We start from the raw sequence: 115,343 nt of genomic DNA, 5'->3' as shown, positions 1-115,343 counted from the left end.
CCAGTGCGCGAATAATCTCAAGCAACTTGCCCTCGCGGTCAGCATGTACGCGGATGAACACGGCGACGCTTTGCCCGGTCCGGCGTGGCAGGGCTTCTATCCGGTCTATGACAATAACTCGACGTTGTTCCTCTCGTATTACCTGCCGACTTACCTTGGGCTGCCTGCGCCCTCGCCGACGGTCGGGCTGGTGAAACAGGCGGTTTGCCCGGCGTCGGCGCGCATCACGCACGAAGCGACGGACGGGCCGTTCACAACCAAATTGCGGCAGCCGTTGAGCTACATCCTTAGCATCACCGTGACCAATCTCGCGAATGATTTTGTCACACGGCCGTTCGGGTATCCGTATGGGAACCTGCCAAATCTGCCGCCCGGCACGACCAATGAACCGACCAAGCGCATAAAAGAAATCCGCGATCCGTCGTCGTCCTGGGCGATGGTGGATGCCGATCAGCAAAACGCCGTCAGCCTCGCGCAATATTATTCCCTGATTCCGCCAACGCCCGCGCACGGCACGGCGCGCAATGAATTATTTTTCGACTGGCACGTGGAAGCGGTGAAGTAGCCGCTTATTAATTTAGCGTCCGATGGGAAAAGGAGTTTCGGAAGCGACCGGTTGCGGTTCCGGCGCGGAGATGTGGCGGTTGACGAGCCATTCGAAAATTGGCGAAGCCATCACCGTGGTGATCACTGCCATGATGACCAGCAGCGCAAACAGCGCCGGTGAGATGATGCCGCGTTGCAAACCAATATTGATGATGATCAATTCCATCAGGCCGCGGGCGTTCATCAGAATGCCTATGCCCATCGCCTCGCGATTTGGCACGCCGGTGGCGCGCGCGGCCAGCCAGCACGCCGCGCCTTTTCCGCCCATCGCCGCGATCAATACCAGTCCGGTCATGCACCAAAGATAAATAGAATTCAACAAGCCTATCTGCGTATTAAGCCCGGAGTTGGTGAAAAATAGCGGCAGCAGCAGCGCGACGGTCAACGGTTGGATTCGTTCGATCAGGGCGTGAGCGATGAAGCCGCGCGGCATCGCCACGCCCATGATGAACGCGCCGAATACCGCGTGCAGGCCGATGGCATCCGTGAACCAGGCGCCAATCACCAGCAGCACGAGACAAATAACAAATTCCCTGTCCGAAAGTTCTCCGCGTCGTTCGATGCCGCGTCCCCATTTCGCCAAAATCGGCCGGACCACCACCAGCGCAAAAATAAAATATAATGTGCCACCGACGATGTTGACGATCGCATGAGTGAAAACGCCGTCGAAACTTGCCAGCACCACCGCGAGCAAACACCACGCCAGCGCGTCGTTCAAAGCCCCTGCGCCGATCGCCACCGTGCCCATCGTTGTGCCGGTCAATTTTTTAAAATGGATGATGCGCGCGAGCATCGGGAAAGCGGTCACGCACATGGCTGCGCCGAGAAAAATGACCGCCTCACTCACCGAAGTGCGCGGCGGGAAAAGTTCGGTATGATGATAAAAAAACCAGCCGAGAATGCCGCCGAGGATGAAAGGCGCGGCCATGCCGGCGACCGAAACCGCAATCGCGCTGGTCGCGCGGCGCTGGATGATGTCCATGCGAAATTCCAGGCCGACAACGAACATGTAGGCCGCGAGTCCGAGTTGGGAAAGTGGAAATAAAATTTTCAGCGATTCGGCGGGAAACAGCCGGTGAAACTGATCGGGCCAAAAAAGCCCGAAGAAGGACGGCCCCAGCAAAACCCCCGCGAGCATTTCCGCGACGACTTGCGGCTGTCCGATATATTTCCCCAAAAACCCGACGAACTGGCAGACAGCCAGAATGACCGCGAGCTGAAAAAAGAAATGAATTGAAAGCTCCAGATTCGTCACCCGGTCATTCAAGCGCGAGTTCGGGCATAGCGCAAGCGCGAGTTAATGAATATCGGCTTGCCCGAATCTAATAATCCATTGCGGAAAGAATTTCGCGGGCGAGTTTATTGTTGCCGTCGGTTTTGAGAACGGCCTGCGCCCATTGCCGCGCGGAATCCAGGTCGTCGGTCAGCGCAAAATAAATGCTGCGTATGAGCGTGAGATCAATCACGAGTTGCTGGTTGCGTTCGAGCGCGGGCATCTGGCCCAGCAACGCCTCCGCGCGCGAGAGCCAGCTATTGGCTTCCGGAAGTCCGTCGCCGTCCGCGTTGCTCCGGCGCAGGATCGCGGCAGCAACGCCGAGGCTCGCGGGAAAGTTATTCGGCGATTGGCGCAGCACTTCCAGCAATTCGCTTTCGGCGTCATCCCATTGTTGCAATTTTTCGTAAGCCTTCGCCAGGAGCATGTGGCTGCGCTCGGAATCTTTTTGCTTCACGCGATCTTCGCAGACGGAAAGCAATTCATCATAGCGGCCGGCGTGCGCCAGCGTGGAAACCAAAACTTCCAGCGCCTGCTCGCGGGAGGCATCGAGCGTGACGGCGCGGCGAAGAGTCGAGATGCAGCTTTGGGTTTCGTGCAGCATCGGTCCCTGCAAAATTCCGAGAACTTCGAGCGCGCCTGAAGCCACGTGCGGGTCGGAATCCTGGCCGAGATTTTCCAATCGCGTGATGGCGTCATGCAACGAACGCTGGGTTTTGTCCGGCAAGGAATTCCAGGAAACTTCCGACCAGTCCACCACGCCGCGATGTTCACAGGCGGTGAAGATTCCAAAGATCGCCGTTCCGCCGATGCGGCTGTAATCGCGCGGGCTTAATTCGCTGGCGCGTTGGAGATCGGCGAGAGTGTCGGGCGAAAACGCGCTGTCGGCCAGGTCCACGTCGGAAATTTCTTCGCCTTGGGCAACGCGGATTTGCCGGGACAACGTGGCGCGCAGGCAGCGGTGCATGCCGCGGCGAAAATAGGCTTCGGGTTCGTTCGTTGCGGAGGTGACGGCCAGTTCGAAATTGTCTCCCGCCTCGCTGAGGCGTTGTTGAGCCAGCGTGACCTCGACCGAAGTGGGCCGTTCGGGAGCCAGCGGCGGGCGATCATAAATTGCGCGGCGCGCCTCGGCATCGAGCAACCGCCCCAGCGCCACGCGGCAGTGCCAATTCTTCGGCGCGAGTTGCACGGCCTTGCGCAACACGCTTTCGGCTTCGCTCATTTTATCGGACAAGCGCAAGGCGGAGCCAAAGGATGTCAGCACGTCGGCATCGTCGGATTGGGATTTGGCCAGGTCACGATAAAGCTCGACGGCGCGGAGGGAAGATTTGCGGGCGTTTTCGTCGTCATGTGTGGCGGCGTAAAGCTCGGCCAGACGCAGAAATTTTCCAGCATCATTGGGGTTATCTTTCAGGCTCTCGCGCACGCTGGTAATCTCGCGCGTAAAATCCTCAATGGCCGAGCCCATCACGAAGCCGGATTCCGGGTCGTAGGTCCAACTCGGCTGGAAAGTGATGGACGGGAGGCGGACGAGTTTGCGCAAAGCATCTTTGCCGAGCGTTGGCGTGGCGGCGGTCAGGGGCAGCGCGATCAAAATCGCGGCCAGCGTGAGGGTCACCCGTTTGCAAAACTCATTCACGAACGCTTTATAACATTGGCCGGGCAAATTGACATCTTTTGCGGCGCGGCCTGGAAGATTTGACGATGAAACGGTTTTACAATTCATCTTCGCGCTCGGCGTAAAAAAGCTGGTGGGCGCGGTCGTAATCGGTTTCCGGCACGAAAACTTTCGCGAGGCGATTCAGGTCGCCGTCATCGGGCAAGGCGGGGTCAACAAATTCCTGGGTCGCGCTGATGCCGTGCTTTTCCAGCATCATGATCAACATCTCCGTGTTTATCACCGGCCCGGTGTAAAACAATTTCATCGTCGCAAGATAATGCCGGGAGTGAAAGATTGCACGAGAACTTGTCTGTGCGTTTAAAATGGGAACGCTGCCTTATCGGGGGAATGAAAACACAGATGCGCGCGCGGCTAACGATCAAAGGGGGTGCGCGGGCGGGACGGCTGGCGGATGGATTGCGGCTGAGGCGTGGGATTGTTTTTGAGACGGCGGCGCACGACTTCAGCCGCGAACAGCATGGTCGAAACCAGTAGCATCAAAACCAGCAAACCATGACCTGAATGCACGGTGGGAACTGGAACGGCAGCCTGAGCCATGACAATCGGGGCGGGTTCTTCGACCAGCGCTGGCGCATTCGTGACGACGGGTTTTGCGGCGGGCGCCGGTGTGGGACGAGCAGGATTGGCCACCGGGCCGCCGCCGAAGAGAGCGCTGTTATTCACCGGCGCAGGCGCATAAGCCGGCGTGGATGAAGCTGAACTGCTCGAGCCGAAAGAAGGAGATGAAGCGGGACGGCGCGGATTACCCGTTGGGTATGGATTTTCCGACGCGATCACTCTCGGTCTGGGCATGGCCATTCCCGGCGGCGGTTTGAGCGTCGGATACATGGCATAAGCGGCGGGACCAAGCAGAGGCGGACCGTTAGGATTCGCCGAGGGCAGCACCAAATCCATCATGCGCGGCGTTTCGGCGCTGGCGAGGCGCAAGCTCATTGAATTCAATTCTTCGACACGCCCGTCGGCGTAAAGAATGTTGCCCTTGAAAACGTGCATCGCGCTCGTCCAATTAATCGTGGTGCCATCCCCCAGACGCAGGATGGTCACATCACCCAGCGAGGCATTGGTGATATTGCGGTCGCCCGCCAGGATCGAATTGGGCTGTCCGAAATCGGCATTCGCGCCCATGAAATAGCTCACGTTAAAATCATTGAATTGCTGAAAATCACTTGCGACAAAACGCTCGCGATCGGTGGGGCAAACCAGCACCGCCGGGTTGGCGAGGTCGTTCGACAGGGCCTGGAACGAGCGATATTGAAAATAAAACCGGTTGGGAATGAGATAGGAGTTGTTGATGTATTCGGAGGTGCCGCCGTTATTCGTCGAGACTTCCATCGGGAACCTGCTGTCGTGGTCGTGCATGAAAATCTGAAACGCCAGCCCGGTCTGATGCAGATTCGACACACACTCAATGCGCCTGGACTTCGCCTTGGCCGACTGCAAAACCGGCAAAAGCAACCCGGCCAGAATGCCGATGATCGCGATAACGAGCAGCAGTTCGATCAGGGTAAAAGCCGCCTTTCGCGTTCGCCGGGGAGGGTCGCCGCGCTCAATTCCGCAACCAAGGTTCGCACGCATAGTTTTAGGGCTCACGACAAACAGTGCTCCCGTAGCATTGAGCAGGTATGATGCCGCGAGGGATGTGAAGCTCAAATTAGCTTCCTTAACGTCAACAATGAGTGATGGTCACGCGCTTTGGGTGGAATTCTCGCGCAAAAACCTACTGCTGTTTGGGCGCAAGTTTCTCGAATCGCGCGGCCAGGTCGTTATACTTTGCCACGATGTCGTTGCGGTCTTTGACGCTAGCGTTGAGCTTTTGGACAAAGTCGTCCCGCTGCGCGGCCAGTTGCTTGATGGCATCGTTTTGTTTTTGGATTCCATCGCTTGCCTCCTTCAAGCGCGATTGGAGCGTGTCCACTGCCGCGCGATATTGCGCGACATCGTTGGTCAGGCTTTGATTCTCGGCCTCGGCCGCGTTGATCTGGCGTTTCTGCGCGAGGATAAATTCGTCATTTGTCCGAATCGTCGCGCGCAATTCGCTGATGTGCAAATCGGTTTGAGCCAACTGAGTTTGAAGTGCGCTGATGCTGTTGGTGTAGCCCTGGATGGCGGCGAGTTGATCGGAGATGATTTGTCCGCGTTGCTGGTAGGCGTTTTGTTGCCGCGCCTGGTTTCGCCATTGGACGGCGCACAGCAGGCACAAGGCGATGGCAAAAGTGATGAGCAGGTTTTGTTGAAAATTTTTCATGGGGCGGAGGATTCCGAGGAAGAGTTGAGGGCGATGGCCACGCGCTGGATGCCCGCGCGTTTGACCAGGTCGAGCACGTAAATGACCGAGCCGTGGGAGGCGTCGCGAGTGCCGCTGAGATAAACCGGCAGATTGGTGTTGGCGTGATGGCGCTCGTCGAGCAGGCGAGTGAGTTCGTCCAGCGTGACCGGTTTTTGGTCCGCCTGCACCTGGCCGAATTTATCCACCGTCAGGTTGAGGATGTCCGGCTTGGCGTTGGAAGTGGCAAGCGTGGCGGTGGGCAGGCTGGCGTTGAGCGCGCGAAGCTTTTGCATCTGCAAGCTCACCATCATGAACGAGGCCAATAGAAAAAACATGATGTCAATCAGCGGCACGATTTCCAGCCGCGCGCGGCGCCGCTTGATGGGCGAACGAATTTTCATGGTTTGGCCTCCGAATCGTTCGCTTCACCGCCGACAGTGAAGGCGATTTTCTGCGCTCCGGCGCTGCGAACTTCTTTAAGCACATCCTGAATGGCGCCTTCGCGTGCATCGCGATCACCGCTGATGAAGACGGGCAGGTTCGTGTCCAATTTGAAACGATTGCTCAAAACCGTGCCGAGGTCCGCCGGCGAAATCTGTTTTTTCTCCAGCCACGCTGAGCCAGATTTATCCACGGCGATCAGCAGCATGCCCGGCTTGAAATTGTGCGGCGCTTGCGGCGCGGACGGCAGATTGACGTGGATATTTTTCGTCTGGTCCATCTGCAAACTGACCATCATGAACGCCGCCAGCAGGAAAAACATGATGTCAATTAGCGGAATGATTTCGATCCGCGAATGACGCCGATGAATGGGCGAGGGGAGCTTCATGCGGAGATTTTTTCAGCGCTGATTTTGCCGGACTGCACCATGACCTCGACATTCGTCGCCGCCGTTTCCAACTCGAATTGCAACCGCGCCAGTTTGCCGTTGAAAAAATTAAACGGGATGAGCGTAAAAATCGCGATGCCCAGTCCGCAGGCGGTCGCGATCAACGCCTCGCCGATGCCGCCCGTCACCGCCGCCACCGAAAGTTCCGCGCTGCCGATTTTCAGGAACGCGCCCATCAAACCCGTGACGGTTCCCAGCAAACCCAGCAGCGGCGCGAGCGTGACGAGGGTATCCATTACCGTGAGGTAACGTCCGGCGCGTTCGAGTTCGATGCCCGCGGCGAGTTGCAACGCGCCCGCCAGCGAACTATGCGAATGTTCCAGGCCTTGATGGATCATGCGCACCACGGCGTCGGTTGAGTTGGCGGATAATTTGGCGGCGGAAGCCACGTCGGAATTTTCCAAAGCGGCGAGCACCTGCTCCAGTTGTTGCGGCGATTTGTTCCGGCTTTCGCGCCACCACCAGAAGGCGCGTTCGCCGACGACCGCGACTGCGACCAGCGCGGCGACGAGAATCGGCCACATGATCGGGCCACCCTGAAGAAAAAATTGAACGGCGATATTTGCAAGCATACGAATTTGGTTTGTTTTAGTTAATGAGGTTGATGGTCATGAAAAAAAATTATTGAGAGAGAATATAGTGAATGGGCGCCTCAAAAATGCGGCCGGGCGCGCCGGCGGGCAACAGCCAATGCCGCTTCACGAATTCAAGCGCACCGCGGTCAAGAATGGATGACCCCGATGTGGTTTTTATCGTGGCGCCGGTGATGCTGCCATTGGCATCCACCGTCAATAATAACACGACGGTTCCCTGCTGCCCAAGGTCAGAGGCAAGTTTCGGATAGGGCGGATCGGGCCGTTCGCCGCCGGTGCCGGTGCTGTGAATGGTGGAGGGTTCATTGCGGGCGGCAACGAGCGGCGCCAATGGATTTTCCGGCGGCGCGACGGCGAGCGACATGGGAACAATGAGATTGCCGATCGTTGGCACGGAAAAATTGATCGAGGGCATTGGCGCGACCACAGCCACGACCCGCGCGGTTTCCGGATGTTCCTTTGGCTGTTGTTCGGTGCGCGCTTCCACGCGCGTGGGCGTCGGCGCGGGCGGCGTGATGATGACAGGAAGCGTTTGTTCCAGCGGCGGAGGTTTTTTGATGATGGAGGTGACGGGATTCAAACCCGTCACCCCAATGAGCAGAAAAAGAAAGCAAATGGAATTCGCCCACGCCAGCTTGCGATTGGGATCACGCCGCGCGGCCGGAAGACACAGGCGCGCGAGTTCGGATTTCAATCGTGGCTGCGAACTGGAGTGGGTTGGTTCCATTTGTATTACTTAGAATGTGTAACTCAATGAACCGAAGATTCCGCGCCGCGCGCCAAATTGCGCGGCGTTGACGCCCACGCCCTGGCCATCGCGCAATTCGTAAACCGCATCGGTGAGATTCACCAGGTCAATGCGCGCTTTCAGCGATTGCTTGTGGTTGAGCTTGAAGACCTGCTCCACGCCGCAATTCACGGTGTAGTAGGAAGGCACGGTGCCGCCGTTGGGGATGTTGGAGCCATCGGCTGCGGTCGAGTCGGTACGCAGGCCGCTGCCATAAAGGGCATCCACATAAAACATCGTGGCGAAACGCTTCGTCTCGTTAAACTTGTAAGAGGCGCCGAATGAACCGGACACGGTTTGATCGTGGTCCAGGTTGATGTAATGGTTCTGCGCGTAAGCGATATCGCCCGGGTCGAACAGGAATTGCGAGGACACGAAGTCCTCACCCTTCGCCACGGAATACGCGATGTTCGCATAGGCCGAAAAACCGCCGTGCGTATAATCAAAGGTGAACTCGGTCCCATAGACTTCGCCCTTTGCGTAGTTGAACGCGGAGAGAATCAACGTCTGCCCGAACAAACCGTCGTCGAGCTGGTTCTTGGCTTTTTTATAATAACCATCCACGCCCGCGCGGAAGCCCGGAAAAAGTTCCTGGCTGACGCCGGCGTCGAAATAATGCGAACGCTCCGCTTTCACCGGACTGTCCTGATCAGTGCCTGCCGCGTTGGATGTGTTATCGAACAGCGCCACCGCGCTCGAAGGGACATTTTCCACCGGCGGCGGTGTGAAGTAACGCGCATAGCCCGCGTGGAGCGTCGTTTTATCCGTGGGTTCGTAGATGATATTGACGCGCGGGCTGAGTTGATTTTCGTTGTCGAAGGATGAATTGAAAATATCAAAACGCGCGCCGTAGTTGATCGTCACTTGCGGCAGGATTTTCCATTCGTCCTGCAAATAGAAACCGGTGAACAAACCGTAAAGATGCTGGCTGTCGGGGATCTGCCGCGGGCCGCTGAGGTCGCCCGACATCGGATCAATGTCGAAGACCGTGTTGAGCGAACCAGCATAAACAGTTTCGCCATCGAAGATCATTCCGCCGCGCAAGGTGTGTTTATCGTTCAAATAATAACTCGCGTCCGCTTGCAGTCCGCCGGATCGGAGACGGCGATAGACATCGCTGGATGCGCCGTCGAAAAACAAATCGCCGCCTTCAGGATCGGGCATGAAGTGGACACTGCTTTCGCGGCCGATGGCGGAGACTTGCAGATTCAGGTCGCCTGCGGTTTTTTGATAAGTGACGACCGCGTAATAATTCTGTTCGTTCTGATTCTCGTTGAGATTGGCGGAATCGAACGTGGCTGGCTGTCCCGGCGCGCCGGGAAAAGCCGCGGTATTGTTGCCGGTGACATCGGGGACCTGGAAGTTGCTGTCCGATGCGCTGAGCATGATATTGACGCGGCTGGTGTCGTCGAGGAGGTACGAGAAATAAGAAAACAGTTTTCCCTGGTCGGTCTTGTCATGGATGGCTTCGCTGGTGGGCTGCGGATTTTCGATGCCGAGGGTATTATGCTCGTAGCTGGCATCCACGAAGTAATTCAGGTTGCCCTCCGAACCGCCGTATTCGATGGACGGACGCAAGGTATCGTGGCTGCCGCCAAACATCTCGAATTGGCCGCCGTTTTCAAACGCGCCGCTCTTGGTCTGGATGTCCACGACGCCCGCCGTGCGAAAGCCGTATTGTGCAGGAAGCGAGCCAGTGATGAATTTCAGGTTTTCGACGAAGCGCGGGTCGAGTTCCAAACCGAAGCCGGTGATGCCCTCGGGCAGCAACACGTCGTTGATGCGATACTGCAAATTCGCATGTTCACCGCGAACGTGAAGATCGCCGTTCGCCGCCGAATCCTGCGCGACACCGGGGAAGCGCAGGATGAGTTCGTTGAAAGGCGCATCCGCGCCGCGCGAGCCGGAATTGATTTGGGCAGCGCTCATCGTTGAAACGGTGGCGCCGAGATCCGGGAGGATGGCGGTGCGGGCCTGATCGAGCTTGCTGAAGACGGTGGTGTCGTGAAGCTGCGTTATGTTGGTGTCAAGGACGGATGCCGGCGTTGTATTTGTAGGGGTGGGAATGGCCGGGGCATTGGTGGTTTGCGCGTGAGCCGTGGCACCGAGGGATGCGAGGGCAATGACCGTCCAATAAGCGCGCCGGTTGGTGGGGGGAATGTTGCGACGGAATGATGGAGATGGAAAAAGAGAGGTTTTCATAGCTGGGACAAATATTAAAAGTTTTCAATGGATTGAGGTTCACGGCGATTGCGGCCACACCAAAAGGCGCGGCGTAAAAGCCATTTCGAACGGATTAATTTTTTAGCGGAGAATCATCGCCCGGATGGAGAGATCACAGGTGAATATCCGCCAAGTGAGTTGAACCCAAAACGCAGTTGAAACTGTTTCTCCACAGCCCGACGAAACCCGTCTGTGAACAGACGGATTTGGCGAGATGGTTTTGGATCCGGCTATGAAACGGGAGGAGCGCGGCTCGGAGAATAACGATAGTCCGCAAGGGGAAGAACCAAGGTTTCGGCCAGCAGGGCGATGCCGACGAAAAGAACGGCGATGCCGACGACCACGGTCGAGACGCTGGCGGCGTCCACCTGGCCGTGGGCGAAAAGTGTAACGGCGCAACTATGGTCCGGCGAGTCGGCGTCCGGGTGGAGCAGTTTGTGAAGTTGCGGGCTGGCGCCGGCGAACGAGAGAAGCAGAACCAACGCCGTCAGCACGAAACCTGAAGCAGGCCGGGCAATTTTTCCGGGTTGGAAAATTTTATTCACGCGCGCGAATGGCTTTCAATAAAGCACGCGGGCAATGGGTCTGTCAAGGGCTTGAAAAAATTTCCCTTACTTTGCCGCGCCGCGATAAAAATCCAGGGTTCGCCGCAAGCCCTCCTGCCACGTCACTTCGACTTCATAGCCAAGCTCGCGCCGGGCGGCGGAAATATCGGCGAGCGAGGAGCGCACGTCGCCGGTGCGCATGGGCTCGAATTGCGGCTGCAAATTCTGGCCGGTAAGGCGATTGAGTTCGGCGACGAGATCCAGCAACGAAATGCTTTGGCCGGCGGCGACATTGAAAACTTTTCCGGCGGCATCCGGCGCTTCGGCGGCGAGCAGGTTTGCGTGCACGACATTTGCGATGAAAGTAAAATCACGCGCCTGCAAGCCATCCCCATAAATCACCGGCGCGTTGCCCGCCAGCATGCCGGTGCAAAATTTCGCGATGACGCCCGAATACGGCGAACCGAATGCCTGGCGCGGCCCGAACACGTTAAAATAACGCAACGCCACCGTGGGCAAGCCGTAGAGCCGGTGAAATAACTGGCAATATTTTTCGGCGGCATATTTTTGCAGCGCGTACGGCGAGAGCGGGCTCGGCGGCAAGGCTTCGTGCTTGGCGGGCACATCCACGTCGCCGTAAATCGAAGAGGACGACGCGAATAAAAATCGTTTCACGCCCGCGTCGCGCGCGAGAACCAGCAGGCGCAAGGTCGCATCAATATTTTGCGCATTGGTTTCGATGGGTTTGGCGACCGAGACCGGAACCGAAGGCATGGCGGCTTCGTGAAAAACCCAATCGCAACCGGCGATAAGTTTTTTCACCAGCGTTTCGTTCGCGACATCGCCTTCGACAAATTCCAGCGTATCGCCGTTTCCGCGCCACGCGAGGTTGGCGACTTTCCCAAGCGAAAGATTGTCCAGCGCGATCACGCTGGCCCCGCGCCGGCACAACGCCTCGGCCAGGTGCGAACCGATGAATCCCGCGCCGCCGGTTACGAGTGCCTTCATATAGGTGCGTCAGCCTTCGGACGGCAATTCGTATAGCCGCCGATAGACGCCGTCGTGCTTCATCAACTCTTCGTGGCGGCCGGTTTCCACGATGCGGCCCTGTTCCAACACGACGATGACATCCGCGTTTTGAATCGTGGACAACCGATGCGCGATGCACAGGGTGGTGCGGCCCACCATTAGTTCTTCAAGAGCGGTTTGCACTCCGCGTTCGGCCTGCGTGTCGAGCGCGCTGGTGGCTTCGTCGAGGATGAGAATCGGCGCGTTTTTGACAATCGCGCGCGCGATGGCGAGACGCTGCTTTTGGCCGCCGGAAAGATTCACGCCTTTTTCGCCGATCATCGTGTCGTAGCCCTGGGGTTTTTCCATGATGAAATCGTGCGCGTGGGCGTGCCTGGCGGCGGCGATGATTTCCGCCTCGGTTGCGCCCGGGCGGCCCATCTCGATATTTCGGCGGATGGTTTCGTCGAACAACAAAGTCTCCTGAGTCACCACCGCGATTTGGCTGCGCAAATCCCGGGTTGTGACATCGCGAATATTCACGCCGCCGACGCGCACCGCGCCGCTGAGAGGATCGTAAAAGCGCAGGAGAAGATTCGCGATGGTGGTTTTTCCCGAGCCGCTCAGGCCAACGAGCGCGACCATCTGCCCGGGTTTCACTATGAGCGAAAAATCGTGCAAAACGGGTTTGGCGTCGTAGTTGAAATTGACTGATTCAAAGCGAATTTCCGCACCGACGGCCTTTAATGACAAGGGATTTGACGGTTCGGGCAATGTGGAAACTGTGTCGAGCAATTCAAACACGCGCTGGCTGGAGGCGTTGGCCTGTTCGATTTGACTGTAAAGACGGCTCAACGATTTGACCGGTTTATACATGGAAAATACGCTGCCGACGAACAGCACGAACGAGCCGACATCAATCGCCTGCCGCGCGATGACGAGGATGTAGTAGAAGAGACAGGCGATGCCGATGGCGCCAAAAAATTCGATGAGCGGCCCGGGCATTTCACCCGCGCGCACCGAGCGCATGTAATGGCCGATGAAACGGCCGGAGGCATCGCGAAATTGCGCCACCACGTTGCTTTCAAGATTGTAAGCCTTGATGATGCGATTACCGGTGAAGGATTCGTGGATGATGCGCGCGAGTTCGGCGTAATGATTTTGGATGGCGCGGCTTGATTGGCGGACCTTGCGCGCGTAAATGACGATCGGCACGAGACAGACGGGAAACACAATCAGGGAAACCAGCGTGAGCATCGGCTGTTGCCAGAGCAGCAGCACGATCAAGCCGATCAAAGTGGCGGGGTCCTTGATGATCACCACGAGCGAATTACTGATGGCGTTTTGCACCGAAACGGTGTCGCCCATGACGCGCGAAATCAATTCGCCGGTGCTTAATTTATTCATGAACGCCAGCGGCAGGTTCATCAGGTGCGCGAACAATTTCGTGCGCAAGTCCGTGATGGCCCGCACCGCGACCCATTGCAGAAAATAGACGTTCAAGTACGAGACCGCGCCGCGCAACAGCATCATCAGGGGAATCACGAGAATCACAAAAGCGATGCTCAAGGTGCGGTTGCTGTGGATGTCCGGCAGCAAACTCGTCAGCCGCGCCAACTCTTCGCGCGCCCACGGATGTTTGTCGAGGAAGGGCAGCTTGACCGTCGCCAGCACACCGGGATAGGCGCTTTCGAGCAGCACACGATTGCGCTTGGCCAGATTATTGACATCGGGTTTTTGCGCCATTAGAACGCGCGCGCTGGGACTGAGAATTTGGCTGGGAAATAGTTGTGGATTGTAAAGCGACGGGTCGAGGAGGGTGACGTTGAGTTCACCGGCGAGCGATTCGGCGAAAAGCGGCGGCGTGTTGGTGGTGTTGAAGGTGGAAAGTTTTTGCCGGGTGGCCGGAGAAAAGTGCGCCACGAGATATTGCGAAACCTGATTCGTGGGTTCGCGCAGTTCACTCACAAAAGCGGGCACGCTCAAGATGCTGCCGGGAGTGAACGTGGGAGTGTTCGCGGAAAGCGTGTTCGCGCCGGGAAAGGCCACGTCTATGGCGAGCTTGATGCTGAGCATGAGCAGCGCTTCCAACGCGCCGCCGATGAGTCCCGTCATTACGCCGAGCACCAGCCGCTGGCGATACGGGCGGCAGAGATGCAACAGCTTTTTGAGGAACAGCACCATGTCAATGAGGATGAATCTGCATCAGAAGCACGTTGGCTGCAAAGGATTTACTGCGGAGGTTTTGCCGCGAGCAATTCATCCGCCGCGTGCGCGAGCCGGGGAACATCCTCGAGATTCGCGGCCACCACGCACTTCACCCACGGATGCGAATGATAGGCGATGGAGTACTCGTGATTAAAAACGGTCAGGGTCGGCGTGCGCAAGCCAACCGCCATGTGATAGGGGCCGGTGTCGCCCGTAATGAAAAGGTCGCACGTTTTGATAAGACCGCTTAATTCGAGCAAGCTGGTTTTGCCGTTGAGATTGATCACGGGCGCATCGGAATCCAGTTTGTGAAGCTCGACGAATTCGCGGTCCACTTCGGCTTCGGCAGGCGAACCGAGACCCACAACCAAATGCAGGTTATAAGTTTTTTCAAGCTGCGCGGTGAGTTTTGAAAGCAGCGGCAGCGAAGGGCGGCGTGTGATGGCTCCGGGGGTTCCACAACCAATGTTCAGGCCGAGCAAACGCGCATTCTCGGGCAAACCGTGGCGGCGGCGAAACTGTTCGCGAAATTCGCGGCCCTCGATGGTTTCTTCGAGTTCGATGGCGGTGTGTCCGCGCTCGATTCCCAGCGCGGACAGCGCGACAAAATCACGATTGGTATATTCAAACCATTCGGGCAAACCGCGCTGGGTCGCGAAGGTTTTGTTCGAGACCGCGACGAGATCGTAAAACGCGCCGCGCAACGGGACTTCATTGATGCCGACCGTCGTCGCACCGAGACTTCGCCCAAGCAAAAAAGCCAGCAACGACGTGCGCGCGCCTTTCGGCTCAAAATCTATGATGAGATCGGGATGAAAAGTTTCGGCGTAAGCTTTTGCGGCCAAAAAAAGTTTGCGCCAGCCCGCGATGCCCTTGGTGCGTTTGTCGAGCGAACAAAAACTGTTCAAGAGATGGTGTCGCGCGATGAATCGTTCTGAACTGTAACCCGGCTCCCGCGTCAGAAACAGCAGATGTAATTCCGCGCCGGGAAAACGATCCTTGAGCGCGCGCCATGCGGCCGAGCCGCGCAATAAATCACCGATGCCCGCGCTCTGGCTTTTCAACATCAATATGCGCAAAGGCATGGCCGATTTCATTTTACGACGTGGCTTTCAACAAATCCTTCACGGCGGCGAAGACGGTTTCGACCGGCAGATGTTCCATGCAGCGCGCGGTGGCGGCGTTATCACAGGCGGCTTTTTTTTCCATGATACAGGAACACGGAACTGAGAGAACGCGCGCGCGCGGCCCACGCGGAGCCCATTCTGCCATCGTGGGATATTCGCGATAAAGCGCAATGGTCGGCGTGTTCATGGCGAGTGCGAGATGCAGCGCGCCGGAATCGCCGCCAATCTGCAATGCGCAGCGCGCGAACAAGGCGGCCAATTCAATCGGCGAAGCTTGCAAAACTTTTAAACGGGGATTGTTGACGCCCGCGATTAATTGTTCATGGCGCTGGGCATCGCGCGCCTGCGGGCTGCCGGTGGCGACGATTTCAAGCGCGGGATTGTCCGCCAGCAAACGGCGGCCGAGTTCAATCCATTTATCCAAAGGCCACTCGCGCAAGTGCGTGCTGGAATTGACGGCGAAATGAATCGCGCCGGCGGGCACATTGGCAGCGGCCCACGCATGCGCTTCGGCGGGCAGGGTGAGGTTGAACTTCGCGGGCTTTAGAGTCATTCCGCACGCTTCGAGCAAGCGGCGCTGCTGTTCGTACATCGGTAGTTGACGATCTTCGGGGGGTGCGAAGTGCCAATTCGGGATGCAGAAACGGCTCCAGAAATGCCAGTTGCCGCGGTTCTGCCCGACGCGATGACGCGCGCTTACGATGGCGGCGTGAATGGTGTTGCGGTCGTTGTCGTTGAAATTGAAAGAGGCGTCAATGCGGAGACGCCGCAACGCGCGAAGCACTTTGAATTGCTCGCTCAGGGTGCGTTGCGCGTGGGATTGCTGAAGCGGCCACAAGCGGTCGCAACAACCGGCGAGGCGCAAAATCTTTTCGCCCACAGGACTGCACGTCGCGTGAATCTCGGCATCGGGATAATTTTCGCGCAAGGTCCAAAGTGCGGGCAGCAAGTGAACGGTATCGCCGAGAACGCCGGGTTCGAGGACGACGATCCGCCGGGCGTTGCGCGTGTCCGCGTAGAAAGTCTCAACGGAGCGCGGGCGGGCAGACCGGTTGACTTGCGGCATGGGATTATTTCGTGCCGTAAAGCTGCGGGTTGAGCGAGGCGTCGTTATACATCTTGAATTGGCGGTACAACTTGAAATGTCGCGAGCCATTACCGAATGCCGCCAGCAAATCGGCCATGGACTTTTCGAGGTCGCGCGTTTGCTCCTCGAGGATGAGCGCTTTGTTGCGGCATTTGGTTCGATGTTCCTCGCTGACCGTCTCGCGCGCCGCTTCGATGCGCATGTGGTAGAGCTTCAGCGAAAGAATGGACAACCGGTCAATGATCATGCCCGGCGTTTCCGAATGTTGCGGGCTGGCAAGGTTGGCGGGCGGCAACTGACTGAGCAGCCAGACGTCTATTTGTTCGACGGCGTCATTGCGGGTTTGGTTGCAACGGTCAATCACGCGCTTGGCTTCGCGGATGCGGTCGGAACCGAGGTCGTCGCGGCGCGCAATGTCTTCCTCGTGCCACAAATCGAAATTCATCCGGTGATTCTGTTCGATCGCGGGCCAGGGCGCGCCGGTGCGCGGCGGGGTGGCGGCGTCATGCCATTGGACCGTCCACGCGGCTTGCTGGCGGACGATTTCGGCGATGTCGAGGGGCGGTTTCAATGGATGAGAGAGTGCCTAGCTCGCGAGGCGCGCCTTGATCGCCTTGATGCTGATGGAACGATGCCGCGCCATGATGCGTTTCAATTCCAGCGGCGGCGTGGTGGTGGTATTCACCCCGAAGTCCGTGGTGCAGGACGTGGCGTAACCGGCTTCGCGCACCAAGTCGAGCACGTGGTCGTTCCAATCGCCATACGGATAGCAAAAATGCTGCACGGGCACGCCGAATTGATCTTCGAGCTTTTTCTTACTGGAGAAAACTTCCTCGCGGGCCTCGCGGGAACTGACGCGGGTCAGAAACGGATGCGTCAGCGTGTGGGCACCGATCTCGTGACCGGCGGCCAGCCAATCGCGCACCTGGGCGGCATCCATCAACGGTTCGCGCACTTCGCCGAGGAGAGTTTCCCATTCATTATATTGGCCAAGGCGGTCGGCCACGAGAAAGAGCATGGCGCGAAAACGATGTTGCGCCAGCGGTTGAAGGGCGCTTTCAAAGGCATTGAGAAAGCCGTCGTCAAAGGTAAGCGAAATGGCTTTGGCGGCGTTTGAACTGGCGGGCATTTCGCCGTAAGCGGGAGTATGGAAACCGGCTTCGGCGAGTTCCTCAAGCTGGCGTTTCAGAAGGTCGGCACTGACGTAGAGGCCCTTGATGCGCACGCCGGCCGGGCGCGGACCGATTTTGTGGTACGTGAGGCAAGGTTTGCCGGTCTCGAACCATTTACGGAACGATTTCAGCGAAGTATAATGTCCGGGCTTAACAGATGACACGCCCTACTAGTAACAGAGCGCCCGCAGACGCACAAATTTAAATAAATCCACGGTGGAGGTTCCCATTCGATTTGCGCAACCGGCAAAACGGGGCTAAATAGGTTGTAACATTTGTCCTGGCCATGAGTCATATAAGTTGTGGTTCCTCGGGATCCAGTGGACAAATAACTTGATGTGACGCACCTCGCGTGCAAAGTTGTGCCCTACTCGTGCGGCGGTGCGTGCTGCCTGCGGAAATAATAGAAAGCTGTTGTATATGATACGTGCTGGCAAACCGGCCCATTTTCTTAAGAAATTTCTCCCCTTTCAACGTCCCCGCGTCCCCAAAGGTTTTTCCTACATCCACGATACCCTCCCACAAGATGTTTTTATCGTGGGCTATCCCAAGTCGGGAAATACGTGGTTTCAAAACCTGGTATCAGGGCTGGTGCATGGTGTCAATCCGCGCGTCGGTCCGCCGTCGCTCGCCAGCGATCTCGTGCCCGACGTGCATGCCAATGAATTTTACCGCCGCTACTCCACGCCCACTTATTTCAAGTCTCACGCACTGCCGCAGCCGCATTATCGTCGCGTGGTTTATTTGTTGCGCGATGGCCGCGACGCGATGGTCTCATTTTTGCATTACGCCGAGGCGTTGGAAAAACGGAAATTGAATTTTCTTGAGTTCGTCAATAATCCCATCCGCCATTCTTCGTCGAAGTGGCATGAGCACGTCGAAGCGTGGACGCAAAATCCTTTCGACGCACAAATGATCGTGATCAAATACGAGGACATGCTCGAACAGCCGGTCACGGAGCTGGAGCGTTTTTGCGAATTTATTGGTTTGCTCCGGGATCGCGCGGCGTTGAGCGCCGTGGCTGAGGGCGCGCAATTCAGCAGTCTTCGTGAAAAGGAAGCGAGCATCGGCTGGGGCGGACAGAGTGCATGGCCCAAGGATAAATTTTTCTTCCGGCGCGGCGTGGCGGGGAGTCACAAAGATGAAATGCCGCCCGAAGTCGTCGCCGCATTTTTGAGTGAAGCCGGGAAAACTTTGCGGTTGCATGGTTACGAGGTGGAAGAGCCGAAGGCGTTTGTTCCCTCAGCGGTCGAGCCGGTCATGACCGAGCCGCAATTTGTTCCGGCGGCGCGGGTGTCGGCATAAGCATTTTTGCGGACCGCTTTCTGTAGGGACCCGCGGTCAATCCACCTTTTGCCTTTACAGCTTCGTGGTAAACATGGTTCATACTTTTTGAGCGCGCACGCCCACAGGGATGCCAGTGCTCCCTGAACCATGCCGCAACCGACCGACCAATCATTGCCTCAACTGGGCGTCGTCATTCCCACAAAAAACTCGCGTCCCTATTTGCCCGCGCATCTGAAAGGGCTGGGCGAATGGCTAGATCTCGCGGCGGAAGTGGTGGTGGTGGACAGTTTCTCGACGGACGGCACGCTCGAATATTTGCGCGAGCATCTTAAACATCCGCGAGTCACTTACGCGACGCATCCGCCGGGATTATATGCGTCATGGAACCACGGCATCGCGCAGGTGCGGTCCGAATTTGTTTTTATCGCAACGACTGGCGACCTAATCACGCGCGAAGGCATCCAAAAACTTTTGCGCGCGGCGGATGATTTGAAATGCGACGTGGTTATCAGCAAACCGGCGTTTCGCGATTTGAACGATCAACCGCTGTCGGATAACTGGTGGCCGATTGACGACATCATCGCCATGCTCAACGTCACCGCACCGCAACGGTTGGCGAAACTCGAAGCGGTGATTTTTGCGGTGATGCAGATGAAGGGCGCGATCCTCGGAAGCTCGGCCAGCAATTTATACCGCACGGAATTGATGAAGCGCCTGCCGTTTCCCACGGAGTTCGGCACCACGGGCGACGGTGCGTGGGGTTTGCAACACGCGGCGGAAGCGGTGTTCGGAGTTGTGCCGGGACATTTTTCATCATTTCTTGTGCATCCGGCGGGCGGTTCGGATGCGGAAAAGAAAACCTATCGCGAAGCGGCGCGCGCTAATGCCGTGTTGAAGGCAGCGATGGAATTGTGGCGTCGCAACGGCGCGATCAACGATGACGAATTCGCGCGGCTGCATTGGCCGGAATTGATGGATGAGTTGACTTCCTATCTGGATGCGAAGAGCGCGTTCGATCACAATCGGCGCGAAGGCTTGCCGTGGATACTCAATCCCAGCGCGTGGAAAAACCGGTTCGCTCGCGAGCGGGCCACGGCGCGTTTGCAAAAGTTGAGACGAGAAATATTGAATTCACGTTGAGCCTTTCACAATGAGGTAAGCAAGTTTTCAAATAGGCAATCCTGAAAATAAAAACGGCGCGATTGCCGAGGCAATCACGCCGGTAAATGGAGTTGCGAAAAATTATTTGATCGTCGCGAACTTCGGCAGATGCGGTTTGCGGACGCGCGGCTGGACGTTCGGGACGGCGGGGCCTTCGGCTTGTTTGAAATGGACTTTCGAGCGGAGGAGCAAGGTGCCGAGGAGCAGATCGGCGAGGGGAAGAACGACGTTGAAATTCTTGTGCATGTAGCGATGGTGCAGCAGATGATGACCATTGAGGCGGAAATAAATCCCGGAGCGTTCAATGTCGCGCTTCTTCGGCAGATGCATGCACCAGTGCATGTATTCGTAAGCGCCGTAATAGCACGCCGTGGCGATGACTGAACCGACGATGATCGCCCACGTTCCAACCAGCCACGAAGCCGCGATGAACGGCAGGCTGCCCAAGGCGATCAACACCGGGCCGTTCCACCAGGCCATCGGAATGGTTTTCTTATCCTTCTCATTGATCAAATGATAGGTATGGTCGGCCTTGAAAGTCTGATGATGCACGAGAGCGTGCGCGCGGAAGGCGTAATCAAATTTCCCGATTGGGCGGTGCATGAAATATTTGTGGAGCGCCCATTCAAAAAATGAAGCGAAAACCACGGCGGCAATGAACCCGATTGTCATCCAAAAGGTAAAACTATGCATAATTATTGTCGTTAGCGCTCGACACCTTATCACTGAGACATTCCCACCCGGGAACATTAATCGTACGGCTCAGTAATAACCTCGATGCTATAAGTTATTGTCGTTTCTTATCCAGGGACAGTCAATATGAAACTGACTCGCGTGTCATCGCGCGTCCTACACTGTCTCAATTTTTGTGCGGCGTCGCATTTTGATGCGGCATTTTTTGCATCTGCGGGCCTGCGGGACATACAAAGCAAATCACAAGCCATTTTTTTGCCCCGGCGGCGCACCGTTCCGCTTGCCCAAAACGCACTCCGTTGGCACACTTGGTTCAATGCGCGAATACTTCCGTGACTGGACGGAAAATCTCGAAACCTTCTTCCTTGAGGTTATTTTTGAGCAACGCCGCGGCTACCGGGCCGCGATCGTGCGCTCGCTGCTGTACTTTTTGTCGAAGATTTTTCAAGTCCTGGTAAAATTTCGCCGGTTTCTTTACAATGTCCGCATCCTGCGCGATTCCACCCTCGGCGTGCAGGTCATCGCCATCGGCAATCTCACCGTCGGCGGCACGGGCAAGACACCCGTGGTCGAAAAATTCGCGCGCGAACTTCAGGACGAGGGCCGCACGGTCGCGATCCTTTCACGCGGGTATCGTTCCAAGCCCGCACCCCTGAGTGTGCGGCTCAAGAATAAAATTTTGTTCCGCGAGGACAGCACGCCGCCGAGGGTGGTTTCGGATGGCAAATCGCTTTTGCTCGATTCCGAAACGGCGGGTGACGAGCCGTTCATGCTGGCGTCCAATCTCAAAAATGTCGTCGTGCTTGTGGACAAGGACCGCGTGAAAGCGGGACGTTACGCGATTGAAAAATTCGGCTGCGATACGCTGTTGCTGGACGATGGGTTTCAATATTGGAAATTGCGCGGGCGGCGGCATGACATCGTTTTGATTGATTGCCAGCAGCCGTTTGGCAACGAGCGTTTGCTGCCGCGCGGGACGTTGCGTGAGCCGCCTTCGCACCTGGCGCGCGCGAATACGATTTTTATCACCAAGAGCGATGGGCAGACGGAGGGGTTGCGCAAACGCATCGCGGAGCATAATCCTACGGCGAGCATCATCGAGTGCATTCATCATCCGCTTTATTTTGAGGATGTCTTCACCGGGCAGCAGCACGGGCTGGATTTAATTAGGGGCCGGCGCGTGGCGTCGTTGAGCGGCATCGCGCAGCCGGAAAGTTTTGAGGAAAGTTTGGCGGCGCTGGCGGGCTCGCTGGTTTATTCGAAGCGGTTCGCCGACCATCATCGGTTTTCCCAGCAGGAAATTCTCAACGCCATCAATCGCGGAAAGAAACGCCAGGCCGAACTGATCATCACCACGCAAAAGGACGCGGTGCGGTTTCCAAAGCTCGACCGCCGCGACCTGCCGATTTATTTCATGCGCGTGGAAATCAAAATTCTTAACGGCGCCGACGGTTTCCAGGATTGCGTCCGCAAAATCTGTTTCCGCTGACGATGGATACGATTCTCTATTACTTGGCGAGCGGAATCATCGGCTTGTTTCAAAAACTGTCGCTCGACGGCGCGAGCCGGGTGGGACGTTTTCTCGGCGGAATCGTTTATACGCTGGACGCGCGGCATCGAAAAGTCGCGATCAACAATTTGACGATGTGTTTCGGCAAGGAAAAATCGCCCGAGGAAATCCGCGCGCTGGCGAAGGAAAATTTCAAGCGCATCGGCGAAAATTTTTTAAGCGCGATCCGGTCGTCGCGTATGACTTACGAACAACTCAGCCATCGCATCGAAGTCATCGGCGCGGAGAAGGTGTCCCATTCCATCGCGGCAAAACCCACGGCCAGCGTGATTGTGGCCATCGGGCATTTTGGAAATTTCGAATTGTTCGCGCAGCTCGCCCGTGAACTGCCGCGATACCAGCGCGCTACGACGTATCGCGCATTGAAAAATCCCGCGATCAATCGCGTGATGCAGCGGCTTCGCGAGGGCACGGGTTGTCTTTATTTTGAGCGCCGCAATGATGGCGCGGCCCTCCGTACGGCGTTGCGCACGCATAACCTTTTGCTCGGCCTGTTGTCCGACCAGCATTCCGGGGATCACGGTTTGCGGCTGCCTTTTCTCGGCCACGATTGCAACACCACGAAGGCGCCGGCGATTTTTGCGCTACGCTATGACATGCCGCTGCACACGGCGATTTGTTTTCGCACGAAGCCGGGCCATTGGCAGGTGGAAGTCGGCGATGCGATTCCGACGCAGGTGAATGGCGAACCGCGTTCGCCCGCCGCGATCATGCTGGACGTGAACCGCGCCTTTGAAATTGCGGTTCGCCGCGATCCTGCGAATTGGTTTTGGGTACATAAACGCTGGAAACCGTCGCGGCTTAAAAGCTCGCTGGCGGACGCGACCGAAGGCAAAGATGATTCCGAATCCGCTGCCGACAAGACGAATCGCTCCGCCCATACTTAATTATGTCGCGCGCGATTCCCGAAAAAATTCTCGTGCGCGGCGTCAACTGGCTCGGCGATGCGGTGATGACGACGCCGGCGCTGCTGCGGTTGCGCGAGGCTTTGCCCCGGTCGCATATCACGCTGCTCACTCATGCCAAGCTGGGCGGTCTTTGGCAGGGGCATCCGGCGCTGGATGCGGTGGAAACTTTTTCGACAGAGGAAAATTCGTGGCGGGTTGGCCGGCGTTTGCGCGACGGAAATTTTGATCTCGCCATTGTGCTGCCCAATTCGCCACGCTCGGCGCTGGATGTTTGGTGGGCCGGGATTCCGCGCCGGATTGGTTACGCACAACCGTGGCGCAATCTGTTGCTGACCGAAACGATTCCGTTGCGGCCGGACATGGTTGAAATGCACAAGCGGACCGAGCCGGAGATTCGCGAACTCATCCAGCGCGGGACCATTGAGCCGCCGCCGCCAGCAAGCGCGCACCAGATGTTTCACTATTTGCATTTGGTCGCCACGCTCGGCGGCAAACCCGAACCGCTGCCGCCGAAGTTAGTGGTGGCCGAAAATGCGGTCGAACAATTCGCGAAAAAATTTGGGTTGGAGGCCGCGCCGGGACAAATATGGCTGGGGATGAATCCGACGGCGGAGTACGGCCCGGCGAAGCGCTGGCCGGAGGAACGCTTCACGGAAGCGGCGATTGAAGTGCGGCGCCGGACGAATTGCCGGTGGCTGATTTTCGGCCTGGGATCGGACGCGGAAATGTGCGGGCGAATCGCAGAAAATATTTCGCGCGCGACGGGCGAGGGCGCGGCCATGAATCTCGCGGGAAAAACGAATTTGGCGGAGTTGTGCGCGGCGGCAAAATTTTGCCGCGTGATGCTGACGAATGATTCCGGCCCGATGCATCTCGCCGCTGCGCTCGGTACGCCGGTCGTGGTTCCGTTCGGCAGCACGTCGCCGGAATTGACCGGCCCGGGATTGCCAGGTGATTCCCATAACCAGATTCTTCGCGTCCCGGTTCCCTGCTCGCCGTGTTTCCTGCGCGAGTGCCCGATTGATTTTCGCTGCATGAAAAATATCACGACCGAAATGGTGGTCTCGTCAGTTTTGAAATTGCTCTAGGAATTTATTTCTCTTTTTTTCTCCGCGCCTCCGCGTATCTCCGCGGTTAAAAATCGCTTTCTCGTCACACCTTGCGTTTCCCATGCCCCTGCGGAATACTGTGCGCGTGCAAGTCACGGTCACTCAATTAACGGAACAACTCATCGCCTCCTACGCCCGGCACGGCGGCATCAATCATCTCGACGGAAAAAATTTGCCGTCCAAGCGCACCATCGGCGGCATCACGATTGATTTGTTGCGGTTGCTTTTCCCAGGATTCTTCGATGAGAAGTTAATTCACTCGTCGGAAATCAAGGTTGAGACTGCGACGCTCATGGCTTGCGTGCAGGAACATCTCGAGGATGAAATTTATAAGAGCATTGAGTATCGCCACCACGCCGATCATGAGAAAAAAGATGCGCGGGGTGAGGCGCATGCGTTGACGCTGGAATTTCTCGGGATGCTCCCGCACATCCGTGAATTGCTCCAGACGGATACCGAGGCGGCTTACAACGGCGATCCGGCGGCGTTGAGCCGGGAGGAAATCATCGTGGCGTATCCGTTCATGGAAGCGATCGCGGTGCAGCGGCTGGCGCATGAGTTGTATCGCAAGGACATTGCGCTGATTCCGCGTATCATGACCGAGTGGGCACACGGGCGCACGGGAATTGATTTGCATCCGGGCGCGCAAATCGGTTCGCACTTTTTTATTGATCATGGAACGGGCGCGGTCGTGGGCGAGACTTCGGTCATCGGCAGTCATGTGAAGCTTTATCAAGGCGTGGGCCTCGTGGCGCGTTCGCTATCGGGCGGACAGGCGTTGCATGGGAAGAAGCGGCATCCGAGCCTCGAGGACAACGTGACGATTTACGCGAACGCGACAATCGTGGGCGGCGAAACGGTCATCGGCGCGGGCAGCACGATCGGGGCGAATGTGTTCCTGATGCAAAGCGTGGCGCCGAACTCGCTCGTCTTGCAGGAGGATGTGAAAGTGAAAGTGATCAGCAAAGCGGACCGGGAGAAGAAGAAGCTGGATTTTGAGATTTGATTGAAAATCGGGGGCAGTAATTGGGAATCGGAATGGGGCGGTAGCTCGCTGGGGCTCGACTCGCTTCGCTCTATATGGAGGGGGAATTTTTTTGAGGGCTGCTTCCCCGCGCTGAAGCGCGGGGTTAATGAGAAGTGCTCGGTGATTTGTGACACCGGAAAACGGCGTGCGATTGAAATGATGCCCGCAATGCCGTCCCCTTAACCTGGGAAACTTCTAAAACTTCGTGAGCTTTGCCAGTTCTTTGAAGCGGGTGTCTATGGCGGCGCGTTTGATTTTGGTGGTGAAATTCAACCCAAAACCTTCGCAGCAGAAGGAGGCGACGACACTGCCGTAGATCATCGCGCGGCGGATGTTGGCGTCAATCGGGCCTTTGGCGGTCGAGAGATAACCCATCATGCCACCGACGAAGGAATCGCCGGCGCCGGTGGGGTCCACGACGCGGTTCAATGGATACGCGGGTGAAATGAAAAGGCCTGCTTTGGACGACAGGATGGCGCCGTGTTCGCCTTTTTTGATGATGACGTATTTGGGGCCGAGCGCGTGAATCTTTTTCAGCGCGGTCATCAAATTATCTTCCTTGGTGAGCTGGCGGGCTTCGCTGTCGTTGAGGACAAAACCATCCACGCGCTTGAGCAGCGCGAGCAAATCCTGAAGGGCGATATTCAGCCAAAGGTCCATCGTGTCGGCGACGACGAATTTGGGGCGGCGCATTTGCGTGAGGACGTGGCTTTGCAGCGACGGCGCGATGTTGGCGAGCAGGACGAATTGCGCGTTCTGGTAGGACGTCGGCAGCAGAGGATTGAAAGTTTCGAACACGCCCAGTTCGGTCGCGAGCGTGCGGCGATTGTTCATGTTCACTTCGTATTCGCCGGACCAATGAAAAGTTTTGCCGGGCAAAATCTGCAAGCCTTCGAGATTAATTTTATGTTTCTTGTAGAGATAAATGTATTTTTTGGGAAAATCCTGGCCGACGACACCGACGAGTTTGACGGGCGCAAAAAAACTGGCGGCGACTGCGGCGTGGCTGGCGGAGCCGCCGAGCAGACGCGGGTTTTCGGCCTTGGGAGTTTTAATGGAATCCAGCGCGGTCGAGCCAACGATCAATACACTCATGAGTTTTAAGATTGGAATTCAGACGTTAAATTGAGCCGAAACGCTATGAGAAAAAAGATGGAATGACAAGTTTGAACCGCGGAGACACGGAGGCGCGGAGGTCCTTGCGGACGGCGAATGGGAGACGGGATTTTTAGCCACGGATGGAACACGAACGGGGCACGGATGAAATAAAAAAAATTCCCAATCTGTGTTTATTCCGTGTTCCATCTGTTGCTTAGAATTTTTGTTTTTCTCCGCGCCTCCGCGTCTCCGCGGTTAAAATTTCTATTTCAATCTGTCTTTGAATTGCTGGCAGACGCCGGAGATGTCGGTTTCATTGAGGATGGCTGAGACGACGCAGATGCGTTTGGCGCCAGCTTTCAGCACTTTGTCGAGGTTTTTTAAATTGATGCCGCCGATGGCGAACCAGGGGATGGGAATGTGGCGCGCGGCCCAGTGGACATAATCGAGGGTGACGGGTGCGGCGGTGGGTTTCGTGCCGGTGGCGTAAACGGGGCCGACGGCGACGTAGCCGGGTTGCGCGGCGAGGGAGCGATGCGCCTGCACGGGGGTGTGCGTGCTGATGCCGAGGCGAAAGGTGGGACTATTTATTTTTAATTGGACGACGTGGCTGTAACCGGCGTCGAAAAAATCTTCCTGGCCGAGGTGACAGCCATCCGCGCCGATGTCGAGGGCGACGTCGAGATGGTCATTGATGATAAGGCCGACATCCGCGCGGCGCGTGATGGGCAAGATCGCGGTCGCGATGAAACGGACTTCCTTGGGCGTGGAATTTTTGGCGCGAAGCTGGATGATGTCCGCGCCGCCTTCGCAAAGTTCCTGCGCGACCCACTCAGGCGAGCGCCCGCGCAGAAAGGCAAGATCCACGAACGTATAGAGACGGCATTCGGATAATGGCTTCATTGAAGGCGCAAGTATAGGGGTCAGCGGGTTTTTTCCAAGAGCAACCGCCAGAGGCGCGGCGAGCGCGGCGCGAGGGCGACGAGCGCGGATTGCAGGCGGGGCATGAACATCAACCGTTGCAAGCATCCAGCCCACGCGAGGCGGCGGGCGAAGGCGCGGTCGCAGGTTTGTGCGATCGTTTGTTGTGCGGCGGTCCAGGAGATTTTGCCGCGGCTGAAAGCAGCGAGCGGTTCGATGGCGATTTCGGCGGACTCGAAGGCCATGGACATGCCGTTGCCGGTGACGGGAGGGATCATGGTGATGGCATCGCCAACGCAACATTCGGTGGCCGCGGAGGCTTGATGCGGCGTGAGCGAAAGACCAGCGACGCTGCAAAAAGAATCTTCGTTGAAGGCGGCATCGCGAAGGCGTTCATGACGATGCGAACCGGGTGCGCCGCGCAAGGTTTCGCGCCAGTCGGTGGCGGCATCGCCGGAAGTGATGTGGCGGCGGAAGAGGCCGCAAATATTTACTTCATCATTTTTGAGGCGATTGATGCCGACGTAGCCGTTGTGGGAAAAATGCATTTCGAGATCAGCGGTGAGTTGAACATTTTGCGCGTGGACTTTCAGGCCGAACCAGCGCCAGCCGTTTTCGACGGGTTGCAATCGGCGTCCAGTGGCGCGCAGAATGCCTTCGGAAAAATGGTCGCCGCGCCAGCGATCGTTTTCGCGGAGTTCGCCGCCGAGTTGGCGAAAATATTTGGCGAGGGCGTCATCGAGCGCGAAGCGGGAAAGCGAAATCGCAGGCTCGGTGAGTTCGCACAAGGCAGAGGCGGCGCGCGGAGAAAAAAACGCGGTGGTGCGCGCGTGAATCGCGCCCGCGCCGGAGAGAAGTTCGCGGAGGCCGAGGCGTTCGAGCGTGCCCTGGCCGCGTCCGCTAATGAACTCGCCGCAGACGCGATGGCGCGGGTAACGGCCCGCTTCCCAGACGGTGACGGGGACATCGCGCTGGCGCAGGCCGATGCCGAGGGTGAGACCCGCGAGGCCGCCGCCGATGATGGTGATGGGCTTTGGCGAGGTCATGGGCGATCCGGCGGCGCGAAGTTTTTACGAGGAGAATCGGGCGCGAGAATTTTATCATGTGGATTTGCGCACGAAATTTTTTTGGCGAGGAACGTGTGCGTGAACAGTTGAGCGGGTTGTTCTCGCAGTTGCCAATCGTTGGAGGCGGGCCAGAGAGTTGAGAGTTCGTTTCCGGCGAAACCGGCGCGAACGCTGAGGACGGCGTCGTGGCGGGTGACGGCGTTGCAGCCGATGAGGCCGACAAGGCGGCTGAAGGTGAGAGGAAGCTGGGCGCGCAAGGGTTCGCAGGCAGCGAAAAGATGGGTGCGGCGCGCGGCGAGGGCAAAGAGTTCAGTGAGTTGCGCGGCGCGAAAGTGATGAAGGAAAAGATTGGCGAACATGGCGTCGGCGGGTTCGCTGGCGGGAGTTTTGAGCCAATCGAAAATGTCGGCGGAGATGGTTTGCAAGGGCCAGCCGAGAGTTTCAAAGGCACGGCGAGTTTCATTGGTCACAGCGGATTGGCGGTCCACAAGGATGACTTCGACGCGCGGCCATTTGCGGGAAAAAAATTGCGCGAGCCGAAGCATGAGCGTGCCATCGCCGGAGCCGAGTTCGACAATTCGCCGGGGTGGATGCGGAGCGGAATCCAATAATTGGCGCAAGGTCGCCGCGTTGCCCATGATGCGATTGAGGCGGCGGAGGTCGCGGCGGGAAGCGATGGCTTGCGGGTCGTCCGGCGGCAATTCGTCGAGCCATTCGGGTTCGATGATTCGTTGCATGCGCGGGGAAATTATCCGACTTTTAGAAGCGCGCCGTGACAACTGAAACCGGCGCCGAACGATGAGAGCCACCAGTGGCCGGCGGGCGCGGCGTCGGCGAGCGCGGCTTGCAGGACGAAATAAACACAGGGGCTGCTGACGTTGCCGAATTCGCGGAGGATATTCGCGCTCCAGCAGACCTGGTCGGCGGTGAGGCTGAGGCGTTCCTGCAAGGCGGTTAGGACATCGCGCCCGCCCGCGTGCCAGATCCAGGCGGCGATGTCGGAGCGGGTGAGGCGGGCATCGGCGAGGGTGGCATCGAGAACGTCGGCGGCGAATTGCGCGGCGAGCGGCGGCACTTTGGCGCTGAGAATATTTCGCAGCATGCCATTTTTTTGCTCGAAGCGAAGCAGGTCGCGGTCCGCGGCGGAAAGCTGCGTGCGTGAGGCGAGCCATTGGATTGGGCGCTGGTGCGGAGCGGGTTCGTTGGAAAGAACGGCGGCACCGGCGCCATCGCCGAAGAGGCACGCGCTGACGAGCACGCCGGGATCGTCATCAATGTAAAAAGCGGCGCTGCAAATTTCGACGCAGACGGACAGGACGCGTTTACATTTGCCGGACACGAGCAAGGCCTCAGCGGTGCGAAGATTTGGCAAAGCCGCGCCACAGCCCTGGCCGACAAGGTCGAGAAGGAGGGCATCGGTGCGGAGGCCAAGGCGTTCGCTGACGTAACTGGTGAGGCCGGGGCAAAGGTAACCGGTGCAGGTGCTGACGAGGAGGGCGTCTATTTCGCTGACGGAAATTTGGGCATCGCGCAAGGCGTGTTCGGCGGCCTGGGTGGCGAGGAGCGGGCCGTGTTTGGCGAAGCGCGCGTGGAGGATGTCGGGGTTCGTCTCGAAGACATCGTGGAGGGAATCGAGCGCGAGGTGGCGGGTCTCGATGCCGTTGTTGCCGGTGAGGATTTTTCGGAGGATGGCGTGGGAGCGCGGAGTGAGCCGGGAAAATGGTTGCGAGGCCTGTAGGGCGGCCCAGGCTTCAGTTTGTTTATAGGACTGCGGTGGCGCAGCCGTGCCTATTCCCGTAATGAACATGACGAATCTTAACGTGACTCATGGCAGAATGCCAGCAGGGGTATGAGGTGGCAGCGCGGGGGAATGTTCCGTCCCAATTTTAACCGCTGAGTCGTGTCCATCCCGGTATTAGACGAATTCGGCGTTCTCGTTTACACTGTGCCGGGTTTATGGATCACCACCACCATGCCAATGGGCACTCCAACGCAGTTATCACCGATCTCCAGGTCGGCGGGATGACGTGTAATAATTGCGCGCGCCAGGTTCGCGAGGCGTTGCAAGGTGTACCAAATGTCGGGAGCGCATCCATCCAACTCAGTGCCGGTCGCGCTTCGGTTCGCTGGCAAGGCTCGCCGGATGTGTCCGCGCTCGTCAAAGCCGTCACCGATGCCGGGTTTGAAGCGCAAGCCGCAGAAGCCAATGAAGCTCCCGCCGAATCCTCCTGGTCGCCGCTCGCGGGTTGGCGATTCAACATGGTCGTCGGACTTGCCGTCACGATTCCGCTGATGCTGGGCGAATGGGTTTTTGGCCTCGCGATGACACCTTGGTTTCAATGGCTGGCGTTCGCGCTGGCGTTGCCGGTGCAGATTTTTTGCGGCGCGCGCTTTTATCACGGCGCATGGCGGCAGCTCAAAGTGGGCGAGTCAAACATGGATACGCTCGTCGCGCTCGGCTCGACCACGGCGTTCGGTTACAGCGCATGGGCATTATTCAGTGGCGCGCCCGGACATCTGTATTTCATGGAATCCGCGGCCATCATTACGCTTATCAGCATCGGCCATTGGGTCGAGGCGCGCGCCAGCGTGAAGGCGGAAAGTTCGTTGCAGGCCTTGATGAAACTTGCGCCGAGTATCGCGCGGCGGCGGAATGCCGACGGCACCGAAATCGAAGTCCCCGTGAGCGAACTTCGCGCGGGCGAGGTCGTGGTGTTGAAGCCCGGCGACCAAACTCCGGTGGATGGTGACGTCCTGGACGGTGAAGCCACGATGGATGAATCCATGCTCACCGGCGAATCCCTGCCGGTGGAAAAATCTCCCGGCCATAAATTATACGCCGGAACCGTGAATGTGAATGGCCGCATGCAAATGCGCGTCACTGCGACCGGCGAAGCCACCGCGCTCGCGCAAATCATCGCCGCCGTTTCGCGCGCACAAAACAGCCGCGCGGAAATCCAGCGCCTTGGCGACCGCGTGAGCAGTATTTTTGTTCCCATCGTTGTGGGCATTGCGATCATCACCGCTTTGTGGTGGGGACTTGCCAATGCGCAGGCGCAACAGACTCACGCGTGGCTCGCGCATTTTCTTTGGCACGCCCATGTGCCGGGCGGCGCGCTGGCGGCCGCGTTGATTCAAGCGGCTGCCGTGCTCATCGTTGCCTGTCCGTGCGCGATGGGCCTCGCGACGCCCGTCGCCATCATGGCGGGCACGAACGCCGCCGCGCGCCGGGGAATTTTGGTGCGCGATGGCATCGCGCTCGAACGCGCCGGGCAAATCACCGCCATCGTCTTTGATAAAACGGGCACCTTGACCGAAGGCAAACCGATCGTCGTCGCGCATGAAATTTTTTCCGCGAACGAATGCACCGATGCTCTCAAACTCGCCGCCGCGCTTGCGCATGGCTCGAATCATCCACTGAGCCAGGCCGTCGCTAAATTGCACGCGGACGAATTTCCTTTCACCGATTGGCAGGAAGTTCGCGGCGCGGGAGTGCAGGCGCGTTTGGCCGCAAAATTTTTGGACGCATCGGGAAACGCAGTTCTTCTCCGCCTCGGTTCGTTACGTTGGATGCGCGAAACCGGCGTGGATTTGCAAAGCGTTTCCGCCTTTGAAGAAAAATGGGCGCAACAAGGCGGAACGATTCTCGGTCTTGCCGCCGATAAAAAACTGCTCGCCGTGCTCGCGCTCAAGGACACACTCAAACTAGGAACGTCCGATGTGATTGCGCAATTACATCGCGACGGATTGAAAATTTATCTCGTCACCGGCGACAATGCTGTGACCGCGCGCGCCATCGCGCAGCAAGCGGGCATTCCCGCGGAAAATGTTTTTGCCGATGTGCGTCCCGAAGCGAAGGCGCGCTTCATCACTGATTTGCAAAAACCTGGCGTGCATGTCGCCTTCGTCGGCGACGGCATCAACGACGCCCCTGCGCTCGAAGCTGCGGATTTGGGAATCGCCGTGAGCCGCGCCAGCGATGTCGCGCGCGCGGCGGCGGACATCATTTTATTGAAATCGGAAATTCACGCGGTGCCCGAGGCACTGGGACTCGCGCGCGCCACCTTGCGCACGATCAAACAAAATCTTTTCTGGGCATTCTTTTACAACTCTGCCGGAATTCCGCTCGCCGCGCTCGGCTTCATGAGCCCGATTTTTTGCGCTTTCGTCATGGGTTTCTCCGACCTCATCGTGATAGGGAATGCGCTGCGATTGTTGCGCTGGTCAAGAACGCCGTGCGCAAACTCTTAAAGCGGGATTATATCGGCTGCGTTCTCTGGAAAAGAGTTTTTTCAATTCCGCAAATCCATCGTCTCCGAGATGGTAACTAAAAATTTCCTTCATATGATCCAGATCTTTTGGATGCCACCAACGCGGCATGTCCAGTCGGGCATTTTTGCAAAGTGGAATGTGCTCATAAAAGCAAACCGCAACGCAGGTGGCCAAGTCGTCTTCTGCCGTCTGCCCCTGGGGTTGACTCATGCACCAATCAGAATACTGATAAATGCGGCTGATTAGCGATTCATCATGAGGAATTTTCTCATACGCGCTGTCAAAAGCGTCGTTTAATTCAAACCAAAGCAAATAGGGTGTGTCCGCATTTTCGAAACGAGGAATTAAATCTTGAAAAACCTCTTTTGCCTTTTCAAGCCAAGCGGACATATCAAGTGAGAAACGCTTACTGACTCGCCGGCATGGCGTTGGTCGCGGGAAAATTCGTTCCGGAGAAATTCGTCAGACTGTTCCCAGACAGATAATTTGTCCCGCGGCGTTTGTCCGGGTTCGGGCGCACGCGGGGGAAATCGTCGAACTTCTTTTTCTGGTCGGGCGTGAGCAGGTCGCGGATTTCGGCGTGGACCATTTGCAATTCCTTGTTCATCTGCGGCGTGATGGGTTTCCAAAGCAGTTTCGTCCGCTCCTGGCTCGCGGCAATGATCGTCTCGATGCGGCCATGCTGCTCCGGCGTCAATTCCAGCTCTCGATCCATGCGCCGCAGCAAGTCGCGATTTTTCACCAGCCACGGATTCGCGCTGGCGGCGGGAGCGTTGGGATCTCTTGCTGGCCGGGAATGAGTTTGCGTCACGCGCACCGCAACGGTCACCAGCAGGCCGCCGGTCACGACGCCCGCGATGAAGATCACCAGCGTGGACAGAATGACTTTCCAGGCGTTCACCGCTTTTTAGTTGGCGGGGTTATCGGGGGTGTTGTCTATGGCGGCGAACAAAGTTTGATCCACCGCCTGCGATAGACTGTCCTGGTTGACCGAAGGAACGAAGAATGAACTGGCCGAAAGTATCAGCATGAAGATCACGCAATAAATCGCTGCTCGGGAAAGCCCGCGGCTCCACAATCCCCACGGGTCGGCGGCGGTCTGGCCGGCCAGTTGCGCCATGATGCGCTTTTCAAAGGCGTACGGCACGCGGTCATCAGGCGGCGTGTTGCGCGCGGCGGCAATTAATTTATCATGCAAGGACGAGTTCATAGGCCTTCGTTTAGTCAGACGCTTCCAAAAGCGTCATGGTTACAGATACTTTTCTTTCGTCAAACGCGCCAGACACTTTTTCATTTCCGCGCGGGCGCGAAACGCGCGGACTTTCACCAGCGGCACCGACCACCCGGTCAGTTGCGCAATTTCCTTGACCGATTTTTCCTCGATTTCCAAAAGCTGGATGATCATCCGCGCCGGCGGCGAAAGCTGCGCCAAAACGCGCTGCACCAGTTGTTGCGCCGCGCTGGCGTCGTCGGCGGCCGTGTCGGGATTGGTCACAAACCGCTCCAGCCAATCGTCTTCCGTTTCGGTCATCTCGGAAAATGCCGTTTCGCGATTGCGCTGGTGCCCGCGCAAAAAATCGTAGCACGTATGCACCGCCAGCCGCATCAGCCAATGCTCGAATGGCGCATCGCCGCGAAAAGTGGCGAGTTTTTGAAACGACTTCAGCCACACTTCCTGAACGATGTCTTCGACTTCACTTTCCTTGCGCGCATAGCGGCGCGCGGTGGCGAAAACGCGGGGGGAATATTTCTGCACGAGCGGCTCAAAGCTGGCGGTATTGCCTTTCAACACCGCGGCTATCAGTTCCGCATCGCTCAGTTCCATTCTCCCTCAGTATGACACGCCGCCGCAAAACTTGAAGGCCAAAGCTGCGGACATAAAAACTGTCCGCCAGCGTGAACCAGGTTGCGCGCCTATTTAAGGACGCGTGATGCCGAAGATTTGTTCGAACTCAGAAGAAAATTTTGCCATCGCCGCGGTGATCTTGGGCGGCTGCTCGGCGAGCGTGACGATCATGCGCTCGGCAGTTTGTGGTTTGTGGCGGATCAGTTCCGTCGCCGCCATGATCAACGAGAGATTATTATTGATGTCATGGCGTAACACCGCCAGCTTGTGGTTTAATTCTTTGATCTCTTCGACACTCAAACTGACTGGTTCGCTAGGCATGCGCATCGGTCAAGCTTGGGCCGCGCAGCATTTTAAATCAAGTCGGTTTCATTACGGATGCTTATACGTAGTTGCCGCAAACGAATTATGCCAGTACCGGCGGGGAATAAGCCAGCCCGTGCGCTTCGGCGACGGCTTTGTGAGTTACTTTGCCGCCCATGACATTGAGGCCGCCGATGAGCGCGGGTTGTTTCACACACGCTTCGGCAAGCCCAAGGTCTGCGAGCAATTCCACGTAACGATACGTCACATTCGTCAGCGCCTGCGTAGCCGTGCGCGCGTAAGCGCCGGGCATGTTCGCCACGCAATAATGCGTCACGCCTTCTTCGACGTACACCGGGTTTTGATGCGTCGTGGCGCGCGAAGTTTCCGCGCAACCGCCCTGGTCAATCGCAATGTCCACGAGCACGCTGCCCGGACGCATCTGGCGCAGCATTTCGCGGCTGATCAATTTCGGCGCCTTCGCACCCGGCACGAGCACCGCGCCGATCAGCAAATCCGTCGTCGCCAATATCCCCATCAAATGCGCCTCACTTGAATAAAGCGTATGCGCCGTGTGCAGAGTAATGTCGAGAAAACGCATGCGTTCCAAATCCACCTCGAGAATGGTGACGTCCGCGCCCAACCCGGTCGCCATGCGCGCCGCATTGATGCCCGATGCCCCGCCGCCCAGCACCACGACGCGCCCCGGCAAAACTCCCGGCACGCCGCCGAGCAGCACGCCGCTTCCGCCGAAATGTTTTGCCAGAAAATATCCGCCAACGAGCACCGACATGCGCCCCGCGATTTCGCTCATCGGCTCCAGCAATGGCAGGCGGCGATTCACTTCGATGGTTTCATACGCCAGTCCAGTGACACCCGACTTCAACATCGCGTCCGTGAGTGAACGGCTGGCCGCCAAATGCAGGTAAGTGAAGAGTATCTGCCCGGGACGGAGTAACTCGTACTCCGGCGGCAGCGGCTCCTTGACCTTCACGATCAGGTCTGCCTTTTCAAAAATCTGGCGATGATCCGACAGCAGCTTCGCCCCGGCCTGTTCGTAATCAGCATCGGGATAACCCGCGCCCGCGCCCGCGCCGCACTCGACCAGCACCTGGTGGCCGCGCTTAACGAGTTGATACGCCGCCGAGGGCAGCAGCGCGACACGGTATTCGTGGTCCTTGATCTCTTTAGGTACGCCGACAATCATATAAGTAGTTAGTAAGTGGGCAGCCGAGTTAGTCCGGCTTGTGGTCAGTTACCGCTTTTACGCGATGATCGGCAAGCAATTTTTCCGTTCGGTTGACCATCATCATGATGTTCACGGAAGACGCCGCTTTCTTTTCCGCTTCCAGGATTTTTTCGAATTCGCCAAAAACCTCGTTGCGCGCGTGGTCCTCTCGCGTTTCCAATTCCTGGCCCTGCCCCGCGCGCAAGGCGAGCAGAATATCGTGGCAGGTGATGGCTTCCAAGGGCCGCGCCGGGGCGAACGCCGGGTCTTCACCCGCAATTTCCACGACCAGCCGCGACGCCATCAGGCTCTCCATGATCTCATGCACCAAACACGCGGGTACGCTAAGGGCATCGGCCATTTGCGCAGTCGTGGCGGGAGGTTCGCCGCGCTGGAATCGCTGGCCGACGCATTCCATCAAACGCAGCGCGATAAATTCCCGTCCGCGCTGGTTGATGTTTTGCGCCTGTTTCTCCTGCAAATATTCCGCGCGATTCTGGAAGGCGTACGCCACCTGCGCGCCGAATAACACGATCAGCCACGAGACATACACGCCCACCAAAAACACCGGCGCGGCGGCGAGGCTGCCGTAAATTTTACTGTTTGTCACCCAGCGCGAGACATAGAGGAAGCTGAAGTAATTGTTCAGTTGCCATAGCACGCCTCCCACCACTCCGCCGACGATGGCCGCATCCCAGCGGACGTGCGTGTTGGGTATTAGCCGATAAACGACGCCGAAAGAAAGGCACAACAAAAATACCGGCAAAAAATGAAACAGCAGCCGGTTTACCATCGGCAGGTGATGAACCAGTTGTTTGGTCGCCTGAAAATACGGCTCGCTCGACAAGCCCAGCGCCGCCGCCAGCAGCAACGGCCCCATGAACAATACCGCGCCATACTTCTCGATGCGCGAGATCCAGCCGCGTCCTTGCGAGACGTGCCAGATATCGTTGAACGTGCTCTCGATGGTCGCGAGCATGGAAACCACCATGAATATCAGCACAATCAGACTGGTCGTGCCCAGCGCGCCGCTTTGAATATTCCTGATGAAACGATTGATCAAACGCACCAGTTCATCGTGGTCGGAAGGATTTTTCGGTTCGTCCATGCCGTCGAGCGTGGCGCTGTTCGCCGCAAGATTCGGATCAAGACTATTGGTAGTGCTGAGAGAATTGGTGGATTCTTCGCCGCCGATTGAGAGAGCGTCTTCGTTGCGATGGCGGTTGTGCGGCGTCACCGCAACCACCGGCGGCGTCAGACTCACGAGCAAATGATCCACGAAACGGTTCACCCGGTTTTCGTCCTTGCGCAGAATCGTGCTCGATACGCTGATGACGACGAACAGCATTGGGATCAACGCCAGCAAACTCGTATAAGCCAGCGCCGAGGCGCGCATCGGGCAGCGCGTCTGGATGAAACCCTTCACCACCACCAGGCAGAAGTGCGCGAATCGTTGCGCCCGCGAAAGTGGCGCCACATGGAAGGTCGCGAACGTCTTTTCGTCCAGGAAGTCCCGGATGATGACGAGGGCGTGCTCAAATTTGATCAGCCACTTCTTTACCATGACTTGCCTCACGCTAACCCAACTTCGCCGTTGCGGCCAAGCAACTTTGAACTTTGAACTTTCAACCTCGAACTGTTAAACTGGCTTCATGGCAAAAAAAGGCGCGCCAGACGAGGCGCCCAATCGCGGTTTGAATGACCTCATCGGTGTCGTCCTGATGGGTCTCGCTGTCCTGTTACTCATCGCAATCTTTTCCTACGATGCCAACGACCGCCCGGAAAATCGCCTCCCGCCGAACAATCCCATCCACAACGCCATCGGGCCTTTCGGCGCGTGGATGGCCTTTCAATGGATTCGCGGCGTGGGTGTGGCGGCGTATCTGCTGCCGTTCGTGCTGATCTTTGTCGGATTGGGATGTTTCTCGCAACGGCTGGCATTCATCCGGCGGCGATGGGCGTGGGCGGCGGTGTTATTTATCTGCTGCATGGGGATGGCGGACTTGTTTCACACCAGTCTCAGCGGCGTTCATGCGCGGCTGAAGGCATCGCCGGGGGGCACGCTGGGCGTCTTATTGAATGAATATGTCTTCAATAATTTCGGCACCGCCGGCGCGGCGATTATTTATCTGATGCTGGTGTTCATCAGCGTGCTTTTTCTCACGAACTTTCAACTCGGCGATTGGATTCGCCATCTGATTGGCAAGCGCGCCGAACTTGAATCCATAAAACCAGTGCCTTCGAGCAGCGGCCCCACCGCCAAGGAAATCGCGCTTGAAAAACGCAAGCGCGAACTGGAACAGCAAATCCGCGAACACGAGGAAAAAGCGAATGCCGGTCTCGGCGCGGATGGCAAGCCGGTGCCTGAACCGACGGTTCGCGATCTGAGTGTTCCTCAAGCTAAAGCTTCCGGCGCGCGTTCGAAAAAAACCGCCGACGTCGCTCCACCTGTGGAACCTGCGCCACCGGAAGAAGGCGTGGTTATTCCGGCGCGCGAAGTTGCCGCCGCGAGTTTGTCCGATGTCCTCGGCAAAAAACCTGCGCCTACGCCCAAGACGGAACCGCCAAAAGTTGAGGAGCCTGTCGTGGCAAAAGTTGAAGGCGTTGAGAAACCTGTTGAACCTTCGGCTACACCCGAACCGGTGATTGAAATCGCACCCGCCGTTGCGCCGCCCGCCCGGCCCAAGCCTGCGCCGCGCAGACCCAAACCCATCGCCGTCGCTTCCACGCCGTTGATCGGCAATTACCGGTTGCCGCCGATGGATTTTCTTCAGCATCCCGATACCACGCTGAAGCCGACCGAGTCCAAAGAGGAATTGATGGCCAATGCGCGGCTGATGCAGCAGACGCTCGCGCAATTCGACATTGATGTTTCACTCGGCGACATCACGAAAGGCCCGACCATCACGCGCTACGAATTGCATCCCGCGCCGGGTGTGAAGCTCGAAAAAATTTCCGGTCTCGGCAACAACATCGCCGCCGCGCTCAAGGCCGAACGCATCAATATTCTCGCGCCCGTGCCCGGCAAGAGTTCTGTTGGCGTGGAAGTGCCCAACGCGGTGAAGACCAAGGTGATCATGCGTGACCTGCTTGAGTCCGACGAATGGATCAACACGAAGGCGCGCATCCCGCTCGCGCTTGGCAAGGACGTTTACGGCCATCCGATCATTGCCGATCTCGCCGAGATGCCGCACTTGCTCATCGCCGGCAGCACCGGTTCCGGCAAATCCGTTTGCATCAATTCTATCATCGCGTCGTTGCTTTATAAATTTTCGCCCGACCAGCTTCGCTTCGTGATGATTGATCCAAAGGTGGTCGAGTTGCAGCAATACAACGCGCTGCCGCACTTGGTCGTGCCCGTCGTGACAGATCCTAAAAAAGTGATTCTCGCGCTGCGCTGGGTCGTCAACGAAATGGAAAAGCGTTACCAGATTTTCGCGAAGGTCGGCGTGCGCAATATTAAATCGTTCAACGACCGCCCGAAAAATAAACCGATTCCTCCGGCAGAACTGGAATTGCCGCTCACAGTGAAAAAGGAAAAAGTTGAGCCGGGCACGGATGGCTTCGCGGTGGAAGTGGACGAACAAATTGTCGTGCCGCGTGAGGACGACATCGTTATTCCCGAGAAGCTTAGTTACATCGTCGTGATCATTGACGAGCTGGCCGACCTGATGCTTGTCGCGCCTGCCGATGTCGAAATGGCCATCGCGCGCATCACGCAAATGGCGCGCGCGGCGGGGATTCATTGCATCGTCGCGACGCAACGCCCGAGCGTGGATGTCATCACCGGTGTCATCAAGGCGAACATCCCCGCGCGTATCGCGTTCCAAGTCGCCGCCAAGGTGGATTCGCGCACGATTCTTGATGCGATGGGCGCGGACAAATTGCTCGGCAAAGGCGACATGCTTTATCTCCCGCCGGGTTCAGCGAAATTAATCCGTGCCCAGGGCGCGCTCATCACCGACCAGGAAATTCAACAAGCGGTGGACTTCATCGCCACCCAGGGCAAACCGAGCTACGAAGTTGAAATTCACAAGCAACTTTCCAAACCCAACGTCTCGTTGAACGAAGAATCCGGCTGCGATGAAGACGAAGACTTGATCCAGCAATGCATTGAAGTCATCCGCAGCGAACAAAAGGCGAGCGTGTCATTGATGCAACGCCGCCTGCGCCTCGGCTATACTCGTGCCGCGCGCATCATGGACGAACTGGAAAACCGCGGCATCGTCGGCCCCAGCAAAGGCGCGGAGCCACGGGACATATTAATTGACCTCGACGGAGATGGCGCGGATGGCGGTGGTGAGGGAAGTCATGGGAAATAGAATCTAAGAAATTTTAAATTCAAATCGTTGTGCTGCGTTCGCCGATCAATCGTGCGGCATAATCAATGCACGCCAAAACATCTTTGCGAGTAATGCTCGGATAGGATTCCAGCAATTCGTCAATAGAATCACCCGCAGCAAGAAATTCGAGAATAGTTTGAACCGCGATGCGCGTACTACGGATCACAGGTTTTCCATTACAGACTTCTGGATTAATCTCAATGCAGTTTGACATGGAAATAAAACAGTCTGGATCATCACATCAACTTCAACTTCGGCAGATCCTGTGAATCAATCAAACCCACCGGCTCTTTCTTTGCGTTGACGACGATGAGGTCGTCTATGTTGCGGTCGTTGAAAATTTTCAGGGCGTCGGCGACGAGGGCTTCGGCGCGGATGCAGATGGGGTTGCGCGTCATGACGCTTTTGAGCGGCTTGCCCAGCAAATCTTCGTGCAAGGCCATGTGACGGCGGAAATCGCCGTCGGTGAAAACGCCCACGAGTTTGCCGCGCGCATTCACGATGCTCAGGCTGCCGGACTTGCAGCGTGTCATCACGAGCAATGCTTCCTTCACCGGAAAAGTTTCCTGCGCCACGGCGTTGCGCGCGCCGCTACGCATGATGTCGCCGACCTTGAGCAGCATCGCGCGGCCAATCGCTCCGGCGGGATGATGACGCGCGTAATCTTTTTGCTTGAAGCCGCGCGCCTGTAAAATCGCCATCGCCAGGGCGTCGCCCATCACGAGCGTGGCGGTGGTGCTCGAAGTCGGCGCGAGGTTGAATGGGCACGCTTCTTTCGGCACGCGGACGTTGAGCACGATGTCGCTGTAGCGCGCGATGGAGGATTTTGGCGATCCGGTGAACGCGATGATTTTCACGGAAAATCGTTTTAGCGCGGGAATCAAATTCAGCAATTCGTCCGACTCGCCGGAGTAACTCAACACAATCACCACGTCACCATCATTGACGATGCCCAGGTCGCCATGCACCGCGTCCACGCTGTCGAGCACGACCGCTGTTGAACCGGTGCTGGTCAAGGTGGCGGCGATTTTTCGCCCGATGTTCCCGGATTTGCCGATGCCAACCATGACGATTTTTCCACGGCGGTTGAGCGTCTCGGCGATGAGTTCGACCGCATGGTCAAACGACTTGTCGAGCAGCGCGCGAACACTTTTCAACGCCGCCAATTCAATATCGAAAACTTCGCGGGCACGGTCCAGATGACTCATAAAAGCAGCGTGCCACCAAGCGTCAATGCTGGCAATGCCGAACGGCGCATTCGCTCACTCAACCGTGAAGGGCGTGCGTTCATGCGTCTCCGGTGGCGGCGGATTGCCAGGTTGATCGGTCACGGACACCGCCCCATCGAGCAGCGGAAAAAGCTCGGGCGGCTGCAATAATTCTTCCGCGCTCAGCATTTTGAGAAGATTCAATTCATTGATGCACCACGAGTATCCCGGATCTAATCCGGTTTGCATGATGCGTATGAAAGTGGCTGTGGTCGGTGGAAAAAGAATTTGATTTCGCACAGCACTCGAATGACCAGTGGCGATGACTTTCCAATTTATCCCGTCGTCCGCTAATTCAATTTTATAACTGCGCGGGTAATTTTGTATCGCCGTGCCCGCGTCCAATTCTACCCCGGCGATCTCCGCCGCTTCCGGCAACTCGATTTGCACCCACATGCCGGGCCGCTGGGGAATGCGCGTGTTGAAGCCGGTGGCGAGGTTGCCATCAATCGCCAGCGGCAAACTCGCGGCGCTGTAATTGGACGTCAGTTTCCATTGATGCCGATTGCGCATGGGCTGGGGCAGCGTGTCGCCCAATTCGTCCAGCGTCCACGCGTTCGTGTGCGCCTGGATCGCGGAGCGCACGCGCGCGACATCCGCCGGCGTGATGAAGGTAGAATGATTCCCAAAATTATTGCGCACATACGAAATGACGGCGGCGATCCAATCGTCATCATTGCTTTCCATCGGCACCATTTGGGCAGAATAATTTTTCCCTTCGACCGGGCCGCTCAAGCCTTTGAGCACGACGCTGATGATCCCATCGCCATATCCCGTCGCCGTCTTTGAACCGCTCAACGGTGGCGCGAGTGTGGCGCCGGCGGCGGCGCCCTGGAAAGGTGTTCCGCGCCCATTCTGCGCGTGGCAGGCAAAACAAAGTTGTTTGTAGATAATTTCACCACGCTCAAGGATGCGTTTTTCTTCGGAAGTAAATCGCGAAGGCGGCGGAGCGGGCGCGACGATCGCCGGCGCGGACGGAGAACGATAAGCGCCGCCGCCTAATTGCGAACCAATGTCTTTCACGCCTTTGGAAGAACTCGCATTGATGGTCGCGGTGAGAAACGTCTGCCAATCAGGCCACTTCACGAAGCTCGCGCTTTCGAGCACTTGCAGAATAACATTCGGGTCCGGGTCTTTGCCGCAGGGTTCCACGATGGCCGGAATGGAATGATCGCCTTTTTGGTAAAGCCGTTCGCTGGCGCGGATAGCGGCCACCCGCACCTCGGCATTCGTGTCCTGAAGTTTCTCGCGTAGAAACGCGGCATCGAACGCGTCCAGCCCGTCCAACGTCCAGATCGCATGGATGCGTGCCAGCGGATTGGGATTCGAGCGCGCCATTTCCTGCAACGCCGGCACGACCGATTTATCGCCGCTGAGCACGATTAATTTTTGCGCGGTATCACGCCACCAGCCGTTCGGATGCGCCAGGTTGCTGACGAGTTTCGCGGGTTTCTCACGCAACATTTCCGGCTGCGGTCCGGGCTTGATGCCTTTGTAAACCACGCGCCAGATGCGACCGCGTCCAATGTTTTTTTCCAGATGAAATTTCTCCACGACGCCGCGAAGATACGATCCCGCGCCCACCCAATCGCGCTCCTGAATGATGCCGCGATACATGTCGGTAATATAAAGCGTGCCGTCCGGCGCGTTGGCCAGATTCACCGGGCGAAAATCAGGATCGGTTGAGCGGATGAATTCCGATTTGTCGTAGGCGTTGCTGAGATAACTGATGCCGTCCCGCACTTCTATTTTTGCGCGCCGGATCAGACGACCGACCGGTTCGGCAAAAAAGAAATCGCCGCGCAAATCCGCCGGCAGACGGTCGCCGCGATAAATTTCCCCGCCGCACGTCGCCGTGAAATGATTCAAACTTTTTTGCTCCGGACGAAAACGCACCGTGCCGCCCTGCACGTCCGCCAAACCGATCAGTGGATAGACCTCAGGAAAATCCGGCGGACTTTCTCCGCTCACGGAATAATAACCATACTGGCTGGGCGTTTGATAATAAAGCGGGCCGCTTTCGGCGCCGGCGTTGACAAACCATTGTTTGCCGTAGTTGTCCTGGGTTGTGCCCCATTGGCCGCCATTGATCGAAATATTTTCGCGCACCACATTTTTCCCCTGCACCCGGAGGCGGTATGGATTCATCGCCATGTACAGGTAGTTATCAATATCCCAAATCAATCCGCTGGCTTGATGCTCGAGATTGCCGCCGCGCTGGCCGCCGGAAAAAAACATCGTTTTCTTATCGGCGATACCGTCGCCCTTGGTATCGGTGTAGAGATAAAAATCGTCCGAATCGGTTTCGTTGATGACGGCGCCATTGGCGAGTGGCAGCACCATGCGCGGCAAAACCAAATTGTCCGCGAAGATGGCGTGCTTGTCATAGACTCCATTGTGCTTGCTCGACCAATGCACGGAGACACGGCTGTTTTTCGCGCGCTGATTGGAGCCGTTCACATCCTGCATGTAACTGCGCATCTCCGCGACAAACATGCGGCCATTGCCATCGAACACCGTCAGCACGGGCTCCTTGATGATGGGATCGCTCACCACGAGTTGTAATTCGTAACCCGGCTGGAGAAAAAAAGTCTTCGCCTCGTCCTCCGGCGAAAGATAATCAATGACCGGAGATACTACAGACGCGGGACTTTCTTTTGCAGGCGCAACGGCCTTGCCAGCGGCGAAAACGCGGGCACTTCCTCCAAGGGCCATCAAGGCCAAAAATGTTCCGAGAAGATGACGTTTCTTCATGACTCGCCCATGCGGCGGTTTTTACATAGTGTTCCCCAGCCTTTGCCATGAGTCCAGCCCTTTCAAATCCGCCGGTTTCGCGAGAAAACTGCTTCCCAAAATCTTCCGGGTTGCCATGCTCAATGAGTTACTTGGTATGAAGAACTTTTCTTTGTCGTTGTGGTTGCTCGTGGCGTTCACGATTTCGCTCGCCGCGGAGACCTTGCCGGAGCGCTATGCGGCCTATGGCGATTTATTGGTCGTGAAGCTCGGCTCCGCGCCCTTTCCGCATCCCGACCGCGCGCAAGGCCATAAATATCACAACGAGATTTTCACTGCTGAGACAAATTATTCGGACAGCAGCGTCGCGATGTTTGTCCCGAAAGGTTTTCGGCAAACGGACCGCACGGATTTCGTCATTCATTTTCACGGCTGGCGCAATCACATCGAGACCGTGCTTTCGCAATATCAGCTCATCGAGCAATTTTCCCGCAGCGGCCGCAACGCCATTCTCATCGTGCCGCAAGGCCCGCGCGACGCTCCGGATTCTTTCGGCGGCAAGCTCGAAGACACAAATGGCTTCAAGCGTTTCATGACGGACGTGGTAACCACGCTCCATGACCGAGGCATGATCCATTCCACGAATATCGGCGACATCATCCTCTCCGGCCACAGCGGCGGCTATCAGGTCATGTCGTCCATCGTCGCGCGCGGCGGGCTTTCCAGTGACGTGAAAGAGGTCTGGCTTTTCGACGCGCTCTACGCCCGCACGGAGCAATTCACAAATTGGTTCAACGCATTTCCCGATCGCCGACTGATTGATATTTATACCGAGCACGGCGGCACGAAGGAAGAAACCGAGAAACTCATCGCCGCTTTGAAAGCGCAAAACACTCCGCTGTTTGCCAAAAACGAGAGCGATGCCACGCCCGAAGATCTAAAAGCCAATCGCCTGATTTTCCTCTACAGCGCTCTCGAACATAACGACGTGTTGTCGAAGCATGACGAGTTTTACGAGTACCTGACGACCAGCCGACTAAAGCCGATCAAAACCGGAGCGACTCCGTAACTCACGTTTCCAATTTAAACTTTCACGTCTTTGCGCAACAGTGAAAAGCAGCGCAAGTCCACGAATTGGCCTTTCCAAAAACCCCAGTCGCGCAGCACGCCTTCCTCAGTGAAGCCCAGCTTTTGCAGCACGCGCCGGGACGCAATGTTATCCACCGTCGTCGTGGCTGAAATGCGATTGCTTTCCGTCGTTGCGAAACAATGTGAAACGGTTGCGCGAATCGCCTCGGTCGTAAATCCGCGATTCCAAAATTCGCGAGCGACATCATAACTCAACAGCGCGGAAAAATTCTGCCGCAGCCAACCGAACCCGCAGGTGCCGACCACCCGCGAGGAGGATTTTTCAACCATTGCCCATCGGATACCCGCATCTCGCTCAAATTCGTGTTGGAAAAATCCGATCACGGTTTGCGCCTGCTCGACGGTCGCTAGCGTTACCATTTCGGAAAACCGGGTGACCTCGTCATCGCCGTAAACCGCCAGAACTCCCGCTGCATCTTCCACTGCGAGCGCGCGCAACAGCAATCGCTCGGTCTCAAGCACGGGAAAAGGTTTCAAGCGCGGTGGTGAGTTAGAGTGATACTAAACCGAGAGAAAATCGCGCGCGGCGTTTCGATACCGCTTCGTCAACGCCCGCTGGAAACCTGCCGCCGAATCACGGCGCGCTCGTCACCTTCGACCATTCGAGATTCTGTGACGCAGCGTAGATCGCAAAGGCTTTTTCGTTTTGGATCAGCACAGCGCGCACGATGCTCGAATCATCCGCGCGGCCAAGATTGAGCACGGTGTCGGGAATGATGCCGACCTTTTTGTGCGCATACACCAGCGCGAAGACCGCCTCGGCGAGCGCGAAATACGGCAAGTCTTTATAAACACCCTCGCCAGTATCTTCCACGGCGTCGGCCAGAAATTCCAACTGGTCCACCAAGTGCGGAAACAGCGGCGCATATATTTGGGTGAATTCCAGTTTCCACTGCGGCAGTTGGCGCAGGACTTTTTCCACGACGGCGGGCGTGATAGACGACGCACCGCGATTAACGAAATCGACGATTTCGGACATGGCGCTAGCCTAGCGCAAGTCCCCGCGAGTGGAAAAGATAAAAGTAACGGCCAACTTCTGCGCGGCAACGACCGCAAAAATCGCCGCTCCAGGCTTGGCCCAAAGCGGCGTTCGGATTTAATTTCTGTGATTCGTCCTATTTCACTTCTTCATCTGCACCGCGATCCCCGCGACATGCTTTCCCTGAAACCGCGCCATCGCCAATTCCTTTGCGCTCGGTTTGCGCGAGCCATCCGCGCCCGCGATCGTGGCCGCGCCCCACGGCGAACCGCCCCGCACTTCGGTGATGTCCGAAAGTTCCGGACACGCATAAGGCAGTCCCACATAAATCATCCCGTGATGGATCAGCGTCGTTACGAAACTGATGATCGTGCTTTCATTTCCGCCGCCGGTTCCGGTGCTCGTGAACACGCTGCTGACTTTTCCAACCAGCGCACCTTTCACCCACAACTGTCCCGTCTGATCCAAAAAGTTTCGCATCTGCGCCGCCATGTTTCCGAAACGCGTCGGCGTGCCGAAAATAATCGCGTCATAATCTGCCAGTTCGCCCGGCGATGCCACTGGCGCCGCCTGGTCCAATTTCGCGCCGTATTGTTTCGCCGTCTCGGGCGACATGGTTTCCGGCACGCGTTTAATAGTAACTTCCACGCCGGGCACGCCGCGCGCGCCTTCTGCAATCGCATTCGCGAGCGTTTCGACATGGCCGTAAGTGGAGTAATACAGGACTAATAATTTAGGCATAATAAAAGTGAACTCATCTCAGTTTGAGATGGGTTCGAGCTGAGGGTTTTAGTTGAGATCAAATAACAGGACTTGCGCCGGTTTCGTTGAAGCAATATCGAGCGTGCCTTCGCCGCTCACCGCCGCCGCGTCACCACCGCTGAGTTTGGTGCCGTTCAAGGTCACTTCGCCTTCGGCCACATGCACCCACGCATGACGACCCGCCGCGAGTTTTTGGCTCACGCTTTTGCCGCCATCCAATTTCGCGAGCCAAAGATCCGCGTCCTGGTGGATCGCGATCGAACCATCGCGACCCGCTTTGCTCGTCACCAGATGCAGCGTGCCGGTCGCGGCGTCCTTAAATGATTTTTCCGCATACCGTGGCGTCACGTCTTTGCGATCCGGCTGCACCCAGATTTGCAGCAAGTGAACCGCCTCATCCTTGGAAGGATTGAATTCACTGTGTTGCACGCCCGTGCCCGCCGCCATGTATTGCACGTCGCCGGTTTTGATCACGCGGCCATTGCCCATGGAATCCTTATGCTCCAGCGAGCCGCTCAAGATGTACGTGATGATTTCCATGTCGCGATGCGGATGTTTGCCGAACCCCATGCCCGGCATCACGAGGTCGTCATTGATGACGCGCAGGCTCCGGTAGCTCATCCAATTCGGATCATAATAATTCGCGAAACTGAACGTGTGATAACTGTCCAGCCACCCGTGGTTCGCGTGGCCCCTTTCATTGGCTCTGCGTATATTCATATTCATGCACCCACAATGCCACATCATTCGCGCGCACGTGAAAGACCATGTTTCTTGCCTGAGCATAACTAAATGTTATACTCACCGCGCATGGAACTCCGCCATCTCCGTTATTACGTCGCCGTCGCCGAAAACGAAAACGTCTCCCGCGCCGCGTTGAAGCTTCACGTCTCGCAACCCGCTCTCAGCCGCCAGATTCGCGACCTCGAAGGCGAACTCGGTTTCCTCCTGCTCGAACGCAGCGCAAAATCCGTCCGCCTCACCGCCGCCGGACGCGTCTTTCTCGCCGAAGCCCGGGCCGTGTTGCAACGCGCCGACGAAGCCATCCTCGCCGCCCGCGCCGTCGCCACCGGCAAGCGCGGCGAAATCCACGCCGGCTACGCGCCTTCGCTCACCGTGCAAATTCTCCCGCCAATCCTGCGCGCCTTCCAGGCCGAGATGCCCGGGGTGCGCGTCGCCTTGCACGACCTTTCGACCGAGGAAATGCTCGGCCAGCTCCGCGAAGGCCGGTTGCAAGTCGCCCTGCTCGTCCGTCCGCCGCCCGCGATGCTGCGCGGCTTCAATTTCGCCGAACTGGCGCGTTATCAATTCCGCATCGCCGTCGCCCCAAAACATCTCTTCGCGCGCCTGCGCGCCGTGAGCCTCGCCCAAGCCGCGCGCGAACCAATCGTCGCCTACAGCCGCAAGGATTATCCCGAGTACCACGAATTTCTCGCGGCCACTTTCGCCGGCACCAAAACCAAATGGCGCATCGCCGAGGAACACGACAACGTCACCAGCCTCATCACCGCCGTCGAAATCGGCACGGGCATCGCGCTCGCGCCCGAATCACTCGCGTGTTTCGCCGGCCCGCGCTTGAAACTCATCCCCGTCACCCCCGCCCCTGATCCCCTCGTCGTCGGCGCCGTCTGGCCCAAGAGCGAAATCTCTGATCTCACCGCGCACTTCTTAAAATGTGCTCAAGCCGTGCGTATTCCCTCCTGACGGACCGCGAGTCTATGACTCGCAGCCATTCAAGAACGGACTGCCGCGCGCCTATTTCGAGAGCGCAAAAATAAATCCATTACATTTTCAAAGTCCTTTTTTTATCGCCTCGCGCCTCGCGATATGATTGACTCTTTCGTGATCTGGCGCAGCCCAAGGCTGCAATCGCGTTAAACAAACTCTACGCCACCAAACGAATGCCTCTTACGCCCGGCAATGTAGTTCCACCGCTGCTCGTATCTTTCATCGCCTGGCGCGCCTATCGCCGTTTCAACCGCAACATCGGCCGCCAGCCACTGCGCACCAAACGCATCATCATGCGCATCGTCATCTACAGTGTGATCACGCTGGTGGTGGCGGTTGACTCCATCCTGCATTTGCCCGTGCTCCGGGGATTGGGCATCGGCCTGTTGCTTGGCGTGCCGCTGGCGTTCCTCGGACTCCATTTGACCCAATTTGAAAACACGCCCGCCGGCCGCTTCTACACGCCGAACACCTACATTGGAATTATTCTTTCCGTCCTGCTGATGGGACGCCTCGTCTATCGCTTCGGTATTTTTTACGCCAACATGCCGACGCTTGGAAATCCTAATTCCCCCGCCTTCGTTCAAAGTCCGCTGACCGTTTTCTTCTTTGGACTCCTCGCCAGCTATAGAATCGCCTACTACGCCGGCATCCTCCTGCGCAGCCGCGATTGAATTATCCTGCCCTAAAGAAAGCACGGACTTCCCCGTCACTCGAAAGTGAAATCAAAATAGATTTGGGCAGCTTACGCGTCCCGCGTGCAGCGCGGTGTTTATTCCGTGTCCCTCCATGACTAAACTTCCCTTCTCCCAGTGGCCGTCCGCAAGGACCTCTGCGCCTCTGCGTCAATTTTTCCTCCCGAACACCCAACGCCCTAGTGAATCAACACCTTCAACACAATAGACTTCCCCGGCGCGATGGGTTAATTTTACTCATGGAATCGGCCCGCACAACGGAGTTAAAAGCCAGCCTCAATCAAGTCCGCCAATACACCGGCGAAGTGGTTTACGTCTATGCTTTTGACGTCGCTTATGAAATGTCGCGGCGGCCCTTGCGCGAATTGCTCGGCCAGCCCGTCGCTCAATTCGCCGTGGACGCCAGCAAACGCAGCCCGCGCCATCTCTTCTTTTACAAACCGCAAATGATCCGCCTCCCGCCGCTCGAACGCATCGGCCCGCACGGCCCCGTGCGCATGGAACGCGCCGTAAAAATTCTTCCCGTCGGCGCCATCAGCATCACGGTGCGTGTGCCCTTCGCCGTGCGCAACGTGGAAGACCTCGTCTGCTATCACGATTTGCAATTCAGCAACGGCGTCTTGCAGGAAGAAGTGCGCCAACTCGCCGATGAAGTGCGGCGCGAACTCTCGCCCTATCTCATCCGGCCCGTCACGCAGCTCTTTCAAGAAGAGGCCTACACCGTTTTCTGCATCAAGTCGCCGTTGACCACCGCCGATGGCGCGCCGCTCCGAACCGAACACTGGCTTCAGGAAAATCGCCGTGAAATCGCCGCGTTGCTCACCCAGGAACCGGACGCCGACCATCTTTCCAACCAGGAAGCCGACGAATCCACCGGACGCTATCTCAGTTATTACGAGCATGACCTGGTCGTGATTGACTGGGACGCCGCGCTCGTGATTGATCGCTCGGAAAATTTTGACGAAACCCTCTACGTGATGGAATTGGCGAACCTCCAACTCGCCGAACTCGAAGCCTATGACCGCATCCTCGACGATGCCCTCGAACGCTCCTACCGCGACCTCAGCGAACGCAGTGTCCGCAGCCGCAGCGATGTCATGCGCGAACTCCGCGACATCCGCATTGACCTCGCGCGCTTTAACGATGAACTATCCAACATCACCAAATTTTTCGGCGATTGGCATCTCGCGCGCATCTACGAAAATGTCTCCGCGCGTTTTCATCTCAGCGATTGGCACCGCTCCATCGGTGGCAAATTAAAAACGCTCGATGACCTCTACCAGCTTCTCAAGCACGACCAGAACAACCGCTGGATGTTTATTTTGGAAGTCACGATCGTAGTCCTCTTCGTGATAGACCTGATCATGATTTTCCTCGGCCTAAAACATTAACGCATATCCATAGATGCTGCAGCGTCCCAACACGTTTCCCTCGGGACGATCCCGCCGGGCGTATTTTGACACTGCCCCGAGGCAAAGCAAAACAGTGATACTTCGCCCGGTGCAAAATGATCAATGTTCTGTATGGCTTCAACTTGGCGTTCGACCGTTCACCAATGCAACGAGCGTGCATTGTCCGATTGCGAGAAATTTTCCAGAACTTCTCATTAACCCCGCGCTTCAGCGCGGGGATTCTTGCGGCTCACGACGTGGTAAACCGTTTTAACGGTTTATGAATCTTCAAAAAGCCCTGCTGGCAGCGTTCTACTTCTTTTCCTTGTCCAAATCGAAATTGAGCGAGGTGCGGGAATCGGTTTTGTCATTGATCATTTTCAAGTCTTTGACTTCATAATGACCATTGATCTTAACCACGCTGCCCAGTTCAAATTCCTTCAACAATTTTTTATCCGCCCCGTACGCCTCCGCTTGCAAAGGCTGGCCGGATTCTTTTTCGATCCATGTGCGCACGAGCGAGTAGCCGCCCGGCTCAGGATGCGGATTGCGGCTTTCCAGGACGTTGCAAGGCTGCCCGCGTCGCATCTGGCCCGGCAAACGTACCTGATCCGGCCACTGATAAAATTCAAAACCCAAATCCGACAGCCAAAAATCCGACCCGCCCAGCGGAATGTCCGCTTCCGCGCCCGTCAAATTTTTTGCTTCAGGCAGTGAATCGCCCGGTTTGCTCGCGCGCGCATATTTATATTGGGTGGGGCCGTCCGGCGAAAAAATTACGACTAATTTCTCCGCGCCCGCCGTCGGCGTAGCCGCCGTCCAATAAGTCACCGACCAATTTGTTTTATTGGTTTTGGTTTCGCATTGAACCAGCACCGGCGGAATGGGATGTCCCCGTCCGGCAATTTTCAAAACACCGCTCCATTTAAAATCCTCGGCGGGTCGCATCGAGCGCAAGCTCTCGGCCAATTCGCGTCCGGCCTCAGGCCCGGTTGGAGAAACATCCTGCGCGCGCAACCCGAATACCGCCGCGCAAAAAAAGAATGCCATTAACGCGCTTAAAATTAATCGGTATGTCCTCATCGCCTATTCAGACCAGTGAACCGCGCGCTTGTTCAAATCCCAAATCACTTGCGGCGCGCAACTTTTTTCGCGGGAACTTTTTTGTTTTCCTTTTTGGGCGCAACCGCCGGGCGCAGGGCGAGCGGAATCAATTCCGCGATATGTTTGACGAAATGCACTTTCATTTTTTCGCGCACTTCCGCCGGGACTTCCTGCCAGTCGGACTGGTTTTGGTCCGGCAAAATCAATTCCTTGATGCCCGCACGCGCCGCCGCCAGCACCTTTTCTTTGATGCCGCCCACGCGCATCACCCGCCCGCGCAAACTGATTTCACCCGTCATCGCCAAATTGGATTTCACGCAGCGCTTGAGCAGCAGCGACGCCAGCGCCACCGTCATCGTCACGCCCGCGCTCGGGCCGTCCTTGGGCGTCGCGCCCGCAGGCACGTGAATGTGCAAATCGAATTTATTATAATCGCTCAGGTCAATGCCCATGGCCTTGGATTGGCTGCGCAAATAACTCAACGCCGTCTGCGCGCTTTCCTTCATCACTTCGCCCAGCGAACCGGTCAGAATGACTTGTCCCCTGCCCGGCATGCGCGTGGCTTCAATAAATAAAATTTCCCCGCCCACCGGCGTCCACGCGAGGCCCGTGGCGATGCCAATTTCCTTGATGGCTTCCGCGCTCTCGGAAAAATTGCGCACCGGGCCGAGATATTCGGCCAAATCTTTCGGACTCAACACCAGGGATTTGGCGGCGCCATTTTTCTGCACGATCTTCAACGCGGCCTTGCGCATCAGCGCGGCGATCTCGCGTTCAAGCTGCCGCACGCCCGCTTCGCGCGTGTAATCCTGGATCACTTTGCGCAACACGGGGTCGGGAATTTTAAATGCGCCCGCCGGCAAACCGTTTTCGGATTGTTGCCGCGGCACCAGATAACGGCGCGCGATTTGCAATTTCTCCGATTCAGTATAACCCGGTAGTTCGATCACTTCCAAACGGTCGCGCAACGCCGGGTTGATCGGGTCGAGCCAATTCGCCGTCGTGATGAAAAGCACACGCGACAAATCGTACGGCAGATCAAGATAATGATCGGTGAAGGTCGAATTCTGCGCGGGGTCGAGCACTTCCAGCAAGGCCGACGCCGGGTCGCCGCGAAAATCCGCGCCGACTTTATCAATCTCATCGAGCAGAATAACGGGGTTATTGCTTTCAGCACGGCGCAGCGCGTGAATGATGCGACCCGGCAGCGCACCAACATAAGTGCGGCGATGGCCGCGAATTTCCGCTTCATCGCGCATGCCGCCAAGGGAGATGCGCGCAAATTTCCGGCCCAGGGCGTCCGCCACGCTTTTGCCGAGCGACGTTTTGCCCACGCCCGGCGGGCCCGCGAGACAAAGGATCGGCCCCTTGATTTGTTTTTTTAATTTGATGACGGCGAGAAATTCCAGCAGGCGATCCTTCACCTTTTGCAAACCGAAATGTTCCTCGTCCAAAATCTTGCGCGCTTCCTCAACGTCAATTTTGTCTTCCGTGTATTTTCCCCACGGCATGTTCAAAATCCAGTCGAGGTAGTGGCGCGTCACGCCGTACTCCGCCATCGCCGGCGACATCTGCGACAACCGCTCCAACTCTTGCAGCGCGACTTTCTTGGCATCGTCCGGCAGCGGAGTTTTGTCGAACTGCTCGCGAAGATTGCGCGTGTCGGTCGAATTGACATCGCCCTCGCCCAACTCGCGCTGGATGGCCCGCATCTGTTCGCGCAAAAAGAAATCTCGCTGGCTCTTGGACATGGAACTCGCGACGTCCGTCTGGATTTTCGAACTGAGCGTGAGGACTTCGTGCTCGCGATTGAGCATCGGCAAAATCCGCGTGAGCCGTTCCTTCACGGAATTCGTCTCCAACATTTGCTGGCGCTCAGGCAAGCTCAAATTCAAATTCACCGCGATCAAATCGGTGAGATGCCCCGGGTCTTCGGTATTGAGCGCGGCGATCTTCACCTGATCGGCCATGCCCGGCGACAATTTGACGATCTCCTGAAATTGCGTTTGCGCGTTGCGCGTGAGCGCCTTTAACTCGATGGAATCTTCCTTGGCATCTTTCCAGATCTCAATCTTCGCGCGCAGGTAAGGCATCTGCGATTCGTATTCCTGGATGCGGATACGCCACAAACCTTCGACCAGCACGCGCACGGTGTTGTCGGGAAATTTCAACATCTTCAACACGCGCGCCGCGCAACCGATCTCATACATGTCCGCCGGAACCGGATTTTCCGCCTCGGGTTTGCGCTGCAAAACCACGCCGAGCAAACGGTCGCCGCCCACCACGTCGTCAATGAGATGAATGCTTTGCGCGGTCTCGACCAGAAGCGGCGCGACCATGCCGGGAAAAATCACGATGTCCGACAAGCCCAGAATGGGCATGACTTCGGGAATGGAACGCGAAGAGATGCGTTCGGCTGGCGATTCCCCTCCCCCGCCGCTGGAGGTGGCGCCAAGGATGCTGATAAATTCCGTGTCGGGCGAATTCATGGTCGCGCCATAGATATTAGCAGCCCCCCAGGAATTCCAAAATTATTTTCCCGTAACCGCGACCTTGGTGCGTTTCAAGGTGGGTTTTTCGGCGTGGGGTACGTCAATTCTCAGGAACCCGTTCAGATAAGAAGCCTTGGCCTGCGTCAAATCATAGCCCGCGGGCAATTCCAAAACATTTTCAAAAGGACCGTAATTGATCTCCATCGCGAGAAAACTGACCTTCGCCGCGCGGCAGCCGTCCGGGCGCTGGCCGCTGATGCACAGTTGATTTCCCTCGACGGTGATCTGCAAGTTTTCGCTGCGCATGCCCGCGAGTTCCATCTTGATCACCAGTCCCTCATCGGTGGCGTAAATATCGGTATTGGGAACCCAATGGGCTGGACGTTCTCCAACGACGGATTGTCGCGACGAAAAATGCACGGTTGTACTGACTTTGCACATGGCCATGTTTAGGAGTTTGAAAGTAGCTCAGGGTTGGGAGATATGCAAGCGCGCGATTATTTTTTTATGAATATCTGCGGGCGTTCGCCCCGGCGGGCGCGGAATACCATCGTGCTCTGTGGCGATGACTTGCTCGGCGAAGCGCAGCCGCAATGAGTGTCTTTTTGAAAACTAAACTTGCGCGGCCGAAATCTGCTCCAAAGCAAAATTCCGGCTGTAACTCCGACGATTGCCAATGAAACGATCTTTTGCCAATCCACAAAAACAACATACTACCTTTCAATCCCGGCGCAACTTCTGATTTGCCTGGTTACAACGGACGAGCCTCGACAAAATTTCCATCCTCCTTATTAATCACCGCATGGTCACGGCCACTTTTAAATATCGCCATCGCGTGAGTTACTCGGAATGCACCGCCGGCAATCACATCTATTACTCGCGTTACCTGGATATTTTGGAATTGGCGCGCGGAGAATTTTTCCGGCATCTCGGCACACCAATGCTGCAATGGCAGGAGCAGGAAATTATTTTCCCAGTGATCGAATGCCACCTTCGCTACCACGCCCCCGCGCGTTACGACGACCTGCTCACGGTCGAACTTTGGCTCGGCGAACTCCGCCCCGTGTGCATGAAATTTAACGCCGTCATTCACAACGCGGCGGGCGTAAAAATTATCACAGCCGAAACCATTCACGCCTGCACTGGAACCAATGAAAAACCCCGGCGCATTCCCGATGAATTGGCCGGGCTGCTCGAACCATATGTGCATTCGGAGAAAACAAAAACCTAGCGCACTCTCATTTAAAAACAAAATGCTGTGTGAAGGATGCCCCTCACACAGCATCTGCTTTTAATTACCTTATCTTAGTGCGAGGTCGAACGCGTATCGGGATAAGCCGGGCCGCCATGTTCGTGCAAGTCCAGGCCTTCGATTTCGCCTTCCTTGGTCACGCGCAGTGTGCCAGTCGCTTTCACCGCATACATCAGTATGACCGCGGCAATCGTTACGCCGATGCCGATCGAGAAGTTGCCGATGATCTGCGCGACCAACTGATCCGGGCCGCCGCCGTAGAACAAGCCTTTGACCACTGCTCCGGCGGAGTTATCCGCGCCAGTCGTGGTGGGTGCGCCGAATTGGCCAGTCGCAAACAACCCAAGGCTCAAAGTTCCCCAGATGCCGCAAGCGCCATGCACCGGCCAAGCGCCGCAGGGATCATCAATGCGCAGATACTCGAGCAAGTCCGTCGCGAGAATCACGATCACGCCCGCGATCGCGCCCAGGATGATTGCGCCCGTGGGTGAAACCCAATAACACGGACAGGTAATCGCCACCAGACCCGCGAGCAAACCGTTCAGCGTCGCGCCGCAATCCCATTTCTTGGAGCGCGGATATACGAAGAACAACGCCGCCAAACCACCGGAGCACGCGGCAAGCGTCGTGTTGACCGCCACGCGGCCGATGCCCACGATGTCCATCGCGGAGAGCGTGCTGCCCGGATTGAAGCCGTACCAGCCGAACCACAGGATCACCGCGCCGACCGACGCAATGGTCATGTTGTGATAAGGCATGGGCCCGCCGCCGTCGCGCTTGAATCTGCGACCAATACGAGGTCCGAGAACAATGGCGCCCACGAGTGCGATCTGGCCGCCGATGGTATGCACCACCGTGGAACCGGCGAAATCATGGAACGGTGTCTTCCAGAAAGGAATCGTGTTCAACCAACCGTCCGGGCCCCAGGCCCAATGACCGAAGATCGGATAGCAAAAACCGCTGACCCCGATGCTGTACCAAAGATCGCCCCAGAAACCCGTGCGGCCCAGCATGGCGCCGGAAGTGATCGTCGAGCACGTATCCGCGAACGCGAATTGGAACAGGAAATAAGCCAGCGTGGCCACACCAGTGGATTCATAAGTGTCCGGCAGATTTTGCAGGAAGTACCAGCCATGACCGGCGGCATCGCCGTGACCGATGTAACCGTTGCCATGACCGAACATCCACGCGAAACCGAAAGCGTAGAACAGAATACCGCAAAGGCACGTATCCACGATACCTTCGAGCAGCACATTCACCGTTTCGCGTTCACGCGCAAAGCCCGCTTCCAGAAACATGAAGCCAGCTTGCATGAAGAACACGAGGAACGCCGTCACCAGTACCCACATCGTATTGATGGGGCTGCAATAGGGCGGGTCGGGTGGCGCGGGCGGCGGTGTGGCGGGCGCGCCGGCCGGAGCATTCGTTCCCGCGGCAGCCACCGCGTTCGTATCAGTCACCGCATTCGTCGCAGCCGCCACGACATTCGTCGCCGTGTTGGTATCCTGCGCATGGACCTTGGTGGCCGAAGCGCCGAGATACATGGTGATGAGGCCGATCGTGATGAAGAGGGCGACGAGGCCGAGCAGCTTGCCGCCGAAGATCGCGAAGAAATACTTTCGCTGATCAGGGTCTTGCATCTTCCTAAAAAAGTTTTGCAGGGAATATTTTTTCATTCGTTTTTTTCCTTAACTGTTATTTTTGTATGGGTTCGTATTCGTGCTCAGGTGGTGGGCTTGGTTAAAGGGCTTTCGGGCCTTTCTCTCCGGTGCGGATGCGCACAACTTCGTCCAGGGTCATGACAAAAATTTTTCCATCGCCGATCTTCCCGCTGCGCGCGGTCTTGGCGATCGTCTCCAGTACCGAATCGCTGATGTCGTTGTCCACCACGACCTCGAGTTTGATCTTGGGCAGGAAATCCACCACGTATTCGCTGCCGCGGTAGGTTTCGGTGTGGCCTTTTTGCCGGCCAAAGCCTTTTACTTCGGTTACGGTCATGCCGGCGATGCCCATGTCCGACAAGGCTGCTTTCACTTCATCCAGCTTGAATGGCTTTATAATGGCTTCGATTTTTTTCATAGGGGTCGGGATATTTCGCTTTCGTTTAGGGTTGGATTGGTGATGCGTCGGAAAAATTTGCGGCGGCTGGCCGCAGGGGACATTTAGAAATAATCAAAACTTTTGAACGCATGCAGCGGTCTGAGCACGACCAGTGCCACCCGGATTAAAAATATCCCGCACCGCTATAACACTTTATTTTCCAATGGATTTAGCGGGGCTTCGGTGAAAATTGCCTCCTCGGGATTTCTGGCAAGCTTGTGTTAATTTGAACAAGCTGTTGTTTTTTAATCAGCTAAAAATGACTCCTATTTTATATTTATTGAGTAATTTTTTATGCCGCTTTAATGCGAGGCGGATGATGGGAAAATAGAAGAAAAGAGGACGGAAAAGCGCCAAAACCTCAATGTCAGCCGCTCGGACGGCTGACAATCTAAGTGCTGGTAGAGCGGAGCTGCTGCTCCGCCGTCCGAAGTCCCGTAAGCAACGAAAAGAAATATTCCGATAGCAACCGCCATCGAATACCCGTCTCACGTACAAGACTTGGTGATTGCGCTCGTGATCTTTATCACGCGGGCGCCAACGCCGGTGACAAACCGCAATTTTTCTTTTCCATCGCCGCCACAAGCGCGCTTTCCAGTTCGGTAATGGAAAATGGTTTTCTAATGACTCCACAGAAACCTTTGTGCAAAGCCGCTTCGCCGCTCAACGATTCATTCGCGGTCACGAACAATACTTTCAATTTGGGCGACATCGCCCGCAGCAGCGCGCACAATTGCAACCCCGTCATCTCCGGCATGTCGAGGTCGGTGAGCACGAGCGAAAACGCATTGGGCTGCGCCTCGAACGCCGCAAGCGCGTCCTGCGCGGCGCGGAAACATTCAATCTCGGCATCGGTCACGCGGGTGGCGAGTTTTTGCAGAAGTGTCAGCACGCCCCAATCGTCATCCACGATCATCCAGCGCGCGCGTTTGCCGGTCGTCACTGGGCGATACAGCATTCGTCATCCGTCGAAGTTACGCGGGCCAACCTTAATGGAAGATTAAGACGAACACCGTTTATCCTTTGACATCCGCGCGAAAAAAATCAAAGCGCGAGAATTTGATCCATTTTTTCGCGGACATGTCGGACGAATGCCGCGTCATCCAGGCCCGGCGGATGGAACGCGGGCTCGGCGATGGCCCAGCCGCGATAATTGATTTCATCCAGCGCGCGCATGATGGCGGGCCAATCGTTGTCGCCTTCGAGATAATCCACTTGAAAACCTTTCCACAAGCCTTCCTCATCGCGTTTCTTGCGGCTGAATTCCTTGAAGTGTAATTTTTGGATGCGCGAACCGAGGATGCGAATCCACTGCTCGGGCCAGCCGGTGTTAATGACGTTGCCGATGTCGAAATGCCAGCCAACCGCGCTGGCCCCCAATTCATCCACGTAACGGGCAGCTTCAAGTGGACTCAGTAAAAATTGGTTCCAGACATTTTCGATGGCGATCTTCACGCCCAATTTTTCGGCCAGCGGAATGGCCTTGCGAATCTCGGCTTGCGAACGCGTATAGGCATCGGCGTAACTGACTTGTTTGTTCACGACGGCTGGAACCAAAAGCACCGAACTGCCGCCATAAGTTTTGCTGTCCTGCAAGGCGGTCTCCAGCCCTTCAAGCCCGGTTGCACGCGCGGTGGGGTTCGGGTCGGACAAGGTCTTCATCCAATGCACGGAGTCGCACACGCTGGGAATCTCAAGCCCGGCGGCATCGCGTGCGTGCAGAACTTCGTCACGATCCATGCCGCTCATCGCCTCCACGCCGTCAAACCCGGCATCGCGAATCATCTTGAATTTGTCCGCGACGGACATTTTCCCGGGAACCGTCGCAAACATAATCGCGCGCTTGAGCCGAGGCTTTTTTGCCGCGAATGTGAGCGCAGTATTTGTCTCTTCGCCGAGCAACGTCGCTTGCCCTAGTGCGGCAGCCGCGGAAATTCCTGCGCCGAGCTTCAAAAAATTTCGGCGATTAAGCGCGCGTGTCATGAAATGAGTTAGACGAATTTTGTTTGCCCGGGCAGCGACATCGGCACGGCCGTCAGCGGCATGTCCCACGCGAGATTTACGGGCATGAACGATTCCGTGGAATTCAGCGCCATGTCCCATGTGATCTCCTGCCCCGTGTAAGCTGCCATGCGGCCCATGATGGCCGTGAGCGTGCTGTGCGCGAGACGCACGCCGTCGTTGATCGGTTTGCCCGCGCGAATGGAGGCAAACATTTCGTTGTGCTCGATCTGATACATATCTGGCCGCGGCCCCTGATATTTCCAATCGTTTTTACCCTTGATGAATGGCACCGCGCGAAAACCCAATTCGCGGCCCGTGCCTTGCGTGCCGAAAATCGTGGCGCTGTTGTCATTCGCGCAACCGGCTTGCTGGCGCGAACCGATAAATCCCCGCGCGCCCTCGGCATATTCGTAATTGATTTCGAAATGATCGTAAATATTTCCGCCTTCCGCCGGAATCTGCCGGCCACCGACGCCGATGGCCTTGAGGGGCGGCACATCTTTCATCGCCCAGCACATCCAATCCACCGCATGCACGGCTTGTTCGACCAGGCTATCTCCCGAGAGCCAATAAAAATTCATCCAGTTGCGCAACTGCCATTCGACATCCGTCATGCCTGCCTTGCGCTCGCTCGCCGGCGGCATCGGCTTGACCGGACCGCCGTAGTAAGTGCCATAGACGACCCGCACGTCGCCAATATCTCCCACGTGAATCCGCTCAAACAATCCGCGCTCCGCCAGATTATAACGCCAGCAAAAACCCGCGACCAGCGCGAGGTTCTTGCGCTTCGCTTCCTCCACCGTTTCCAAAACCGAACGCACCCCCGGCGCATCCGTCGCCACCGGTTTTTCGCAAAAGACATGCTTGCCCGCGGCAATGGCATATTTCAAATGCAGCGGACGAAAGCCCGGCGGCGTCGCGAGAATCACCACGTCCACGCCGCTATCAATCACCTTTTGATACGCATCCAAACCCACGAACCGATGCGCTTCATCCACCTGCACCCGGTCCGGCTCCGCGTGCTTCAACGCCGCGAGATGCTCCGTGATTTTGTCCTCGAACACGTCTCCCATCGCCGTCAACACCACCTGCTTGTCCGCCTTCAACGCCTGGCCGGCCGCGCCCGTGCCGCGTCCGCCGCAACCGATGAGGCCAATTTTCAACACATTATCCGTCGCGCCAAAAACACTTCGCGGCAAAATCGCGGGCGCCATCAAAGCGCCGCCGATGACCGCCGAAGATTTTAAAAATTCACGCCGCGACGCCACGTTAAGCCGAGAATCCGAGTTAGTCATGATATGAGTAAGTCAGTAATTGAGTTGGTCCACAACATCCACCTGCGACAAGTCATAAGACCAGCGCGCGGCGGCGTCAAGAACCCAGAAACGCGCTCTTAAAATTGCGGACGACAGTCATTCCTTTTCCCCGGGAGCGCGCGCGTCTCGCGTGCAGTGGCTGGCGTCCCGCCAACCACATCTTTGTGTCCCCCCACATCAATAATCCCCAAGCGACAAGACCGCCGACTTTTGAATTGCCAGCGATGACCGCCTCGGTTAATCATTGTCTGCGCCAAATGCGGGTGTGGTTCAATGGTAGAATGTGGCCTTCCCAAGGCTGAGACGAGGGTTCGATTCCCTTCACCCGCTCCATTGATAGTCAATGACTTGAGAAAAGTGCAATAATTGGAACGGCAAATAATGAAGATTAGACCCCTCCGATTTACATTTACAGCCTCGATTGTATTGGCGTTAGCATTAGCGGCCTTTCAATCACTTCGCGCACAACCAACGGGATACCCACTGTACCCGAACCAGGCATTTTCTTGGCTCGCTGTTGGTACGGGAACCGAAACTTGGACAAGCCAAACGCAGGGGTCGGAGCAAATCAGCGCGTTTTCCCCAATTAGTCAATCGGTACCTGATGAAGTCAGCTTTGGTGCACCAGAAAGTGGAACAGCAACTGTAAGCTATACGCTATCCGTTGGTACGTACACGACCGACGGAACAATTTCGACTGTTTATGGGCGGGCTGAAATTCTGGACTCTTCTAAGTCAATAATAAAAGAAGCCACCTACAACGTAAATGGTCCGTTTAATCAAAGCGGGAGTTTTACATTTGGAGTGACTGCTGCCCAGACATATTACCTGCAGGTCAGCGCCGCCTCCGCCACCGCGTCGTATCCAGCATTAGTGTCGGTTGTGAATACGGCTGTTCGAACAGCCAGCGATAATCAACCAGCAACCGTCAATGCATCTCAAGGGCAGGTAGATTTGGGTGGATTTTACGCAGAACCACAAGCGGCTGATGGCGGCGCCATTTCCGGAGTTTCCTACAGATTGAGTGATAACAACGCAAATGTTGTGGTGGTCTTTTCCGACACTGGCACTACGAGTACCGCCAACCCAAATGCACACGTCTATGCTTCCACGATAGCGCCGCCCTCGATCACTACCCCTCCACAAAGTGTGTCAATAATGGGCGGCAGTTCGGCCAATTTTACTGTCGCCGCTTCGGGTGCAGGCACGCTTAACTACCAGTGGTATTATGGTTCTTTAGCGATACAAGGAGCGACCTCATCAAGTTACACTATTCCTAGCGCCTCCGTCTCCAATAATGGCGCATACTCAGTGGTTGTAAGTAATGCGGTTGGTGCCGTGTTAAGCTCGGCAGCCACACTCACTGTTAATGTTATCCCATTTGCGTTCACAACAAACAATGGGGGAATTGTTATAACTGGGTACACGGGGACAAACACATTGGCAACCATTCCTTCAACTATTAATGGTTTACCTGTATCCAGCATTGAGTCAAATGCATTTGTTGGAGGGCAATTTTCCCAGATGCTTTTGCCAACTAGTATTGTCAGTATCGGTGAACATGCGTTTCAGAACTGCTCTTATTTGACATCAATTATTCTTCCACATGATCTTACCAACCTGGGATCTGGCACATTCCAATCGTGCTATATGTTAACAAATGTTGTGTTGCCAAACGGGCTGCAAACTATCGCGGACAGCGCGTTTTCAGAGACTGGACTTGCGAGTATAATATTGCCAGACAGCATAACCAACATAGGAATGTACGCATTCTTTCAAACCGACTTGAGCAGCATACAATTCGGCACAAATGTGACGAGCATAGGAATTGAAGCTTTCTATAATTGTTATTTCCTTACGAATATTTTTATTTCTAAGAGTGTGATGTCTATTGGGCAATATGCGCTCTCGTGTCCAACGCTGCTTAATATAACTGTAGATGCCGCCAACCTCTCTTATAGCAGCCTAAATGGAGTGCTGCTCGACAGGAGCCAGTCCACTCTATTGCAATATCCTGCTGGTCTATCGGGAAGTTATACTATCCCGCCGACGGTGGTAATAATAGGTCCGGCAGCTTTTTTATACTGTAAGAATCTGACAGATGTATCGCTTCCGTACGGCGTGACAAATATCGGAGATCAGGCATTTGATGGCTGCTCTGGCTTGACAAATATAAATATAGTTAATTCCGTATTACAAATTGGCGAAAGCGCCTTTTATGCTTGTAGCAATTTACGACAACTAACCATCGCCGATTCGGTCACCTCTATTGGTTCTGAAGCTTTTTTGGGTTGCTCGAGCTTGTCATACATACATTTGGGACAAGAACTGCTTGATATTAATAGCAATGCATTCGAAAGTTGCCCAGCGCTTACCAATGTTGTTATTCCCCGAAGTGTGACCAACATAGGTCCTTTTGCCTTCTGGGAGGACTCAGGATTGTCTAATGTGACTTTTGGCACCACAAATTGCAGCATTGGAGCAAGCGCATTCCAAGGCTGCAACTTAAACGCCATAAACCTTCAAAATGGAATCACCAGCATTGGATCTCTGGCATTTGCAGGAAATGATCCATTTTCAGGATCAAGCCTTTCCAACGTAGTCATCGGAAGTTCAGTTACGAATATAGGAACGAGCGCTTTTGCATATTGCTATAATCTGGACGCAATTAACGTCAACGTAAACAATCCGATTTATATAAGCATTAATGGGGTGCTTTTTGCCCGTGCTCCTCTCAGTTTGACCGAATATCCTCCCGGAAACAGCGCGAACTCCTATACAATTCCGTACGGTTGCATTTCGATCGGGCCTGGCGCGTTCGAGGGCTGCACCAATATCACCACCGTCAATTTACCGAATACAGTCAGATCTATTGGTATAAGTGCATTTCAGGACTGTACGAAAATTACAAGTATCACACTTCCAAACAGCTTGAATTTTATAAATAGTTCTGCATTTGCAGACTGCCCTGCTTTACAATCCGTATATTTTGGCGGGAATGCCCCAAGTATTGGCACTTTGATATTTGGTTCAGGTTTTTCACGTGATTCAGCCACCATTTATTATTTGCCCGGCACCGCTGGATGGGCGCCCTCATTTGCCGGTTTATCAACATCTTTGTGGACGCTCCCATACCCAATAATATTGAGCAAAAGTGTGTCTTGGAATAGCCAAAATAAAACAATAGGTTTTCGCATTTCATGGGCAACGAATCTTTCCGTCATTGTTGAAAGTTCGTCGAATTTGAACGCCTCGACGTGGCAACCAATAAACACCAACATGCTTGCCGGGGGTTTTATTGATGTTTCGCAGCCCGTGAATACCGATGATGGCCTTTTGTTTTTCCGCGCGCGTGCGGAGTAAATCAAACCGCATTGCAAGGTAAAGTGAAAGAGTCAGTCCTGTATGACCGCGCGGTTTTGTCCCATTTTATGTCTCGTTTCCATTGAATTTTCACGAGGGTTCGATTTCTTCACCCCTCCACTTTCCTCCCGGCAATAAAATCCGCCTTCCCGCGAGGTGCAACTCAACAAATTCAAAAAGGCGTCTGCAATTTGACAACTCAAAAAACTGCCGTAATCTCCCATTGTAGCTTCTTCACGAACAAATCCACCTTACAAACAACAACCATAACTCCATTCCTATTATGAAAAAATTCATGATTCCATGCTTCATCGTCGCTGCCCTCGTGTCTCTCTCCGCCTGCTCGAGTGACGCGCCCAAGACCACGAGCACGACCACCACCACCGATCAAACCACCACCTATCATAGTCCCACCACGACTACCACTACTACGGATACCCAACAAACCAAGTAGTTAATAGCGGAGACACAAGCTGGAACTACTATAGCCCAGCGCGTGTCGCGCCAGCCAGAGCATTGATTTCAATGGCCATATCAACGGCCATTGAAATCGATTCATTGTTTACGGCAGCATATGAAGAAAGCCGCGCATTTTGACACTGCTCTTAAACAACCGAGCGCGGGTCAAGTTAGATGAAGGAACGATCCCTCACCATCCCACTTCTCCCCCAAACCCACCGCGATAAGTTTTCCAAGATAAGCTTTTCGTTTTGCGCGCCGCGATCCCCCGAGCTTGTAATACCGTCGCACATTCGTTGATATTCACCCTTCACCCACTTCACTCTCCGGCTCACCCTTAATGGGCTAAACCCCTAATTTTGTTGACTTATCAGCAAAAAAACGGAGAGCGTTCGTGCGCAGCTTTGGCATTTCTTGATTCGGGCCACGAACCACTAAAGCCCACGGCACTGTGGGACGGTTTTCAGGTGGGGAACCAATAACCTTGGCCAGATTGTCGTTCCTCCCGCCTTGAATAATAACGTGATGGCCATTTGCTGCGGGAGAGTATCATGGTTTCGCCTTAAAGAGTAACGGAACCGTCGTCGGATGGGGACAAAACGGCTCTGGCCAAGTCACCATTCCCGCCGGGTTGAGCAATGTGGTGGCCGTTGCCGGGGGAGGAAATCAGAGTCTGGCGTTGAAAAGTGACGGGACGATTGTTCAATGGGGAGGGAGTCTTTTTGTTCCCAACAACTTGACCACGCCGCTGCACGCAACCGCCAATGGCGTCAACGCCAATGTGACCGGCAATTATCAAGTCATTTACAGCATCACCAATTCTCTCGGTGACGTGGGCAGCCTCTCCCGCTCCGTTGTCGTCGAGGACACGCTTCCGCCTGTCATCACTTTGCTGGGATCCAACATCATGATTATCACCAATCTTTCCTCGACGCTGGTGGACCCCGGCGCAACGGTGTTCGATGCTTGCAGTCAGGGAAGTTATCCCATCACCACCAACAGCACAGTAAATCTGAATCGTTCTGGCCTTTATACCATAACCTATAGCGCCACGGATTCGAGTGGCAATACCGGTATGGCGCAGCGCTCTGTGGCCGTAATCCTGCCGACTTCAGGCATTCCCGGCGACACGGACAATGACGGCGTCGTAAGCCGGGCCGAACTCGACGCCGTGTATGCGAACTACGTGACGAATAGCCCGTGGCTCATGATTACGAATATGGCCGGCCTCGGCGGCACCAACGTGGAATTCTCACTCTCAAACTCAATTCTCGGCGCTTACACGGCGGAATACAGCACGAACCTCACCACGTGGCAACCGCTGGGCCCCGCCACCCCGCGCTATCTTTTCACCGACACGAACGCGCTGAGCCAGCCGCAACGCTACTATCGCCTGCGGTATCCATAAATTTTTCAGCCACGGCTACATTGTACATTGTTATGCCGTCATTGAGACCAGGCGATTCCAGGCAGCAGCTCAGCCTATTATATTCGGACAGTGTGCGGATGCGCGCTTCAACCTGATAAGATCATTCGTACTTAACTTGCGAGTGAAATCAGCCAGCCCGTTCTGCCTCCTGCTTCAAATCGCTGGCGTACCGTTCAAAAATCGGGCCAAAGTCAGGCATCGCATTTTTAGCGAGCGCAAAAATCAAACCGGAGAACCGCTCCTCCATCACGAAAGTGGTCGAACTATCTTCGCCCGGCTTCAGCACAAAGGTGCGCACGCCCTTGAAAAGTGGCGCGAATCCGCCACTCCAGGTCATCCGTTCATTGGGCACAACCGCTGAAACCGTTGGCGTGAATGTACGGTCAGTACCGGGAACATGAATTCGCAGCTTTCCGCCTTCGCGAATGATTCCTTCAATCCGCGTGACCGTCGAATTCCAACGTGGAAAACCCTCCGCATCGGTGAGGAGCTTCCAAATCGTCTCGGCTTTTGCGCGGATGCCGATCTCCACCCGGCACACCATTGAAAAGGTGTTTCGAGTGCGCGAGAATTTCGGCTCCATAATTTATGATCTGCGCCGGAACTTTTCAGGCTTGGTATTGTTCATCACTGACTTTCTCCATCCAATCCACCGCCTTACCGTCGAGTTGTTCCTGAATGGCGATGTGTGTCATGGCCGTGGTTGGCGATGCGCCGTGCCAATGTTTTTCGCCCGGCGAAAAGGAAACCACGTCGCCGGGATAAATCTTCTCGATCGGCCCGCCCTCGCGCTGCACGCGTCCGCAACCCGCCGTCACAATCAGCGTCTGCCCCAGCGGATGCGTATGCCACGCCGTTCGCGCGCCGGGCTCGAACGTCACATTCGCCCCCACCACGCGCCCCGGTGCGCCCGCCTGAAACAGCGGATCAATCCGCACCGTGCCGGTAAACCAATCACCCGGCCCTTTGCCGGATGCCTGAGAGCCAACTCTTTTGATTTCCATAATAATGAATCTTTTCACCTTTTGCCGGGCGGCGCAACCGCCCACTGCTCCGATAGCAGACAAACCAAGTCTCACAGGACGAAAGAACCTCTATATGAGCCTGGAGATAAGTCCAAAATAAAGGTCAATAAAATGGCAAAATGACCCATCCGATTGTCCTAAAACTTATCTCAATGTCAGAAAACAGCATTAATACCGCTGGGCCTGCCGGAAAGCCAGCGTGAGTTTCCACTCATATTCACCGATAATTCGTGCGTTTTATGAAACAACCCGGCCAATGAGTTGATGCGTTGGTTCCTTGTGCTTTCTTTTTTGTATGAATATCTGACCTCTCTTTGCCTTGCTTGTCCCAAAAACCAAGATTTAAGTTGAATTTTTGATTAGAGCGACCTAGGCTACCTCTTGTTCCACAGTTGTTTGTTACAAGAAAGTGAAGAAATTGTTACGAGGAAGTAAAAAAGTTTTGGTGCACCGTTTGTCAGCGCCCATCGGTCAAAGGATAGAACCGTACGATGGCAATGCAAATCGAACTGCATCCATATCCATTTCTTTTTTGCCATTGAGGCAGAATCCTGCGGACTAATTTTCTAATTCAATCTTGAGCTTGATACTTCCATTTTTTTGCCGGCGATTTCAATCGAATCGTCCCCGCTTCACCTTAATCACTTCCGCCCAACCGCACCCGCGGAGTTTACCCCGGCCATGAGAAAAGAAAACGATGACATTCTTAGTCTCATGGGATCGCGCCGCGTCCAGCGGTGGCATTTGCGGCGGCTGGCCATTAATTGGCCGATCTTTTCGTGGCTGGGCCTGACGCTCATTTGCATAGTGCTTTATGTGCGGACGATTCAATACGGCATCATCACCGCCACCGCCCAGGTCATCCAGCACCAGGTCGCGCCGCTCGAAGCCGCGCGCGTAAAACAGATCTTCGTCCAGATCGGCAGCCGCGTTACCAAAGGCCAGCCGCTCGCGCAACTCGATACCACGCTCATTGACGTTCAACTCGCCGAAGCGGAGGCAACCATGGCCACCGCGCAAAACACGATGGCCGGTTATCAGGGCCAGATGCTCTCCATGGTCACCGCCGTTGACGATGAAATCCTCAAGTCCCAGCACGGAATTGAATTGGAAACGAACCAGATGGAAAGCTCCATCGCCCGGCTGGAGCAGTTGCATTCCATCCAGGCCGAACGCGACAAACTTTTCAAATCGAACCTTATCCCTGAACAATTAGCCGACGCCTTGCGCCCCGAAATCGCCGACATCGAAAAAGCGGTGGCCGCTTATCCCGCGCAGATCGCCCGCGACCAAAAAGCGCTCGACGATCAACGCAAGCATCGCGCCGATCTTCAGAAAACTTTGCGCCTCAGCCCGGACGATGACGTCACGAAAGCCATCGCGGATAAAGCCGTGGCCGAAGCCAAAATTTTGGAAGCCGTCGTCCAAATGCGCCGCCTCGAAAAAGACACTTACACTCTCCGTGCGGAAACCGATGGCGTCGTCTCGGACATCGCGCTCTTCCCCGGCGTTGTCGCCAAGGCGGGCGATAGCGTGATGACCGTTATTTCCAAGAGCGACCTCGTCATCGGTTACCTGCCGGAAATCCGCCTGGGCCGCGTAAAGATTGACGATCAAGGTTACGCGTTTCGCGCCGGGCGTCCGGCCGTGAAAGTGCGCGTGGCAAATGTCGTGCCCGAGATCAATCCCATGCCCGTCCAGATCAGTCCCATCTCGGCCCCGCTGGGAGCCAGCATGCGCTCGCAGAAAATCGTTTTCCAAACCGAAGGCCCCTCGGACATCATGCCCGGCGAAAAAGTCGAAATCCGGATGGATAACGATTGGTGGGGCAAAACCAAACGCGGCCTGACTTTTTTTCGGTTATGACTCAGGAGCAGGCCAATCCTCAACACAATTTTTCCCGCGCCACGAGACCAGCGTGGCCGTTGAATAAACTGGGCGTGGCTGGCGCCCTGTTGCTCGCGGGTTGCGCCACCCAACCGGCAACGCCCCCGTCGTCTCAATCACCCTCGCCCGCACCACAGCCCATTACCTTTTCGGCGGCGCAAACAAATGCTCAACTCGCGGCAACGCCGGATGCGCCGCTCGCTCCCCTATCGGTCGAAGCCGCGATTGACCGCGCGACCGCTTGCAGTCCGCAAATCAAAGCGCTTCGCGCCGCCGTTACTGTGGCGAAACAACGCAAAGCTTCTGCCACAGATCTTCAAGACCCGGAAGCCATCGTTACCTGGGGCAATATTGATGACGAGTTTGACGGCGCAGGAAACCAGTCCAATCTCGACGGCGAAAAACGCTTTGGCGGACGCCTGCCCATTCCCAATCCTTTCCTGATCGTGCCGCGCGTCAGCGCGAGGACCGCCGATTTTCAAGCCGCGCTCGCCGATCTTCACGCCGCCCAATGGCTGGTCGAAAACGACGTGCGCCGTCTGTTTGCCGAGATTCAATATTTGTCCCAGGACGTAGACTTCACAGTGGAACTCGCGCATCAAAACGGCTTGATCCTCGACGATGCCCGCGCGCGCGAAGGCCAGGGCGCGGCCACCGCTTCGGAAATCGTCACCGCCGTGCAGCATCAGCTTCAGGCACAACACGACATGGATCAGGCGCGTTATCATTGGCAATTCGCGCGGCGGGAACTGGCCGCTTTGCTTGACCTGAACTCGACGTCTTTGCAACTCACGACGAATGTCCCTTCACCCGCACCGCTTCCCGAATCCGGCCTTATGCCCGGCCCGATGCAACAGACCGCCATGCAATATCGCAACGATGTCGCCGCGCTGCATTGGCGGGCGCTGGCTGCGAAGTCTGATTATGACGAAGCGCGCAATGTCCGCGTCCCGTGGATTAAGAACGTCAGCGCCGTGCATCGCGAGCCCGCCAGCGAATGGTGGGTGGCGATCGAGGTCAACGTGCCGTTGTTCACTTGGACGGTCAATAAGGCCGACACCGTACAACTTGCCCAGTCTCACTTGGCGGCGGTGAATGAATCCAACATCGTGCAAGTGGTTCGCCACGAAATTCGCGACGCCTTGGAGGAAGTCGAGGCGCAGCGTGTTCGCCAGAAGCGCAATCAAAGTGAAGTCGCACCGCTCCTCGCCGAAATGCGGCAAACTCTCGAACTGCTCAAGCGCACCCCAAACGTGATGCCTGCCCAGGTGGCCGGCACGGAGGCGCAGATCGTTGAGTCGTTGCGCCTCGATTTGGAAGCGCGCTGGCTCTATCAACTTGCGCAATTAAACCTGGAACGTGTCGTCGGAGCCCCTCTAGCTGTGGCGTTAAATGCCGATAATAGAAAGATGTGATCGAAAAACCTTACAAATCTCGGGAAGAAGACTTGCTGGCGCCATTATCAGTTCCTGCGGAAGGCGTGATCGTACCCGTGCAATTTTCGCGTCCGCCGCTTCCCATCCCTCCGCCTGCCACCCAGGAAGAGAGCGAGTCGGCGGAGGAATACGCCGGCCGCTATGAGCTTAAATACGTCATTCCGCCCGCGCTCGTTCCCAGCATTCGGGAATACATCCGGCCCCACTGCGAGATGGATCCCCATTGCGCCAATGAGAATTCGGAATACACCATCACGACCTTGCAGTTGGACTCGCCCAACCTCGCCCTTCATTACGCCAAGCTCTGGGATTTTATTGATCGCTTCAAACTCCGGGTGCGCACTTACGAACCCATCGGCAGCGCTCCCGTTTTCATGGAAGTGAAAGCCAAGTTTCGGACCACCGTCGTCAAGTATCGTTCAGAAATTCCCTTTGAATGCTGGGGCGAGCATCTGTTCAGCGGCGAAACCATCAAGGGCGTCCATTTCAAGACCAGCAAGGAGTCCGAGAATTTTTTCCAATTTTTACGGCTGACCAAACAGATCGGGGCGCGTCCCATCATGCTCATCCGTTACGCGCGCGAAAGTTACTTCGGCAAAAACGATCACTACTCGCGCGTCACCTTCGACCGCAAGCTTCAGTACCAGCAAACCTACGCGTGGGATTGCTGGGGCCGCAACGGCACCTGGCGCAGCCTGGATAAAACCCTCGACCAAACCCGCCGCCACGATCAGGAATATAATTTCTCCGGTGTGATCCTGGAATTGAAGACGCTGTCGGACGTGCCCAGGTGGATGCGTAATATGGTCCAGGACCTCAATCTTACCCGGCAGGGCCATTGCAAATTCAGCAACGCGATCTGGGCCGAGTCCATTTTCCGGTCCACCCCGTGGACGCCGGAATACGAAGTGGACTACCTACGCTATTTGTAAACCAACCGATTTTTTTCGATGGATGACTTTCTTTCAATCTACGGCAGCACGCGCTGGCTGGACGCGGAACAGATCTTTCTTGCGCTGCTGGTGCCGTTTCTTTTGGCCAGCGTGCTTGCCACGGTTTACCGCTGGACCTTCCAAAGCATTTCCTACTCGCGCTCCTTTATTCATACGATGGTGCTCAGCAGCATGATCGTGAGCATGGTCATCATGGCCGTGGGCGATAGCTTTGCTCGCGGACTCGGCATCCTTGGTTCGCTGGCCATCGTGCGTTTCCGAACCCCCGTCCGCGACCCGCGCGACATGGTTTTTCTATATGCCTGCATGGGTGTCGGCATCGCCTGTGGCGCCGCCGCTTTCGGAGTGGCGATCATCAGCACCTTTACCATCAGCCTCGCCGTGTTGCTGCTTCACTGGTCGCCTTTTGCCTCGCGCCGCGCCCATGAAGCGCTCCTCCGTTACGTCGTGCCCGCGAAGTTCAGCGCCGACGACAAGGTAAAAAATGTTCTGCGCGCGACCTGCGCGACCTTCTCACTGATCGCCGTGCGTGAAGTCGGCCAGGGCGACTTGGTCGAATGCTGCTATCAAGTCCGCTTGCTCGATCCGTCCTACCAACTCGACGTCGTCCAGGGCCTCCGCAAAATTCCCGACCTGACCGAACCGAACCTTCTGCTCCAGCGCACCACAGTGGAATTGTGATGTACTGTAGCGGCGGTCTACGACCGCCGAATTCCAATGGGAGGGCGAACGTACTCGCGAGCCGTGACTAAACTCCGCTCACCGGTTGAACAATTCCGATTCGCCCCCGATGGTGGTCAAGATTCATACGGCTCTCGCCATCCGCAAAAATCATAGTATCCTCACCTCGTGGCCAAGCCCAAAAATGTCGAACTCAATGAAGGTGAAATCATCATCCCGATTTTATACGAAGACCGCGCCATCCTCGCGCTCGACAAACCCGCCGGCTGGATGCTCGCGCCGGACTCGTGGGACCGCACCGGCCGCAATCTCCAACTCGCGCTGCACTCCTCCATCAACGCCGGCGATTTTTGGGCGCACTCGCGCAACCTGAGATTTCTCCGCTTCATCCATCGCCTCGACGCCGAGACCACTGGCATTACCCTCTTCGCGAAAAGTCCCGGCGCACTTCGCGCCTATAGTGAGCTTTTTGAAGAGCGCAAGGTCGAGAAAAAATATCTCGCCGTCGTGCATGGCCTTCCGCAAGCGCCCGAATGGGTCTGCCGCTTCCCGCTCATCGCCGATCCCGCGACCAAAGGCCGCATGCGCGCAATCAAGAAGCCCAGCGCCACGCCTTCGGAAGACGAGAAGGACGCCGAAACCCATTTCAAAGTTTTGCAAACCTTGAAAGACACCGCGCTCGTCGAAGCGCGTCCCACCACCGGACGCACCCACCAGATCCGCGTGCATCTCGCCGCCGCGACCCATCCCATCGTCGGCGATCCGCTCTACGGCACGGACGCCGCCGCCGAATCAAAGGGCCGCCAACGCCTCGCCTTGCGCGCCGTGAAACTTTCCTACCCCGATCCATTTCAAAAACGCCCGATTTACATCCAGGCGCCGGTCGAAAATTTCCTCCGCGAATACGGCTTCGATCCAACTAAGTATTCACCCCGATAAACTGGCAATCCCCGCAAAGCCTGTTAAATTTTCCTGAATGAAACTCTCCGCCAAGAGCGATTACGCCGCGCGCGCTGTCATCGGCCTCGCGCGCCACTACGCCTCCGGCGAATCCGTGCGCGTCGAAGACCTCGCGGTGCAGGAAGGCATCCCGCAAAATTATCTGGTGCAGATTCTGATCGAATTGAAGTCGCAGCAGATCGTGAAAAGTTTACGCGGAAAAGAAGGCGGTTACCTGCTGGCTCGCGCGCCCGCGGAAATCACTATGGCCGATGTGCTGCGCTGCGTGCATGGCGAGGTGTTTGATTCACCCGCGCTTGCTGATCCGCATTGCCCGCCCGAACTCCGCGCCGCGTGGAAAAAACTTCAGGCCGCGCTCGATGCCTCCGCCGGTGCCATCACCTTTCAAAACCTGCTCGACGAAAGCGCCGACAAGGAAAAGATGTATTATATCTGAGGCTCGGCAGGAAAAGATTGCGATTTACAAAACGCGGTTCGACTGGTTCAGAAAATACAGAAGCGTCCCGATGATCGCCGCCACGGCTATCCCGATGATTATCCCCAGCCAATTTAGTTTCGCGCGGCTTGTCATACCCTGATGAATCCCATGACGCTCAAGCGCGCCATCATCAGGATAATCCCCATAGCGTCAAACTATTTCAGTCACTCATAGTCTGCAAGCATCCCAATCACCTGCCCTAGAGGCGCGCTGATTAATTCTTCTTCAACATTTCTTTCACTCGCGCCACATCGCTGGTCGGCGGCTGACACGCCGTGCCAATGCACAAATAGAACACCGCGCCATTGGCCGCTGGCAAGGTCTTCGCAAACGCCTCCACTGCCCCACTCGTTCCCAGCACGACCTTGCCCGGTTGATAAACCGAATGCGCCGCGCGCAATAAAGTTTTCGCATCCGCGTGGCCAGCATCTCCCGCGATCACGACGCGCTTCGGTTCTTCGAGCGAAAAATCCAGCGCCATCAACATATACGGCACAGCTTGGGGAAATTTTTGCAACCGTTCCGCGTCCAATTTCAAACCGCTCTCCGCCGCATGCCGGTAATCCGCGCGGTCGGTGATCGCCGCGAGCTTGAATAGCGCGAGCGTGGCGACGGAATTGCCCGAGGGCTCCGCGCCATCGTAATCGTCCTTCACGCGCAAGATCAAATCCGGCGCGTCATTCGGACTCTGCCAGAAACCGCCGTCCTGCTGGTCATAAAAGCGCGCCATCATCCCATCCGCCAAAGCGATCGCAAAATCAAGCTGCTTTGGGTCCAGCGTTGCCTCATACAAATCCAGCACGCCCGCCAGCAAAAATGCGTATGCCGGTTGCAACTGCACCGAGTCCCGTTCGCCGTCGCGCCAGCGATGATAAAGCGTTCCCGTTTTTGCATCCCATAATTTTGCCTGGATGAACGCGAGATTTTTTTCCGCCGCCGCGCGATATATTTCATCGCCAAGCACCGCGTACGCCTGCGCCAGTGCGCTTAACATCAGCCCGTTCCACGACGCCAGCACCTTGTCGTCGAGATGCGGTCGCACCCGTTTGCTGCGAGCCGCAAACATTTTTTCCTTAGCGGCCTGTAACAACGGTTCATCCGCCTTCGGCAAATTCGGCTCAACAATACTCAACACATTTTGATTCGGCAGCGGTTGAGGGTCGCTGTGATCCACAAAATTTCCCTGCTCGGTCACGCCGAAGTAGCGCACCGCCACGTTGAATTCTTCCGGCGTCAGCAGGTGCGACAGCTCGGTTCGCGTCCAGCAATAAAATTTTCCTTCCTTGCCTTCGCTGTCCGCGTCTTCCGCTGAATAAAATCCACCACCGGGATGCGTCATGTCGCGCAATACGTAACGAATAATGTCGCGCGCCGTGTCGGCGTAGCGCGTTTCGCCGCTCACGAGATACGCATCGAGATACAGATTCACCAACTGGGCATTGTCATAAAGCATCTTCTCGAAATGCGGCACAAGCCATTCGGCATCCACCGAGTAACGCGAAAACCCGCCGCCCAACTGATCGTAAATGCCGCCCGCCGCCATGCGATCGCAAGTCTGAAGCACCATGCGCACGGCGTCGTCATCGCCCGTGCGCGTGCCTTCGCGCAATAAGAATGACGGCTGGCTCGGTTGTGGAAATTTCGGCGCACCGCCAAAACCGCCATTGCGCGGATCGAAAGTCTGCTTGAATTGCGCCGCCGCATTCGTCAACACGGACGCATCGAGCGCGATGCCTTCGACCGCCGTTTTTTCAGTCATCGCTTCGAGCCGCGCGTGCAAATCGTTCGCCGAATCGGCGACCGCGCCATGCTTCGTTTCCCAAAGCTTCACGATTTGCGCGAGCATCTGCATGAAGCTGGGTCGGCCATATTTATTCTCCGGCGGAAAATAAGTGCCGCCGAAAAACGGTTTCAGATCGGGTGTAAGAAAACAATTCAACGGCCAGCCGCCGCTGCCAGTCGTGGATTGCACGAACGTCATGTAAATCTTGTCCACGTCCGGCCGCTCCTCGCGATCCACTTTGATGCTGACAAAATGCTCGTTGAGATAGCGCGCCACGTCGTCCTTCTCGAACGATTCGCGCTCCATCACATGACACCAATGGCAGGTCGAATAACCGATGCTCAGGAAAATCGGTTTGTTTTCCGCGCGCGCCTTTGCGAACGCCTCCTCGCCCCACGGATACCAATCCACCGGATTATATTGATGCTGCAGCAAGTAAGGCGATTTCTCGCGCGCGAGCCGGTTTGTATGCGAATGCGTCGTCGCGGTTTCGGATGAAATAGGATTCGTCACAATAAAATCAGTCTGAGATTTGTTCGGTGTTAATTTCCACGCGGCCAACGCCAGCGCGAGCGCGCCTAATCCAAAAATCATCCCGCGCTTGATGGTCACGCGCACACGGTAACCCACCTCCGCCAACCACGCAAAGCAAACTCCATCCCAACGGATCGCGAGTCTATGACTCGCAGCAACTCAAGAAAAGATTGCCGCCGGCGAATTCTCTTTTGCGCCGACCACATCATTTAATTATGCTTTCAACGAAGCCAAAATCTCCTCCGCCGCCTTGTGCGGATTTTCCGCCGCATAAATCGGACGCCCGATCACCAGCCAATTCGCGCCCGCCGCCAACGCCTCTTTCGGACTCAGCGTGCGCTTTTGATCATCCGCCTTCGCATTCGCGCTGCGAATCCCCGGCGTCACCAACTGCATCGTGGCCGGAATGATTTTTCGCAACGTGGAAATTTCCAGCGGCGAACACACGAGTCCGCGAATGCCGAATTTCGCGGCGAGACTTGCAAGCCGTCCGACCTGCTCCACCATTTTCGCGCCCACGCCAACCTCGCCAAGATTCGCATCGTCCATGCTCGTCAAGACGGTGACACCCAGAACGAGCGGCGGAGTCCGTCCCATTTCGCGCGCGGTCTTTTGCGCGGATTCCTCGGCCACGCGCATCATTTCCGAACCGCCACAAGTGTGAATCGTCAGCATCTGCACATCCAATCGCGTGGTGGAGGCAACGGCTTTGGCTACGGTATTTGGAATGTCGTGAAACTTGAGATCGAGAAAAACCGAGGCGCCCGTTTTGCGAATACAGCGAACGATGTCCGGCCCCGCGCTCGTGAAAAGTTCGCTGCCAATTTTAAACGCTCCCACCGCCGGCGCCACTTCAGTCGCGAGTGCCAGCGCGGTTTTTGCATCAGGCACGTCCAGCGCAACAATGATCGGATTTTGCATCGCCGCTATTAAAACCGAATTTCGACACCCGGCAAGTCTTGGCCAACTAATTCCACTCCTACCCAATCCGGTGGCGGCGCGGTAAATTCCGTGCGCTTTTGATGCAGCGGATGGACAAATGAAATTCGCCACGCATGCAAACACAACGGCGGATCGTTCACACCCAGCGTTTGCGTCGTGCCGATTTTTTTGTCGCGCAAGTAAACCGGATCGCCGCACACCGGCATGCCCATCTGCCAGAGATGCACGCGGATTTGGTTTGTGCGACCGGTAAGCGGCCGGGCTTCAAGCAACGTCGTGCCGTCTGCATGGCGATGCAAAACCCGAAATTCCGTCCGCGCGGGCAAACCCGTTTCAACATCCACCGTGCGCGTGCCGACCGCGCCGGGTTCGTCACTGATGGGCGCATCACAAAAAAATGCGTCGCTCTCCGGCGAACCTTGCGCGCGCACGAGATAAACTTTTTCAACTTCACCGCGCGCGAATTGCGGTTGCAACCCGGCGGCAAAATGGCGCGTCCGCGTGACGAGCAGCACGCCGCTGGTATTGGCATCAAGGCGATGCGCCGCGCGCGGTTTTTGCGGATGATACGCGCGATGCAAAATATATTCGAGCGAGTTGCGATTGAAGCGTCCGCCCGCGTGCATCGGCAGTGGCGCGGGTTTGTTCACCACAATCAAAGCCTCGTCCTCGTGGAGGATTTGGATATTCGCATTGACGCCGGGTTCGACATTGTCCGGCTCCTTGCGCGCATAGCGTTCGCCCGCGTGGACACGATGCGAAGCTGCGACCGGTTGCAACGCATGATCCACCACCAATTCCTGCGCGCAAAGTGCGTCCCAATTTTCTCGCGGCACATGCGAGAGAATCGCGCACAAGAATTCGATGACGGTAAAACCATCGCAATACGGCGGCACGGTGAGCGGGCGATAGTTATCGTACGCCACGCTTCCGGGCAGCGGCGTCACCGCCCGGCGAATCAATTCGTGGCGATGTGCGAGTTTGAGAGCGTCCTCCTCGGCAGTCGTTTTCGCGCAATAGGGACAGGATTTTCCCGCGATGTAACGCGAATCTTTTTGATCCGCGGCATTGAGCGGCGTGAGACATTGAAAACATTGCGTGGAATCGGTTTCATGCAACATCGGGTCCACGCCCACGCGCTGATCAAAGACAAAACATTCACCGTCGTAATGCGTGCCGCCACATTCCTCAAAATATTTCAGGATGCCACCGTCGAGCTGGAAAATATTTTTAAAACCTTCGCGCTCCATGAACGGCCCCGCCTTTTCGCAACGAATTCCGCCCGTGCAAAACATGACGATGGGCTGCTCCTTCATCGCGAACGGCAACTTGGCAACCGCCGCCGGAAAATCGCGAAAATGATCAATGCCGATGGGCAGCGCATTTTTAAAAGTGCCCAGCTTCACCTCGTAGTCGTTGCGGGTGTCGAGCAGCGTGACGGGCCGGCCTTCATCGAGCCATTGCTTGAGTGTGCTCGCGGAAAGTTTTGGCGAGGTGCGCCGCGACGGGTCAATGCCCTCGACGCCGAATGCGATGATTTCCTTTTTGAGCCGCACGAGCATGCGATTGAACGGCTGATGATCGCTCGCGCTTATCTTTGGCTGCAAGGTTTCCAGACCGGGAATATTTCGCAGTTCGACGAGCAGCAACTCGATTTTATCCGGCTCGCCCGCGGCAAAAAGATTGATGCCTTCCGGGCTCAACAAAATCGTTCCCCGCAAATTCCACTCGCGGCAAAGCGCCAGGAGTCGCGCGCGCAACGGACGCAGTTCCATCAGCGGCGCAAATTTATAAGCGGCAATGTTGCTGTATGTCGGCATTAAATTCTTCGTCGGCGATTTCAGCCGACTGTCGCCTATAATGGTTCACAAAGGCGCGTTTCGTCCAACGGGAATTTCACGCATTTAAAGAGCAGATCGTCGGACGCCGCAGCATGAGTCACTTTGACTTTTGCCTCGCATTGCCATAGTTTCGGCAGACATGAATATTATCCGCCATACGGATGCCGACTTCGCCGAGCGCATGAAAGCGCTCACCGCGCCGTCGGGTTTGTTCGATCCCGTCGTCGAAGAACGCACCCGCGCAATCATCGAAGCGGTGAAGGCTCGCGGCGATGCGGCGCTGCTCGAAATGGCGGAGAAGTTCGACAAGGCGAAACTCACTGCGGACGGTCTTGCGGTCACGCTGCCGGAAATGCTGGCGGCTTCCCTTGCGGCGGACGATTCGTTGCGCACCGCGGTCGCGGCGGCGATCCGCAATATCGAAAATTTCAGCCGCAAAGCCTTGCGCAAAAATTGGTCGGCGAAGAATTCGCAGGGCGGCAAGGTCGGCGAAAAGTTCGATGCTTTCACGCGTGTGGGCATATATATACCAGCGGGCGCGGCGCCTTTGGCGTCCACGTGCCTGATGACGATCACGCTCGCGCGGGTTGCCGGTTGCAAAGAAATCGTCGTGTGCTCGCCCTGCGATGCGAGCGGACAAATCAATCCGGCGCTTCTGTTCGCGGCGCGCGCGGCTGGAGCAACGGAAATTTATCGCGTCGGCGGCGCACAAGCCATTGCCGCGATGGCGCTCGGTACCAATACAATTCGCCGCGTGCGGAAAATTTTTGGGCCGGGCGGCGATTACGTCGTGATGGCCAAGCGGCTGCTCTTCGGCCACGTGGCGATTGATTTGTTGCCGGGGCCGAGCGAAGTGCTCGTGCTGGCCGATGAAACCGCGAATCCAAAATTCGCCGCCGCCGATCTGCTCGCGCAGGCCGAGCACGGTTCTGGCCACGAACGTGTGTGGCTCATCACCACGTCGGGCAAGATGCTCAAGGCCGTCGAACGCGAAATCGCGAAGCAACTGCCGAAACTTTCCCGCCGCAATTACATTCAGCGGGCGCTCGATCACAACGGCTGGCTCATCCAGGTCAAGACGCTCGACGACGCCGTAAATCTCACGAACCAGCTTGCGCCGGAACACTGCGAAATTATGACCCGCGGCGCGGCGAAGGTGGCGGAAAAAATCCTCACGGCGGGCGCGATCTTTTTGGGCGATTATTCACCAACCGTCGTGGGTGATTATATGGCCGGGCCGAGCCACACGCTGCCGACCGGCGGTGCGGGCGCGTCGTTCGCGGGATTGACGGTGGACCAATTTCAACGCCGCACGAGCGTCGTGGAATTCAATCGCGGCGCGCTGAAAAAATCGCTGCCAATCGTGAAAAAATTTGCCGAAGTGGAAGGGTTGACCGCACATGGCCGCAGCGCGGAGATACGTTCCTGATTTGCGAAGCCGCTTCGGCCCGCGCATTTGATTTCATGAATCCAAAAACTCTCATCCGCCCGCTCGTCCACGAGTTTCACGCGTATGTGCCCGGCGAACAGCCGAAGATCAAAGGGTTGATCAAGCTCAATACGAATGAGAATCCCTATCCACCATCGCCGAAAGTTTTGACTGCCGTGCGCAACGCCGTGGATGGGCAGCTGCGGCTTTATCCCAATCCGACCGCACAGGTCTTGCGTGAGAAACTCGCGAAGCTTCACCGGTGCGCGTCGGAAAATATTTTGATCGGCAATGGTTCGGACGAATTGCTGGCGCTCGCCACGCGCGCATTTGTGGAACCAGCGCGGAAAAATGACACAGCGGGACCGCAGCGGTCCGCGTCAACGGTTCAATATTTTTCGCCAAGTTATTCATTGTATCCCGTGCTTGCGGCGATACACGGCGCACGAACGAATGTCGTGGCGTTGAACGAACAATTCGGTATTCCGCCGGTCGCGGTTTTGAAAAAATCCAAGGCCTGGGATTTTCACGCCGCGTTGTCACTCGTGACCACACCGAATGCGCCGAGCGGACGCGGTTATGCCACGAGCAAGCTCGATGCGCTCTGCCGCGAGCACCAGGGAGTGATTGTATTGGACGAGGCGTATGTGGATTTCGCGCGGGAGCATGCGATGGCGCTCGCCTTGAAATATCCGCACGTCATCGTGTCGCGGACATTTTCAAAAGCGTATTCACTTTGCTTTCAACGCGTGGGTTATTTTGTCGCGCATCCGGCGCTCATCGCGGCGTTGGACAAAATTCGTGACAGTTATAATGTGAATGGGCTCGGCCAAATCGCCGCGGTCGCCACGCTGGATGACTTGGAATATTATCGCGTTAATTTTGCGAAAATTATTTCCACGCGAAAGCGGCTGGGTGATGAATTGACGAAGCTCGGATTTTCCGTATTGCCAAGCGACACGAATTTTATTCTGGCGCGTCCGCCGCGATTTGCAGCAGAAGCGTGGCTGGAAAAATTGCGTGCGCAAAAAATCCTGGTGCGCTGGTTCAAATATCCGTCGGTGCGAAATTATTTGCGCATCACCATCGGCACGGACGCGGAAGCGAATGCGCTCCTTGCGGCGGCGCGCAGGATTTTGAAATGATGGCTGGTTATGAGCAAAGCCTTCACGCGCGAATCGGACGATGCGCCTGATCCACTGCCCGCGGTGCGGCCATTCTCGGTGCCGGGCGGAAAAAATTATCTAACGCCAGCAGGGGCGAAGAATTTGGAAAACGAACTTGGCGTTCTTCTACAAAAGTCACAGGATCTCGCGGCTTCGAGTTCAGACGACAACAAACGCGCACGCCAATCTTTGCTGCCGCGAATTTCTTATCTGCAACAGAGCCTCGCTGCCGCAGTCATATCGCCGCCGCCGGAACCGCCCTGGGAACAAATCTTTTTTGGCGCGACGGTTAAACTGCGGGGCGGAGATGGTGAGGAGGCCAGCTATCGGATCGTGGGCGTTGACGAGATGGATCTGGATCGGAATTGGGTCAGTTGGACTTCGCCGATTGCGCGGGCGCTGTTGAAAAAGCAGCTTGGACAGCAGGTGAAATTCAAAATGCCCGCTGGCGAACAGGATTGGACGATAGTTGAGATTTCTTACGAGTGATAGGTTATAGTTGGAACTGCGGATGGATGTGATATGAAATTTGTTTGCCTGGCAGCCATACTAATTGGCATCGGCGGGTTCTGGTATGCGAATGCGATTTCGCAGCCGCCCGCGCCCGAATCGCCGGCCGTCGTTCCGGCAATTCCGCCCGGGGCACAGGTGATCACCTTGGGCATGGGATGTTTTTGGCATACCGAAGCGGTCTTTAAGCAAGTGCCGGGCGTCGTGTCGGTGACGGCGGGTTATATGGGCGGGACAACGGCCAATCCAACGCATGAGCAGGTCAGCCGCGGCAAGTCGGGACATACCGAGGTTGCGCGTGTGGTTTATGATCCGACGCGAACCAGCCTCGAAAAAATTTTGCAAGTCTTCTGGACGTCGCACAAGCTGACGCAATCCAATTCTATCGCAGGGCGATCGGTGATTTTTTATTACTCGCCGGAACAGCAACAGGCCGCCGAAAAATCCATGTCAGCAGAGGCTAAATTATTTTCAAAACCGATCACGACTCAGATTTCACCCGCGCAAGAATTCTATGTGGCCGAGGCGTATAATCAGGATTACTACGCGAAAGCGGCGAAGCAATGCAGCGTGCCGTGATTACAAAGTTTCTGCATCCCGAAATTTCGCCGGAGCCTAAATGGCGCGTACCCCATTTTTAATTTTGCATTTTACATTTTTTATTTGGTCCCACTGTTCACGGCAAATTTCGCCAGCATCTCCAGAATGACATCCATGTCCGCCGTCTTCGAGCGTTCGTAACCCGGCGGCGATTGGAATCGGTTCAACATCATCGAGAAAACCAGGTGTTCACCAACCGCGTTGGTCATGTAACCGGAAACTGAATTCGCCCAGCGCAGCGTCCCCGTTTTTGCGCGCACATTTCCCGCCGCAGGTGTGCCTTTCATGCACCGCCGCAATGTCCCGTCCACGCCAGCAATCGGCAAAGCGTCGTAATAGACCGGAAAATCTTTTTGCCGCGACATATAAGTCAGCAGCGCGACCGTCGCGTTCGGCGTCGTTAAATTATTGCGCGAAAGTCCCGAGCCTTCGTCAAAAATCGTATCGCCCCGGCGCACGCCTGCCTTCGCCAAAAAAGATCCCAGTTCACGCAAACCGGCTTCGGTGGATGCGCCGGTCGCATTTGTGCCCAGCGCGTTTGCGCCGACGTATTCCAACATCATATCGGTGTAAAGATTTTGCGAAGGCTTCTCGACCGACTTGATGATTTCGCGAAACGGCCGCGACTCCACCACGCCGATCTCCGACCATTGCGAAAAATCCAGCGGCGCATTTTCCCGATCCAGCCAATGCGCGGACCGCGTGACTCCCGACACCGCGATGCCATGCTGTTTTAACGCTTCCTTGAACAGCGACGCAAACAACGCCGCCGGGTCGTGCATCGTCACGTCTTCGCTCGAACCCGCATAGTCCAGCGGCACGTGGCCGGTGACATAAACCAGATTTTCACCCAGCGGACGATACAACCGCAACGTGCTTCGCGTGCCTTTCGCCGTTGTCTCGGTGCGATTGCTTATCGCGATGTAAGTCGTGGGCGGCGAAAACGCCAATCGCGCCACCGTGCCGATGCTTTCGCCCGGCTTCACGATCAGCTGGACCGTGTTGCTATTGATCGTGAGCGCGGAAATTTCCGCTCCATAATCCGCCTCCAAATCGCCCCAATCCCAGCCCGCTCCAAACGGCGCGCTGTGAAAAAAACTATCGTCGCCGATCAAGTCACCGGCGATCTCTTTCACGCCCGCATTCGTGAGCGCTGCCACCAACGGCTCAAACGCGCGCATCACGTCACCGTGATTATATTCACCGCTGATGGTCGGGTCGCCGCGGCCATAGATAATAAGGTCGCTGTTCAACGTGCCGGTTTCGTTGGGACGCCCCTTGGCGTAAAGCGAGGTCTTGATGCGATGCTCCGGCCCGAGCCGCGTCAACGCCAGCGCCATCGTATAGAGTTTCGAGTTCGAAGCCGGGCTGAAAAGTTTTTGCGCGTTGTGCTCGAACAAAATTTTTTCCGAATCCAGCGATGCGATCTTGATACCCCACATCGCCGCGTCGTAGCGCGGATTCTCAATCAGTTCGCGAATGTTTTTTTGCAACGCCTCCACCGACTCCGGCTCTTTCGCCACTTCAATGGCTTTGCTCGTTTCTTGCGCCAAAGCAAAACTGCCCGCGCCGCTAATTAAAATTGCCGCCAGCGAAAATTTGAGGATCCATTTTTTCATATCATTTATTTTTCTCTCCGCGTCTCCACCGTTAAAATTTGGTGATTTGCGGCAACTCCCATTCCACCCGCCACCGCCGATACGCAGCCTCCGGCAACTGCACCAGCACGGGCGCATCCGCCGGGTCCAGCCACGGCACGACCGTGTCAATATTCTCCGAAGCCATCGCCGTGCAGCCGCTCGTGCCCGTTTGCGGCCCGGCCCAAGTGTGAATAAAGATGCACGAACCGCCGCCGGGTTCGCGCGGATCGGTGTTATGCTCTACCACCACGCCCAGGCGATACTGCGCGACAGTGTTCATCTTTTCCGAACTATTCCAATCCACCGGTTGCGTTTGCGCGCGATCCACGATGGAATTGTAATGCGCCGATTTCACGTCATCCACGCATTCAATTCCATTGGTCAAATATTCATACGGCAATTTCAACGGCGCAACCTTATCCACCGATAACAAACCAAACGCCGAACTCAGCCGAAAAATTCCCGCCGGACTTTTGCCATCGCCTTCATGCTTGGCGGGCATCGCGGGGTTCGGCACTGCATTCAATCCACGCCCCCAACCGAGACCGTTGCGTCCCACAACCACCGGAATACTTTCACCCACCTGAATCCAGGACGATTCCGCATTGGTTCGCACGAAACGTCGCATCGTTCCCGTCACAACGGGCCAGTCGGCAGTCGTTACCAGCAAAACTTGTTTGCAGCCGGTGAGCGGAGACAAGGCGATTGAGCTTGATGGCAGCGCCGCGTTCGTTTGCGAAAATCCAACACAAGCGAGTAACTCAAATAATATAACCAGCGAGATTATTTTTTTGCGCATAACTCAAGTAACTCAATGGCGCTGCGACGCTAAGTGATTGTACGAGTTACTCGAAACTTTTCAATGCCGTTCACTGTGGCTGAAATTTTTTTATCAGCCACGGATGGAACACGGACGAAACACAGATTAGAAACCCATTTATCCGTGTTCCATCCGTGGCTAACTCCCCTCGCACAACTTAACTAACGCCGCCTCATCAATGATCTTCACACCCAGCTTCTGCGCCTTCTCAAGTTTCGAGCCCGCGTCCTCGCCCGCGACGACGTAATCTGTTTTTTTGCTCACGCTGCCGCTAACCTTGCCGCCCAGCGCCTCGATCCGCGCCGCGGCTTCCTCGCGCTTCAAAGTTGGCAGCGTGCCCGTGAGCACAAAAGTTTTTCCGGCGAACGGTCCCAGCGCGGCGGACGGATTGTAGAGCGCGGAGTGGAAATTCAGTTCCGCCTTGCGCAAGCGCGCGATTAATTTTTTGTTGTTCGTGTCGCCCCACCAATGCACCAGGCTTTTCGCGATGACTTCGCCTACATCTTCCACTTGAGTCAATCGCTCCAAGCTCGTTGCGAAAACATCTTCGAGCGTGGGAAATGCCTTTCCCAAAGCTTTCGCCACGCCCGCGCCAACGTGCAAAATTCCCAGTCCGAAAATCAATCGCCATAAGTCGCGCTGCTTGCTCGCCACGATGCCATCCAAAAAATTCTGCGCGGATTTTTCGCCCATGCGTTCGAGTCCGGCAAGTTCGGCCAGCGTGAGTGAATACAAATCGGCTACGTCACGTACCAAACCTTGTTTCACCAGTTGCGCCACCAGCACTTCGCCGCCGCCTTCAATATCCATCGCACCGCGCGCGCAAAAATGTTCAAGCCGCCCCCGCACTTGTGCCGGGCAATCCGGGTTTACGCAACGCCACGCCGCGCCCGTTTCGCCGGCGGCAGCTTCCGCGCGCGCGACTTTTGAGCCGCACTCGGGGCAAGTTTTGGGAAATTCAAAAATCGTTTCGCGCCCGGTGCGCTTGGTCAATACCACACCCACGACTGCGGGAATCACTTCGCCCGCTTTCTCAATCGTCACGGTATCGCCGATGCGAATGTCTTTGCGGCGCAGTTCATCTTCATTATGCAACGTCGCGCGGCTGATGGTGCTGCCCGCGAGAAAAACCGGCTCCAAATCCGCGACAGGCGTGAGCGCGCCGGTGCGGCCTACCTGAATGAGAATTTGTTTGAGCTTCGTCTCCGCCTGTTCCGCCGCATATTTATAAGCGATGGCCCAGCGCGGCGCCTTGGACGTGAAACCCGCGCGCGCGCGCAAGGCAAAATCATTCACCTTGATCACCGCGCCGTCCGTTTCATACGCGAAGTTGTGGCGGCGCTGGTCAAGTTCTTCGAGCGCCGCGATCAATTCATCTGCCGAATGACATTTCCAGGTTTTCTCCGGCGTTTTGAAACCAGCGGCCTTCAACCACGAGAGCATCGTCTCGTGCTTCTCCAAACTTTCGCCGGTGAATTCGCCCAGTCCATAAACAGCGATGTCCAGCGGACGCTTCGCCACGAGCCGCGAGTCGAGTTGCTTGAGCGAACCCGCCGCGGCATTGCGCGGATTGGCAAAAGGTTCTTCATCGGCGGCGACACGTTCGGCATTCAGCCGCGCAAAACCCGCCTTGGTCAAATACACTTCGCCGCGCACTTCCATTATTTTCGGCGCGGGCGGTTTGGTCGCGCGAAGATGCGTCGGAATACTGCGAATGGTTTTCAGATTCGCGGTGACGTCGTCGCCGGTGGTGCCATCGCCGCGCGTGGAACCGGTAGTGAAGATGCCATTTTCAAAACGCAAATTGATCGCCACGCCGTCCACCTTGGGCTCGAGAATCCATTCGAGTTTTTCGCCCGGCAAAAGTTTTTGCAATCGCGTCACGAAGTTGCGCACTTCCTCCTGCGAGTAAGTATTGTCGAGGCTCAGCATCGGAACCAGATGCGGCACTGCCGTGAATTCTGCGAGTGGTTCGCCGCTGACGCGTTGGCTGGGCGATTCCGGCGTGATGAGTTCGGGAAATTCTTTTTCGAGGTTGAGCAACTCGTGATAAAGCCGGTCATACGCCTGGTCGCTGATGGTCGGTTTGGCCTCGGCGTAATAGGCGTGATCGTGAGCGCGAAGTTCGGCGGCGAGTTGCGCGTGGCGCGCTTTGGCTTTTGCGGCAGTCATCGAAGAATATATTTCCAATCAAAATGCCCCAGCCGCAAATCGAATTCCAGCTTGAAGAACGCGTTGCGTCTATCGCGGTTCGCCTTCAGCGCCAGACTCAGGAACCTTCGGCCGCCAGTTTCTTCCGACGAAGCAGTTCCCCCTTTGATGGCTTTTTCGATTGAGTCGGCGCTTTCGGAAGAGGACCAGCCGGCCGGTAAGTGTTGAGAAGGACGCCCTCGGAACTGCTTCGCGATTCAACCAAAGTTAGGCGGCGCGGCGGCACACCATTTTCGAACAACCGCTTTCCTTTGCCGAGCACTACTGGATAAACCCACACGCGGTATTCGTCCACGAGGTCGGCGGCAATCAGCGACTGCAGCAAATCGCCACTGCCCCAGATGTGCAATTCCGGCCCAGCCGTGGCCTTTAACCGGCGGACTCCACTCACGGCATCGCCGTTTATTTTATGGGAGTTGTTCCAGTCGAGTTGATCGAGGCTCCGTGTGGCGACATATTTCGCCGCCTGGTTGAACGCCTTGCCGATAGGATTGTCGCCATGATTCGGCCAATAGGCGGCGAAGATCTCGTAGGTTCGGCGTCCCAAAAGCAGGCCGAATTCACCGGTGACAATCTCGTCAACGACCCGGCCCGTCTCTTCGTCCCCGTATGGCCCGCTCCAGCCTCCGTGAGTGAACCCGTTCGTCGAATCCTCTTCGGGGCCCCCCGGCGCTTGCATCACGCCGTCCAGCGTGACATGGGTGATGGCAATGATCTTTCTCGTAGTTTTTTTCGATTTCTTTGTCTTCATATATACCTAAGACGAACGACCGGCGACTCTCAGGACAATCAAACGAATTTTTTCTTCTCTTCGTTTGATGCTGTGCGAATTGAAGTATAGTCCGACCTATACAATCGGGCAAGACGTTGGAACGCTCAACAATCCTTCTTGTACACGATGTCGCCATCCCATTCTCAGACCCATCCTTGAACTGTCGCGCAATTTTTCCTACCCTTTCGCCATGACTGATCCAACCGCCGTCAAATTGATGAAGTGGCCCTTTTTCGTGGGCGACGCGATCCTGCTCGCGTTCGCGTGGTTTGTTTATCACGGACACGAAGGCGCATTTAGCTCGGTGGAGGCGGTGCTTTTTGTCTGTTGCGGAATCGTCGGTGCGGTGCTCGCCGTGATGCCTTACGTTTTGGAATATCTTGCCGCCGTGAAAATGGTCGAGACCGGCGCGGTGGTTTCCACCATCTCGCAAATTCAAAATCTCGAAGCGCTCGCGGCCCAAATCGGTGGCGCCACTTCGCAATGGCAGACCGTCCAGGAACACGCGCAACGCACCAACATCGCCTCAAAAGAAATCTCCGAACGCATGAGCGCCGAGACCGCCGCCTTCACCGACTTTCTCAAAAAAGCCAACGACAGCGAACGCGCCACCTTGCGACTCGAAGTCGAAAAACTTCATCGCGCCGAAAACGATTGGTTGCAAGTCGTCGTGCGATTGCTCGATCACACCTATGGTTTGAACCAGGCCGCCGTGCGTTCCGGCCAGCCAAGTTTGATTGACCAACTCGGCCAATTTCAAAACGCCTGCCGCGATGTCGCCCGTCGCATCGGCCTCGTCCCCTTCGTCGCCACGCCCGACGCTCCCTTCGATCCCAAGGTCCACGAGTCGCCCGACTCCCAGGCCGTCTCCATGGCCAACCCCCGCGTCCGCGACACCATCGCCACCGGCTACACCTACCAAGGCAAACTCATTCGTCCCGCCCTCGTCGCCCTCCAAAATCCCCCGCCACAAACCGCCGACGCTCCCACATCCGCACCCATTGTCACCACAATCGCGCCCATCGCCGCTCCTCCCCCCGATCCCGGCGAACCCACCTTGCTCTGACTGCAATTTTTCGCAACCACCTGTCCCGCAATCTCTCAACTTGTAGGACAACTCCGGCCCCGCGATCCTTGACTTTCGCCGCCATTTTGCCATAATGCCCTCTAATTAAACTGATTTGACACCTTAACGAGGACTCGTCATGAAAACATTTCGTTCGTTCTCCCGCGCCCTGAAGAATCCCGGCGCCATCGCCCTATTCATCTTCCTGTTCGCCTGCGCCGCCCCATCGCAGACGCCGACTCTCTGGCTCAGCCCCGTCGTCGCTCCCTACGTCGTCCCGCAAGTCCGAATTCTCAGCCCCGCAAACCGCGCCACCTTTTACTCACCCGTGGACATCCCCATCTTTGTTTATGCCGGCGATTACGGGCCAAACATCGGTCAATTCACCAACGTCGAAATTTTCGCCGGCACCAACGACCTCGGCGCCGCCAATCGAGTCAGCAATTCCTTCCCGCGCGGTTTACAACTGCCCCAATTCCCGTACGGCATATCGTACCTACCCGAATTCACCTACGTCTGGACCAATCCCCCGCCCGCCACCTATTCCTTGAGGGCCGTCGCCCGGCGAACTAGATTTTTAGTCCCAGACCCATCGCCCATCCCGATTGATCCCGCCTACGTCGCCCTCAGCGTCACCTCCGCACCCGTCACCATCACCGTCCTCCCGCCCATCTCCACCGGAACCAATCGCCTCGACATCGTCCGCGTCGTCGCCACCGACCCCATCGCCGTCGCGGGAACCAACTGCTGGGTCACACTCGGCTCCACCAACGCCACACCCTCCTGGACCAACTGGCCTCCCATCCAATTTACCCGCATCACTAACTGCGGGCCCAAAAGCGCCACCTTCACCTTCACCCGTTACGGCGATGTCTCCGCCGACCTCGCCATCAATTATAATATAACCGGCACCGCCACCAACGGCCTCGACTACGCCGTGATCAGCAACACCGTCGTCATCCCCGCCGGCCAAGCCTACGCCCAAACCACCATCGTGCCCATGGACGCCGCCCAGTCGAACCTCCTCAGCCGCACCGTCATTCTATCCATCACCCCCTCCACCAACCAACCGCCCGCCTACGCCGTCGGATATCCCGCGCGCGCCGAAGCCGTCATCTTTGAAAACCTCCCGCGCACCGTCGCCGTGCTGCCCGACCAAAGCTTCCACGTCAACGCCATCGGCCCCGACGGCGCCTGGTTCCGCGTCGAATACACCACCGACCTGTTGAACTGGACCCCCGTCTGCACCAACCAGGTTGTCCAAGGCTCCATAGATTTCGTGGACCCTGACGCCACCAACAACGCCAGCCGCTTCTACCGCGCCATCCCGCAATAATAAAAACCCCAAGCTTCCCTTCCGTTCGCGAATGAAACCAAAGTAGTTCTTGGGGATCGCATGCGTCCCGCGTGTCGTGTTCGGCGTCCCGCCAATACACTTCCCATCTACATGCCTATCGCCCGCATCTCAGTCTTGCAACCCGGAGGGTTGCCCGACATCAGCCGGGGATAACATCCCCGGACAAACCTCAAACAAAAAATCCGTCCCGGCAGGGACGGCGGACCTCACCACAGATGCGACTTAAATGCGTTGAGAACATAACTTTTCCCCACCCTCGCATAGCCCTGCCAACCCCGCCAAATTCCCGCAGGGACAACTGATATCCCAGCGCATGGTAGGGCTGCGCTGCCGCGCAGCCGTCCGAAGTCCCAGGGACGAAAGATCTTAGCCCAGCCATTTATGGCTTGTCATTGTACACATCTTTTATTCTGACGAATCAATGTTTCTACTAACGCTTAAAAGCCCAATAAAAGAGCAAAAAATGTATTCCGCAAAGGATGTTTCGTCAACCAGAACATTACTATTTAACGTGGATAATCTGAAAAATAAAATCGTCGCAATCGCCTAACAAACAATAATTTGCAACTCAACTTATTTATCTCCGAAAAAGATATGTAATGACAAGTCGTAAAAGCGGGGTTGGAAGCGTTTATTCAATTAGCCAACCATAGCACCAACATTGCCTTTGCCGCTCTCATATTTAACCATCGCCTGAACGATGATAAAATCGGACTCATCATCGCCATCCGAGTTTTTGCTAGTTGCTCCCGAGGCGCAGGGATGACCATAAGGTTGGAAGCCCTGCTTAATTTTCTCATTCACCGCATCACCCATTTCCCAATGATTGTGTACTGAGGCTACGACTACTGCATATTCAATGATCTTGTTCATGATATATTTTGTTTTGGATATGGTTTATTTGTTAGGAAACAACTCTTTTTCGGGTATTCCGGTTCCGTCTTCAGTTTGGTAATATTTCTGCCCTTCGCGTTCTCCCATAACACCAACGATTTTAACCGTTTTATCAAAGTCGGCATTTTTCCAAAGTGCCGCAAACGGGAATGTTTCGGATGGAGCTTTTTCCATTGGTTGGATGAGCTTTTTCTTCCACAATTTAAGTGTTTCCAAGAGAAGATTGAAATCGTCCTCCGCCATTGGATAGGGGACAATGGCTGTTAAGCCCTCTGCTAATGGGATTGGCAATTGGGATATCAAAGGATTTGTATTCATATTTGGCTTTGAAGGCGCTACTCCGGTGAGAGGCAATTTTACGCCCTCCAAGGCCGGTTTTCCATCGTTTTTATGCTCAAGCGGAGGCGTAACAGCAGTGTCCTTTTTAGGATCATGGCTAGCATTGTAATCCCCCGATTTCAGTTTTGCAAACTCTGAATTTTCTTTGTAAACACGGGCAACTTTTTTTGCTATATCTGGAGCAAAACCGCCTTGGATTAAATGGCTCGCTAGCACTTCTTCCGAACACTCATGGAAGCCACCAGTGAACAAATCAGAAAAAACTTTGGGTTTGAGTGCTGCCTCCTTTCGAGCCTCTAGTGTTTGCTGTTCGTTGATGGGGTGAATTAGTTTAACTGCCAGAGAGCTAACAGTCACCAATCCACCGGCTTGGTCGATCAGGCCATAATGTGTCAGTCCAGCTAAAGCTGACATCGCGGCACCGTTTAGGCTGCTATACCCAAGCGGTCCAACTGCAACTTCGCGCTTTAATCCGGCACGATTCGCTTTTGCGTAAAGTTTGCCAACCAATTCTATGGCGTCGGCCAAAGAAGTTTTTGGGGATCGTGGGCTTTTTTCTTTTTGGATTTGTTCATCATTCATATATAACGAGTAACACGGCTACGCCTATCAGTCAAGTCGCTTCTTTTATACTACGCGTAGCCATGAGTAGTGAGATAAAAATAAATACTTGACCTGCTGGTATTGCGTGGGGTATCGTCTAAACATGCTTAGGAGAGTTCCAAGCGCAACATGATCGGGCCGAACATGTGTAGCGCGATGACATAAAAGACATCGGCCAGCAGGCGATAATCTCTTGACGGAGTGCCTGCTGGCCGATAGGCAAATTTTATGGGGCTGGCTCTGGCGACGGCGCGGGGCTCTACATCCTAGCCGCCAAGGGTTCGATTCCCTTTAGCTCCATTCAATTTACGTAATACGAATACCATGGGAGGCAACATGAATCAAGGCTTTTCTGGCCCATTCCGTCTTTCTCTTTACAGTTGAAAGACTTATAGCGTCAGAAATTAGCTTAGATTCTTCTGCGGTCAAACGTATTGATATGCCTGGGGCGCGAGTCTTATCAATCGGGGTGCGGGGACGACCAGCTTTCTTAGCCATAAAATAATTTATGTATTACAAAAATAGTTGTTGACCTAAGATAATATTTGTAATACAAATATGTCAACTTAAATAACGATATGGCAAACATCCTGGCGGTTTCTCTCCTCTGCGAAGGTTTCAAGCATCCGCGCCATTGAGCGCATTTCCGACGTCCATCGCGATACCATCATGCGCTTAGGTGTTCGCGTCGGTGAACTGATTGAACGGTGTGGAGAATAAGCAGGATTATTTAACTCGTTTGCAAGTCAATTACACAACTGCGGGGCGGCTGATCGCGCCACCGTGCCAGTCCATGAAAAGTTTCAAGGCAAGACGGTCTGGCAAGGGACGTGGAGGTGTTCGATCTCCAAGTGACCCTTCTGAGATCGGATAGAATTTCAAATTAGGACACTACCGAATTTAATATTTTCTTTCTTGTGAATAATCTTCATGTTTATTGCCAGCAAGTCTCGGATGTCCGTGGCGGGGTTGCAATCGTAACCCTACCATAAACACGGTGTAAACGTGTCGGCTCCGAGCAAAATTTAGTAGCAGGTCAGTTTGAAAACGAATTGAAAACTTATCCCTCAAATGCGCGTTGAATCTTTTGCTGTAGAAATTCCTTGGATGGATTCTCAAACGCCTTTTTGTGATGCAGAAAAAGCATATAAACCTTAGAAGTTTTTCCGCTTACCGCATAATAAACTCGCCATCCCTCGCTTGACGACATATTACAACAAGAATCCTTCAGACGCGTTTTAAAAACCGGCGGGATGAAAGGATTAAAACCAGCCACATGTCCGCGCCCCACGCCGCAACACAAACGCCGGGTGAAACGTCTGGCGCATAAAAAGGGTTCGTCGCCAGGCACGCCGCGATGGCAACTCCGCTGACGCCCCAAAGTAGCGGCGTTCGGTTGCACGATTGCAGGTCAGATTTCACAAGGGGTAAATAGCCTCACTAACATCGCTGATTCGCAGCCAAAATCGAGCGTTTTACTTTGGATCTTGGCGAGCGCCCGCGTCCCGCGTGCCGTGTTCGGCGTCCCGCCGAACCCACTTCCCATCCACCTGCAATATCGGCCGCATCTCAGTCTTGCAACCCGAAGGGTTGCGAGAAATACCTGCGCCAGAAACGGTTTTCAACCGTTTCTCAAATTTACCCCAATGACCACTGCCGTTTCGTTTTTTTATGGCCAAGCCACCGGCAGCATCTAAAATTAAAAGATGCAAACGCGATTTCTTCTGGGCCCGGCCGGCGCCGGCAAGACGTTTCGCTGCCTGGCGGAAATTCGCGCCGCGCTGGCCGCTGCGCCGGAAGGCCCGCCGCTGTTGTTGATCGCGCCGAAACAGACGACTTACCAGCTTGAGCGCGAGTTGCTCGCCGACGGCTCGCTGAAGGGTTACACACGCCTGCATATTCTTTCCTTCGAGCGGCTCGCGAAATTTATTTTCGAGCGGTTGCGGAAATCGCCGCCGCGCATGCTCGACGAACAGGGTCGGCTCATGGTCTTGCGCAGTTTGCTCGCGAAGAAGCGCGATGAACTCAGGCTTTTTCGCGCGAGCGCGCGGCTCACGGGTTTTGCGCAACATCTCAGCCTCGTGTTGCGCGAGTTGCAACGGCATCAGTTGACTCCCGACGCGCTCGAACGGCTCGCCGAAGACGTGAACGCGGTCGAGAGTCTCAGTTCCAAATTGCACGATCTCGCGATGTTGCTGCGCGATTATCTTGGGTGGCTCCACGCGCACCAATTACAGGATGCCGACTGCGTGCTCGATATCGCAACGCAGACGCTTCGCGAGGGCGGGCGGATTGAAATCGGCGGGCTTTGGCTGGATGGATTTCATGCGCTTTCGCCGCAGGAGTTGGGGATGCTTGCGGAAATTTTGCCACACTCGGCTGCGGCGACGATTACGTTTTGCCTGGATCGCGTGCCGAAGGAAAGAGTCTCGTGGCTTTCGTCGTGGTCCAGTGTGCGCAACACGTACGAACAATGCCGCCAGCGGATTGCCGGGTTGCCGCAGTGCGTGATCACGGATGAATTGTTGCCGCGCGCGCGAAAACAAAATCGTTTTGAAAATAATGCGGCGCTGCGGCATCTCGAAGCGCATTGGGTTTCGCCGAAACCGTTCGAGGAAACGGCGTCCGCGCCAGCCAGTGAGTTGGTAAAAAAATCCATTCGCGTGGCGACGTGCGCGGATGCGGAGGCGGAGGCGGTGTTGGCGGCGCATGAGATATTACGGTTCGTTCGCGCGGGTGGAAGGTATCGCGAAGCGGCGGTGCTGGCGCGAGATCTGCAAAGTTATCACGAGCCGCTGGTGAATGTTTTCAACCGTTATCAGATTCCGTTTTTTCTCGACCGGCGCGAGTCGGTTTCGCATCACCCCTTGGCGGAGCTTTCGCGCAATGCGCTGCGGACGGTGACTTATTGGTGGGAACGCGCCGATTGGTTTGCGGCGCTCAAAACGGGGCTGATTCCGGTTTCGGATGCGGCGATTGACCGTCTCGAAAATGCGGCGCTCGAACGCGGTTGGCGCGGGAACGTCTGGCACGAAAAACTTTTCATCAAGGACGATCCCGGCCTCACGCGCGATCTCGAAGCCACGCGCGAAAAAATCATCAAGCCGTTTCAAAAACTTGCCGCGCGGCTTGGGCAAAAGGAACCGGGTTCGCGCGGGCAGAAAAGTTCCGCTAAGCCGACGGGCGCGGAACTTGCGGCCGCGATGCGTGAATTTTGGGAGAGTTTTAAGGTTGCGGATACTTTGCAGCAATGGAGTGAAACCGAGGCTGCGCCGAATCCGATTCATTTGACCGTGTGGGAGCAAATGAACGCATGGCTCGACAATGTGGAACTGGCGTTTCCGACGGAGCCGCTGCCGTTGCGCGAGTGGCTGCCGATTCTGGAAGCGGGGCTGGCGGGCTTAAGCGTGGGTGTGATTCCGCCCGCGCTGGACCAGGTTTCCATCGGCGCGATTGACCGGTCCCGCAACGCGGACATCCGGCTCGCGTTGGTGCTGGGCATAAACGAAGGCATTTTTCCCGCGCCGCCGCGCGGTTCGGTTTTGCTGACGGATGCCGATCGCGTCGCGCTGGAAAAAGAAGGCATCACCCTCACCACGGCGCGGCAGCAACTCAGCCAGGAACGCTTCTTCGGTTATCTCGCTTTCACCCGCGCGCGCGAGCGGTTGGTATTAACTGCGTCGGCGGGTGATGTGGCGGGCAAGCCGCTGAATCCCTCGCCGTTTCTTGCGCAGTTCAAGCAACTGTTTCCCACGCTTGAATTTGAAAACGTCCCGCGCGCGCGGGATTGGCGTCAGAGTGAGCACGCGTCCGAACTCATCGTGCCGCTGCTGCTCAACCAGGCGTCGCCGAATCGCGTGGCGGAACTTTCGCGGCTGGATGATTTGCCGGCGCTGGCGGATTTGCGGGCGAGTTTGCAACATCTCACGCTGGTGTCGCCGGGAGAAACGCTTTTGCCGAAATTTGCGGAAGGGCTTTACGGCCAGATTTTGCGGACGTCGGTCAGCCGCATGGAACAATTCGCGGCGTGCCCGTTTAAATTTTTTGTGCACTCAGGTTTGCGGGCCGAGGAGCGAAAAGTTTTTGAACTGGACATTCGCGACCAGGGAAATTTCCAGCATGAGGCGCTGGCGTCGTTTCACGAGGAATTGCGCGGGGAAAATCGCCGGTGGCGCGACGTCACGCCGGAAGACGCGCGCGAACGCATCGGGAAAATCGCGGACGGGATGCTGGGGAGTTTTCGCGACGGGTTGCTCGAGGCGAGCGAGGAGGGGAAATTCACGGCGCGGATTTTAGTGGAGTCGCTGAAGGATTTTGTCGAGACGCTGGTGGGCTGGATGCGCGGCCAATACGCGTTCGATCCGGCGGCGGTGGAACTGCCGTTTGGCGAGGGAATGTTTCCGCCGTGGGATTTGGATTTGGGCGGGGGGCATCGGCTCCATCTGCACGGGCGGATTGATCGCATTGATATTTTGAAGGATGAGAATGGCGAGACGGCGTTGTGCGCGGTGGTGGATTATAAATCGAGCCAGAAGAAACTCGACGCGCTGCTGATGGAACATGGCTTGCAACTGCAACTGCCGGGCTATCTCAATGTGCTGCGCCACTGGCCGGACCCGCGCTCGCACTTTGGCGTTGCACGGCTGATTCCGGCGGGGGTTTTTTACGTCAACTTGCGCGGCAAATATGATCGCGGCGAAAATCGCGATGAAATTCTCGCGGGCGTGGAGGCGGCGCGCAAGCTGGCGTATCGCCATGCCGGACGATTCGACGCGGAGCAACTTGCGCATTTTGATCAGCGCAAAAATGTGAGCGAGGGCGACCAGTTTAATTATCGTTTGAAACAGGACGGGAGCATTCACGGCGGTTCTCACGAAGTCATGACGCCGGAAAAATTTCTCGCGATGCTCGATGGGGTGGAGACGGCGTTGAAAAAAATGGGCGCGGCGATTTATGCGGGCGACACGCGGGTGGACCCGTTTCGCCGGGGCAACGTGACGGCTTGCGACCAGTGCGACTATCGTTCGATCTGCCGGATTGATCCGTGGACGCATCAATATCGGGTGTTGCGCAAGGCGAGCGAGGACGGAGACGAATGAGTTTCACGCCTGCTCAACAAAAAGCCATCGCAGCGCGCGGGAATGTGCTCGTCGTCGCCGGGGCGGGCACGGGCAAAACAAGCACGCTCGTCGAGCGTTGCCTGGATTGTCTCATCAGCGAAAAGCCGCCGGCATCGCTGGACCAGATTTTGATGGTGACGTTCACCGACGCGGCGGCGGCGGAGATGCGGCATCGCATTCGCGCGCGGTTGGAAGAAGAACTGGCGAAGCCCGGCCAGCATGGGCGTTGGGAGGAACAGTTGGCGCTGTTCGAGACGGCGCACATCGGCACGCTGCACAGTTTTTGCCTGCAACTCGTGAAGCAACATTTTTACGAGTTGGAATTGGACCCGCAACTGAACGTGCTCGCGGAAGAAGAAGCGAAATTGCTGGCGGACGAAACGCTCGAAGATATTTTTCAGGCGCATTACGCGGGCGAAACGCCGAATGCCGCCGCCGTGCAGGAGTTGATCCAAAAGCAGGCGCGCGGGTGGGACCTGCCGATTCGCACGCTCGTACTCAAGCTGCATCATTACATGCAAACTTTGCGGAATCCCCAAGGCTGGTTTGATGAGCAACTGGCTATGTTGAATTCAGCCAAGCCCGCGCAATGGCAAACGTGGCTAATCGAAGGCGTGGTGGAGTGGCGCAACCGATGGCTGCCGGCATTGCAAAATGAAAAAGAAAATTTGAAGGCGATCGAGTGCGGGGAAATTTTAAACGATTTTCCCGAACAGCCTTCGCGGGAGGATTGCGCGGATATGCTTGGGCGGGTGAGCGCATTGGATGGCGATTGGCCGAAGGGGAAAAAAGAGAAGTGGCGCAAGCCGTTTGTCGCATTTTTTTCCGAGGCGGTGTTTCTGCGTTCGCTGGCGCGCACCGACGGGAAGAACGATCCGCTGGCGCAGGATTGGGATTGGATGCGCGGAAAAATGGCAACGCTGCTGGGATTGGCGCAGGAGTTCACGAAACAGTTCAGCGACGCCAAGCGCGAACTGGGCGCGGTGGATTTTCACGATCTGGAACAGCACGCGCTCGAGTTGCTCGTGGAGCGCGCGACCGGCGCGCCGAAGGCGACCGCGCGCGAGTGGCGCGAGAAATTGCGTTTTGTTTTCGTGGACGAATACCAGGACATCAACGACGCGCAGGACGCGATCCTCAAGGCGCTGAGCCGCGACGGCGAGGGCGCGAACCGTTTTCTGGTGGGCGATGTGAAGCAGAGCATTTATCGGTTTCGCCTGGCCGACCCGCACATTTTCCAGAATTACGTGGATACGTGGAGCGGCGACGAGGGAAACGCGATTCCGCTGGTGGATAATTTTCGCAGCCGCGAGGCGATCCTGGATTTTGTGAACTCGGTTTTTGGCGCGTTGATGCGGCGTGAAATCGGGAGTGTGCCTTACGACGAGAAGGCGCGGTTGAAATTTGGCGATCCGGAAAATCGCGCGGCGTTGAGTGTGGCGGCGAATCCGGGGCCGTGCGTGGAATTGCGTTTGCGATTGCAGGGCGGTGAGGCCGAGGCGACGGATACCGAAGGCGGCCGCGCGTGGAACGAGATGGTGAATCTCGAAGAGTCGGCAAAGGAAGCGCGGCTGACGGCGTTGCGTTTGCGCGAATTAAAAAATGCCGGGCATCTGGTTTGGGATAACGAGACAAAAAAAATGCGCCCGGTGGAGTGGGGCGACATGGCGGTGCTGTTGCGCTCGCCGTCGGGCAAAGTGGAAAGTTACGCGCGGGAATTCACGCGGCTGGGCGTGCCGCTGCAAGTGGCGCGCGGCGGATTTTACGAGAGTTTGGAAATCACGGATTTGCTGAGCCTGCTGCAAGTGCTCGACAATCCGTTGCAGGACATTCCGACGCTGGCGGTGCTGCGTTCGCCGCTGGTGGGGATGTCGCTGGACGAACTGGCGGCGATCCGTTTGACCGCGCCGAAAAGCCGATGCTGGACGGCGCTGCAACGCTTTCACGAAACGAGCCGCTCGCTTACAGGTTGGGAAAAGGTGGAACGGTTTTTGAAAAATTATGCGCGCTGGAGAAATTTGGCGCGGCAGGTATCGCTCTCGCGTTGTCTCGCGGCGGTGCTGGACGAAACCCATTACGCGGCGTGGCTGCTGACGCAAGCGCGCGGCGAGCAGCGCCATGCAAATGTCCAACGGCTGCTCACGCTCGCGCAACAGTTCGACCAATTTCAGCGGCAGGGTTTGTTCCGGTTTTTGCATTTCATCGAGGCGCAGCAGGCAGCAGAGACGGAGCCGCAAGTGGCCGCGGTGTCGGGGGAAAATTCGGTTTCGCTGATGAGCATTCACCAGAGCAAGGGGCTGGAATTTCCGGTGGTGGTGGCGGGCGATTTGGGCAAGCCGTTCAACCTGCTTGATCTGCACGCGGAAATTATTTTGGATGAGCGTTACGGATTGTGCCCGCAGATCAAGCCGCCGCACACGGGGCAGCATTATCCGAGTCTGCCGTACTGGCTCGCGCGGCAGCGGCAGAAACAGGAAATGCTGGGGGAAGAAATGCGGCTGCTCTATGTGGCGGCGACGCGCGCGCGCGATCTGTTGATCCTGACGGGCAATCTGCCGGCGAAAAAATATTTCACGCGGTGGAGCGAACGCGCGACGGTGACGACGGCTTCGCTGCTGGCGGCGAGAAATTATCTCGACTGGCTCGCCGCGTGGGCGGCGCAAAATGGGAGCAGCCCGGGATTTGAAAAGGCGGACGTGAGAGCCGGTGAAAATAAATTCTGGCGCTGGCAAATTTTTGAAGATCTGGATGCGCGGTTGCTGGAAGGTGGAGTTCCCGGGGCGGTGGCGGAGGAAAAGGCGGAAGCGGTGGCCGGGACGGCGTGGACGGATTTGCGGGCGCGGCTGACCTGGAAATATCCGCATGAAGCGGCGACGATGCGGGCGGCGAAGACGTCGGTGTCCGCATTGCGGCGGCAGCAGGAAGAGGAGGATGCGGATGAGGCGGAACCGCTGTTTCCATTCAAGATTCGCGGGCGAAAATCGGGGGCGAAAAAAAGCAAGTTGTCGGCATCGGAAATCGGCACGGCGCATCACACGTTTTTAGAATTCGCGTCGCTCGCGGAAGTGGGTTCATTGATTGGCTTGCGGGCGGAGGCGCGGCGAATGGGGCTGGAGGAAGTTTTGTCGGCGGAAGAAATTGCGGCGCTGGATTTCGATGCGTTGTCGGCGTTTTGGCAATCGGAGATGGGGAAAGATATTCGGGCGGTGGAAAACAAAATGCTGTCGCAGAGTGCGGACGGCGGCGCGGCAGCACCGCCCTGCTATGGGAGGGTTTGGCGGGAGTTGGCGTTTACGGCGCGGTTTTCGCCGGGGGAATTGCGGAGTGCGATGGATGGAGAATTGCCCGAAGGTGAATTTGTGGTGGTGCAGGGCGTCGCGGATTTGGCGGTGATTTTGCCGGAAGAAATCTGGCTGGTGGATTTCAAGACGGATGAATTGACGGCGGCGGAACTGCCGGCGCGGGTGAAGACATACGAATTGCAACTGAAGTTGTACACGCAGGCTTTAGGGCGAATTTATAAACGGCCAGTGACGCGAGTGTGTTTGCATTTCCTGGCGTTGCGACGTTCGGAGATGCTGAAGTTTTAAAGACGAATTTTTTTAGAAAAATCCATTATCTATTGTCCCGGCGAGACTCGGCACTACGGCCCGCAACCCTGTACTTGAATGCGCGTGCGCTTCCTGAAACGGAGATCGTATGCGTATATCCATGCGGCAGATTTTTTCACCGGGTTTGCTCACATGAATATGCCCCACGAAGCACTTGCGTCCCGCGTTTTCTCAATTACACTGTGACATGCTGAGATTTCCAAAACTCGGCATTGACGCTCCCGGCTCGAAAGGTAACATCGCGGGCTCGGTGTCTATAATAACTGAAATCGAAAGTGAATTGAAAAAAATATGGCAGTAAAAGTTGCAATCAATGGGTTCGGGCGCATTGGCCGTCTCGTCTTTCGCGCCATCGCTGAACAAGGTCTCTTGGGCAAAGAAGTCGTGGTCGTCGCCGTCGGTGATATCGTTCCCGCGGACAACCTCGCCTACCTGCTCAAATACGATTCCACCCAGGGCCGCTTCCACGGCACGGTTTCTTCCAAGAAATCCGCCCCCGACAAGGCCGAGGATGATGTCCTGGTCGTCAATGGCGCCGACATCGCCGTCGTCAGCGCAAAAGACCCGTCCGGATTGCCCTGGAAAGCGCACGGCGTGGACATCGTGATCGAATCCACCGGTCTTTTCACCGAAGCGGAAAAGGCCAAGGGCCATATCGCCGCCGGTGCGAAAAAAGTCATCATCAGCGCGCCCGCTAAAAACGAGGACGTGACCGTGGTGATGGGCGTGAATCATGAAAAGTATGATCCGGCCAGGCATAATATTATTTCCAACGCCTCCTGCACGACCAACTGCCTCGCGCCGCTGGTTCATGTGCTGCTCAAGGAAGGTTTCGGCATCGAAGAAGGTCTGATGACCACCATTCATGCCTACACCGCCACGCAAAAAACCGTGGACGGCCCGAGCAAAAAAGATTGGAAAGGCGGCCGCACCGCAGCCGTCAACGTCATCCCCAGCACGACCGGCGCCGCGCGCGCCGTGGCTTTGGTTTGTCCCGAAGTCAAAGGCAAGCTGACCGGCATGTCGTTTCGCGTTCCCGTTCCCACCGTGTCCGTCGTTGACCTCACCGTCAAGACCACCCGCGACACCAGCTACGCGGAAATTTCCGCCGCGATGAAGAAGGCCAGCGAGACCTATCTCAAGGGCATTCTCGAAACCACGAAGGACGAAGTCGTCAGCAGTGATTTCGTTCATTCACCCGCCTCATCCATCTATGACGAAGGTTCGGGCATCGAATTGAACAAGCGCTTCTTCAAGCTCGTGAGTTGGTATGACAACGAATGGGGCTACAGCAATCGCGTCGCTGATTTGTTGAAATACATCATCAGCAAAGGCCTGTAATCCATCGAACTTTTTCGCACGGCGGTCCGGCAACGGATCGCCGTTTTTTATTTCATTTAGTGGAGGCAGATGAGAATCGTACGAATCATCCCAACGCACGCGATCACTCTTCCGTGCGGACCGCGGGTCTATGACCCGCAGCAAGATCCACAAGGTCAAGCCGCCCTCGGCTCAGCCTTGAACGGCAATCTTCTTCACACACAGCTGCCGGTCGCAGACCTGCGCTCCATCAGGATGGAATGCGCCTGCAAATCTCTTACTGAAACAACTTTGATTTGCCCTTTTGGATTTCCGTGAGGATCGCCTTGAGGTCGGTTCCGATCATGTCGCTGTTCGTCTCGCTTACACCGCTGTTCTTGAGAATGGTTTGCGCGGCAGTCACGTAACTTTGCGCGCGCGTCGGCGTCAAGGGCGCGGAATTTACGACGATGTTGATCGCCTTGGAAAGCTGGCCCATGTCGCGCTCGGCCACGGCTTTTTCCGCAAGTGCGGAAGAAAGATCGGTGGATAATTTCGCAAGCTCGGCCTTCGTCGGCTGGGTCGCGCCCTTGGCGAGCGAGGCCATGTCCAACTGCAAACCCGTCCGTTCGTGATCGGTCACCGTGGAACCCGCCTTGATGGCGCTCAAGTCCGTTTCAAGCCGATCCACCAATGCCTGTTGCGCCGAACTCATCCCCGGCGAAGCGGAAGGCGTGCCGGGCGAAGAAGCCGAGGGCGCATTCGGCGGCTGCGTGACGACTCCCTGCTGCTGATTATTGACGTCGCGGATATGCTGCGCCTTTTGCTTGACCAATTCGGCGCTGCCAAACGCACCGTTGACGGCCATCAACCATGCCGCCGCGAAAACAAGAAAATGTTTCATAGTCACCTCACGAGCTTTACCCACTAAAGGTGCTACGAGCGGCAGCGACTTTCAAGTTGCAAATAGGGGCGGGAGAGATTGCGGTGTACACCTTGTTATCGTTCTCAAAATTGCGTCCACGCGCCCAAGGGGTATGATAGTCAGTCTTGTCCGGGGAGCGCACGCGCCCTCGCGTGCTGCCATCGGCGCCCTCGCCGATGGTGGTTGGGTGAGCGAGCTATTAAGCGGGCGGAGTTGCCGCTCCGCCGTCCGAAGTCCCGCAGGGACGACCGAACTTAACCCAGCCATTTATGGCTGGGTTTTAGTTTGCTTCTGATTCAAGTCCCGCTAGCAACGAAAGAATTTGATGAAGACGAACGCGGCGTAAGTCTGGATGATTCAGAAATACTTCTTTCGTTGCTGTCGGGACTGACTTGATGGAACGGAACGAAGACCCTCACCACTAAAGTTGTGAACTAAGTTCGGTCGTTACTGCGGCACTCTGGCGGCGCGGCTGCGGCCAGATGGAAGTGCGCATCTTCTTTACCGGACTGTCGGGCGGGAACGCCGTCATAACCCGCGAAAGAGAATCAAGCCTTTGCACCCGTCATGCGACGAGCAGCCATCAACCCGATTCCCGCAAAGGCGAGCAGACCGAGGGAACTTGCCGCATCCGGAGCCACATCATCGTCCAGCACCGGCATCCATGAACCAGTCATTGAGGCGTTAACGTCATTCACGACCGGAGTAAAAGTAGTCGAGATGGAGCCGGTCTGGAGAGTTACCGTGCTCGGAAAATTTCCCCCGGTCGTCAAAATATCGCCGCCAGCGGAAAAAGTCAGCACCGGAGCCGCCGCGCTTCCAGAAACCGTGAGCGTCGAGCCCGCAATCCATGTCACGGAAAACCTGGGCGCTCCAACATTCGGCGTATAAACGCCGGGAGTCCATACTCCATTGGGAGTGGTGATTTGAAAATCGGTGATCGCGCTAGTTGGATCAGTGGCAATACCCAAAGCCGCTGTGATATACAGATATGTCGGCGAAAACATACCGCTGCTATCCTGCCATTGAAATTCAAAATCCAGCGGAGTCACCGGTACTCCAGATCCCATAAGCGATGACGCCGTTCCAATGATGATAAGAGCCGCAATCTTTAATTGGAGTGACAGTTTCATAATCAGTTTATGTATGCCTGCAATTTCCTTCCAAACGACTCGAAAATTTGCCAAATCACCCAACAATTCAACCACGTTATCGTTAATAAACCCAACAAATCCCGAAAAACAAGGCCTAAATCTTCTGTTCCCGCTCCGCTTTCAAATGGTACGCCTAAACACCGCTTCTATCTGGAATGACCCTTATTTGCAGCATTTTTTACACCATTTTTATCGCAATTTGCCACGAGCAATGCAAGTCATTTATGTTAAAATATTTACAAATTAAAATCAGCTTATACTTTAAATTAGATATTTCCCAAACCGTAAATGAATCCGACGTTTTTATAAGCTGAAATGTTTTTCATATTCCTCTCCGATTCATTTTTTATTCAAAAAGGCCAATAGACACGGGCCAAACACCCTCTCGTTTCGCACTCTTTCTCATTCGTAAAAAATCCCGACGTCGCCCTCCCAAATAATCCCCTTCTCCCAAATACTTCCAGTAACCTTTCCCGCCGCAACCGGTCACTAAAAATAAAAGCTGTCGCACGTTCGGGATTCCCGCAATATAAGGTATGTCCGAGTCGGTTTTTGATATGCCAGCCTGCCTTGCGCGGGTCCGGCAGCGGGATGAAGAAGCCGCGCGCCTGTTGTTTCATCATTTGTATCCGCTGGTGATCAAAGTGGTCCGTTCACACTTGCCGCGCCGAATGAGTGAGGACGACCTGACCCAAACCGTTTTTATGAAAGTGTTCGCCAATCTCGATCAATACTCCGGCAAAGCTCCGCTTGAGCATTGGGTCTCGCGCATTGCCGTGAACACCTGCATCAAAGCCCTCCGCTCCGAAAAAGTCCGCCCCGAACTTCGCTGGGCCGACCTGAGCGAGGAACAAGTCGAAGTGATGGATTGGCTGGCCGCTACTGATGAAGACATCCGGCCCGACCGCAATTTAGCCTCGCGCGAACTTGTCGAAAAAATGCTCAGCCAGCTAAAGCCCAAAGACCGGCTCGTCATCAGTCTCATGAATCTCGAAGGCCGCACCATCGAAGAAGTGCGCCAGATCACCGGCTGGAGCCAGGCGGTGATCAAGGTGCGGGCCTTTCGCGCGCGCGGTAAATTGCGGAAGTTATATCAGTCATTGATCAAAGAGGAGAAATTATGAAACAACCCGACGAACCATTAAATCGCCTGTTCAAAGCCGCCGCCGCCGCATCCACTCCCGCCCCCGGCGCGGCGAGATTTGCCGTCGAGGCCCGCGTGCTCGGCGCCTGGCGCGGCCTGGCGCAAAATGACGGCGCGCAATATCTCGTGGCGTGGTTTCGCCGCGCGGCGTTGTGCGGCTTCGCCATCGCCCTGCTTACCGTGGCCTGGAATTTGCAGCACCCCAATCGCTCCGGAGCCGAATTAGCCGTTGCCGAGTCCGCCATGGGCATGGGGGTCGAGCCATGAACGGCCTCACGCGCTGGCGGATCATCGCCTATCTTGCCATCCTGTTCATCGCTGGCGTCATCACCGGCGCCGCGGTGATGACCCGCACCAATGCCGCCACGCAAACCTTGAAGATCGGTCGCACCGAGGAGATCCAAAAACTCATGACCCGCCGGTTGCAGGCGCTCAATCTCACCCCGGAACAGCGCGCAAAATTTGAACCACTCATAAAAAAAGCCAGCGAGGAACTCGAAGCCACCCATCTTCAATGTTTGGAGCGCTGCACTGTGGCCGTGGATAATCTTCACGCCCAAATCCGCTCCCAGTTGACGCCGGAACAAAACGAGAAATTGCAGGAACTCGAAGCCGAGCGTCACACGATCATGCGCAACAAATATAATTACCCGCCCGACACCGCCTCGGCCGGGAAATGAAACGATGCCCGCTCTCGCAACCTCCCGCCCTTTTGCCGCGCCAACCAAAGAATTGCCCGCGCGCGAAAAATTCCGCAGTCTGATTCCCATGGCGTCGAACGCTTCTGATTCGTCCGCGGAAATTTTGTCCACGCACACCGCCGCATTGTTTCGCGCGGCGGTCGCGCGCGCGGCGGAATTATTGCGCGCCGGCGAAGTCGTTGCCCTCCCCACCGAAACCGTCTATGGCCTCGCCGCCAATGCCCTCGACGCCCGCGCCGTTGCCCGCATTTACGAAATCAAGGGCCGTCCCGCGCACAATCCCATCATCGTCCACGTCGCCAGCCACGATTGGGCGCGACGCTGCGCCGCCGAATGGCCCGCCGCCGCCGATTCACTCGCGCGCGCCTTCTGGCCGGGACCGCTCACGCTCGTGTTGCCGCGCTCGCCCGAAATTCCCGACATCGTCACCGCCGCCGGCGAGACCGTCGGCATCCGCTGGCCCAGCCATCCCTTTATTCAAGCCGTCATTCGCGAATGCGGATTTCCCCTCGCCGCCCCCAGCGCCAATCCGTCCAATCAAATTTCCCCCACGAACGCCGCGCATGTCAGCAAGGGCCTCGGCAAAAAGATTCGCCTCATCGTTGACGGCGGCCAGTCGCAAGTCGGCATCGAGTCCACCGTCGTGGACCTCACCGCGAATCCCGCCCGCGTCTTGCGACCCGGCATCATCCACGGCGAATCCCTCCGCGCCGCACTGCATGGCTCCGGCTGGGCGATCACCGGCGCTGCCCCCTCCGTCTCGCAAACTTTGCGCAGCCCCGGCCAGTTGCCCAAGCATTATTCCCCGCGCGCGAAACTCGAAATCATATCGTGGCACGATATAAATGATCTCGACGCCCAGATCTTCCGCCGCGCCGTCCCCCGCGCAAGTGTCCACCTCATTGCCCATACGGTCATTCCATCTGGCGAAGGCTTGGGCCGCGTGAGTGTGATCCCGCACGATGCCGAGGCGTTTGCCCGCGCCATCTACGGCGAGTTGCACGAATGCGATGCCCACGGTGCCGAATTGATTTTGGTGGAAGCCTTGCCCGAAACCCATGAATGGGAAGCCATCGCGGATCGTCTTAAACGGGCGGCCAGTGTTTAAACGGATTTTTTAACGGTTGGAAATGAGGAATCAAAAATTGAAAGCAAAGATGCAAGTCACGCGATTGTTTGACGAATTAAACGAAATCAAGCACTCTTGCGGCTCGATGAAGCCAAAGAGACTGTTTTACATCCTGGCGGCGTGCGGTATTGCCCTGAGCGCGCATGCCCAAACAAAATGGCCAACGGAAACCGGCACCAACATTTGGACCAATGCCAGTCGGCCGGCCAACACCAACACGCCCGCGCTGGTCGTGCCCACCACCCCGGTCGGCTCCGCTGCGCCCGCCACCACGCCGCCGCCCGATACCAATCAACCCGCCGCCACGGCCACGCCGCTTTCCACCGCGCCGATTCAAACCCGTGCCACCCGCGCGTTGACCCTCGACGACTGCATCCGCCTCGCGCTGGAACATAATCTCGACATCCAAATCCAAAAATATAATCCCGAGATTGACCGTTTCAATGTGGATGTCGCGTACGGCGTGTATGAACCCGTTTTCAGCTTTTCCGCGTCGAAGAATTATAGTGACCGTCCCGGTGCGGTTGGCTTGCTGGATCCGACAACGCATTTGCCTGTTCCGACTTCATCTACCATTCAGGAAGATAATGCTTATACTCCCGATCTAAAGGGCGTTTTACCCACTGGTCTCACTTATGATCTTAGCGGCACTTTGATACGCAGTGTCACTCAGGAAGGTCCACCCGCCCATTATGGGCCGCCGGTTTGGGATGCGTCCGACCCGGGGCCGGGCATTACGCTGCGTCAACCGCTTCTTAAAAATCTATGGATAGATCAAAGCCGGCTCACTATCCAACTCAATAAACAGTTGCTAAAAATGTCCGAGCAAGCGCTTCGCCTGCAAGTGATGACTTCCGTCACCAGCGTGAAGGATGCCTATTTCAACCTGCTTTACGCCCGCGGCAACGTCGAAGCCAATGCCACCGCCTATAAATTGGCCGAACAACTTGTCTCGGAAAACCTCAAGCGCGTCCAAGTCGGCGCGCTCGCCCCGCTCGACGAAAAACAATCCGAATCCCAAGCCGCCGCCAGTCTGGCCGCCATGCAAGTCGCCCAGCAGGCGCTCGTCGTCCAGGAAAACACGCTCAAGAGTTTGCTTACCGATCATTATGCCGAATGGGCCGATACCAGTTTGCTGCCTTCCGAAGAATTGGTCGCCATCCCGCAGGACTTGAACCTTCAGGAAAGCTGGCGCCGCGCCGTCACTCAACGCCCGGAACTCATCGAGGCGAAGATCAACGTCGAAAAACAAAACATCACGCTCAAATACGATCTCAACCAGGTTTTTCCCGAACTGGATTTGACCGGCACCTATGGCCGCAACGCCATCTCCGAATCGCTCGGAAATACTTTTGACGACCTTCGCCAGGGCGATCACTCCTACTATTCCTACGGCGCATTTATCAGCATCCCGCTCGGTGGGAATATTTCCGCCCGCAACCAGCGCAAGGCTGACAAGTCCACGCTCAAACAATTATTGCTCTCCCTCAAGCAAACCGAGCAAAACATCGTCATCGCTGTGGATAACGACGTCGGCTCCGTGCGCTCGACCTTGCAGCAAGTCCACGCCACCCACGACGCCCGCGTCTATGCTGAAGACGCCCTCGCTGCCGAACGCAAAAAACTCGAGAACGGCAAGAGCACCAGCTTTATCGTCCTGCAACTCATCTCGAATCTCACCACCGCCAAGGTTGCCGAAGTCCAGGCGCTCGCCAATTACAACATCGCCGTCGCCCAACTTTCCCTCGACGAAGGCAACACCATCGAAGACAGCCACATTGATCTGAAGTGGAAATAACCCATGCTTTCATTTACTTGCCGCGAATCCGCAAGACTTTGAATCGCCGTCAAAATGTGTTATGGTGGTGCGCACATAAGGCAAACAGACCGTATTGAAAGCATTAATCTCGACCTCAACCAAGCGCACCGAACGCGTCTTCCTCGTCGGTGTGGAGCTTAAATCCCGCAGCGCTCTCGACACGCGCGATTCCCTCGACGAACTCTCTGAGCTGGCCGCCACCGCCGGTGGCGAGGTCGTCGGCGATGGCACGCAACGCATGGAAGCCCCCGTCGCCGCCACCTTCATCGGCAGCGGCAAGGCCGACGAATTCGCCAAACATTGCCGCCAAAATAATGTGGATACCGTCATCTTTGACGATGAGCTTTCCCCCGCGCAAAGCCGCAACCTCGAAGTCGTCTTCGATTGCAAGGTGCTCGACCGCACGTCGCTCATCCTCGATATTTTCGCCCAGCGCGCCCGCACTCGCGAAGGCAAGTTGCAGATCGAACTCGCGCAACTGCATCATCTCCTCCCGCGGCTCACGCGTTTTTGGGGTCACTTGTCGCGCCAAAAAGGCGGCATCGGCATGCGCGGTGACGGTGAAACCCAGTTGGAAACCGACCGCCGCCGCGTGCAGGATCGCATCGCGAAAATCGCCCGCGAACTCGAAACCGTCCGCCGCCAGCGTTCGACCCAGCGGCAGGGACGCCAGCGCAATTTGTGGCCGCTCGCCTCCATCGTCGGCTACACCAACGCCGGCAAATCCACCTTGCTCAACGCCCTCACCGGCGCGCAGGTTTTGGCCGAGGACAAATTATTCGCGACCCTTGACCCCACGACTCGCCGTCTGCACCTGCCGACGAATCAAAATATTTTACTGACCGACACCGTCGGTTTCATTCGCAAACTCCCGCACGGTTTGGTCGAAGCCTTTAAGGCGACCCTTGAAGAAGTCGTGCGCGCGGATCTGTTATTGCACGTCGTGGACGCCAGCCATCCGCAAGCCGCCGAGCAAATCGAAGCCGTGAACACCGTGCTCGAAGAAATCGGCGCGTCCGGCAAACCCACGCTCATGGTGCTCAACAAAATTGATCGCGTCACCGGCAGCCTGAGCGGATTGAAACAGCGTTATCACAACGTCGTCACCGTCTCCGCGAAAACCGGCGAAGGCTTGCCCGAATTGCTCTCCGAGCTAAGCAGTCAGATGCGTCCCATCCGTGAATTTGTGGAATTGCAAGTGCCGCACGAAGCGTCCGCCGTCATCGCGCGCTTGCACGCCGTCGGCCAGGTCATCGAACGCAATTACGACGGCGACAAAGCCTGGTTCAAAGTTCGCATCCCCCCGCATCTCCACGAAGAATTCGCCCCCTTCATGGTGCAAGAACTCCAAGGCGCATAAAACCCGGAGCAACCCTGGGGAGGGCGAGCGTACTCGCGAGCCCCATCTAATCCCCTTCCTCCAGCTGCATCCGCGCACTCCCCAAAATGGCAAGATGTCGCCGCTCCGCCGTCCGCAGTCCCGGAGAGATGACACATTTAATCAAATCATGCACACTCGCCCAACGCTTCTCATTAACCCCCGGCTTCAGCCGGGGGAATCACGCTCCCCTCAAAAAAATCTATCCCGAGCGTAGCGAGGTAGGCCCATTCCATGGAACCAAGTTCAACGAATCTTAACACCGCTCTCGATCACCAAGTCTCCTTCCCTTCATCCTCCTTCCGGCATGCCACCCACGCCGTCAACCCAATTCCCATCGCAATCGCAATCAAACTCACGTACAGTGTCCCAATCGGCGATTCAAAATGCAGAACAATCTTATGATGCCCGGGCTTCAACTGAATCCCGCGCATGATGTAATCGCAGCGTAATAACTCCGCCGGCTGGCCATCCACTTCCACTTTCCATTTTGGATTATAACGCTCGCTCAATAAAAGAATCGCCGGCGTTTGCACCTCCGCCGTGAGTTCGATACGTTTGGAACGATAATTCGGATCAATCGTTACCGTGCCCGGCTCGCGAAACGTATCCGTCGGAACCGGCGGCGGCACTTCCGCATCCGACACAATCACCACGCGATGCGGATCAAAATTCGCACTGGCAATCGTTTTGAGAACCTCATCGTCGTTCGTGTTGATCTGCCAGTTGGAAAAAAGTTTTGCACGCGGCAAGGCTCCGGTAAATTCGATCACCCCCAGTTCGCTGTTGGGAACATTCGTCGCGGTGTAATCGCTATACGCCGAACCGTCGTGGCCGGGCTTGAGCGCGAGATTAAAATTTGCCGGCTCGCCGTTGGTTAATTTGGCCAGGTGAAACCGGTGTTGCAACGGGTCGAATTTTTGATTGAGCGCAGTGACAAAATCCGGCCCGCCGTCACCGACGAGATACCGCGTGTTGGTCAGTTCCCACGTCCGCACGATATTGGCCGGGTCCGTCCACGGCAGCGCCTGGAGAAATTTATATTTATCCACCGAGACCCGTGGCTCCATGACCACTTGCAGCGATTGGATATTATAATACGGAAAAAGTTGCTGTGACCATTCCAGCGCGTAAACCTGGCGAAAAATTTTCATCTGTTCGCTGAAGGAACCGAATGGAAGAATATCCACGCGATGCTCGTACGGCCGGTCGCGAAAGAGATCAATGATGGGATTGGTCGCGTACTTATCGGCGATATTCCAATATAAAACCCACGGCGCATCCGCCCGCCCCAGATCAAAAACAAGCAACGCTCCCAATGCCCAACCGAGCCATCGCGCGCGAGTGCCGGTAAATCTTCCGCTGACAATCGCCGCGAACAACGCGGTTCCTAAAATGAGCAGCAAAATAAACCATCCCACTGCCTGCAAACTGAACTCGGCATCGCGCACCGCAATCGTCGGATCAATGCCCACGCGCACCATATATTTAATCAAATCCGCCTGAACATTTTTCTGAGCATACAAAAACCATCCGCATCCACTGGCAATAATCGCGATGCCGCATCCCGCCAGAAAACGCCGGTCAAAAACCGCCGCCTTGGCCAAACCCTTTTTAAAAGATTCACGCGCTTCAGAACCGCGCTCAGCGTAGGCGCGGCTGACTTCAATCAATCCATGCGCGCCATACGCAAATAGAATGATCAGCACCCAACTGAAAACATGGAGGAACTTGGTCGGATTGCGAATCGTGGAAGCATACGGCAGCGCGTAAAAAAATTGATAGAACGGCGCGTAACGTCCAAACGCCAGCGGAATGCAAATCACGGCCACTCCAAACCAAAACCAAACCATTCGCCTCTGCAACCGCGTAAACACTGACCGTTCCCCGCGAAAAGATTGCAACGCCGCCCAAATTGCGATTAGCACTACGAGCACACCCGCATAATAGCCTGTTCCCGAAATACGCCAGTTTGCGCTTTGCGTCAGGGTTTCCTTCGCCTGCCCCCGCACTTGTGGATTGGGATCGTTGAGTTGTTTTTCGGCTTCCTCCAACTGCGGACTTGATCCAATCGTCCCCCAATAGTTGTCGCCCTGCGGCGAGTCCATGCGATAACCAAAAATTCCCGGCACGATGATTTGCAAAGCCTCAGCCTTGGGCAAACTCCATTGCGTCGCGAACTGCCAGCGTCGTTCCGGCGTCTGCATGTCACGCTCCGCCGCCACGACGCCCTTCAACTGCGTGCCCACCAGCGTGGTCAATGCGTGCGCCGAAATAAATGCCGCGAACAATGCCACGATCGCAACTCGCCCAAATCCTCCAATAGCATTGCGCGATGAAATTTTTTCGCGCAGAAAAATTTCGCGATAAACAATGAATGCCGCCACGAACAAACTGAATATCGCCCCAATGTCATACGCCTCCATGATCCCGATACCCACCGCGAAACCCGCCAGCACCGTCCGTTGCCATCGTCCACGAGTGCCCTCTTCCGCCAGCAAACCGAGCGCTACATAGTTCGCCCCAAAGCCCACGATTTGCGACGCGACGCCCCAAGTGCACGTCGAGAAAAAATCGGAATTCAACGCCGCTGCCAATCCACCCAGCACACACGCCAACGGAGCCAATTTGAATTTGCGAAAACAAAAACACGCCGCGATGCCCACGATGAACAAAGCCGCCGGCGGCAAAATGCGACCATAAACATACGGCCCCAAAAAGCGCATGAACGTCGTCACCGTCGGCGATGGGCTCAACCCTTCGCTGCCAAGCCAGTTAAGGTCCATCCAAAGCCCCTTGAGAATCGCCGGCATCGAGTTTTGCTCCGCCACCATCGCGCCGAGCGGCCCGTCGTTCGAAAAATGGATGTAGGCCGAATCGAAACTTTTCCAAAACAAGACCGACAAGCAAACAATGATCAGCAGTGCCGCCCACAAGAACACGTGTTTAGGCCCGGGATCGGGAGCAGCGGCGGGCCGGTGGGAGACGCGGGGCTTGGTCTCAGCTTTCATCTGGGTTGCTTTTTATGACCCGATCGTTACAATACAATGGATGCTAAAATATCCATTGGCCGGGCGTTTTCAAACGCATTATTTTGGGGTTGTAGGAACGCGCATCCGCCCCTAGCCTCGCCTCCCATGTTCCAACCGGCTTCAAATATCCGCGCGGCCTTTGCGCGCGAAGTTGACCCGCAACGGCATTTTGAAAATGCCGGTTCGCCCGATTAATTTCATGCAAGCCGGCCAAAATCAAATCCGAACCGCGGCGCGTCCCCACTGCCTGCTCTGCGGTTCCCTCGGCAAAGAACTTTATCATGACCTCGGCGATCCCTACTTCGGCACCCCGGGACTTTGGAGCCACAAAAAATGTCCGCAAACGAATTGCGGATTGGTCTGGCTTGACCCCGCGCCCATCGAGGCCGATTTGCATCTCGCCTACCAAACCTATTTCACGCACGGCGCTGAAGATGGCCAGCCCACGTTTGCCGCAAAACTTCGCAGCGCCCTTTATTCGCTCTATCAAGGCTTGCAAAGCATCCCGGCCGCGTTGACCGGATTGGGCGCTGCGAAAAAGCGCATGACCCTCATGTTCCTCGACGATCTGAAACCGGGGAAAGTTTTGGACGTTGGCTGTGGCGATGGAAAATTTCTCCATCGCATGCGGCAACTCGGCTGGTCCGTCGCCGGTGTGGATTTCGATGCCAAAGCCGTGGCCAATGCGAAAAGCATTTACGGCTTGGATTTGCATCGCGGCGACCTCGCCAGCGCAAAATTTCCCGACAACTCCTTCGACGCCGTCACCATGAGCCATGTGATCGAGCACGTGCCCGATCCGCTGGCCTTATTCACCGAAGCGCGCCGCATCCTGAAACCCGGCGGACGTTTGGTCGTGACCACGCCGAACAACGGAAGTTTCGGCCACGAGAAATTCAAAGGCTACTGGTTTGGAATAGACCCACCACGCCACCTCAACATCTATTCGCTCCTGACCCTGGCCGAATGCGCGCGCCGGACAAATCTCAAGGTCGTCAACACCCTGAGCACCGCCGCCAATGCCGATATTTTCATCGGCGGCAGCTTTTCCATTCGCGATTCCGCCGATCATCGCACCGACGCCCACCCGCGCCCCAATCCCGCGCGCATTCTCAAAACCATCGCGCTCCAATACCGCGAAAACTCCCGACTGCGCACCCAACCCGACTGCGGCGAAGAAGCGGTGCTGATTTGCGCGAAAGAAGGCAACTGATGGAACTCGCCGCGCCTAAACCAAATCGGGTTTGCGCAATCATTGTCAGTTACCATCCTCAATTATCCCTGGCTGAAAACGTGGAACGCTTGCGTCCGCAGGTCGCGGAAATTGTCATTGTTGACAATGGCTCCGCGCCAAAATGCGAAATCCTCCTCACACAACTCGAAAAAATTCCCGGCGTAAAAGTGATACGCAATGGTAAAAATCTCGGCATCGCGACCGCTTTGAATATAGGCATCCGCTACGCCGAGGCTGCCGGTTACGAATGGGTCGCCACGTTCGATCAGGACAGCACCGCCACGCCCGATTTAATTCAAAGCATGTTTGTCGCCTACGAATCGTGTCCATTTAAAGCTGACGTGGCTC

The 115,343-nt window shown here is 56.2% G+C and carries 100 protein-coding genes and 1 tRNA gene (2 of these 101 running past the window's edge); 41 read left to right on the top strand and 60 right to left on the bottom strand.

Going from position 1 to position 115,343, the window contains the following annotated elements; genetic code table 11:
• Positions 1-565, top strand: partial view of a DUF1559 domain-containing protein gene (locus VH413_11290; protein HEX3799276.1) — the 3' portion only. It extends 152 nt beyond the left edge of the window; the window shows 565 of its 717 coding nt (coding positions 153-717); the start codon falls outside the window, past its left edge; the stop codon is at positions 563-565.
• A 12-nt stretch (positions 566-577) separates the two neighbouring features.
• Here VH413_11290 and VH413_11285 read toward each other — a convergent pair whose 3' ends face one another.
• From VH413_11285 to VH413_11205, 17 genes are all read right to left on the bottom strand, one after another.
• Positions 578-1,873 carry a cation:proton antiporter gene (locus VH413_11285; GenBank protein ID HEX3799275.1) on the bottom strand — a complete coding sequence of 432 codons (1,296 nt, stop codon included), beginning with the start codon at positions 1,871-1,873 and terminating at the stop codon, positions 578-580.
• A 55-nt stretch (positions 1,874-1,928) separates the two neighbouring features.
• Positions 1,929-3,518 (bottom strand): hypothetical protein, encoded by a 1,590-nt coding sequence (locus VH413_11280; GenBank protein ID HEX3799274.1) that lies wholly within the window; start codon positions 3,516-3,518, stop codon positions 1,929-1,931.
• A 76-nt stretch (positions 3,519-3,594) separates the two neighbouring features.
• Entirely contained in the window at positions 3,595-3,804 is a 210-nt protein-coding gene (locus tag VH413_11275) for a hypothetical protein (protein HEX3799273.1), read from the bottom strand.
• 107 nt (positions 3,805-3,911) lie between these two features.
• Entirely contained in the window at positions 3,912-5,135 is a 1,224-nt protein-coding gene (locus tag VH413_11270) for a type II secretion system protein (GenBank protein ID HEX3799272.1), read from the bottom strand.
• 142 nt (positions 5,136-5,277) lie between these two features.
• On the bottom strand, positions 5,278-5,805 hold the full coding sequence (locus VH413_11265) for a hypothetical protein (GenBank protein ID HEX3799271.1): 528 nt from the start codon (positions 5,803-5,805) through the stop codon (positions 5,278-5,280).
• A complete protein-coding gene (locus VH413_11260; GenBank protein ID HEX3799270.1) occupies positions 5,802-6,227 on the bottom strand; it encodes a biopolymer transporter ExbD in 426 nt (141 codons plus the stop codon). The genes VH413_11265 and VH413_11260 overlap by 4 nt, the downstream gene beginning before the upstream one ends.
• Entirely contained in the window at positions 6,224-6,655 is a 432-nt protein-coding gene (locus tag VH413_11255) for a biopolymer transporter ExbD (GenBank protein ID HEX3799269.1), read from the bottom strand. The genes VH413_11260 and VH413_11255 overlap by 4 nt, the downstream gene beginning before the upstream one ends.
• Positions 6,652-7,287, bottom strand: a complete 636-nt coding sequence (locus tag VH413_11250; GenBank protein HEX3799268.1) for a MotA/TolQ/ExbB proton channel family protein — start codon at positions 7,285-7,287, stop codon at positions 6,652-6,654. The genes VH413_11255 and VH413_11250 overlap by 4 nt, the downstream gene beginning before the upstream one ends.
• 49 nt (positions 7,288-7,336) lie before the next feature.
• Positions 7,337-8,035: a TonB family protein gene (locus VH413_11245; protein HEX3799267.1), complete on the bottom strand. Its 699-nt coding sequence runs from the start codon at positions 8,033-8,035 to the stop codon at positions 7,337-7,339.
• 9 nt (positions 8,036-8,044) lie between these two features.
• The gene (locus tag VH413_11240; protein HEX3799266.1) at positions 8,045-10,297 is read right to left on the bottom strand and encodes a TonB-dependent receptor; all 2,253 of its coding nucleotides are present in this window, start codon (positions 10,295-10,297) and stop codon (positions 8,045-8,047) included.
• A 251-nt stretch (positions 10,298-10,548) separates the two neighbouring features.
• A complete protein-coding gene (locus tag VH413_11235) occupies positions 10,549-10,863 on the bottom strand; it encodes a hypothetical protein (GenBank protein HEX3799265.1) in 315 nt (104 codons plus the stop codon).
• A gap of 66 nt (positions 10,864-10,929) precedes the next feature.
• Entirely contained in the window at positions 10,930-11,871 is a 942-nt protein-coding gene (locus VH413_11230) for an SDR family oxidoreductase (GenBank protein HEX3799264.1), read from the bottom strand.
• 9 nt (positions 11,872-11,880) lie between these two features.
• The gene (locus VH413_11225; GenBank protein HEX3799263.1) at positions 11,881-14,055 is read right to left on the bottom strand and encodes an ABC transporter ATP-binding protein; all 2,175 of its coding nucleotides are present in this window, start codon (positions 14,053-14,055) and stop codon (positions 11,881-11,883) included.
• Between the two features lie 47 nt (positions 14,056-14,102).
• On the bottom strand, positions 14,103-15,164 hold the full coding sequence (locus tag VH413_11220; GenBank protein ID HEX3799262.1) for a glycosyltransferase family 9 protein: 1,062 nt from the start codon (positions 15,162-15,164) through the stop codon (positions 14,103-14,105).
• Positions 15,165-15,177: 13 nt separating this feature from the next.
• The gene (locus VH413_11215; GenBank protein ID HEX3799261.1) at positions 15,178-16,272 is read right to left on the bottom strand and encodes a glycosyltransferase family 9 protein; all 1,095 of its coding nucleotides are present in this window, start codon (positions 16,270-16,272) and stop codon (positions 15,178-15,180) included.
• Between the two features lie 4 nt (positions 16,273-16,276).
• Positions 16,277-16,864 (bottom strand): DUF4254 domain-containing protein, encoded by a 588-nt coding sequence (locus VH413_11210; protein ID HEX3799260.1) that lies wholly within the window; start codon positions 16,862-16,864, stop codon positions 16,277-16,279.
• A 15-nt stretch (positions 16,865-16,879) separates the two neighbouring features.
• Positions 16,880-17,629, bottom strand: coding sequence for a polysaccharide deacetylase family protein (locus tag VH413_11205; GenBank protein HEX3799259.1), 750 nt, complete (start codon positions 17,627-17,629; stop codon positions 16,880-16,882).
• 256 nt (positions 17,630-17,885) lie between these two features.
• On the opposite strand from VH413_11205, the gene VH413_11200 reads away from it, so the two are divergent.
• Together VH413_11200 and VH413_11195 are read left to right on the top strand one after the other, a co-directional pair.
• Positions 17,886-18,770 (top strand): sulfotransferase domain-containing protein, encoded by an 885-nt coding sequence (locus tag VH413_11200; GenBank protein ID HEX3799258.1) that lies wholly within the window; start codon positions 17,886-17,888, stop codon positions 18,768-18,770.
• 129 nt (positions 18,771-18,899) lie between these two features.
• Positions 18,900-19,892 (top strand): glycosyltransferase family 2 protein, encoded by a 993-nt coding sequence (locus VH413_11195; GenBank protein HEX3799257.1) that lies wholly within the window; start codon positions 18,900-18,902, stop codon positions 19,890-19,892.
• A gap of 102 nt (positions 19,893-19,994) precedes the next feature.
• Here VH413_11195 and VH413_11190 read toward each other — a convergent pair whose 3' ends face one another.
• A complete protein-coding gene (locus VH413_11190; GenBank protein ID HEX3799256.1) occupies positions 19,995-20,606 on the bottom strand; it encodes a sterol desaturase family protein in 612 nt (203 codons plus the stop codon).
• A gap of 316 nt (positions 20,607-20,922) precedes the next feature.
• Between VH413_11190 and lpxK the strand changes: the two genes are divergently transcribed.
• The 4 genes from lpxK to VH413_11170 all read left to right on the top strand — a co-directional run bounded on the left by lpxK (position 20,923) and on the right by VH413_11170 (position 25,199).
• Positions 20,923-22,095, top strand: coding sequence for a tetraacyldisaccharide 4'-kinase (gene lpxK / locus VH413_11185; protein ID HEX3799255.1), 1,173 nt, complete (start codon positions 20,923-20,925; stop codon positions 22,093-22,095).
• A gap of 2 nt (positions 22,096-22,097) precedes the next feature.
• Complete coding sequence (locus VH413_11180) at positions 22,098-23,063, top strand: hypothetical protein (protein ID HEX3799254.1); 966 nt, start codon at positions 22,098-22,100, stop codon at positions 23,061-23,063.
• A 2-nt stretch (positions 23,064-23,065) separates the two neighbouring features.
• Positions 23,066-24,172 (top strand): lipopolysaccharide heptosyltransferase II, encoded by a 1,107-nt coding sequence (waaF, locus tag VH413_11175; protein HEX3799253.1) that lies wholly within the window; start codon positions 23,066-23,068, stop codon positions 24,170-24,172.
• Between the two features lie 82 nt (positions 24,173-24,254).
• Positions 24,255-25,199 (top strand): serine O-acetyltransferase, encoded by a 945-nt coding sequence (locus tag VH413_11170; protein HEX3799252.1) that lies wholly within the window; start codon positions 24,255-24,257, stop codon positions 25,197-25,199.
• A 216-nt stretch (positions 25,200-25,415) separates the two neighbouring features.
• Here VH413_11170 and VH413_11165 read toward each other — a convergent pair whose 3' ends face one another.
• The 5 genes from VH413_11165 to VH413_11145 form a co-directional block, all read right to left on the bottom strand.
• Positions 25,416-26,315, bottom strand: coding sequence for a PfkB family carbohydrate kinase (locus VH413_11165; GenBank protein HEX3799251.1), 900 nt, complete (start codon positions 26,313-26,315; stop codon positions 25,416-25,418).
• A gap of 267 nt (positions 26,316-26,582) precedes the next feature.
• Positions 26,583-27,221, bottom strand: a complete 639-nt coding sequence (thiE, locus tag VH413_11160; protein HEX3799250.1) for a thiamine phosphate synthase — start codon at positions 27,219-27,221, stop codon at positions 26,583-26,585.
• 20 nt (positions 27,222-27,241) lie between these two features.
• A complete protein-coding gene (locus tag VH413_11155; protein HEX3799249.1) occupies positions 27,242-28,285 on the bottom strand; it encodes a hypothetical protein in 1,044 nt (347 codons plus the stop codon).
• Positions 28,282-29,043: a methyltransferase domain-containing protein gene (locus tag VH413_11150; protein HEX3799248.1), complete on the bottom strand. Its 762-nt coding sequence runs from the start codon at positions 29,041-29,043 to the stop codon at positions 28,282-28,284. The genes VH413_11155 and VH413_11150 overlap by 4 nt, the downstream gene beginning before the upstream one ends.
• 11 nt (positions 29,044-29,054) lie before the next feature.
• Complete coding sequence (locus VH413_11145) at positions 29,055-30,113, bottom strand: 3-oxoacyl-[acyl-carrier-protein] synthase III C-terminal domain-containing protein (GenBank protein HEX3799247.1); 1,059 nt, start codon at positions 30,111-30,113, stop codon at positions 29,055-29,057.
• Positions 30,114-30,262: 149 nt separating this feature from the next.
• Here VH413_11145 and VH413_11140 point away from each other — a divergent pair, with 149 nt between their 5' ends.
• On the top strand, positions 30,263-32,557 hold the full coding sequence (locus tag VH413_11140) for a cation-translocating P-type ATPase (GenBank protein ID HEX3799246.1): 2,295 nt from the start codon (positions 30,263-30,265) through the stop codon (positions 32,555-32,557).
• Here VH413_11140 and VH413_11135 read toward each other — a convergent pair.
• The 7 genes from VH413_11135 to VH413_11105 form a co-directional block, all read right to left on the bottom strand.
• Complete coding sequence (locus VH413_11135) at positions 32,531-32,968, bottom strand: hypothetical protein (protein ID HEX3799245.1); 438 nt, start codon at positions 32,966-32,968, stop codon at positions 32,531-32,533. The genes VH413_11140 and VH413_11135 overlap by 27 nt on opposite strands.
• A 16-nt stretch (positions 32,969-32,984) precedes the next feature.
• Positions 32,985-33,479: a hypothetical protein gene (locus tag VH413_11130; GenBank protein ID HEX3799244.1), complete on the bottom strand. Its 495-nt coding sequence runs from the start codon at positions 33,477-33,479 to the stop codon at positions 32,985-32,987.
• Between the two features lie 6 nt (positions 33,480-33,485).
• Positions 33,486-33,788 (bottom strand): hypothetical protein, encoded by a 303-nt coding sequence (locus tag VH413_11125; GenBank protein HEX3799243.1) that lies wholly within the window; start codon positions 33,786-33,788, stop codon positions 33,486-33,488.
• Positions 33,789-33,827: 39 nt separating this feature from the next.
• Positions 33,828-34,403 carry a sigma-70 family RNA polymerase sigma factor gene (locus VH413_11120; protein HEX3799242.1) on the bottom strand — a complete coding sequence of 192 codons (576 nt, stop codon included), beginning with the start codon at positions 34,401-34,403 and terminating at the stop codon, positions 33,828-33,830.
• A 93-nt stretch (positions 34,404-34,496) separates the two neighbouring features.
• Complete coding sequence (locus tag VH413_11115) at positions 34,497-34,745, bottom strand: hypothetical protein (GenBank protein HEX3799241.1); 249 nt, start codon at positions 34,743-34,745, stop codon at positions 34,497-34,499.
• A gap of 85 nt (positions 34,746-34,830) precedes the next feature.
• On the bottom strand, positions 34,831-35,934 hold the full coding sequence (gene ald, locus VH413_11110; GenBank protein ID HEX3799240.1) for an alanine dehydrogenase: 1,104 nt from the start codon (positions 35,932-35,934) through the stop codon (positions 34,831-34,833).
• 28 nt (positions 35,935-35,962) lie between these two features.
• On the bottom strand, positions 35,963-37,519 hold the full coding sequence (locus tag VH413_11105) for a YihY/virulence factor BrkB family protein (protein HEX3799239.1): 1,557 nt from the start codon (positions 37,517-37,519) through the stop codon (positions 35,963-35,965).
• A gap of 88 nt (positions 37,520-37,607) precedes the next feature.
• Here VH413_11105 and VH413_11100 point away from each other — a divergent pair, with 88 nt between their 5' ends.
• A complete protein-coding gene (locus tag VH413_11100) occupies positions 37,608-40,277 on the top strand; it encodes a DNA translocase FtsK (GenBank protein ID HEX3799238.1) in 2,670 nt (889 codons plus the stop codon).
• Between the two features lie 19 nt (positions 40,278-40,296).
• Here the strand turns inward: VH413_11100 and VH413_11095 are convergent, their stop codons facing one another.
• Genes VH413_11095 through VH413_11085 form a run of 3 tightly spaced genes read right to left on the bottom strand, consistent with a single transcriptional unit; the run spans position 40,297 to position 44,320 of the window.
• Positions 40,297-40,512 carry a DUF433 domain-containing protein gene (locus VH413_11095; protein ID HEX3799237.1) on the bottom strand — a complete coding sequence of 72 codons (216 nt, stop codon included), beginning with the start codon at positions 40,510-40,512 and terminating at the stop codon, positions 40,297-40,299.
• 22 nt (positions 40,513-40,534) lie between these two features.
• On the bottom strand, positions 40,535-41,506 hold the full coding sequence (locus tag VH413_11090; protein HEX3799236.1) for a KpsF/GutQ family sugar-phosphate isomerase: 972 nt from the start codon (positions 41,504-41,506) through the stop codon (positions 40,535-40,537).
• Between the two features lie 54 nt (positions 41,507-41,560).
• A complete protein-coding gene (locus VH413_11085) occupies positions 41,561-44,320 on the bottom strand; it encodes a discoidin domain-containing protein (GenBank protein HEX3799235.1) in 2,760 nt (919 codons plus the stop codon).
• Positions 44,321-44,456: 136 nt separating this feature from the next.
• Here VH413_11085 and VH413_11080 point away from each other — a divergent pair, with 136 nt between their 5' ends.
• Positions 44,457-45,368, top strand: a complete 912-nt coding sequence (locus VH413_11080; GenBank protein ID HEX3799234.1) for a hypothetical protein — start codon at positions 44,457-44,459, stop codon at positions 45,366-45,368.
• Positions 45,369-45,382: 14 nt separating this feature from the next.
• Here the strand turns inward: VH413_11080 and VH413_11075 are convergent, their stop codons facing one another.
• The 4 genes from VH413_11075 to VH413_11060 all read right to left on the bottom strand — a co-directional run bounded on the left by VH413_11075 (position 45,383) and on the right by VH413_11060 (position 47,909).
• Positions 45,383-45,925: a GNAT family protein gene (locus VH413_11075; GenBank protein ID HEX3799233.1), complete on the bottom strand. Its 543-nt coding sequence runs from the start codon at positions 45,923-45,925 to the stop codon at positions 45,383-45,385.
• Between the two features lie 97 nt (positions 45,926-46,022).
• A complete protein-coding gene (locus VH413_11070) occupies positions 46,023-46,427 on the bottom strand; it encodes a hypothetical protein (GenBank protein HEX3799232.1) in 405 nt (134 codons plus the stop codon).
• A gap of 141 nt (positions 46,428-46,568) precedes the next feature.
• Complete coding sequence (wrbA, locus tag VH413_11065) at positions 46,569-47,168, bottom strand: NAD(P)H:quinone oxidoreductase (protein ID HEX3799231.1); 600 nt, start codon at positions 47,166-47,168, stop codon at positions 46,569-46,571.
• Positions 47,169-47,216: 48 nt separating this feature from the next.
• Positions 47,217-47,909 (bottom strand): pirin family protein, encoded by a 693-nt coding sequence (locus VH413_11060; protein HEX3799230.1) that lies wholly within the window; start codon positions 47,907-47,909, stop codon positions 47,217-47,219.
• A gap of 90 nt (positions 47,910-47,999) precedes the next feature.
• On the opposite strand from VH413_11060, the gene VH413_11055 reads away from it, so the two are divergent.
• The 3 genes from VH413_11055 to VH413_11045 all read left to right on the top strand — a co-directional run bounded on the left by VH413_11055 (position 48,000) and on the right by VH413_11045 (position 51,003).
• Entirely contained in the window at positions 48,000-48,893 is an 894-nt protein-coding gene (locus VH413_11055) for a LysR substrate-binding domain-containing protein (GenBank protein ID HEX3799229.1), read from the top strand.
• A 197-nt stretch (positions 48,894-49,090) separates the two neighbouring features.
• Positions 49,091-49,591 carry a DUF1453 domain-containing protein gene (locus VH413_11050; GenBank protein ID HEX3799228.1) on the top strand — a complete coding sequence of 167 codons (501 nt, stop codon included), beginning with the start codon at positions 49,091-49,093 and terminating at the stop codon, positions 49,589-49,591.
• A gap of 260 nt (positions 49,592-49,851) precedes the next feature.
• Positions 49,852-51,003 (top strand): hypothetical protein, encoded by a 1,152-nt coding sequence (locus VH413_11045; protein HEX3799227.1) that lies wholly within the window; start codon positions 49,852-49,854, stop codon positions 51,001-51,003.
• Between the two features lie 312 nt (positions 51,004-51,315).
• Here VH413_11045 and VH413_11040 read toward each other — a convergent pair whose 3' ends face one another.
• The 3 genes from VH413_11040 to VH413_11030 form a co-directional block, all read right to left on the bottom strand.
• A complete protein-coding gene (locus tag VH413_11040) occupies positions 51,316-52,053 on the bottom strand; it encodes an outer membrane lipoprotein-sorting protein (protein HEX3799226.1) in 738 nt (245 codons plus the stop codon).
• A 77-nt stretch (positions 52,054-52,130) separates the two neighbouring features.
• Entirely contained in the window at positions 52,131-54,596 is a 2,466-nt protein-coding gene (lon, locus tag VH413_11035; GenBank protein HEX3799225.1) for an endopeptidase La, read from the bottom strand.
• Between the two features lie 42 nt (positions 54,597-54,638).
• A complete protein-coding gene (locus VH413_11030; protein HEX3799224.1) occupies positions 54,639-55,046 on the bottom strand; it encodes an Hsp20/alpha crystallin family protein in 408 nt (135 codons plus the stop codon).
• Between the two features lie 355 nt (positions 55,047-55,401).
• Between VH413_11030 and VH413_11025 the strand changes: the two genes are divergently transcribed.
• Positions 55,402-55,830 (top strand): thioesterase family protein, encoded by a 429-nt coding sequence (locus VH413_11025; protein HEX3799223.1) that lies wholly within the window; start codon positions 55,402-55,404, stop codon positions 55,828-55,830.
• A 74-nt stretch (positions 55,831-55,904) separates the two neighbouring features.
• On the opposite strand, the gene VH413_11020 is transcribed toward VH413_11025, so the two are convergent.
• The 5 genes from VH413_11020 to VH413_11000 form a co-directional block, all read right to left on the bottom strand.
• Positions 55,905-57,491, bottom strand: coding sequence for an ammonium transporter (locus tag VH413_11020; protein ID HEX3799222.1), 1,587 nt, complete (start codon positions 57,489-57,491; stop codon positions 55,905-55,907).
• A gap of 100 nt (positions 57,492-57,591) precedes the next feature.
• Positions 57,592-57,930: a P-II family nitrogen regulator gene (locus VH413_11015; GenBank protein ID HEX3799221.1), complete on the bottom strand. Its 339-nt coding sequence runs from the start codon at positions 57,928-57,930 to the stop codon at positions 57,592-57,594.
• A gap of 547 nt (positions 57,931-58,477) precedes the next feature.
• Positions 58,478-58,909, bottom strand: a complete 432-nt coding sequence (locus tag VH413_11010) for a response regulator (protein HEX3799220.1) — start codon at positions 58,907-58,909, stop codon at positions 58,478-58,480.
• A gap of 86 nt (positions 58,910-58,995) precedes the next feature.
• The gene (locus tag VH413_11005; GenBank protein HEX3799219.1) at positions 58,996-59,934 is read right to left on the bottom strand and encodes a TIM barrel protein; all 939 of its coding nucleotides are present in this window, start codon (positions 59,932-59,934) and stop codon (positions 58,996-58,998) included.
• 8 nt (positions 59,935-59,942) lie between these two features.
• Positions 59,943-61,250, bottom strand: coding sequence for a Gfo/Idh/MocA family oxidoreductase (locus tag VH413_11000; GenBank protein HEX3799218.1), 1,308 nt, complete (start codon positions 61,248-61,250; stop codon positions 59,943-59,945).
• A gap of 280 nt (positions 61,251-61,530) precedes the next feature.
• Between VH413_11000 and VH413_10995 the strand changes: the two genes are divergently transcribed.
• From VH413_10995 to VH413_10980, 4 genes are all read left to right on the top strand, one after another.
• A tRNA-Gly gene (locus VH413_10995) sits at positions 61,531-61,604 on the top strand.
• 48 nt (positions 61,605-61,652) lie between these two features.
• Positions 61,653-64,634, top strand: coding sequence for a leucine-rich repeat protein (locus VH413_10990; GenBank protein ID HEX3799217.1), 2,982 nt, complete (start codon positions 61,653-61,655; stop codon positions 64,632-64,634).
• A gap of 283 nt (positions 64,635-64,917) precedes the next feature.
• Entirely contained in the window at positions 64,918-65,088 is a 171-nt protein-coding gene (locus VH413_10985) for a hypothetical protein (GenBank protein HEX3799216.1), read from the top strand.
• A 645-nt stretch (positions 65,089-65,733) separates the two neighbouring features.
• Positions 65,734-66,501 carry an immunoglobulin-like domain-containing protein gene (locus VH413_10980; protein ID HEX3799215.1) on the top strand — a complete coding sequence of 256 codons (768 nt, stop codon included), beginning with the start codon at positions 65,734-65,736 and terminating at the stop codon, positions 66,499-66,501.
• Positions 66,502-66,649: 148 nt separating this feature from the next.
• Here VH413_10980 and VH413_10975 read toward each other — a convergent pair whose 3' ends face one another.
• Both VH413_10975 and VH413_10970 read right to left on the bottom strand, forming a co-directional pair.
• On the bottom strand, positions 66,650-67,105 hold the full coding sequence (locus tag VH413_10975; GenBank protein HEX3799214.1) for an SRPBCC domain-containing protein: 456 nt from the start codon (positions 67,103-67,105) through the stop codon (positions 66,650-66,652).
• Between the two features lie 25 nt (positions 67,106-67,130).
• Positions 67,131-67,526: a cupin domain-containing protein gene (locus tag VH413_10970; protein HEX3799213.1), complete on the bottom strand. Its 396-nt coding sequence runs from the start codon at positions 67,524-67,526 to the stop codon at positions 67,131-67,133.
• A gap of 702 nt (positions 67,527-68,228) precedes the next feature.
• Between VH413_10970 and VH413_10965 the strand changes: the two genes are divergently transcribed.
• The 6 genes from VH413_10965 to VH413_10940 all read left to right on the top strand — a co-directional run bounded on the left by VH413_10965 (position 68,229) and on the right by VH413_10940 (position 73,900).
• A complete protein-coding gene (locus VH413_10965; GenBank protein ID HEX3799212.1) occupies positions 68,229-69,413 on the top strand; it encodes a biotin/lipoyl-binding protein in 1,185 nt (394 codons plus the stop codon).
• Positions 69,410-70,849, top strand: a complete 1,440-nt coding sequence (locus VH413_10960) for a TolC family protein (GenBank protein HEX3799211.1) — start codon at positions 69,410-69,412, stop codon at positions 70,847-70,849. Before VH413_10965 ends, VH413_10960 begins: the two co-directional genes overlap by 4 nt.
• On the top strand, positions 70,846-71,802 hold the full coding sequence (locus VH413_10955) for a polyphosphate polymerase domain-containing protein (GenBank protein ID HEX3799210.1): 957 nt from the start codon (positions 70,846-70,848) through the stop codon (positions 71,800-71,802). The genes VH413_10960 and VH413_10955 overlap by 4 nt, the downstream gene beginning before the upstream one ends.
• An 18-nt stretch (positions 71,803-71,820) precedes the next feature.
• Entirely contained in the window at positions 71,821-72,504 is a 684-nt protein-coding gene (locus VH413_10950; protein ID HEX3799209.1) for a DUF4956 domain-containing protein, read from the top strand.
• 168 nt (positions 72,505-72,672) lie between these two features.
• Positions 72,673-73,443 carry an RluA family pseudouridine synthase gene (locus VH413_10945; GenBank protein HEX3799208.1) on the top strand — a complete coding sequence of 257 codons (771 nt, stop codon included), beginning with the start codon at positions 72,673-72,675 and terminating at the stop codon, positions 73,441-73,443.
• Between the two features lie 37 nt (positions 73,444-73,480).
• Positions 73,481-73,900 (top strand): Rrf2 family transcriptional regulator, encoded by a 420-nt coding sequence (locus VH413_10940; GenBank protein HEX3799207.1) that lies wholly within the window; start codon positions 73,481-73,483, stop codon positions 73,898-73,900.
• Between the two features lie 256 nt (positions 73,901-74,156).
• Here the strand turns inward: VH413_10940 and VH413_10935 are convergent, their stop codons facing one another.
• From VH413_10935 to VH413_10925, 3 genes are all read right to left on the bottom strand, one after another.
• Positions 74,157-76,319 carry a thioredoxin domain-containing protein gene (locus VH413_10935; protein ID HEX3799206.1) on the bottom strand — a complete coding sequence of 721 codons (2,163 nt, stop codon included), beginning with the start codon at positions 76,317-76,319 and terminating at the stop codon, positions 74,157-74,159.
• A 153-nt stretch (positions 76,320-76,472) separates the two neighbouring features.
• Positions 76,473-77,180 carry an orotidine-5'-phosphate decarboxylase gene (pyrF, locus tag VH413_10930; protein ID HEX3799205.1) on the bottom strand — a complete coding sequence of 236 codons (708 nt, stop codon included), beginning with the start codon at positions 77,178-77,180 and terminating at the stop codon, positions 76,473-76,475.
• 8 nt (positions 77,181-77,188) lie between these two features.
• A complete protein-coding gene (locus VH413_10925; GenBank protein HEX3799204.1) occupies positions 77,189-79,021 on the bottom strand; it encodes a pseudouridine synthase in 1,833 nt (610 codons plus the stop codon).
• A gap of 160 nt (positions 79,022-79,181) precedes the next feature.
• Between VH413_10925 and hisD the strand changes: the two genes are divergently transcribed.
• The 4 genes from hisD to msrA are packed head-to-tail and all read left to right on the top strand — an operon-like array spanning position 79,182 to position 82,726.
• Positions 79,182-80,471, top strand: a complete 1,290-nt coding sequence (gene hisD, locus VH413_10920; protein HEX3799203.1) for a histidinol dehydrogenase — start codon at positions 79,182-79,184, stop codon at positions 80,469-80,471.
• A gap of 35 nt (positions 80,472-80,506) precedes the next feature.
• Positions 80,507-81,616, top strand: coding sequence for a histidinol-phosphate transaminase (gene hisC, locus VH413_10915; protein HEX3799202.1), 1,110 nt, complete (start codon positions 80,507-80,509; stop codon positions 81,614-81,616).
• A gap of 9 nt (positions 81,617-81,625) precedes the next feature.
• A complete protein-coding gene (locus tag VH413_10910) occupies positions 81,626-82,126 on the top strand; it encodes a GreA/GreB family elongation factor (GenBank protein ID HEX3799201.1) in 501 nt (166 codons plus the stop codon).
• A 33-nt stretch (positions 82,127-82,159) separates the two neighbouring features.
• Entirely contained in the window at positions 82,160-82,726 is a 567-nt protein-coding gene (gene msrA, locus VH413_10905; GenBank protein ID HEX3799200.1) for a peptide-methionine (S)-S-oxide reductase MsrA, read from the top strand.
• Between the two features lie 80 nt (positions 82,727-82,806).
• On the opposite strand, the gene dacB is transcribed toward msrA, so the two are convergent.
• The 4 genes from dacB to VH413_10885 form a co-directional block, all read right to left on the bottom strand.
• Complete coding sequence (gene dacB / locus VH413_10900; GenBank protein HEX3799199.1) at positions 82,807-84,366, bottom strand: D-alanyl-D-alanine carboxypeptidase/D-alanyl-D-alanine-endopeptidase; 1,560 nt, start codon at positions 84,364-84,366, stop codon at positions 82,807-82,809.
• A gap of 31 nt (positions 84,367-84,397) precedes the next feature.
• A complete protein-coding gene (locus VH413_10895; GenBank protein ID HEX3799198.1) occupies positions 84,398-85,186 on the bottom strand; it encodes a L,D-transpeptidase family protein in 789 nt (262 codons plus the stop codon).
• A 159-nt stretch (positions 85,187-85,345) separates the two neighbouring features.
• Entirely contained in the window at positions 85,346-87,379 is a 2,034-nt protein-coding gene (ligA, locus tag VH413_10890) for an NAD-dependent DNA ligase LigA (protein HEX3799197.1), read from the bottom strand.
• A 97-nt stretch (positions 87,380-87,476) separates the two neighbouring features.
• Positions 87,477-88,169, bottom strand: a complete 693-nt coding sequence (locus VH413_10885) for a dihydrofolate reductase family protein (GenBank protein HEX3799196.1) — start codon at positions 88,167-88,169, stop codon at positions 87,477-87,479.
• A 211-nt stretch (positions 88,170-88,380) separates the two neighbouring features.
• Here VH413_10885 and grpE point away from each other — a divergent pair, with 211 nt between their 5' ends.
• Entirely contained in the window at positions 88,381-89,256 is an 876-nt protein-coding gene (gene grpE / locus VH413_10880) for a nucleotide exchange factor GrpE (protein HEX3799195.1), read from the top strand.
• 139 nt (positions 89,257-89,395) lie between these two features.
• Entirely contained in the window at positions 89,396-90,592 is a 1,197-nt protein-coding gene (locus VH413_10875) for a hypothetical protein (protein HEX3799194.1), read from the top strand.
• Positions 90,593-91,252: 660 nt separating this feature from the next.
• On the opposite strand, the gene VH413_10870 is transcribed toward VH413_10875, so the two are convergent.
• The 3 genes from VH413_10870 to VH413_10860 form a co-directional block, all read right to left on the bottom strand.
• Positions 91,253-91,486, bottom strand: a complete 234-nt coding sequence (locus VH413_10870) for a hypothetical protein (protein ID HEX3799193.1) — start codon at positions 91,484-91,486, stop codon at positions 91,253-91,255.
• 24 nt (positions 91,487-91,510) lie between these two features.
• Entirely contained in the window at positions 91,511-92,428 is a 918-nt protein-coding gene (locus VH413_10865; protein HEX3799192.1) for a hypothetical protein, read from the bottom strand.
• A gap of 1,248 nt (positions 92,429-93,676) precedes the next feature.
• Positions 93,677-93,871 (bottom strand): hypothetical protein, encoded by a 195-nt coding sequence (locus VH413_10860; protein HEX3799191.1) that lies wholly within the window; start codon positions 93,869-93,871, stop codon positions 93,677-93,679.
• A gap of 284 nt (positions 93,872-94,155) precedes the next feature.
• On the opposite strand from VH413_10860, the gene VH413_10855 reads away from it, so the two are divergent.
• From VH413_10855 to gap, 3 genes are all read left to right on the top strand, one after another.
• Positions 94,156-97,548: a PD-(D/E)XK nuclease family protein gene (locus VH413_10855; GenBank protein ID HEX3799190.1), complete on the top strand. Its 3,393-nt coding sequence runs from the start codon at positions 94,156-94,158 to the stop codon at positions 97,546-97,548.
• Complete coding sequence (locus tag VH413_10850) at positions 97,545-101,159, top strand: UvrD-helicase domain-containing protein (protein HEX3799189.1); 3,615 nt, start codon at positions 97,545-97,547, stop codon at positions 101,157-101,159. The genes VH413_10855 and VH413_10850 overlap by 4 nt, the downstream gene beginning before the upstream one ends.
• A 312-nt stretch (positions 101,160-101,471) precedes the next feature.
• Positions 101,472-102,521, top strand: a complete 1,050-nt coding sequence (gap, locus tag VH413_10845) for a type I glyceraldehyde-3-phosphate dehydrogenase (GenBank protein HEX3799188.1) — start codon at positions 101,472-101,474, stop codon at positions 102,519-102,521.
• A gap of 256 nt (positions 102,522-102,777) precedes the next feature.
• Here gap and VH413_10840 read toward each other — a convergent pair whose 3' ends face one another.
• Positions 102,778-103,383 carry a hypothetical protein gene (locus VH413_10840; GenBank protein HEX3799187.1) on the bottom strand — a complete coding sequence of 202 codons (606 nt, stop codon included), beginning with the start codon at positions 103,381-103,383 and terminating at the stop codon, positions 102,778-102,780.
• Positions 103,384-103,952: 569 nt separating this feature from the next.
• Positions 103,953-104,612: a hypothetical protein gene (locus tag VH413_10835; GenBank protein HEX3799186.1), complete on the bottom strand. Its 660-nt coding sequence runs from the start codon at positions 104,610-104,612 to the stop codon at positions 103,953-103,955.
• A 503-nt stretch (positions 104,613-105,115) separates the two neighbouring features.
• Here VH413_10835 and VH413_10830 point away from each other — a divergent pair.
• The 6 genes from VH413_10830 (at position 105,116) to hflX (ending at position 110,711) form a co-directional block, all read left to right on the top strand.
• The gene (locus VH413_10830) at positions 105,116-105,682 is read left to right on the top strand and encodes a sigma-70 family RNA polymerase sigma factor (protein ID HEX3799185.1); all 567 of its coding nucleotides are present in this window, start codon (positions 105,116-105,118) and stop codon (positions 105,680-105,682) included.
• Positions 105,679-105,969 carry a hypothetical protein gene (locus tag VH413_10825; protein ID HEX3799184.1) on the top strand — a complete coding sequence of 97 codons (291 nt, stop codon included), beginning with the start codon at positions 105,679-105,681 and terminating at the stop codon, positions 105,967-105,969. The genes VH413_10830 and VH413_10825 overlap by 4 nt, the downstream gene beginning before the upstream one ends.
• Entirely contained in the window at positions 105,966-106,382 is a 417-nt protein-coding gene (locus tag VH413_10820; GenBank protein ID HEX3799183.1) for a hypothetical protein, read from the top strand. The genes VH413_10825 and VH413_10820 overlap by 4 nt, the downstream gene beginning before the upstream one ends.
• 4 nt (positions 106,383-106,386) lie before the next feature.
• On the top strand, positions 106,387-107,511 hold the full coding sequence (locus tag VH413_10815; GenBank protein ID HEX3799182.1) for an L-threonylcarbamoyladenylate synthase: 1,125 nt from the start codon (positions 106,387-106,389) through the stop codon (positions 107,509-107,511).
• A 49-nt stretch (positions 107,512-107,560) separates the two neighbouring features.
• Positions 107,561-109,330, top strand: a complete 1,770-nt coding sequence (locus tag VH413_10810; protein ID HEX3799181.1) for a TolC family protein — start codon at positions 107,561-107,563, stop codon at positions 109,328-109,330.
• Positions 109,331-109,424: 94 nt separating this feature from the next.
• Positions 109,425-110,711, top strand: a complete 1,287-nt coding sequence (gene hflX / locus VH413_10805) for a GTPase HflX (protein HEX3799180.1) — start codon at positions 109,425-109,427, stop codon at positions 110,709-110,711.
• A 290-nt stretch (positions 110,712-111,001) separates the two neighbouring features.
• Here the strand turns inward: hflX and VH413_10800 are convergent, their stop codons facing one another.
• Complete coding sequence (locus VH413_10800) at positions 111,002-113,740, bottom strand: hypothetical protein (protein HEX3799179.1); 2,739 nt, start codon at positions 113,738-113,740, stop codon at positions 111,002-111,004.
• Between the two features lie 220 nt (positions 113,741-113,960).
• Between VH413_10800 and VH413_10795 the strand changes: the two genes are divergently transcribed.
• Together VH413_10795 and VH413_10790 are read left to right on the top strand one after the other, a co-directional pair.
• Entirely contained in the window at positions 113,961-114,974 is a 1,014-nt protein-coding gene (locus VH413_10795) for a class I SAM-dependent methyltransferase (protein HEX3799178.1), read from the top strand.
• Positions 114,974-115,343 carry the beginning of a glycosyltransferase family 2 protein gene (locus VH413_10790; GenBank protein HEX3799177.1) on the top strand. 536 nt of this gene lie beyond the right edge of the window, so 370 of the gene's 906 nt are visible here — the first part of the coding sequence; its start codon is at positions 114,974-114,976; its stop codon lies beyond the right edge, outside the window. The genes VH413_10795 and VH413_10790 overlap by 1 nt, the downstream gene beginning before the upstream one ends.

This window comes from Verrucomicrobiia bacterium (assembly GCA_036268055.1).
GTDB lineage: Bacteria > Verrucomicrobiota > Verrucomicrobiia > Limisphaerales > Pedosphaeraceae > DATAUW01.
This window is presented reverse-complemented; position numbering and strand designations above follow the sequence as displayed.

Coding starts and splice junctions, on each gene's coding strand:
- VH413_10875 (HEX3799194.1), top strand. CDS start 89,396: ATGAAAACATTTCGTTCGTTCTCCCGCGCCCTGAAGAATCCCGGCGCC.
- VH413_11195 (HEX3799257.1), top strand. CDS start 18,900: ATGCCGCAACCGACCGACCAATCATTGCCTCAACTGGGCGTCGTCATT.
- VH413_11220 (HEX3799262.1), bottom strand. CDS start 15,164: ATGCCTTTGCGCATATTGATGTTGAAAAGCCAGAGCGCGGGCATCGGT.
- VH413_11120 (HEX3799242.1), bottom strand. CDS start 34,403: ATGGAACTGAGCGATGCGGAACTGATAGCCGCGGTGTTGAAAGGCAAT.
- VH413_10975 (HEX3799214.1), bottom strand. CDS start 67,105: ATGGAGCCGAAATTCTCGCGCACTCGAAACACCTTTTCAATGGTGTGC.
- VH413_10960 (HEX3799211.1), top strand. CDS start 69,410: ATGACTCAGGAGCAGGCCAATCCTCAACACAATTTTTCCCGCGCCACG.
- VH413_10885 (HEX3799196.1), bottom strand. CDS start 88,169: ATGAAGACAAAGAAATCGAAAAAAACTACGAGAAAGATCATTGCCATC.
- VH413_10855 (HEX3799190.1), top strand. CDS start 94,156: ATGCAAACGCGATTTCTTCTGGGCCCGGCCGGCGCCGGCAAGACGTTT.
- VH413_10810 (HEX3799181.1), top strand. CDS start 107,561: ATGCAAGTCACGCGATTGTTTGACGAATTAAACGAAATCAAGCACTCT.
- VH413_11060 (HEX3799230.1), bottom strand. CDS start 47,909: ATGAATATACGCAGAGCCAATGAAAGGGGCCACGCGAACCACGGGTGG.
- VH413_10910 (HEX3799201.1), top strand. CDS start 81,626: ATGAGCAAAGCCTTCACGCGCGAATCGGACGATGCGCCTGATCCACTG.
- VH413_10825 (HEX3799184.1), top strand. CDS start 105,679: ATGAAACAACCCGACGAACCATTAAATCGCCTGTTCAAAGCCGCCGCC.
- VH413_10800 (HEX3799179.1), bottom strand. CDS start 113,740: ATGAAAGCTGAGACCAAGCCCCGCGTCTCCCACCGGCCCGCCGCTGCT.
- VH413_11105 (HEX3799239.1), bottom strand. CDS start 37,519: ATGGTAAAGAAGTGGCTGATCAAATTTGAGCACGCCCTCGTCATCATC.
- gap (HEX3799188.1), top strand. CDS start 101,472: ATGGCAGTAAAAGTTGCAATCAATGGGTTCGGGCGCATTGGCCGTCTC.
- VH413_11265 (HEX3799271.1), bottom strand. CDS start 5,805: ATGAAAAATTTTCAACAAAACCTGCTCATCACTTTTGCCATCGCCTTG.
- VH413_11230 (HEX3799264.1), bottom strand. CDS start 11,871: ATGAAGGCACTCGTAACCGGCGGCGCGGGATTCATCGGTTCGCACCTG.
- VH413_11000 (HEX3799218.1), bottom strand. CDS start 61,250: ATGACTAACTCGGATTCTCGGCTTAACGTGGCGTCGCGGCGTGAATTT.
- hisC (HEX3799202.1), top strand. CDS start 80,507: ATGAATCCAAAAACTCTCATCCGCCCGCTCGTCCACGAGTTTCACGCG.
- pyrF (HEX3799205.1), bottom strand. CDS start 77,180: ATGCAAAATCCGATCATTGTTGCGCTGGACGTGCCTGATGCAAAAACC.
- VH413_11245 (HEX3799267.1), bottom strand. CDS start 8,035: ATGGAACCAACCCACTCCAGTTCGCAGCCACGATTGAAATCCGAACTC.
- ligA (HEX3799197.1), bottom strand. CDS start 87,379: ATGACTGCCGCAAAAGCCAAAGCGCGCCACGCGCAACTCGCCGCCGAA.
- VH413_11005 (HEX3799219.1), bottom strand. CDS start 59,934: ATGACACGCGCGCTTAATCGCCGAAATTTTTTGAAGCTCGGCGCAGGA.
- VH413_11255 (HEX3799269.1), bottom strand. CDS start 6,655: ATGAAGCTCCCCTCGCCCATTCATCGGCGTCATTCGCGGATCGAAATC.
- dacB (HEX3799199.1), bottom strand. CDS start 84,366: ATGAAAAAATGGATCCTCAAATTTTCGCTGGCGGCAATTTTAATTAGC.
- VH413_11225 (HEX3799263.1), bottom strand. CDS start 14,055: ATGGTGCTGTTCCTCAAAAAGCTGTTGCATCTCTGCCGCCCGTATCGC.
- VH413_10865 (HEX3799192.1), bottom strand. CDS start 92,428: ATGAATGATGAACAAATCCAAAAAGAAAAAAGCCCACGATCCCCAAAA.
- VH413_10870 (HEX3799193.1), bottom strand. CDS start 91,486: ATGAACAAGATCATTGAATATGCAGTAGTCGTAGCCTCAGTACACAAT.
- VH413_10925 (HEX3799204.1), bottom strand. CDS start 79,021: ATGCCGACATACAGCAACATTGCCGCTTATAAATTTGCGCCGCTGATG.
- VH413_11090 (HEX3799236.1), bottom strand. CDS start 41,506: ATGAGTCATCTGGACCGTGCCCGCGAAGTTTTCGATATTGAATTGGCG.
- VH413_10965 (HEX3799212.1), top strand. CDS start 68,229: ATGAGAAAAGAAAACGATGACATTCTTAGTCTCATGGGATCGCGCCGC.
- VH413_11095 (HEX3799237.1), bottom strand. CDS start 40,512: ATGTCAAACTGCATTGAGATTAATCCAGAAGTCTGTAATGGAAAACCT.
- VH413_11045 (HEX3799227.1), top strand. CDS start 49,852: ATGGAATCGGCCCGCACAACGGAGTTAAAAGCCAGCCTCAATCAAGTC.
- VH413_11165 (HEX3799251.1), bottom strand. CDS start 26,315: ATGAGTGTATTGATCGTTGGCTCGACCGCGCTGGATTCCATTAAAACT.
- VH413_11025 (HEX3799223.1), top strand. CDS start 55,402: ATGGTCACGGCCACTTTTAAATATCGCCATCGCGTGAGTTACTCGGAA.
- VH413_10985 (HEX3799216.1), top strand. CDS start 64,918: ATGAAAAAATTCATGATTCCATGCTTCATCGTCGCTGCCCTCGTGTCT.
- VH413_11015 (HEX3799221.1), bottom strand. CDS start 57,930: ATGAAAAAAATCGAAGCCATTATAAAGCCATTCAAGCTGGATGAAGTG.
- VH413_11010 (HEX3799220.1), bottom strand. CDS start 58,909: ATGCTGTATCGCCCAGTGACGACCGGCAAACGCGCGCGCTGGATGATC.
- VH413_10895 (HEX3799198.1), bottom strand. CDS start 85,186: ATGCGCAAAAAAATAATCTCGCTGGTTATATTATTTGAGTTACTCGCT.
- wrbA (HEX3799231.1), bottom strand. CDS start 47,168: ATGCCTAAATTATTAGTCCTGTATTACTCCACTTACGGCCATGTCGAA.
- VH413_11240 (HEX3799266.1), bottom strand. CDS start 10,297: ATGAAAACCTCTCTTTTTCCATCTCCATCATTCCGTCGCAACATTCCC.
- VH413_11125 (HEX3799243.1), bottom strand. CDS start 33,788: ATGAACTCGTCCTTGCATGATAAATTAATTGCCGCCGCGCGCAACACG.
- msrA (HEX3799200.1), top strand. CDS start 82,160: ATGAAATTTGTTTGCCTGGCAGCCATACTAATTGGCATCGGCGGGTTC.
- VH413_11260 (HEX3799270.1), bottom strand. CDS start 6,227: ATGAAAATTCGTTCGCCCATCAAGCGGCGCCGCGCGCGGCTGGAAATC.
- VH413_10820 (HEX3799183.1), top strand. CDS start 105,966: ATGAACGGCCTCACGCGCTGGCGGATCATCGCCTATCTTGCCATCCTG.
- grpE (HEX3799195.1), top strand. CDS start 88,381: ATGACTGATCCAACCGCCGTCAAATTGATGAAGTGGCCCTTTTTCGTG.
- VH413_11275 (HEX3799273.1), bottom strand. CDS start 3,804: ATGAAATTGTTTTACACCGGGCCGGTGATAAACACGGAGATGTTGATC.
- VH413_11250 (HEX3799268.1), bottom strand. CDS start 7,287: ATGCTTGCAAATATCGCCGTTCAATTTTTTCTTCAGGGTGGCCCGATC.
- VH413_11270 (HEX3799272.1), bottom strand. CDS start 5,135: ATGCGTGCGAACCTTGGTTGCGGAATTGAGCGCGGCGACCCTCCCCGG.
- VH413_10970 (HEX3799213.1), bottom strand. CDS start 67,526: ATGGAAATCAAAAGAGTTGGCTCTCAGGCATCCGGCAAAGGGCCGGGT.
- VH413_11030 (HEX3799224.1), bottom strand. CDS start 55,046: ATGGCCATGTGCAAAGTCAGTACAACCGTGCATTTTTCGTCGCGACAA.
- VH413_10935 (HEX3799206.1), bottom strand. CDS start 76,319: ATGATTTTTGGATTAGGCGCGCTCGCGCTGGCGTTGGCCGCGTGGAAA.
- VH413_11080 (HEX3799234.1), top strand. CDS start 44,457: ATGAAGAACTTTTCTTTGTCGTTGTGGTTGCTCGTGGCGTTCACGATT.
- VH413_11040 (HEX3799226.1), bottom strand. CDS start 52,053: ATGGCATTCTTTTTTTGCGCGGCGGTATTCGGGTTGCGCGCGCAGGAT.
- VH413_11190 (HEX3799256.1), bottom strand. CDS start 20,606: ATGCATAGTTTTACCTTTTGGATGACAATCGGGTTCATTGCCGCCGTG.
- VH413_11050 (HEX3799228.1), top strand. CDS start 49,091: ATGCCTCTTACGCCCGGCAATGTAGTTCCACCGCTGCTCGTATCTTTC.
- VH413_11115 (HEX3799241.1), bottom strand. CDS start 34,745: ATGCCTAGCGAACCAGTCAGTTTGAGTGTCGAAGAGATCAAAGAATTA.
- VH413_11145 (HEX3799247.1), bottom strand. CDS start 30,113: ATGTTCATTACGGGAATAGGCACGGCTGCGCCACCGCAGTCCTATAAA.
- VH413_11200 (HEX3799258.1), top strand. CDS start 17,886: ATGATACGTGCTGGCAAACCGGCCCATTTTCTTAAGAAATTTCTCCCC.
- VH413_11170 (HEX3799252.1), top strand. CDS start 24,255: ATGCCCCTGCGGAATACTGTGCGCGTGCAAGTCACGGTCACTCAATTA.
- VH413_10795 (HEX3799178.1), top strand. CDS start 113,961: ATGCAAGCCGGCCAAAATCAAATCCGAACCGCGGCGCGTCCCCACTGC.
- lon (HEX3799225.1), bottom strand. CDS start 54,596: ATGAATTCGCCCGACACGGAATTTATCAGCATCCTTGGCGCCACCTCC.
- VH413_11180 (HEX3799254.1), top strand. CDS start 22,098: ATGGATACGATTCTCTATTACTTGGCGAGCGGAATCATCGGCTTGTTT.
- VH413_11135 (HEX3799245.1), bottom strand. CDS start 32,968: ATGTCCGCTTGGCTTGAAAAGGCAAAAGAGGTTTTTCAAGATTTAATT.
- thiE (HEX3799250.1), bottom strand. CDS start 27,221: ATGAAGCCATTATCCGAATGCCGTCTCTATACGTTCGTGGATCTTGCC.
- ald (HEX3799240.1), bottom strand. CDS start 35,934: ATGATTGTCGGCGTACCTAAAGAGATCAAGGACCACGAATACCGTGTC.
- VH413_11155 (HEX3799249.1), bottom strand. CDS start 28,285: ATGACCTCGCCAAAGCCCATCACCATCATCGGCGGCGGCCTCGCGGGT.
- VH413_11150 (HEX3799248.1), bottom strand. CDS start 29,043: ATGCAACGAATCATCGAACCCGAATGGCTCGACGAATTGCCGCCGGAC.
- VH413_10830 (HEX3799185.1), top strand. CDS start 105,116: ATGCCAGCCTGCCTTGCGCGGGTCCGGCAGCGGGATGAAGAAGCCGCG.
- VH413_11100 (HEX3799238.1), top strand. CDS start 37,608: ATGGCAAAAAAAGGCGCGCCAGACGAGGCGCCCAATCGCGGTTTGAAT.
- hisD (HEX3799203.1), top strand. CDS start 79,182: ATGAATATTATCCGCCATACGGATGCCGACTTCGCCGAGCGCATGAAA.
- VH413_11070 (HEX3799232.1), bottom strand. CDS start 46,427: ATGTCCGAAATCGTCGATTTCGTTAATCGCGGTGCGTCGTCTATCACG.
- VH413_11055 (HEX3799229.1), top strand. CDS start 48,000: ATGGAACTCCGCCATCTCCGTTATTACGTCGCCGTCGCCGAAAACGAA.
- waaF (HEX3799253.1), top strand. CDS start 23,066: ATGTCGCGCGCGATTCCCGAAAAAATTCTCGTGCGCGGCGTCAACTGG.
- lpxK (HEX3799255.1), top strand. CDS start 20,923: ATGCGCGAATACTTCCGTGACTGGACGGAAAATCTCGAAACCTTCTTC.
- VH413_11085 (HEX3799235.1), bottom strand. CDS start 44,320: ATGAAGAAACGTCATCTTCTCGGAACATTTTTGGCCTTGATGGCCCTT.
- VH413_10950 (HEX3799209.1), top strand. CDS start 71,821: ATGGATGACTTTCTTTCAATCTACGGCAGCACGCGCTGGCTGGACGCG.
- VH413_10940 (HEX3799207.1), top strand. CDS start 73,481: ATGAAACTCTCCGCCAAGAGCGATTACGCCGCGCGCGCTGTCATCGGC.
- VH413_10990 (HEX3799217.1), top strand. CDS start 61,653: ATGAAGATTAGACCCCTCCGATTTACATTTACAGCCTCGATTGTATTG.
- VH413_10840 (HEX3799187.1), bottom strand. CDS start 103,383: ATGAAACATTTTCTTGTTTTCGCGGCGGCATGGTTGATGGCCGTCAAC.
- VH413_10850 (HEX3799189.1), top strand. CDS start 97,545: ATGAGTTTCACGCCTGCTCAACAAAAAGCCATCGCAGCGCGCGGGAAT.
- VH413_11215 (HEX3799261.1), bottom strand. CDS start 16,272: ATGCCGCAAGTCAACCGGTCTGCCCGCCCGCGCTCCGTTGAGACTTTC.
- VH413_10815 (HEX3799182.1), top strand. CDS start 106,387: ATGCCCGCTCTCGCAACCTCCCGCCCTTTTGCCGCGCCAACCAAAGAA.
- VH413_11020 (HEX3799222.1), bottom strand. CDS start 57,491: ATGCAAGACCCTGATCAGCGAAAGTATTTCTTCGCGATCTTCGGCGGC.
- VH413_11140 (HEX3799246.1), top strand. CDS start 30,263: ATGGATCACCACCACCATGCCAATGGGCACTCCAACGCAGTTATCACC.